We start from the raw sequence: 115,343 nt of genomic DNA, 5'->3' as shown, positions 1-115,343 counted from the left end.
TGAGGGTGGCAGCGAGGAACATCACCGACAACATCACGGCAAGGCCGATCGCCACAAAGCGCCGGTAATGCGTAGTCAGTTGGGACAGTGCAACGCGCAACATGCCTTACGCCCCCAGCTTGCCAAGGGCCGCCAGGACAGAATCTGCCGTGGGATCGTGGATTTCCCCCACCAGGCCGCCGTCGCTCATCAGCACCACACGGTCCGCGTAGCTTGCAGCCACGGGATCGTGGGTCACCATGATGATGGTCTGGCCCATTTCCTGGCTGCTCCGGCGAAGCAGAGCTAGAACCTCGCCGCCGGCCTTCGAGTCCAGGTTGCCAGTAGGTTCGTCACCGAACACGACGTCGGGCCGGGTCAACAGTGCTCGGGCTACTGCCACGCGTTGCTGCTGGCCCCCGGAGAGCTCATGTGGACGGTGCTTCAGGCGATCCTTCAGACCAAGCGTGCTGACAACGGTATCGAGCCATCCGGCGTCGGCCGTTGTACCCGCCAACGCAAGCGGAAGCGTGATGTTCTGCTCGGCTGTCAAAGTAGGCACCAGGTTGAAAGCCTGGAAGACGAAGCCGATCCGTTCACGCCTCAGTGCCGTGAGCTGGCGGTCGTTGAGGCCGGTCAGCTCCGTGCCACCCAGGACAATGCGCCCGGAATCCGCCGAGTCCAGGCCCGCCAGGCAATGCATGAGGGTGGACTTGCCGGATCCGGAGGGTCCCATGATGGCCGTGAACTTCCCGGCGTCGAAACTTACCGACACCTTGTTCAGGGCCGTAACGCTTGTATCGGCGCGTCCGTAGCTTTTGGTCAGCTCAAATGCTTCGACGGCGGGACGGGCTTGGGCGGCGTCCGATCCCTGCGGCGGGTTCGTTCCTGAAGGGTGGGGGAGAGGCGTGAATGTTGTCATGGTTCCACGCTAGGTTTCGGTGCACCCTTGCCGGATCGGGCCGGGGACCGATTCCCGCGGACGCCAACTCATACCGTGGTCTGAGCCCGGGAGGAACCCGGGATGAGGCTACGCCCCAGGTGCAACCACGCCGGTCTCATATGCGATGACCACAACCTGGACGCGGTCCCTGGCGCCGAGCTTTGCCAGGATGTGCCCGACATGCGTTTTCACAGTGGCCTCGGATAAGAACAAGCCCGCTGCGATCTCCGGATTCGAATGCCCCTGGGCGATCAGCTGGAACACTTCGCGCTCGCGGGCGGTGAGGCTTTCGACGGCCGCGGCGTGCTCGCTCTGCTCAGGCGTCTGCGTCCTCAAAAGGGGCGCCACATGGTCCAGCAATCGACGGGTGGTGGACGGTGCGATCACGGCGTCACCACGGTACACGGTGCGGATCGCCTCCAGGAGCTCTTCGGGCGGGGCATCCTTGAGCAGGAACCCGCTCGCGCCGGCCTGGATGGCAGCCAAGGCGTACTCATCAAGATCGAAGGTGGTGAGCACCACGATCTTGACCTCCGCGCGCTGCGATCCCGCGGGTTGGGCTGCTGCCTGCTCAAGGATGCGCCGGGTGGCTTCAATGCCGTCCATCCCGGGCATGCGGACATCCATGAGGACGACGTCGGCCGCTGTGGCCCCCAAAGCCTGCACGGCTTCGATGCCGTTCGCCGCTTCGGCCACGACTTCGAGGTCCGCCTGGGAGTTGATCAGCATGCCAAATCCCGAGCGGACCAGGTGTTGGTCGTCCACCAAGGCAACCCGGATGGGCGCAGGAACATCGTACATGGGTTAGGCCTCCGAATAGGGGATGAAAGCGGACACGCGGAAACCGCCGCCCTGTTCCGGGCCTGCGGTCAAGGAACCATCGTAGAGGGACACGCGCTCGCCCATGCCCCGCAGGCCGTTGCCGCCACCTGCCGCCGGCGGATCAGCGGCGGCGCCCCGCCCGTCGTCGAGGATGTCCAGCTGCAGGCCCCTGGCCTGCCACGTCAAGGTGACTCCCGCCGTCGCTTTCGGCCCGGCGTGCTTCATGACGTTGGTCAGCGCCTCCTGGATGATGCGGTAGGCGGTCAGCTCCGCTCCTGCGGGAAGCGCCCTGCGGGGAGCACCGCTTTGGTCGAAGGACACCTGCAGTGTCGCGGCGCGGAAACCCAGGAGAAGCTCGTCAAGGTCCGAGAGGCGGGGCTGCGGGCGGGTGGGGGAGTCGTCGTCGGAGCGGAGGACGCCCAGCAGGCGACGCATTTCGCCCAGGGAATCCCTGCCTGTGGCGGCGATGGTGGCCAGCGCTTCGGTGGCGAGCTCGGGTTTCGCAGCGGCCGCGTAGCGTGCGCCGTCCGCCTGGGTGATGATCACGGACAACGAGTGGGCCACGATGTCGTGCATTTCCCGTGCGATATGGGATCGTTCGTCAGCTGCCGCCAGCTGGCGTTCCTGCTGCTGTTCAACTTCAAGGCGCCGTGTGCGGTCCTCCAGTGCCTGCAGTTGGAGCCGTCGAACGCGGGTGAGGTCACCCAGCGTCCAACTCACCAGCACCAGCATCCAAATCAGGACCGTATAGAGGGCGCCGATGGTGAGGCCCATGATGCCCGACTCCGCAGTGCTGGAGAACTCGCGTGTGGTCAGCATGATGCCGCCGACCATCCCTGCGAGCAGCACTGTCCGACTTGCCCAGGCGGGTCCGTAAGCGGCGGTGGCGTAAATGACGAGCGGAACCGCGATCTGGCCCGCCACGGGTTCCGCACCCACCGCCCACTGGACTAGGCACACAAGGATGACGACGACGGCCGCCGTGGCGGGGCGGGTGCGTCGCCACGCGAGGGGCAACAGGAGGCTGCAGGAAAGCAGGGCGAGCCAGGGGTGGCCGGCCAGGAGATAGACCGGCCCAAAGAGGAGGATCAGGAGGGACGTGGCCGTCAGGTCCACTTTGAAGCGGTTGACCCGGAACCAGTCGTATATTGCATGCCGTCTATCCACGCATACGACTCTATGCGGAGCCGGAGTGTCAGGGCATCATGCCGTGGTCTGAACCCAGCGCTACGGGGTGTTCGAAGAGTGAGACGATTTTGACCAGCATGTGGATTGCTTGGCTAGATAGACGTATGAGTGCAACGTCCATCAATCTCGCTGTCATCCCAGGCGACGGCATTGGCCCAGAGGTCATCGCCGAAGCCGTCAAGGTCCTCGAAAAGGCCGTCGCCGCGGAAGGCGTCACCCTCGAGCAGACCCACTACAAGCTTGGTGCACAGCACTGGCTTGAGACCGGCGAGACCCTTCCGGAGGAGGTCCTGGCGGACCTGCGCACCCGTGACGCCATTCTATTCGGCGCCGTCGGAGCTGCTCCCGGCGATACCCGCATCCCGTCGGGCATCATCGAACGCGAGATGCTGCTCAAGCTCCGCTTCAGCCTGGACCACTACGTGAACCTGCGCCCGTCCCGGCTGTACGGAACCGTCGGCAGCCCCCTGGCAAACCCAGGCACCATTGACTTCATCGTGGTCCGTGAGGGTACCGAGGGTCCCTACGTGGGCAACGGTGGAACCTTGCGTGGCGGCACTCCGCACGAAGTTGCTACCGAAGTTTCCCTGAACACAGCACACGGCGTGGAGCGTGTTGTCCGCGACGCCTTCCGCCGCGCCAACGAGCGTCCCCGCAAGCACGTCACGCTCGTCCACAAGCACAACGTGCTCGTCTTCGCCGGGCACCTGTGGAAGCGGACCGTCGAGGCAGTGGCCAAGGAATTCCCCGAGGTCACCCACGACTACCTGCACATCGACGCCGCCACCATCTTCATGGTGACCGAGCCCTCGCGCTTCGACGTCATCGTCACCGACAACCTCTTCGGCGACATCCTTACCGACCTCGCGGCAGCCGTTACCGGCGGCATTGGCTTGGCGGCATCAGGCAACATCAACATGGACCGCACAGCACCGTCCATGTTCGAGCCCGTCCACGGCTCCGCCCCGGATATCGCCGGACAGCAGAAAGCCGACCCCACTGCGGCCATCCTCTCCGCAGTGCTCCTCCTGGACCACCTTGGCTACACCACGGCGGCCCGCAAGATTGAAGCGGCAGTAGTCGCCGACGTCGAAAGCCGGACCGGCGAGCCGCGCAGCACAGCTGCCGTTGGTGACGCCATTGCGGCGGCACTTTAGGCCCAAATCTCAGGCGTAAGCTTGTCTTGAATTATTTACCTGCTTCCCTGGTCCATCGCTGAACCACACCCTTCGGGGCCGCGTTCGCCCTGCCAGGTAGCTGACTGTGGAGGAAACATGACTCAGACTGCCCATGGCGTCGAATTCAGCCAGCAGCTTTCGGAAACACCGAAGTCTGCTGAGGAGCGTGCAGCCATCCTGGCGAACCCGGGATTCGGCGACTACTTCACCGACCACACCGCCGTCGTCGACTACAAAGTCGACGCCGATGGCAATGGCGGTTGGCAGAACGCCCGGATCGAGCCCTACGGACCAATTTCCCTTGATCCGTCGGCTGCGGTCCTGCACTACGGCCAGGAGATCTTCGAGGGCCTCAAGGCATACCGCCACGCTGACGGCTCCGTCTGGACCTTCCGTCCGGAAGCCAATGCCGCCCGCCTCAACAAGTCGGCCCGCCGGCTCGCCCTTCCCGAATTGCCGGAAGAGTACTTCCTCGGAGCGATCCGTGAACTCGTCCAGGCGGATCAGGAATGGGTTCCCTCCGGCGACGGCGAAGCCCTGTACCTGCGTCCGTTCATGATCGCCACCGAGGCTTTCCTTGGCGTCCGTGCTGCGCGCGAGGTCTCCTTCCGCGTCATTGCTTCCCCCGCCGGTAACTACTTCGGTGGCGAACTCAAGCCGGTCTCCATCTGGATCAGCCGTGAATACGCCCGTGCGGGCCGCGGTGGGACCGGAGCGGCCAAGTGCGGCGGTAACTATGCAGCGTCCTTGATCGCCCAGCAGGAAGCCGAAGCTAACGGTTGCAAGCAGGTCCTCTTCCTGGACCACTTCAACGACGACGCCGTGGAAGAACTCGGCGGCATGAACGTCTTCTTCGTGATGAAGGACGGCTCACTTGTCACCCCGGCACTGAGCGGAACCATCCTCGAAGGCGTCACGCGCATGTCCGTCATCCAGGTGGCGAAGGACATGGGTCGCGAAGTCAGCGAGCGCAAGATCACGCTGGATGAATGGCGCGATGGCGTTGCCTCCGGCGAGATCACCGAGGTGTTCGCCTGCGGTACCGCTGCGGTGATCACCCCCATCGGTGTCCTCAAGGACGCCACCGAGTTCATCGGTGCCGAGGACGCCAAGGCCGGCGAGACCACCATGGCCATCCGCCAGCAGCTCTTGGGCATCCAGACCGGAACCGTTGAGGACACCCACGGCTGGCTCACCCGCCTGGTCTAGCCTTCCGGACGTCCCGAAATACCACCGCACGACGGCGGCCCTTCCCTTGGTTATCAAGCGGAAGGGCCGCCGTTCTGCTTCCCGGACGCTTGATCCAAACGCTCGGGCACATCCCACCCGATTCCCGTGGACGCTCTCTCACGTCCCACCCGTTTGATCCAAACGCTCTCTCACGTCCCGCCTGCTTCCCGTGGACGCTCTCTCACCTTCCGCCTGTTTGCGGTGGACGCTCTCTCACCTTCCGCGTACAAGCGGCCAAAGTTGCCACAAACCGTAGGCGTCGAATATCGCCGTCGAGCGTACTTCGGCTGTCCAGTAAGTGAGTGAGGGTTGGGGTGATGGGGGTGGGGTGTGAGTGAGGGTTGGGTGGAAGGGGGTGGGGTGTGAGTGAGGGTTGGGTGGAAGGGGGTGGGGTGTGAGTGAGGGTTGGGTGGAAGGGGGTGGGATGTGAGTGAGGGTTGGGTGGAAGGGGGTGGGATGTGAGTGAGGGTTGGGAAGTGCCAAGATGGACTGGTGACTTCTGAATCAATGGCGACTTCCGGCAACTCACCTTCCCGCAACTCACCCTCCAGCAGCCCGACAACGGCTGACCCCACACCAGGCAGTGCACCCCTGGGCGGCGCCTCCTCTTCCTTGCAGCGCAGCAGTGGGTTGACGCGATTCCGGCTGGCCCCCAACCCGGGTCCGATGAGTTTGGATGGCACCAACTCCTACGTCATCGGTGCACCCGGTTCCGCCCGTGTCGCCGTTGTGGACCCGGGACCCGAGGACGAGCAGCACCTGGCCGAGCTGGCGGCGGCAGGAGGTGTCGACGTCGTACTCATCACGCACCGGCACGCCGACCATACTGAAGCTTCAGCGCGATTCCACCAACTGACCGGCGCGCCGGTGCGTGCCTTCCTGCCCGGGTATTGCCATGGTGGAGAACCGCTCGCCGACGGCGAGGTGCTGACCATTGGCGGCGTCGAAATCCGCGTCATCGCTACGCCCGGCCACACCTCCGACTCATTGTGCTTCCACTTGCCGGATGACGGTCCGACGGGTTCGGTCCTCACTGGCGACACCATCCTGGGCCGTGGCACCACCGTACTGGACTATCCCGACGGCAGGCTGGGGGACTACCTGGCCAGTTTGGATCGGCTGGAGGCGCTCGGGCCCGCGATACTCCTCCCGGCACATGGCCCCGTGCTCCCTGCCCTGGACGAAAAGTGCCGGGAGTATCGCAATCACCGTGAGCAGCGACTGGACCAGATCAGGACAGCCCTTGACCGCCTTGGCCAAGACGCGTCCATCGCGGCAGTCACCGACGCCGTGTATCCCGACGTCGACCCTTCCGTCAGGTGGGCCGCCGAGACGTCCGTGGCTGCCCAGTTGGATTACCTGCGAAGCTGAGCCGTGACGGTAGGCTTGGGCCCATGCGTATCGCCCGTTTTGTAGTTGATTCTGATCCCCTTTACGGCGTTGTTGAAGGCGAGGCCGGCAGTGAGGAAATCACTGTCATCAACGGCGACCCCTTCTTCAATGGCGTCGAACGTACCCACGTAAAGCACAAGCTTGAGGACGTGCGGCTCCTCGCCCCGATCATTCCGCGCAGCAAAGTGATCGGTGTTGGCCGGAACTTCGCTGAGCATGCCGCGGAACTTGGCAACGAAGTTCCCCAGCAGCCGCTGCTGTTCCTCAAGCCCAACACGTCCGTGATCGGCCCGAATGATCCCATCGTCCTTCCTGAGTTCTCGGAGGAAGTTTCCTTCGAAGCTGAGCTGTGCGTCGTCATCGGCCGCATCTGCAAGGACGTTCCCGAAGAGCGCGCGGATGACGTGATCTTCGGCTACACCTGCGGCAATGACCTCACGGCACGCGACGTTCAGAAGACGGACCTTCAGTGGGCACGCGCCAAGGGCTTTGACACCTCTGCGCCGCTTGGGCCGTGGATCGAGACAGAGTTGGATCACGAAGACCTGTCCATCCAGGGCCGCCTCAATGGTGAACTCCGCCAGGACGGCAGCACCAACCAGATGATCCGCGGCGTACGCGAGCTCGTCTCCATCGTCTCGCACGCCTTCACGCTTCTTCCAGGCGACGTCATCATGACCGGCACCCCGGCCGGCGTTGGCTTGGTCAGTGAAGGCGATCGTTTCGAAGTGGAGATCGAAGGCATCGGCCGGCTCTCCAACCCGGTGGTCCGCCGCTAGGCATTCAGTTCAAAGCCAAACCACGACGGCGGCACCCGCCTTTCGCACGAAAGGCGAGTGCCGCCGTCGAGCCTTAAGGGCCGGGAAACCCAGGCTGCGCCAAGCGGTAAAGTTGGAACCACTATGACTACTGCTTCTGCGTCCAACGCTGCCCCCAGCGTCATCCCTGCCGTCAACGCCGAGACTCCTGTCCGCGTCCGCTTCTGCCCGTCACCGACCGGAACTCCGCATGTTGGCTTGATCCGGACGGCCCTGTTCAACTGGGCCTACGCACGCCACACCGGCGGCAAGCTGGTCTTCCGCATCGAGGACACCGACTCTGCCCGCGACAGCGAGGAGAGCTACCACCAGTTGCTGGATGCCCTCAAGTGGCTCGGCATCAACTGGGATGAAGGCGTCGAGGTCGGCGGACCGCACGAACCGTACCGGCAGTCCCAGCGCGGCGACATCTACCAGGACGTCATCGCCAAGCTCAAGGCCGGGGGACACGTATATGAGTCCTACTCCACTCCGGAGGAGATCGAAGCCCGCCACAAGGCAGCCGGCCGCGACCCCAAGCTCGGCTACGACGGCTTTGACCGCCACCTGACGGAGGAGCAGCTCGCCCAGTTCAAGGCTGAAGGCCGGGAGGCTGTACTGCGCCTGCGCATGCCCGACGAGGACCTGACTTTCAACGACCTGGTCCGAGGGGAAATCACCTTCAAGGCAGGCTCGGTCCCTGACTTTGCAGTAGTCCGCGCCAACGGTGCGCCGCTGTACACCCTGGTCAACCCGGTGGATGATGCCATCATGGGGATCACCCACGTCCTGCGCGGCGAGGACTTGCTGAGCTCTACTCCGCGCCAGATTGCGCTGTACCGGGCGCTCTACGCCATTGGGGTTGCCGAGTACATGCCGGAGTTCGGGCATCTTCCGTACGTTATGGGCCAGGGCAACAAGAAGCTCTCCAAGCGCGATCCCGAGTCAAGCCTGTTCCTGCACCGCGAGCGTGGCTTCATCCCCGAAGGGTTGCTCAACTACTTGTCGCTGCTCGGCTGGTCCCTGAGCGCGGATGAGGACATCTTCACCGTGGAGCAGCTCGTTGCCAACTTCGACATCCATGACGTCCTTGGCAACCCGGCACGCTTCGACATCAAGAAGGCCGAAGCCATCAACGGAACCCACGTGCGCATGCTCGCGCCGGAGGACTTCAAGGAGAGGCTGGTTCCCTACCTCCGCGCCGCCGGATTTGTTGGTGAGATCCTCACCCCCCGGCAGGAGGAGATCCTCGCAGAGGCAGCTCCCTTGGTCCAGGAACGGATCACCCTCCTGGGCGAGGCGCCGGAAATGCTGGCTTTCCTGTTCAAGGCTGATGACGCGATCGACGTCGCGGACGACGCCCGGAAGGGTCTGCCCCAGAACCTGGAGGAGGTCCTTGATGCGGCCCTGGCGGCACTGGAGCCCATTACGGACTGGACTGCCGAGAACATCCAGGCTGCACTTAAGCAGGCGTTGGTCGAGGACCTGGGCATCAAGCCCCGCGCCGCGTTCGGCCCGGTGCGCACGGCCATCTCCGGTCGTCGCATTTCCCCGCCGCTGTTCGAGTCCATGGTGATCCTGGGCAAGGATTCCGCACTGGCGCGCGTCCGCGCTTTCCGCGGCCAGTAACGGCGAACGTCATGGCGATAGCAAGCACTTTTGGCACTATCCGTGGTGTTCTGTTCGATATTGATGACACCCTGGTGGACCTTGAGTACGCCATGACGACGGCGTTGCGCGATGTCAGCGAACATCTCCTGCCCGGCCTGGACCAGGCCGGGTGGGTGAAGTTCGGACGTATCTTCACGCACGAAACCACGCATTTCTATGACCGCTACCTGGCAGGGGAGCTGACGTTCAACGAGCAGCGGCTGCTTCGCGGCAGGGCTGCCCTGGGCCACTTTGGCGTGGAACTGGGGGACGGCGAGGAGTCCCAGGCATGGGTGGCCGAGTATCACCGGCGCCAGACGTCATACGTACGGGCTTTCGACGACGTTGAAGAAGTCCTGGACGCACTGGATGCGGCGGGGATTCCCTACGGCGCGGTCAGTAACAACGTCCACGACTACCAGCGCGCGAAGCTGGACAGCGCCGGTTTGGCCAGGATCGCGACACTGGTGGGCACGGACACCGTTGGCGTGCCCAAGCCGGACCCTGCCATATACCTCGAAGGTGTGCGCCTCCTGGGGACTTCGCCGGCGGAGACCCTCTACGTTGGCGATAACCGACTCCTCGATGCGGACGGAGCAACCGCGGCGGGACTGGTGGGCGTGTGGTTGAACAGGACCGGGGAAGTGGTGGAGGAGTTCACTGGACGGCAGGTGGATTCCCTGTCCCGCCTGCTGATGACGGCTCCGACCGCAGCCTGAGATCCGTGTGATGCAGGTAACGGCTTTACGATTTGTGCAGGTGGCGAGACTCCGGTAGAGTCATTACTCGTGCTGAGGGGCACGGAGGGAAAAGCCAAGGGAAACCGCGGCGAGGAACTCTGGTCCGAAAGTCACTTTGGGATATGGTGTAATTGGCAACACTACGGTTTCTGGTACCGTCATTCTAGGTTCGAGTCCTGGTATCCCAGCTCTGAAAATCCGCGTGAATACGCGGAAAATCGGAACCTTCCACTTCGCTGAAGCGATTTGGAGCGGAGCTGAAAGTATGAAATACTCATTCAGCTTGATCGCCGGAAACGGTGATAAAAGTGCGAGGCCCCATCGTATAGCGGCCTAGTACGCCGCCCTCTCACGGCGGTAACGCGGGTTCGAATCCCGCTGGGGTCACAGTTGAATCCCCCGGAACTTCACGGTTCCGGGGGATTTCTTTTTGCCCTGGCGCCTGCCCCGAGCGTCCTATAGTGATCGGGCTGGCATGATGATGCTGTGATCGCAAACCAAGACCCATCAGCATCCGGGGCCAGTCCAGTACCCCGAGGGGCTGCGGCCGCCGTCGAAACCCTGGAAGCTGCACGCGCCGAACTCGCGGCCACCACCCTGCCGCTGGCGGTGCCTGAGGCGCAGGAAGCCCGCCAGTGGATCCGTGAGTCGCTGGCCCAGCTCGACGATTACGTTATTCCCCGCTGCCGGAGCCTGGACGCTCCGCTGCTGGCCGTCGTCGGCGGTTCAACCGGAGCCGGTAAATCCACCTTGGTCAACGCGCTGGTCGGCTTTCCGGTGACGCGCGCCGGGGCTATCCGGCCCACGACGCGCCAGCCCATCCTGTTGCACCACCCTCAGGATGCCGAGTGGTTCGAAGGGAACCGCATCCTGCCAAACCTGCACCGGATCCGCGGCACGGTGTCGGCAAACCCTGTGCCGGCCAACCAGGCCGGAGCTGCTCCTGACGCGCAGGCGATCACGTCACTGGTACTGGTGGGCCATGACAACGTGCCCCAAGGCATCGCACTGCTGGACGCGCCCGACGTCGACTCTATCTCCGATGACAACCGCAGGCTGGCCGGGCAGCTCCTGGCCGCTGCGGACCTTTGGGTGTTTGTCACCACCGCAAACCGATACGCCGACGCCGTCCCCTGGCGTCTGCTTCTGGATGCGGCTTCACGGGATATCACTGTCGCCGTGGTGCTGGACCGGGTACCGGCCGCCGCCGAGGATGAGGTGAGGGCCGATCTGCAGGCGATGCTGGACCGGCAGGGCCTTGGCGAAGCAAAGCTCTTCGTGGTTCCGGAAAGCGAGCTGGACGCGCTTGGCATGCTGCCCCACGAGGCGGTGGTCCCGTTGCGTCAATGGCTGGGCGCTTTGGCTGCCAACGCAGCAGGACGTGCTGACGTCGCCCGCCGCACACTCAACGGAGCCGTGAAGGCGGTGAGTGCCCGCCTTGACGGCATAGCCGGCGCAGCGGCAGCGCAGGACACCGCGGCGCGCGAGCTGGAGGAAAGTTGTGTGGAGGAATATGAGCTGGCACTTACGCGCATTCTCGCCGCTACCAAAGACGGAGCGCTCCTGCGGGGTGAAGTCCTGGCACGCTGGCAGGACTTTGTGGGCACCGGTGAGTTCTTCAGGGCCCTCGAGCAAAACATAGGTCGCATGCGCGACCGCATGGGGGCCTTCTTCCGGGGCGAACCCGCCCCCGCCGTGAAGGTGGAGACGGCCATCGAAACCGGGCTGCAGGCAGTGATCCTGGACGAGGCTGCCAACGCCGCGGAGAACGTGGACAGGCGATGGCGTTCGGATCCCGCGGGGCGCCAGCTGCTGGGCCCCGATGACCTGTCCGGCACCAGCGAAGGATTCGATGCCAGGTCTGCCGCCGCCATCCGCGCGTGGCAGGAAGGCCTCATGGAGATGATCCGGACGCAGGGACAGGGCAAGCGGACCCAGGCGCGTTGGCTGTCTTTCGGCATCAACGGGCTGGGTGCCGCGCTCATGGTGGTGGTGTTTTCGATGACCGCCGGATTGACAGGCCTTGAGATCGGGATCGCGGGTGGAACGGCAGTAGTGGGGCAGAAACTCTTGGAAGCTGTGTTTGGGGAGGATGCGGTCAGGCGCTTGGCGCAACAGGCCAGGGAAGACCTGCACACACAATGTCAACGGCTCCTGGACGATGAAAAGCAACGCTTCCTGGGCCGCCTTGAAGCAGCGCATCCACGGTCCCGCAACGACCTCGCCCGGCACGCCACCGCACTTCGCCGCATGGCGGAAGCCGCATGAGCCGCCACAGCCAGGTCCGTGAATCCTCCCGCCTGCAGCGCAGGCTAGAATCGCTCAACGAAGCCCGCGAACTTGCCGAAGGAGTGCTTCCTGACGAAGAGCTCCAATCGGTTTACGACGTCCTTGAGCGGGCAGCGTCCCGGCGTTCGTTATCAGCAGGACACACGGTGGTGGGCTTTTTTGGTGCCACCGGCAGCGGCAAGTCCTCGTTGTTCAACGCAGTCTCCGGCAGTGAGCTGGCGACAGCGACGGCGAGGCGTCCCACCACTTCAGAGCCCTTGGCGGGGGTTTGGGGAGAAGACGGCAGCGGTCCACTCCTGGACTGGTTGGAGGTCAAGGAGCGCCACACCCTGCCACCGGTGGCCGGGCTTGCGGACGAAGACACAGGCCTGGTCCTCCTTGACCTGCCTGACTTCGACTCCACCCGCGCAGAGAACAGAGAAATCGCCCAGCGCATGGTGGGCATGGTGGACGTCCTGGTGTGGGTCCTTGATCCCCAGAAGTATGCAGACGCGGCGGTCCATAATGATTTCCTGAAGCCCATGGCCTCCCATGGCGCCGTCACGCTGGTGGTCCTGAACCAGGTGGACAGGCTCAGCCCCACGGACGCCTCCGCCGTCATGCAGTCCTTGGCGGGCATCCTGGCCCGCGATGGCCTGGGGAAGGTCCGCGTGCTCAGTGCTTCCGCGCTGACGGGCGACGGCGTAGCGGCCGTCCGCGATGCGATCAGGAACGTCGTGGTCCAGCGGGAGGCAACGACACAGCGCCTCGCGGCCGATGTAGCCAAAGCGGCCACGGAACTGGCCAGAGCCTCAGGAGAGGGCGAAGCGCGCGGGATCAAGGCAAATGCCAAGGCACGGCTCGCGTCGGAGTTGGCTGCCGCAGCTAACGTGCCCGTTGTAGTGGACGCGGTTCAGCGCTCGTTCAAGAGGGAGTCGGCCCGGAGGACAGGATGGCCCGTGACCCGGTGGCTGCTCCGCTTCCGACCGGACCCCTTGCGGAGGCTGAACCTGGGCCGGGGTGATACTAGGCCGGAGCTGAGCCGGACCTCCCTGCCTCCGGCAGGCGCGCCCGAGCGGGCGCGGACGGATGCCGCTGTCCGGGACTTCGTGGATGACGCCTCCACAGGTGCTCCGGGACCGTGGCGCGCCGCTATCCGCGCTGTCGCCAGGGACGGCCGCGAACAACTGCCCGATGCCCTGGACCAGGCCATCGCCGGAACCGACCTGAAGACCACCAAGAGGCCTGTGTGGTGGGCGATGTTCAACTCCCTGCAATGGTTGGCATTTGTGGTGGCTGTGGGTGGACTTGGCTGGCTCGGAGTCCTGGCCGCGCTGGGTTATTTCCAGATGCCGGTGCCGGACGTCCCGCGAACGGAGGGCTGGCCGTGGCCCACTTTGATGGTGGCCGGGGGAGTGGCGTTAGGAATCATCTTGGCGATTGTTGGCCGCTTCCTGGGTGGCTGGGCAGCTAAGTTACGGGCTTCCGGAGCTGCGAAAAGGTTGAAGGTGTCCGTGGCCGCAGTGGCCGAGAAGCGGATCGTTGAGCCCGTCGAGGTGGAGATGACACGCCTGAAGGCCTTTAACGCGGCGTTGAAGGATGCCCGTTCGACCTAGAGTGCTGCCGCCGCGTCCCTGACTTTGATCAGGGTCCGCAGGTTCCGGGTGGTGGTGCTGGCTTTATAGCGCGCTTTCGAAGAGAGCTTGCTGAAAGGGCTGTCCAGCGTGCCGCCCGCGGGCGCCAACCAGGCGGACGCTTCGGGGCCAAGCCGTACTTGTTCAACGCCGTCCAGTGCCTGGCCTGCGTCGAAAAGTTCGTCGAGCATGGCGGTATCGGATGCCAGTGTCACATAACTGTGGGTGGACTTGTCGTCGGCAGGGTAGGGACAAGCCTCGACGAGTTCGGCAACCCGCTCGGCGGAGAGAACCACCACCCAGGCGTCGTAGGCGAAGGCATCCCTGAGGCACTTCTCGAATTGGTCCTTGACATCCTTGGCGCTGAGTTCGGTTTGCAGCACGACGTTTCCGCTGGCCAGTAACGTCTTGACCTTGGTGAACGGGTAGTCCTGGAGCGCATTCTTGAGGTCGGCCATTTTGATGTTGATCCCGCCGACGTTGATGCCCCGGAGGAATATCGCGTAGTTGTTCATGCCGGGCTCCCGTCCGGAGGGGTGGATGCTGGAACAGCGTAGAGCAGTGGGGGACTAGTCGTTGTTCTTCCGCAGTGCTTCGGTCAGGACACGGGCAGCGTTACAGACCACTTCGGCGTGCAGGCGGCCCGGTTGGCGGGTGAGGCGCTCAATGGGACCCGAGATGGAGACGGCCGCGATCACCCTTCCCGAAGGCCCACGGACGGGGGCCGAAACCGAGGCGACCCCAGGTTCGCGTTCGCCGAGGCTCTGACCCCAGCCCCGGCGTCGTACTCCTGCCAGGACGGTTGGCGTAAAGCGGGCATTTTGCAGCCCCTCCAGCAGGCGGTCGTGATCTTCCCATGCCAGGAGTACCTGGGCGGCGGAGCCGGCCTTCATGGACAACTGGGTACCAACGGGAATGGTGTCGCGCAGGCCGATGGGGCGTTCCGCGGAAGCCACGCAAACGCGCCAGTCGCCCTGCCGGCGGAAGATCTGGGCACTTTCGCCGGTGGCATCGCGAAGCTGGATGAGGACGGGGCCCGCCGAAGCGATCAGCCGGTCTTCTCCGGCAGCCGATGCCAACTCCACGAGCCTGCTGCCGAGGACGAACCGGCCCTGGATGTCGCGGCTCACCAAACGGTGGTGAACCAGCGCCAAAGCCAGCCGGTGAACCGTGGGCCGGGCGAGGCCCGTGGCAGCTACAAGTTGCGCGAGTGTCGTTGGTCCGGCCTCGAGGGCATCGAGGACCTGGGCCGCTTTATCAATGACACCGACTCCACTAGAATTGTCCATGTAATGATATTGCCGTCTCAATATCTGAGATGCAAGTTGTTTCGCTGGCCTATTTCGCAGCGGTGCTGCTTCAGTGGTCTAGGAACAACCAAACCGCAGTGAAGGGAGCAGGCCGTGGGAAAGACACTGGCCGAGAAAGTCTGGGATGCGCACATCGTGCGCAAAGGTGAGGGCGAAGGAGCCAATGCCCAGCCCGACCTTCTCTTCATCGACCTGCACCTCGTTCACGAAGTGACGTCTCCGCAGGCCTTCGAAGGCCTGCGCCTGGCGGGCAGGAAGCTGCGCCGCGTGGACCTCACCATTGCCACGGAGGACCATAACACTCCAACGTTGGACATCGACAAGCCGATCGCCGACCTGACCAGCCGCACCCAGATTGAAACGCTGCGTGCCAACTGCAAGGAATTCGGCGTCCGCCTGCACTCCCTGGGTGACAAAGAGCAGGGCATCGTCCACGTGGTCGGTCCGCAGTTGGGCCTCACCCAGCCTGGCATGACAGTAGTCTGCGGCGACTCGCACACCTCCACGCACGGCGCCTTTGGTGCGCTGGCCATGGGCATCGGCACCTCCGAGGTTGAGCACGTCATGGCCACCCAGACGTTGTCGCTCAAGCCGTTCAAAACCATGGCCATCAACGTTGAGGGAACCCTGCGCCCCGGTGTCACAGCCAAGGACATCATCCTGGCCGTGATCGCCAAGATCGGCACAGGCGGCGGACAGGGCTACGTCCTGGAATACCGCGGCTCGGCCATCCGGTCCCTGTCCATGGATGCGCGCATGACCATCTGCAACATGTCCATCGAAGCTGGTGCACGTGCCGGCATGGTGGCTCCGGACCAGACCACCTACGACTACATGCAGGGTCGCCCCCACGCGCCCGAAGGTGCCGACTGGGATGCCGCCGTCGAGTACTGGAACACGCTCCACACGGATGCGGACGCGACCTTCGACGTCGAGGTCGACCTCGACGCCGACACCCTGGAACCGTTCGTGACCTGGGGTACCAACCCCGGCCAGGGCGTCTCGCTCTCCGCCAGGGTTCCCTCCCCGGAAGACTTTGGCGATGAGAACGCAAAGGCTGCCGCCGAACGCGCCCTGCAGTACATGGGCCTGGAAGCAGGCACGCCCATGAAGGACATCCGCGTGGACACCGTCTTCCTGGGCTCCTGCACGAACTCCCGCATTGAGGACCTCCGTATCGCCGCGGACATCATTCGCGGCCGGGCCAAAGACCCCAACGTCCGGATGCTGGTTGTCCCGGGATCCGCGCGGGTCCGCCTGGAAGCCGAAGCCGAGGGCCTGGACAAGGTCTTCAAGGAATTTGGAGCTGAATGGCGCTTCGCCGGTTGCTCCATGTGCCTGGGCATGAACCCGGACCAGCTGGAGCCGGGAGAGCGTTGCGCGTCCACGTCCAACCGAAACTTTGAAGGCCGCCAGGGCAAGGGCGGGCGCACGCACCTGGTCTCGCCCGTGGTGGCAGCAGCCACAGCCGTCCGGGGAACACTGAGCTCGCCTTCGGACCTCGAGTCCGTTTCCGCGGGCACACTGACCGGAACCGCAGTCTAGGAGGATCCCATGGAAGCATTCACAACCCACACCGGCATTGGTGTACCGCTGCGACAGAGCAACGTCGACACCGACCAGATCATCCCCGCGGTCTACCTCAAGCGCATCACACGGACCGGCTTCGAAGACGCCCTGTTCGCTGCCTGGCGCAAGGACGAGTCCTTTATCCTCAACCAGGCGCCGTTCAATGCCGGTTCCGTGCTGGTGGCCGGCCCTGACTTCGGCACGGGGTCATCCCGTGAGCACGCTGTCTGGGCCCTGAAGGACTACGGGTTCAAGGCCGTGCTCTCCTCGAGGTTCGCCGATATTTTCCGCGGCAACTCCGGGAAGCAAGGCCTGCTGGCAGCCCAGGTTGCCCAGGACGACATCGAGCTGATCTGGAAGGTCCTGGAGAACCAGCCCGGCACCGAGGTAAAGGTGGACCTCGTCAGCAAGACAGTGGAGTGCGGCAACGTCGTAGCTCCGTTCGAGATCGACGACTACACCCGCTGGCGCCTCCTGGAAGGCTTGGATGACATCGGGCTGACCCTCCAGCACGAGGAAGACATCACGGCATACGAGGCAACGCGGCCGTCGTTCAAACCCAAGACGCTGCCGGCGAAGGTCCAGTAGCAGCTGGGACCTCGGAATTGCGCTGAGAGAGGACCGTCGGAGCCCTGTTGGGGCCCGGGGGTCCTTTTTCGTGGGCCTATGACCGCCTTGTCACTGGACTTCGGAGCGACACCGATCCTTGTATCGCCGGGTGCGTCCATTTCGGTTCGGTAACGCGAGCTTCTATGCTTAGCTGGAGCCTTTGTAAGTTTGGGGGGCGAGTAGTCGTGAGGAAACCGGTATAGATGAGTAGTGTTCTGACAATCCGCGGTGGCGTCCCGTTAACCGGGCGAGTGACCGTTCGCGGTGCCAAGAACCTGGTGCCCAAAGCCATGGTGGCGGCGTTGCTGGGCAGTGAACCATCGGTGCTGAGGAACGTGCCGGAAATCAAGGATGTAGAGGTTGTCACCAGCCTGCTGCAGCTCCACGGGGTGACTGTCGTGAAGGACCCCGTCACGGGTGACCTGACGCTGGATCCCCAGGGTGCCAAAACTGCTTCAAGTACCGCCATTGACGCGCACGCCGGCGACTCACGGATTCCCATCCTTTTGTGTGGGCCGTTGATCCATGCCATCGGCGAGGCTTTCATTCCTGATCTCGGCGGATGCAAAATCGGCGACAGGCCGATCGATTACCACCTGAATGTGCTCCGCCAGTTCGGCGCAGTGGTGGAAAAGCGTCCGGGCGGGATCCACATTTCTGCTCCCCATGGCCTGCATGGCGCCAAGATTTCCCTGCCGTACCCGTCTGTGGGAGCCACCGAGCAGGTACTGCTCAGTGCCACCCGGGCCGAGGGCATCACCGAACTCATCGGGGCGGCGACGGAACCGGAGATCATCGACCTCATCGCGGTGCTGCAGAAAATGGGTGCGATCATCAGCGTCCAGACGGACCGCACTATCCGCATCGAAGGCGTCAAGGACCTTGGGGGTTACAACCACCGCGCGCTCCCGGACCGCAACGAATCCGCTTCCTGGGCTTCTGCTGCGCTGGTTACCCGTGGCGACATTTTCGTCGAGGGCGCTTCCCAACGCGACATGATGACCTTCCTGAACACCTACCGCAAGGTCGGTGGCGGCATGGACATCGGCGACGACGGCATCCGCTTCTACCACCCGGGCGGCAAGCTCAGCCCGCTGGTCCTGGAAACCGACGTTCACCCCGGCTTCATGACGGACTGGCAGCAGCCCCTCGTGGTTGCGCTGACCCAGGCCGAAGGTGTTTCGATCGTCCACGAGACCGTCTACGAGAACCGTTTCGGGTTCACCGAAGCCCTGGCGCGTATGGGTGCGAACATCCAGGTACACCGCGAATGCCTGGGCAGCGTCCCCTGCCGCTTCGGACAGCGGAACTTCCTGCACTCGGCTGTCATCTCCGGACCCACTCCCTTGCGGGGAACGGACATCGACATCCCGGACCTGCGCGGCGGTTTCAGCCACCTCATCGCAGCCCTTGCTGCGACGGGCACCTCCAAGGTGACCGGGATTGACATCATCAACCGCGGATACGAGCGCTTCACCGAGAAACTGGCTGGCCTGGGCGCCGATTTCGACATCACTACCACCAAGTAGCGGGAGATCCTGTGAAGGAATCGGCCAAGAGCCGTGCCACGTTCATCTTGCTGGCGGGCCTGGCGCGCCCCTTGATGAACATCCTGATGAACAAAAAATGGGAGGGGCTGGAGAAACTGCCGCAGGGCGGTTTCATCGCGGTACCGAACCATTGCACCGAGATCGACCCCATCGTCGTGGGGCATATGGTCTACAACCAGAAGCGGCCGCCGCACTTCCTGGCGAAGGCCGGATTGTTCAAAGTCCCGGTTTTGGGTGCACTGCTCCAGGCCACCAAACAGATTCCGGTTGAACGCTCGACGGCGGGCGCCAACCGTTCGCTGCAGATCGCCAAGGAGGTGGTGGACGCCGGTGGCGCCATCATCATCTATCCCGAAGGAACACTGACCCGTGACCCGGACCTGTGGCCCATGAAGGGGCACACTGGTGCTGCCAGGCTGGCGCTGCAGACCGGGGCGCCCGTGGTGCCGATAGCCCACTGGGGTGCCCATGAAGTCTTTCCCAGGTACGCAAAGCGTTTCCACGTCTTCCCGCGCAAGACTGCGCGGGTGCTCGTGGGAGAACCCGTGGACTTGAGCGCCTTCGCAGACCGGCCGCTGGATCGGGCCACGCTGTCCGAGGCCACGGACGTCATCATGGATGCCATCACCTCGCTCCTTGAAACACTTCGGGGCGAGACTGCTCCCAAGGAACGGTGGGACCCCGCGATGCACAAGCAGTCCAAGCACGGCCGCTTTGTCGAACGTGGATCCACGGGCACCCCGGAACCGGAGGACGGCGAATGACCCTCGTGGAGAGCCCTGCCGGGATTCCGGAGACCATTGCTGTCCTGGGGGCAGGATCATGGGGGACCACCTTCGCCAAGATCCTGGCTGACGCGGCTGCCGCGTCCGGTGACACACGCAGCATCCGGATCTGGGGGCGGCGCGCAGAGGTCGTGGCTGAGATCAACTCGCTTCACCGTAACGGGCAGTACCTCAAGGACATCGAACTGCCTGCGTCCATTACGGCTTCCACCGACGTCGCCGAAGTGCTGAAGGACGCAACGCTGGTGGTCCTGGCCGTCCCCGCGCAGTCCCTGCGACCGCAACTGGGGGAGTGGAAAGCCCTCCTGGCACCCGACGCCGTGGTGGTGTCCCTGATGAAGGGCCTGGAACTGGGCACGGATGCGCGCATGAGTGAAGTCATTGCGCAGGAACTGGGGCTCCCCGATTCACGGGTAGCCGTGGTTTCCGGACCAAACCTGGCCATGGAAATCGCCAGGGAGCAGCCCACCGCCTCAGTTGTTGCCTGCAGCGATAACGAAACAGCGGCTGCCATTGCGCTTTGTTGCACCGCGCCGTATTTCCGCCCTTACACCAGCACCGATGTGGTTGGCGTGGAGATCGGCGGAATCGTCAAGAACGTCATTGCCCTGGCGGTGGGTATTTGCGAGGGACGCCAGATGGGGGACAACACCAAGGCATCGGTCATCACCCGCGGGCTGGCGGAGACCTCCCGTCTTGCCCTGGCTTTGGGCGGAGAGGCCCTCACCATGGCCGGGCTTGCCGGTCTCGGTGACCTCGTGGCCACCTGCTCGTCGGCGCTTTCCCGTAACCACACTGCCGGCCGGCTGCTCGGCGAAGGGCTCAGCCTGGAACAAGTGGCAGAACAGATGACCCAGACTGCCGAGGGCATCAAATCAGGCCCGGCCGTCCACGAGCTCGCCGGCAAACTGAATGTCGAAATGCCCATCACGGCAGCCGTTGTGGCCGTGCTTGAAGGCAGAATGTCCGTTGATGACCTGGGGCCGCGACTGCTGGCCCGGGCACTGAAGTCCGAAGGCGACTACTGATGGTGACTGAAGATTCCACTCCCGCTACACACCGCCCCCGGGTCGCGATCCTCTTTGGTGGGCGCTCAAGTGAGCATGCGGTCAGCTGCGTCACGGCGGCCGGTGTCATGGGGGCCATCGATAGGGAAAAGTATGAGGTCATTCCCATCGGTATCGCGAAGTCGGGACAATGGGTCCTGGCGTCAGGCGACACCAGCCAATGGTCGTTGAGCTCGGCAGCGCTTCCCGAGGTAACGCCGTCGGGCCGGACTGTGACCCTGGCGGAGGTCGGGGGCGAACACCAGTTGATCGTCACCGAGCCCAATGCGGTTCCTCAGGAGCTGGGTTCGGTCGACGTCGTCTTCCCGCTGCTGCACGGGCCGTGGGGCGAGGACGGAACTGTCCAGGGTCTCCTTGAATTGTCCGATACACGCTACGTTGGCGCCGGTGTACTGGCCTCAGCGGTGGGCATGGACAAACACTTCATGAAGGTGGTTTTCGAAGCTGCCGGATTGACCGTGGGGCCGTATGTGGCTGTGACTGACCGTGACTGGCTCACTGATGCGGAGGCTGTCCGGAAGCGCGTCGACAAGTTGGGGTTCCCGGTGTTCGTCAAACCGGCCCGGGCCGGCTCCTCCATGGGCATCTCCAAAGTGGATTCACTGGAGGGGCTCGACGCCGCCATCGAGGAAGCCCGCCGGCACGATCTCAAGCTGGTCATCGAAGCAGGAATCGTTGGCCGCGAGATTGAGTGCGCCGTACTCCAAGGACGTGGCACCGACGTTCCCCGAACCTCCATGCCCGGCGAAATTGCGGTGGCAGCCGGAGAGCACCAGTTCTACGACTTTGCTGCCAAATATGTGGAAGACGGCGCTGCCGCACTTAGTTGCCCGGCCGATATGCCGGACGAGGCCATCGCCCGCGTACGGGAGCTGGCCGCCGTCGCTTTCGACGCCGTTGGCGCCGAAGGACTCAGCCGCGTCGACTTTTTCTACACCCCGGCCGGCGAGCTGATCATCAACGAGATCAACACCATGCCTGGCTTCACCCCCAAGAGCATGTACCCGCAAATGTGGGCGGCCTCAGGGCTGGGCTATGCCGAACTGATCGATGAACTGATCCAGCTGGCGCTGACCCGCAAGACCGGCCTGCGCTAACTCAAGACTGGCCTGCGCAAACTACTTGCCGGTCGGCAGGTTCTGGAGGTCTTCCTGGCCCACGCACTTGCCGGTCGCCTTGATCTTGCCCACTGCCGCGGTGAGTTCGGTCAGGACGGTGGCGGAGCTGATGTTGGCCGCTTCCAGCTTGGCGGGGTCGATCAGGATTTCCGTGGCCGGTTCCCGGCCGAACGTCGTCAAGGTGTAAACGGGGTCGCCTTCCTTGATGACCCAATCGACGCCGTTGACGCTCACACAGCGGTCTGTGGTGGGACCGGGAACATTCACGCCGCACCGGAGGATCACCTGCGACGGGTCACCCCATGCCGCCGTGGCCTGGCTGTTGGTCTTGCGGAGCGCGGCGTCCCCGATCCGGTCCGGGAGGGCCACCATCATCGGGGCGCAGGCAGGATTGGCCGCATCCGAAGCTGCCGTGACGTCCACGGCCGGCGAGCAGGCCGTGATGGCGAGGGTGGAAGCAACGGCCAGTGACGCGGACATGGCAGTCCGTCGGAGGGTCTTGTGGTGCATGGATCAAGCCTATCCCGCGTGTGCTGGCCCGCAGATTCGCGTTGTCCGGGTCACAATCCGGGATGACCCGTGGAAACGGCCCCGACGCTATCCTGTCGGTGGATCGCGATAGCGTAGAGCCGTGCCAGCAGAACAATTGATCGTCCAAGACCTTTCGGAGTCCGAGCTCCTTGCCCGGATCTTTCCGCGCCTGAACCGCAGTCCAGGAATATTGTTGGGGCCCGGGGACGATGCTGCCCTGGTTGCCGCTCCGGATGGCCGCACCTTGATCTCCATCGACACCCAGACCCAGGACCAGGACTTCCGGCTGCAATGGAACAACGGTTACCGGACCACAGGGTTTGATGTCGGTTGGAAAGCTGCGGCCCAGAACCTCAGCGATATCAACGCCATGGGCGGTACGGCTACTTCGCTGGTTGTCAGCCTGACCATGCCCCCGAGCACGCCGGTGCAATGGGTCGAATCCTTTGCCGACGGCCTGACTGCGGCCATCACCGCGTTGGGCCCGATCGACTGCTCCGTTGCCGGGGGAGACCTTGGCCGTGGCCGCGAGATCGCGGTGACGGTCGCCGTCGTCGGCTCGCTGGACGGTCTTGCACCGGTGGTGCGTTCGGGTGCAAAACCCGGCCACCAACTCGCCGTGGCCGGCACACTGGGCCGGGCCGCGGCCGGCTGGGCCCTCCTTGAAAGCGATGTTCCACTGGGCAGCCTGGCAAGCGAACTCCGTGCCCTGGTGGACAACCAGTGCCGCCCACTGCCTCCTCTGGCGGCGGGCCCTGCCGCAGCGCGGGCTGGAGCCTCCGCCATGTTGGATATCTCGGACGGCCTTTTACGCGACGGCAACCGGCTGGCCTCGGCCAGCGGGGTAGTCCTGGACTTCGATCCCACGGCCCTGAAGGCGTACACGGTACCCTTGGAGCCGGCAGCAACACTTCTGGGCGCCGATGCCTTGTCCTGGGTCCTGGGTGGCGGGGAGGATCACGGGCTGCTGGCTACGTTCCCAGCTGGAATTCAGCTACCGGAGGGCTTCACTGCGATAGGCTCGGTTCAAGCCGTTGTCGAGCCGCCAGGCAGCGGTATCCGGATTGCCGGGCAAGCCGCTGACACCGTTGGATGGGATCACTTTGCAGACTAAGATCGCCGCGAATGCGCACGCCATGAAACGTTGGCTAGGCAAAGCGGAAGTAGTCCTGGGGAACCATAGTGACCGCCTCAACGCGATCAACATCTTTCCTGTAGCCGACGGCGATACCGGCACCAACCTTTACCTCACGGTCCGGGCGGCTGTCACGGCCCTGGGTGGCAGCACGCCGGATTCCACCGAAACAGGCAACGACGTGGGAGCGGTTCTTTCGCGGGCCGGCCAGGCTGCCATGGAACAGGCACGCGGGAACTCCGGTACGCTCTTCGCCGTCTTTCTCTGCGCAGCAGCTGAGCCCCTGGCCGGCAAGTCACGCTTGAGCGCGCCGCTGCTCGCAACTGCCTTGAACAGGGCACAAATCCGGGCGTGGTCGGCGTTGAGTGAACCTGTTGCCGGCACCATGCTCTCGGTCCTCGAAGCAGCCGCCAACGCGGCCCAGGCCGTGGAAGCGGCCCAGAACGGTGATGACAGCAACCATGCCTTGGGCCTTTCGCTTGATGCCGTGGTGGATGCCGCCTACCAGGCCGTTGTCCGCACCGAAGACGAACTCGCGCAACTCCACGAAGCCCGCGTGGTCGACGCCGGGGGCGTTGGCATGCTGCTGGTGCTCGACTGCCTCCGCTCGGCTGTCCTCGGCGAAGAGCTCCAGGATGAGCTGTTGGACGGCCTGCACGGCTACAAACTGCAGGATCCCCATATCCATGAGCACATGCCTGCCGACGACGGTGTTGAAGTCATGTGCACCATCAGCCTGTCTCCACTGAACGCGGCCATCCTCCGGCAACGCCTGGACGAAATGGGCGACTCCGTGATCATGAGCCAGGTTGGCGGAGCGCAGGACCCGGAGGATGACGACGAGCCAGCCGTGGAGCCCAGCTACCGTTGGCGGGTGCATGTGCACGTCCCCGATCCTGAGCCCGCCGTGGCCCTGATCCGTTCGTTGGGGGAACCCACGGACATCGCTGTCAGCCAGCTTGCGGTTCCGTCCGGCGCCGCCCCGGACACCGCTGCCCAGGACAAGGAAGTACCCGGTGACCCGGGCCAGCCACGGCATGAATTCTGAACTCGAACTGCCCCTGGAACGCCGAATCGGCAAGCGGTCCGCTTCCGTCATCGACAAACACCTGGGCCTGAAGACCGTCGGTTCCTTGCTGAACTATTTTCCGCGCCGCTACCTGAGCCGGGGTGAGCTGACGCCCATCAGCAACCTTCCCTTGGACGAGGAAGTCACGCTGATTGCCCGGGTGCTGTCCAACACCACCCGGCAAATGCGTGCCCGGCGAGGTTCCATTACCGATGTCGTGGTCACCGATGAAGCCGGCGGAACCAGCGTGCCTGGGACTTTGAAGGTCAGTTTCTTCAACGGTTTCAGGGCCAAATCGGAGCTTCTCGCGGGCCGCCGGGCAATGTTCTCGGGCAAGGTGACCCGCTATGGTGGTGCCCTGGGCCTGACCAACCCTGACTTCCTGCTGCTTGACGAGGATCCCGGGGCCGAGGGCTCCATGGACCCCGAAAAGCTTGCCGCAATGCCCATCCCGGTGTATCCGGCCACCGCGAAACTCACCAGCTGGTCCATCCACAAAGTCATCAGCGCCCTCCTGGAGACCATGGACCTGGATGCGATGAGCGATCCCCTTCCGGAGCGTATCGTTCATCGCGACGGGCACCTCAGTGTTGCCGAGGCATATCGACTGATCCATTCGCCGGAGACCCCCAAGGACTGGCAGCGGGCACAGGAGCGCTTCCGTTACCAGGAAGCCCTGGTCCTGCAGACAGCCTTGGCGCGCCGACGGGCCCAGCTCGCGGCGGAGGAAGCAACGGCCCGGCGGCCGATCAGTGGCGGTTTGCTGGGTAAGTTCGACCAAAACCTGCCGTTTACCCTCACAGCCGGCCAATCCGCCGTCGGAAAGACGCTTGCGGAGGAACTCGCCCGGGACACGCCCATGAACAGGTTGCTGCAGGGTGAGGTGGGATCCGGCAAGACGATCGTGGCCCTCCGTGCGATGCTGCAGGTGGTGGACGCCGGTGGCCAGGCCGCCCTGCTTGCCCCCACTGAGGTGCTGGCCGCCCAGCATTTCCACTCCATCCGGCGGACATTGGGGGAGCTTGCGCGGGACCACGTCTTTGGCGGCGCTGGGATGCTTGGTGGCGATCCCGCTCAGGGTACCGTCCAGGTGACGCTGCTGACGGGTTCCATGCCCACCGCCGCGAAGAAACAGGCCATGCTGGATGCCGCGTCCGGGAATGCAGGCATCGTGATCGGCACGCACGCTTTGCTGAGCGACAAAACGAGCTTCCAGGATCTCGGCTTGATTGTGGTGGATGAGCAGCACCGCTTCGGAGTGGAGCAACGTGATGCCCTGAGGGCAAAGGCACAACGGCCCCCGCACTTGCTGGTCATGACGGCCACTCCTATCCCGCGGACTGTTGCCATGACGGTGTTTGGCGACCTTGAAACGTCCATCCTTGATGAGCTTCCGGCGGGGCGCGCCCCCATTTCAACCCACGTGGTGGGCCTGGCCGAGAACCCCGGCTGGGTGGACCGGATTTGGAAGCGGTCCCGTGAAGAAGTCGAATCGGGCCACCAGGTGTACGTCGTCTGCCCCAAGATCGGATCGGACGACGACGGCGACTTCAGCCCGGGTGAAGCGGAACCAAGCGACGCCGACCTCGCGGACGACGGTGCGTCACGGGAGCTCGCGTCGGTGACTGCCGTCGTCGAAAGCCTCCTCGATGAGCCGTCCTTGTCCGGAGTTCAGGTGGCACCGCTCCACGGCCGGCAGGACCCGCAGCTCAAGTCCGACACCATGGCCTCGTTCGCGGCCAACCAAACCAAGGTCTTGGTGTCCACCACCGTCATCGAAGTGGGTGTGGACGTCCACAATGCCACCCTTATGGTGATCCTGGACGCTGACCGCTTTGGGATTTCGCAGCTCCACCAGCTGCGTGGGCGGGTGGGCCGCGGAGGACTGCCCGGCACTTGCCTGTTGGTGACTACCCTGGAACCAGGTCACCCGAGCCGGCGCCGCCTGGAAGCCGTTGCCTCAACCACTGACGGCTTTGAGCTCTCCCAAGAGGACCTGAAGCTTCGCAGGGAGGGCGACATCCTTGGCGCTTCCCAATCCGGGGGCCGCTCCACACTGAAACTGCTTCGTGTCCTTGACCACGAGGACATCATTGCGCGCGCACGCACTGACGCCCAGGCCCTTGTGTCAGAAGACCCTGCCTTGGGTAACCAGCCGGCCCTCGCTGCGGCAATCGACGACTATTTGAATCCCGAAAAGGAGGCGTTCCTTGAACGCGGTTAAGAGTCCAGGGACGCTTTATTACCTGAAAGCTACCACCCTATGAGCCGCATCATTGCCGGTGTCGCCGGCGGCAATCCCTTGGCGAGCGTGCCCGGAAGAGCGACGCGGCCCACGACGGACCGGGTCAAGGAGGCGCTCTTCTCCCGCTTGGAGTCATTGGCGGTTATTGATGGGTTCCGGGTCCTGGACCTCTACGCCGGTTCGGGTTCGCTGGGAGTCGAGAGCGCCAGCCGTGGCGCCCGCAGCGTGGATCTGGTGGAGTTTGACGCCAGGGCCAGCGATGTCTGCCAGCGCAATGCCGACCTGGTGAACCAGGTGCTTGGAGGCAAGAGGGTATCGGTCCACAGGTCAAAGGTGGAATCGTTCCTTGAACGTGCCGGCGAAGCTGATGTGTGGGACTTGGTCTTCCTGGACCCGCCGTACCCGTTGGACGAAGATGCCCTCAGCGCTGTGCTTGCCAAACTGGCACCGCACCTGGACGAGGCTGCAGTAGTAGTTGTGGAGCGAAGTTCGCGAAGTCCCGAACCCGCGTGGCCGCAGTCCTTGGAATGCTTCGCGGACAAGAAATACGGCGAGACCAAACTGTGGTTCGCGGAGCCGTCCTGAGGCGTGTCCCTGCCTAGCCTGTGATGCGATCGAGGTCGACGCCTGTGAGTACTGCGGCCGGATGCGGTCCGCGGGCAAGGAGCTCAGCGGTCCAACCGGGCGGCCATGGCTTTTGGGTGCCCACCAGGACGATGTTGCCCGGGTACCGGCCCTCGAACATGCCTGATTCGGCAAAGGCGGCGACGTCCGTCATCGCTGCCCGTAGTGCAGCCACCTGGCTGCGTACCAAGGTCAGGGCGGGCTCATCGCCCACGTTGATGATCAGGACGCCGTTCGGGCTTAACCTTGCGGCTGCCTCTTCGTAGAACTCCTGGCAGGCGATGTGGGCTGGTGCCTCGGGTCCGGAGAAGATGTCAAGGATAACGACGTCGAACGTCAGGTGGGCGGGCAGCTCACCCAACGCGTCGCGGGCGTCGCCGATATGGGTGCTCAGTGCGGTGCCGTCGGGCATGGGCAGCTTTTGGAGGACGAAATCCAGGAGTTCGCGCTCGAGCTCAACGGCATACTGGTCCGAACCCGGACGGGTGGCCTGGATGTAGCGGGCCAAGGTGAGGGCGCCGGCTCCGAGGTGCAAGGCGGTGAGGGGCTTGCCCGGTTCTGCTGCAAGGTCCACCACGTGTCCGATCCTGCGCAGGTACTCGTAGAAGATCTCTGCCGGGTCCTGGAGGTTGACGTGGGATTGTTCTGCTCCGCCGATGCTGAGGACGAAGCTGCCGTTTATGAGGGTGTCGGCCTCGATGGTGGCGTGTTGGCCCGTCGTCCGAAGGAAGCGGGTGGCATGGGGCTGGGCGGGGTTCAGAGCAGGTCCTTGAGCGTGGCCAGGCGTTCGGCAGCTTCTTCCAGAACCCCGGTCTTCTTGCAGAACGCGAAGCGCAGCAGGGAACGGGTCCGCTCGGCGCCTTCAGGGTGGCAGAACACTGGAACGGGGATTGCTGCCACTCCTACCAGGCCGGGCAACCGCCGTGCGAGGTCGACGGAATCGCTGATGCCCAGGGGGGCTGTATCGACGTTGACGAAGTACGTTCCGCTGGGGGAGTACACCCCAAATCCAGCGGCACGCAGGCCCGCGGCGAGGATATCGCGCTTATGCTTTAGGGTCGTTGCGATGCCGGTGTAGAACTCGTCCGGTAGCGCGAGGCCCACCGCGATGGCGCTCTGGAAGGGAGTGCCGGAACTGTAGGTCAGGAATTGCTTCACAGTGCGCACAGCCGCCACGAGGTGTTCCGGGCCGCTCAGCCAGCCGATCTTCCAGCCGGTGAAGGAAAACGTCTTTCCGGCGGAGGAGATGGTGATGGTCCGTCCGGCCGCTCCCGGCAGGGACGTGACGGGGATGTGGGCCGGGCCGAATGTCAGGTGCTCGTACACCTCATCGCTGACGATGATGGCGTCGTGTTTTGCCGCCAACTCAACGACCTTTGCCAGGACCTGCTGGGGGAAGACAGCACCGGTGGGGTTGTGCGGGTTGTTGAGGAGGACAACCTTGGTCCGGCTGCTGAACGCGTTTTCCAAGGCGTCGAGGTCAGGCATGAAGTCCGGCGCCAGCAGGGGAGCGGTGACGTGTTTGGCGCCTGCCAGGCCAATGATGGCACCGTAGGAGTCGTAGAACGGTTCGAAGGTCAGGACTTCATCGCCGGGTTGCACGAAGGCCAGCAGCGCCGCGGCGATTGCCTCGGTAGCGCCGGTGGTGACCAGTACTTCCGTGTCGGGATTGGGGTCCAATCCGTAGAACCGCTTCTGGTGGGCCGCGATTGCTTCCCTCAGCGCGGGGATGCCCTTGCCCGGAGCGTACTGGTTGGCTCCGGATGCAATGGCATCCTGGGCGGCGGCCTTGATCTCCGACGGGCCGCCCTCGTCGGGGAAGCCTTGGCCCAGGTTGATGGCGCCCGTGGATACCGCCAGCGTGGTCATTTCCTCGAAGATGGTGACTCCGAGCCCTCCATTGGGCGACAACAGGTTCGCTCCGAGGGCTGCCCGCTGCCACGGGGCGGCGCTGCCCGTACCCTGGGGGGATCCGTTGCCGGCGTGTGTATCAAGGGGGCTGATGCCTGCGGATGCCATGGGAGCCATGGTATCCCGGCAGAGCCATGGGGTAGGTTCGTCTCATGAGACGCGCGGTATGCCCTGGATCTTTTGACCCTATCCACAACGGACATCTCGAAGTCATCGCCCGGGCTGCCGGCTTGTTTGACGAAGTTATCGTGGCGGTATCGACGAACTACGCCAAGAAGTACCGGTTCAGCCTCGAAGACCGCATGGAGATGGCACGCGAAACGCTGGCGTCGTTGCGCGGAATCATCGTGGAGCCCATGGGTGAAGGACTCCTCGCCGAGTACTGCAGGAACCGGGGCGTTTCTGCCATCGTCAAGGGTCTTCGGTCCTCTTCGGACTTTGACTACGAGCTGCCCATGGCCACCATGAACCGCCAGCTGACCGGCGTCGAAACCGTCTTCCTGCCGGCGGAGGCGCATTACGTGCATCTTTCTTCCACCCTGATCAAGGAGATCAGCGTGCTGGGGGGCGATATCTCCGATTTCGTCCCTAAGTCGGTGCTGAAACGGCTCCTCGCTGGCGAGCCGCCCACCGAACCGCCGCGCAAGGGGTAAGCTTGATGGGTACCTTGCGCCTTCACGCAGAGTTCCCAGCTGAAACCACCGTGCCTTTGCGCGCGCCCGGCGTCGGTTTGAGTCCTCCAGCGAGATCAGGCTAAGATGGTACGTCGGTCATATGTTCTACAGGAGTTCTCATTAAGCGAGATGCAAGTTCGCCCTTGGCGCTGGTAGTCAAGGACCTTGGACGCAGTCCAGGGACCATGCGGACACTCAACGAGCATGTACCTGCGCCAAGTGACCTTGGTGTGGCGCTCATTGGCGTGAAGGAAGGCTCGGATATCGAGCTGGATCTTCGCCTGGAGGCCGTACACGAAGGAATTCTGGTATCTGGCTCCGCCCTCGTCGAAGTAACCGGCGAGTGCGGGCGATGCCTGGATCCCCTTGCGTATGACCTTGAGGTCAATGTGCAAGAACTTTTCTTCTACGAAGGCGTTGAGCTTTCGGGTGAAGAAGACGATGAAGAGCAACGTCGAGTCGAGTACGATCTGATCGATCTTGAGCCGGTGTTGCGGGACGCAGTAGTCACTATGCTGCCGTTCCAGCCGGTGTGCCGGGAAGACTGCCAGGGTCTGTGCTCCGAATGTGGAGCGCGCCTGGAAGACGAGCCGGGGCACCACCACGAGGTCATTGACCCTCGCTGGGCTGCCCTAGCTGATCTGGCTAAGACTGACCGGCAAACCGATTAGTAAGTGTTCGTCTAAGAGAGAAATGAGATAGCCGTGGCTGTTCCCAAGCGGAAAATGTCTCGCGCAAATACACGCGCCCGCCGTGCCCAGTGGAAGGCAACTGCCCCCAACTTGGTCAAGACCATCGAAAACGGTCAGGTTACCTACAGCCTGCCGCACCAGGCAAAGGTCGTCACTGACTCTGCCGGCACCGCGCTGTTCCTTGAATACAAGGGCCGCAAGGTCGCAGACGCCTAATCTGCCGTACAGGCTGACTAAGGATGTCTTCAACTGAAGAGCTTCTGAAGCGTCTCGGTGTCTCCATTGACACCGAGACGCTTCGTCTTGCTCTCACACATCGCTCATACGCGTATGAGAACGGCGGGATCCCCACCAACGAGCGCCTCGAGTTCCTCGGCGACTCCATCCTGGGCTTCTCGGTCACCGATTCCTTGTACCGTGAGAACCCCTCGCTGCCTGAAGGCGAACTAGCCAAGCGGCGTTCCGCCGTCGTCAGTACGCGGGCTTTGGCCGGCATTGGGCGCTCCATCGGCGTCGGCGAGTTCATTTACCTCGGGCAAGGTGAGAAGCTGACCGACGGCAAGAACAAGGCGTCCATCCTGGCTGACACCATGGAAGCCCTGATCGGTGCCACGTACCTTTCGAACGATATCGAAACCGCCCGCCAACTGGTCATGCGCCTGGTAGGTCCGCTCCTGAAGGACGCAGGCGCCCTCGGTGCCGGCACGGACTGGAAAACGAGCATCCAGGAGCTGACGGCCAGCCGCCAGCTTGGGGTCATCCACTACGCCGTGGAGGGCTCCGGTCCCGATCACGCCAGGACTTTCGAAGCCGTCCTGAACATCGGTGGGACCCCCTATGGTCGCGGCTCTGGCCATTCCAAGAAAGAGGCGGAGCAGGAAGCTGCTGCCGATGCCTGGCGTGCACTCACCGCCATGGACTCATCAGCTGCCGGTCCGGCCCAAGCCTGACGGATGCCGGAACTCCCTGAAGTAGAGGTAGTACGCCGAGGTCTGGCCCGCTGGGTGCGTGGCCGGACCATCACCGGCGTCGACGTCATTGATCCCCGCTCCATCCGGCGGCATGCCTTGGGTACCGAGGATTTCGTGGGGAACCTCGAACATGCAACCGTGCTGGATGTCGTTCGACGCGGGAAGTTCCTGTGGATGCCCTTGGCCATGGAGAACCCTGCTGGCACCACGCACGCGGCCACCGCTTTGGAGATGCCGCGCGTGGCGCTGATGGCCCATCTGGGAATGAGCGGCCAGCTGCTCATGCAGGATCCGGCGGTGCCGGATGAGAAGCACCTCAAGGTCCGGATCAAGCTCAGCCCGGTGGACGGCATGCCGGAGCAGCTGCGGTTTGTCGACCAACGCATTTTCGGTGGACTCTTCGTCACGTCGTTGATCCCAACCGTCGACGGCGGCCCTGGCGGCCTTGGCGAATCGCCCCTGCCCGAGATCGCAGAAGAAGCATCGCACATCGCCCGGGACCCGCTCGACCCGCACTTTTCCTTCGATGCGTTCTACCGAAAGATCAAGAACCGCAAGACGGGCCTCAAGAGGGCGCTCCTGGACCAGGGTGTCATCTCGGGAATTGGCAACATCTACGCCGATGAAGCACTGTGGCGCGCACGCCTCCACTACGCCCGGGCCACGGACACCCTTCGCCGTTCCGATGCCGAGCGCCTGGTGGTGGCCGCGCAAGAGGTCATGAATGCTGCGTTGGCTGCAGGAGGGACGAGTTTTGATTCCCTCTACGTGAATGTGAACGGTGATTCGGGGTACTTTTCCCGTTCCCTTAACGCTTATGGGCGGGCTGGTGAGCTGTGCCCGCGCTGCGAAGCAGCCGGGCTCAGAAGTGTCATCAAACGGGAGCAGTTCATGAACCGCTCCTCTTATACCTGCCCTGTGTGCCAACCGCGCCCGCGGAATGGGCGTTGGTAGCGCCAAAACTGTTCCGGAATCCGGATCGCGATGGCAGACTGTCCCCATGAAACGCGTGGCCCCGAATCAGCCGCTCTGCGGCGTACCCAGCCCGGCCAAACCATGATGGCGCGGCGGCTGGTCATCGCAGGCATTTGCCTTGCCCTGCTGGTCGCCGCCGTGGCAGTCATTTTCGATCAGATGGCTGGAAGGACCGGCTCCACCACTGCGCAGGATTCCTCCACTTCACGCCCAGCCCCCAGCTCCAGCGGCACCCAGGGTGCTCCGGCCGGCGCAAGCCCGGGCGAGGGCACCCCGGTGTCCGGCAGCCCGTCGTCGAACCAGGCCGGCGCCGGCCCGGAGGGGACCGGCGGCGACGGCCAGTCCACCGCCAAACCCCTGGAAGTCCTTCCACCGGTGACCGCGACCCCTTCCGGCTTGCCCGAACCATCCGCGCCCGCCCCCTTGATCTCGGGTGCCTTGCCTGCGCCGGGTACGGCTGCCGGCAAGGTGGTGGACGGGTGGCCGGCTGACATTCTCACCCTGCCTGCCGGAACAACCATAGGTTCCACCTCAGTGACGACCTCGGGCAATGCCCTTCAAGTGGCAGCGGATGGGATCGTGGCCAAACCCCAAAGCGAAGTGCTGGGCTCCTTCAGCCAGTCCCTGGTGTCCCGTGGGTTCTGGTCTGAGCAAGCTCCCGCCGCTGACGGTGCTGTGGCCACGCGGTTCGTTCGTGGCAGCGATACCGTGACAGTCTCCGTGACGACGACGGGTACCGGCGCTTCGCGGTTCCAACTGCTGGGCACCCTGCATACGACGGCGGGCTAGGGGCGGCCATGTACATTTCGCTTTCAGACCGGGGCGGTAAACGGGCCAAGCCGCAAGGTGCGGAAACGGCGCTGCCGAGTGGAGTGCCGTTCCGCTTGTCACCGGTGATCGTATGGCTGGGCATCGTCAGCATGGTCACGGATGTCTCCTCGGAATCGGTCACAGCCATTCTCCCGTTGTACGTGACCGGCTTCCTGGGGTTGTCCACGATCGCATTTGGTTTCATTGACGGGATCAATCAAGGCGCCAGCGCGATCGTCAGAATTGCCGCGGGCTGGGCAGCGGACCGGAGCGGCCATCCAAAACGAATTGCGTTGGCCGGGTATGGCCTGTCCATGGTTGCAAGGATAGGTTTCCTGTTGGCCGGGGGATTCTGGGCGATTGCCGCGATTGTCACGGGGGACAGGATCGGCAAAGGTATACGCACTGCCCCCAGGGATGCGCTCATTTCAGTGTCCGCGCAGCCTGAGCATCTTGCCAGGTCCTTCGGGGTGCACCGGATGCTGGACAATATCGGGGCAGCAGCCGGACCGTTGATCGCGTTCTTTGTCCTGCTGATGATTCCCAACGGGTTCAGCACGGTTTTTGTCGTCTCGCTTGCGTTCGCTGTGATTGGCGTTGCCGTCCTGGGGCTGATTGTGCCGGACGTCCGGGCGGATGGGCTGCCGGACGCAGCCGAACGCGAGGGGCGCCGGCTGTTCGCTTTTTCGTGGAGCCACTTGAAGGAGCCGGGCCTGGGAAAGGTGCTGATCGCTGCCGGGCTCCTGGGCCTGGTGACCATTGGCGACGGCTTTATCTACCTGGTCCTGCAGGCCAGGGACTCTTTTGCTGTCCAGTGGTTCCCGCTGTTGTTCGTAGGCACCAACGTGGTCTTCCTGGCGTTTGCGGTTCCCATGGGACGGTTGGCTGACCGGGTAGGCAAGATCCCGGTATTTGTCGGCGGCCACGTGGCGCTCCTGGCCACCTATCTCCTCGCGGCTTCGCCCATCGGTGGACTTGCTACCACAGTGGGTTGCCTGGTTCTGCTGGGTGCGTTTTACGCGGCAACCGACGGCGTATTGGCCGCATTGGCCAGCCAACTGACCCCGCCCGGGAAACTGGCCACGGGTATCGCTTCGGCCCAGACAGTTGTGGCGCTCACCAGGATGATCGCTTCAGCCGGCTTCGGTGTGCTCTGGTACGCGGCGGGTGCGTCGTCAGCCATGGTGATAGCGGGCGCGTTGCTGGGGTGCGTGGTTGTGGCCGTCATTTTCATCCTGCGGGGCACTTCGCCAGCCAATGTCGTTAACGCCGACGCATGAGTGAAGCGCTGGGCCTGGGAAAGGTTAGGTGGGGCCTTCTGCTGGCCGTGACTGCCTTGGTCCTGGCAGGAGCAGGAATCTACGCGGTGGGGGCCTATCAGCGGTTTGAGGAGAGCCGCTCTGCGGCCTCGACGGTGGGTGTCACGGCTGCGCAACCGCTGCCAAGCGTTCCCTTTGTCCTCTTCCGGAACACAGCTTCCGGGCAGGGATACGGCCACGCAGCAACCGTTCCCCTCTCGGCTCCGGCGGGAGCCAGGTCCGTCAGCGAACAGGAATGCGACCGTGTGTATGGAACAAAGGAGTCTTCCGTCTGCCTGAAGACAAACCGCGGGCTGGTGACCGCGTTCGAAGCTGCGCTCTTGAACCGGGACTGGGAACCCCAAAGCTCGTGGCCCATCAAGGGAATACCCAGCAGGACCCGTATCAGTCCTGATGGCTCAATGATCGCCACCACCGTGTTTGTCACGGGCCACTCGTATGCGACCGCCGGGTTCTCGACCGCCACGGAGATCACACAGTCGGGAGGAACACCCGAAAACCTGGAGGACTACGCCCTCCTGGTCAACGGACAACGGCTGGTGGCCACTGACAGGAACATCTGGGGAGTAACGTTCGTGCCGGGACAAAAGGATGCCTTCTACGCCACGGCGGCTTCGTCGGGGCGGATCTGGTTGGTCCGCGGAAGTATCTCAGCAAAGACGCTGACCGCTGTGCACGACAATGTGGAGTGCCCATCGATTTCGCCCGACGGGACCAGGATTGCCTTCAAGAAGAACGACGGCGGTGCTTTGGCTGCGCATTGGAAGGTGGCTGTGCTTGACCTCGCCACCGGGCAGGAGACGGTCCTATCCGAGAAGCGAAGCGTCGATGACCAGATTGAATGGCTGGACAACCAGAACCTCCTTTACGGGTTGGCGGATGAGGCCGTGGAAGGGGACAGCAACATCTGGCAGCTGGGCACCACTCCCGGTTCGCAACCGGCTATGTTCATTGCCCACGCGTGGTCGCCCAGCGTCATCCGTTGAGCAAGCCACCCGTAAAGTAGGTCCTCTGCTGTGTGATCAGCAGAGCGGCAACAGCCCGCAGAGCAAACCACCGGACTGCGTCGGGCTCGGTGACGGGCTCGGTGTCGCAGTAGGCGTTGCCGTAGCTGTCGGGGTAGGCGTTGCCGTAGCTGTCGCGGTAGGCGACGGGGACGGTGCCGCCGCCGCTTGCTGGGCGGGTGCGGCACTTGAGTAGACAACGTCCACGAAGTAGTTCGTCGCCCCGAACGAGCTGGCCGGCATGACGCCTCCTGAGCCGTACCTGTACAGCCCGTTATTGGGTCCGGAAGCGGTAAACACACCGCTCGTCCAGGTCTGGTTGAAGAAGCCTTGCGTATAGGAGTACCGGCCGACGGGGGCACGGTAGGAAACCACGTAGGTCTGGCCGGTCGACAATGCCACGGGGGTGGCCAGTGTGGCGGTCTGCCATCCTGTTGCCGTCTCATTGGTGAAGGTCACTTGTGCCAGCCGCGTGCCCGCCGAGTTCCAGAGCGAGCCGACGTGGGTTCCGGTGTTTCCGGTCCCCTTGTAGAAACGGATGCCGGTGACGTTGCCCGCCTGGGAAACGGTGAAGGCCGTGCCCAACTCCACAGACAGGGCATCCGAGGCGGACGCTGTCTGGGGGCTCAGTGAACCGAAGATGGTGGACACCTGGACGGTCGGGGCTGCAGTTGTGAACTGCCAGTTGGTGGTGGGGTAAGCCTGCCCCTGTTGGGAGACCACGTTGGCCACGCTGGCTGAGATGACCGTGCTGTTGGGAAGGGGTCCGGCCGGCGTGAACGTGACCGTCCGGCTATCGGAGGAGAGAGCCGCCGTCCCTGCAATGGATGAGCCGTTCGCCGTCAGGGTAAAGGACGAACCGGCGTTGATCCCGGAGGAGAAGGTGATGGACGGTTTCACGTCGGTGGGGATGTCCGTGGCGCCCGGTGCCGGAACCTGCTCCGTTACCGTCAGTTGCGCAGAGGTGACACTGAAGATGACATCGACCAAGTAGCTTGCAAACGATCGGTCACCCGGGAAGTTACCTGAATATGTATACATGCCGGAATCGGGTGCTGTGCGTAGGGGGCCACTGGTGAAGCCCTCGCCGAATCCTGCATCCGTGTAAGAGTACTTTCCGCTCGGAGACTTGTACGCAGCTATGTACTCAGTGTCAGCCTGGATGGACACCGGCTGACTGAACGTCGCAGTCTGCCAGCCGGCTGTAGTTTCGTTGGTGAAGGTCACGGATGAAAGCAATTGTCCCGTTGCGGTAAAGAGGGATCCGGTGTGGGTCCCGATATTCCCGCCCGATTTGTAGAAACGGATGGCGGTTATTTGACCGGCAGTGTCGCTGGCGAACCTGACTCCCAGAGTCAAAGCCATGCCATCGTCCACCTCGGCGGTGGTAGGCGATACCGTGTCCTGATACAAGGTGCAAGGGCATGCCCCGGGGGTCCGTGGCGGGGGAACGGTAGTGAAAGTCCACGAACCACCGGATGACATGGCTTGCCCGGACACTGCCGTAGCGGTGACTGTGGCCGTGTAAGTCGTTTCTGCTGCAAGCGGCGCAGCGGGAGTGAAGGTAACTCTCCGCGTCGCTTGGTCGTACGTGGTTGCCCCTGCGACTGCAACCCCGTTGCCGTTTTTCAAGGACAAAGTGACGCTCGACGGCACGGCGGCCTCGGACAGCACGGCTGACACCGCCTTATCCAGAGGGACACTCGATGAGCCAGGCAGTGGTGTGTGGGAACCGACTGTGAATGGGGGCGCCGGAATCATGACGATAACGTCAACAAGGTAACTGGTGGTCGACCGCGAATTCGGGAAGTCCCCGGTGTACGAGTAAGCGCCAGCATCGGCGTCGGCCCGAAGTGGCCCAATACTCATGCCCGGCCCAAACCCGTCGACAGTGGCTGAGTAGGTACCGGTAAGAGACTTGTACGCCACGATGTACTGGGTATTGGCTGCCATTTGGACTGGCTGGCTGAACATGGCCGTCTGCCAGCCTGATGCGCTTTCATTGGCAAAGGTGACGGTCGCCAGCTGCTGGCCAGACGCCGCGTAGAGTGCGCCGGTATGGGTGCTGGTGTTGCCCGCGGACTTGTAGAAGCGGATGCCCGTGATTTCGCCCGCCGAAACGCTGGAGAAGCGCACACCCAGGGTGAGCGGAACTCCATCCCTTATCTCCGGGATTCCAGGTGTGACGCTGTCATCAAAGAGACTGCACGGGCAGGCGCCGGGTACAGGCATCGTGGCCGCGGTGGTAAATGTCCAAGTGCCCCCCGACGCTACTTGGCCACCCACACTGTCGGTGCCGGCCAGTGTAGCGGTGTACTGGGTGCTGAACTGCAGTTGCGCGGACGGTGTGAACGTGGCGCGGCGCGATACAGCGTCGTAAGCTGTGGTTCCAGCGACAGGACCGGCGGCCGACCGCAGCGTCAACTGGACGCTGGCGGCAGTAACGGGCTTTGAGAACACCGCGCTGACCTTGGTTGCCACCGGGACGCTCGACGATGAGGGTATAGGCGAGTGCGAAGACACCGTCAGGGGGGAGTTGTCCACGGTGCTGAAAATAGCGTCGGCGAAGTAGTTGCCACCGTTGTAACTGGCTGTGGGGAAGCTTTGCGACGTGCTGTACACACCTGCCGGCTCGGCACCAAAGCCACCAGCAACTGTCAATGGAGCGGCCGTCGAGCCGAAGCTCGCCCATTGGTAATCCTGGCTGGAATAGTGTCCCTTGGGCGCCCAGTATGAGACCGTGTACTTTTGTCCCGCAGCGACAGCCACTGGTTGGCCGAATAGCGTCGACTGCCAGCCGGATGCGGTCTCATTGGTGAACGTGGCCGTGGCTAGGCGCTCGCCGGAGGAATTCCACAACGAACCAATGTGCGTTCCGGTGTTGGCCGTGTTCTTAAAAAACCGGACCCCGGTGATAAAGCCGTCCACTGTGGGAGTGAAGCGTAATCCCATTTCGTAGGCATTACCGTCGCCGGAATCCTGAATAGCAGGAACAGTTTGCCCGAACACGCTGTAAGGCCCGCTCAGGGTCAGGTTGCGGGTTGTGGCGGCCCCGATGTTGGCGCTGTCGTCAATCGCCCGGACCTGGATGGTGGCAGTGGCAAGGCCCTGCTGGATGTAGCTGTAAGTCCAGTTCTGCTTTCCCGTGGCCGGGTGCCATGTGTTGCCGCCGTCCGTCGAAACCTCGACGCCGGCAACTGCGCCACCGCTGTCCGACGCGGTGCCAGTGACGGTCACCTTGGTGCCATGGGGGATCGTCGCTCCGTTGGCTGGAGCAGTGATGGCAACCGCGGGCCCTGTCCGATCACTGCTGGCGGCTGCGGCCACCAGGCCTGTCGCACGCGTTGCGGGCTGTACGCCCATGTCGGCAAAGAGGTTGAGTTGGGCCTGCCGCATCCGGGTATCAGCTGCTGCACCGTTGCCGTCGTGCTCCTGGTCCAGTCCCCAAGTCCACTGGACGCTGCCGGACGAAAACACCAAAGCGCCACTGGAGGCGCGATATAAAGTCACGCTGTGCTTGGTGCTGCCCGGCTTTACGGTGTTCCCAAAATCCTGAAGGTATTCCGGCACATTACCCACCGTGGTGGACAGCCGGATAAGTCCCGCAGGACGGAATCCGTTGTCGATGTCTTCGTCGGATTCGTATCCCACCGTGTGGGGGGCCAGAGCGGCTGATGAGCCGGCGGGCAATGTTGCCAGAGTGGTATTACGCCAGAGGCGGGTCTTGCCCTCCTCTGAGCTGACAGTCACCGGGAGGTCGGAGAAATTGGACATGTACATTGTGCCGGTCAGCCCGTTCTCCGGAAGGCCACCACCATTGGCTTGGGAAGCGTAGCGAGGATCCCGCCAAGTGCCGGTCCACTGTGGACTGGGGTCGACCTTACCGTTGGACCAAGTCTCTTTGTAGGAGGTGAGCGTACGACCGGCAGCACCGTCAACAATGGATGGCTCAAAGCGTGTCCGCCAGTACATTTCATTGCCGGACAGGAACTGCAGATTGACGCCGGCATCGCGGGCTGCTGCCACATTGGCACGCTGGGGTCCGGACCAGTACTCATCGTGTCCAACTGAGAGGAACACTTTGTGGTTCAGCAGCAGCCCGCCGCTGCGATCTGTATCGAGGCCACTGATGTAGCTGACGTCGTACCCGTTTTGTTCCAGAAACCGAACCATGGGGTATTCATTGGCGAAATAGAAGTCTCTTCCCGAATTTGCGCCCCGGGTGGCAATTGGTCGGTTGTAGCTGATTTTGTAGGCCCGGCCGTTCTGGGCGCCTTGATAGAAGTCCGAGCCCCCATAGGTGTTGTACGCCTGCCAAGTGGTGTCCGATGTTTGCAATACAACATCCGAACGGCTCGCGTCGGATCGCACTACGAACGTTATGTGGCTCTGGCCGCCCGTATCGGGCCTGGTAAGCAACGCTACGTAGACGCCTGAGACGGCTGTCGAGGGGACCTGCCACGTGGCAGATACGGCCCAGTTGCCGCAGTCGAACAAGTCGGTGGCAACGTCCGTTCGGCATGCGGGCTGTTTCTGCCTGAATGCAGATGGCGTTACGTTCGCGATTTTGCGGGCTCCGTTTCCGCCGTACCAGCCGGTGCGGTAAATCCCAATCGTGTACGTGGGCGCGTCCGTATCGACCTTAAAACGTATGGGCTGCCCTGCATTGACGCTCATGTCCGTCGAGAAGCCTTGGATGCTGTCGTCGCCCGGCACCTCAATGTCCCATTCCGATGGTGGACTGCCGGGTTTGGAGTTCTCACAGGCCACAGCGTTGACCACTGGGTCACAGGGCCCCGCCGCGACGGCTGCCGGCGCGGTGAGTGGCAGCAGTGCCCCCACCAGGGCGATCACCACGGGTAAAAGGAGACCCTTGAAGATTCGCTGTGGTCGGGAAGCTGAAGGACCGGGCATCAGAACTCCTGGAGTGGTACGCCGATAGCTAAGACGGGCCCGCGGGGTAATGCGCAGGTCCCGGCTTGTCACTCCCCAGCCAGGGTCAAACCTAGATCTTCAGTTGTGGAACACGGGTTCGCCACATGGGCGCGTCGTTCCGAAAAACGGGACCGGATCCGGTGCAGGCCAACAACAGTTCGAGCCTGGGCCGGATCACCGGAACGAAAAGTCCATGTAACCCTTGGCAGGAGTGTAGGGGTGCGGCTGGCCGCCCGCAAGGCATTCCGGCATCAGATCCCTGTATTTCGCCCTATCGGCAGTAGATTTGGGGATACAACCAACGGTCCATCCAGGAGAACCGAAGCGCCTTGCATTTGAAAAGTCTGACTGTCCGCGGATTCAAGTCCTTTGCGTCGGCCACGACGTTCGACTTCGAACCCGGCGTCACCGCCGTCGTCGGCCCCAACGGCTCGGGCAAATCCAACGTGGTGGACGCGTTGGCCTGGGTCATGGGCGAGCAGGGCGCAAAAACGCTGCGTGGCGGCAAGATGGAAGACGTGATTTTCGCCGGGACGTCAGGCCGCCCTCCCTTGGGGCGGGCACATGTGTCCCTCACCATTGACAACGCTGACAACGCCCTCCCTATCGAGTACAGCGAAGTCACGATCTCCCGCACCCTTTTCCGCACGGGTGGGTCTGAATACGCCATCAATGGTGCGCCATGCCGGCTCCTGGACATCCAGGAGCTGCTGTCCGACTCAGGCCTCGGCCGGGAAATGCATGTCATCGTCGGGCAAGGGCAGTTGGACCGTGTCCTGCATGCCACCCCTGAAGACCGTCGGGGCTTCATCGAGGAAGCAGCCGGGATCCTCAAGCACCGCCGCCGGAAGGAAAAGACGGTCCGGAAGCTCGAGGCCATGCAGGCCAACCTTGCCCGGCTTGGCGACCTGACTGCGGAAATCCGACGGCAACTCACACCGTTGGGCAAGCAGGCGGAGATCGCGCGACGGGCACAGACGGTCCAGTTCGACGTCCGGGACGCCCGCGCCCGGCTCCTCGCGGACGACCTCGTGCAACTGACAACCTCCCTCGAACAGGACGTCGCCGACGAAGCTGCACTCAAGGAACGGCGCCAGGTGGTCGAGGCCGGCCTGCTGGTGGGCCGTCAACGTCAGGCGGCCCTGGAGCAGCAGGCCGCAGAGGCGACCCCGCGGCTCAACGCGGCCCGCGACCATTGGTATCAGCTCTCCGCCGGGCGGGAGCGCCTGCGATCCCTTGGCTCCCTGGCTACCGAACGCCGTCGGCTCCTCGGTTCTTCCGAAGGGGCCGTGGACTCTGGGCGCGATCCGGACCAGCTTGAACGGCAAGCGGCGCGCGTGCGTGAGGAACAAGCGGCACTGGAACATGACATCCTCGCCAAGCAAGCGGCGCTCCTCGAAGCCACCGTCGCCAAGGACGGGGCGGAAGCGCTCGCGGCCGCGGAGGACAAGCGGCTTACCGCAATGCTGAGGGCTGCGGCAGACCGCAGGGAGGGCCTGGCCAGGCTGGCTGGCCAGGTGGCCGCGGCACGTTCCCGTGCAGAAGCTGCCGAAGCTGAGCGCGGCCGGCTCCGGGAGTCTCTTGCGTCGGGCAACGAAAGGCGCCGGAAGGCCCAAAGCGAGTTCACGGCACTGGAAACCCAAGTGGCCGGTGTCGAGGATGGGGAAGAGAGCCTCGACGCCGAGTATGAGGAAGCCACCGAGGTCCTGGACGCAGTCCTCGCGGAGATCGAAGAGCTCAAAGCTGCCGAGCGGGACGCTGTTCGCGAGCGTGACTCGTTGACGGCCCGTCGGGACGCACTGCAGTTGGGACTTAAACGCAAGGACGGCTCCGGCCGGCTCCTCGCGGCGGAGGGGACCCTTGGTCCGCTGCCAGCCATGATCAGCGTCGAACCGGGATACGAGGCCGCCGTTGCCGCCGCCCTGGGAAGCGCCTCCGACGCGGTAGTGGTTGGCGGTGCCGCCGACGCTGTTGCCGCCATCGGGTTGTTGAAGCAGGACGACGCCGGACGTGCGACGCTGCTCTTGGCCGACGGTGGAACCGACGTTCAGGCCCTTCGGAGCAGCAGCCCGCTTCCGGCCGGTTGTCGCTGGGTTGCCGACGTCGTGAAAATCGGCGACCCCGCTGCCCAAGGTACGTTGGCGCTCCTGGCCGGGACCGTCGTCGTCGATGACGTCCAGGCGGCAGCTTCGCTGGTCACGGAACGGCCGGACCTTACGGCCGTCACCTTGGAGGGGGATGTCCTGACCACCCTCACTGTCGTGGGCGGCTCAACGAACGCACCGTCGCTGTTGGAAGTCCAGGCCGCAGTGGACGACGCCGGGGCCCGCCTCCAGGAGGTTACTGCCCGTTTGGAGCGTGGACGCTTTGCCCTGGCCGGCGCCCAGGCCCGGCGCGCCGAAGCACAGGACCGCGCCGACGCCGCGCTGGAACGGCTGCACGAATCGGATGCCCGCCTGGCCGCCGTCGCGGAGAGGTTGGGGCACCTGAACTCCATCCTGCGCAGCGCCGTTGGCGAAAGCGACCGCCTTGCCGCGTCCATGGCAAAGGCCGAGGCCAATATCGCCGAGGCCCAACTGGACCTTGAAGTCGCCGCGGAACGCCTTGCAGCGGCCCAGGAAGCTCCCGAGGAAGAGCCGTCCACGGACCAGCGTGACGAGCTCGCAGCGCAGGCCAGGACTGCCCGTGCGCTGGAGACCGAAGCCCGGCTGGCCCTCCGGACTGCGGAAGAACAACTCGGCGCCATCAGTAACAGGGCGGCATCCCTGGAGCGTGCTGCCGCTACCGAGCGACGCGCCCGTGAAGAGGCCGCGCGCAGGGCACAGCGTCGACGTGCCCAGGCTCAACGAGCGGCCGCCGTCGCGTCGGCTGTGGAGCAGACCCTGCGCTTCGTGGACATATCAGTTGACCTTGCCGGGCGTGAGCGAGATCTTGCGGAGCAAACGCGTGAGCAGTTGGAGCGGGAACTGGGAGGGGTCCGCTCTTCAAACGATGCCCTGGCCAAGGAACTCGCTGAGCTGACCGACTCCGTGCACCGGGACGAAATGGCGCGCACCCAGCATCGGTTGCGCATCGAAGCCCTGGAAACGCGCTCCATCGAAGAACTGGGGCTATCTGCTGAACAATTGATTGCTGATTACGGTCCGGACCAGCCCGTGCCCCTGCCCGCCGGAACCACCACCGACAAGTGGGCCGAGCTGCGGGCACCGGTGGATGAGAATGGCGAACCAGTGGTTCAAGGAGTCCCGTTCGTCCGCGCGGAGCAGGAGAAACGGCTCAGGAAAGCTGAGCGCGACCTCGCATCCCTGGGAAAAGTGAACCCCCTGGCGCTTGAGGAATTTGCCGCACTGGAAGAACGCCACCAATTCCTCAGCTCCCAGCTGGAGGACCTTAAGGCCAGCCGCAAGGATCTGCTGGACATCATCAAGGAAGTGGACAACCGCGTCCAGCAGGTCTTCACCGAGGCTTTTGCTGACACGTCCGCCCAGTTCGACCACGTCTTCGCGCGCCTGTTCCCAGGGGGCGAAGGCAAGCTTGTCCTGACCGATCCCGACGACATGCTCACCACGGGAATTGAAGTGGAAGCACGGCCTGCCGGTAAGAAGATCAAAAGGTTGTCGCTGCTTTCCGGCGGCGAGCGTTCCCTGACGGCCGTTGCGCTGCTGGTGGCAATCTTCAAGGCGCGGCCCTCGCCCTTCTACGTCATGGATGAGGTTGAAGCCGCATTGGACGACACCAACCTGGGCCGGCTGATCACCATTTTCGAGGAACTGCGTGAGTCCAGCCAGCTGATCGTGATCACCCACCAAAAGCGCACCATGGAAGTAGCGGACGCCCTTTACGGGGTGACCATGCGCGGCGACGGAGTCTCCACCGTCATCAGCCAGAGGCTCGGTGCCGGGGCTTAGCAATATGAGAAGGTAGGGGAGTGAACGATTTCCTTCCCATAATTCTGTCCATTGTCGCTGCGCTCGTAGTGGTCGGCGGACTCGTGCCGGTACTGCTGAAGGCCCGGAAATCCGGGGCCAAATACCCTGGGCCGCGGGACGCCAACGACCCCGTCCAGTCCTCGGCAGCAGGCGGCGGAACTCTGGTGGAGGACCACCCGGACGCCGTCAAAGCACCGGCACCCACCTTTGACGGAACGGTTGCCGGCACCGATGTTCCCGACGACGCCGCCGGGCTCGAAACCATCGCCATTGATACACCGGACCCCGTCGAGGGCCGCCTGAACCGGCTCCGTGCCCGCCTGGTCAAATCCAACAACATCCTGGGTAAAGGCCTCCTGGCGCTTCTGTCCGGGGACAAAATCGACGAAAACGTGTGGGACGAGGTTGAAGAGACTCTCCTGCTCGCCGACCTCGGCACCGAACCCACCATGCAGTTGGTTGACGCGCTTCGTGAACGTGTCAAGGTTCTGGGTACCCGCAGCCCGGAAGAGGTCAAGGCCATGCTGCGCGAAGAGCTCATCAAGCTGGTGGACCCGGGCATGGACCGTTCCCTGAACGTCGAACGCAAGGGCGACCGGCCCGCCGTCGTCCTTGTCGTCGGCGTCAACGGCGTGGGCAAGACCACCACGGTGGGAAAGCTGGCCCGTGTCCTCGTGGCTGAAGACAAGGACGTGTTGCTCGGCGCTGCTGATACGTTCCGTGCTGCCGCAGCCGAGCAGCTCGCTACGTGGGGGCAGCGCGTGGGCGTGCCCACCGTGAAGTCGGACATTGAAGGGGCGGACCCGGCCTCGGTTGCCTACGAGGCCGTCAAGGCCGGCATCGACCAGGAAGTCGACGTCGTCATGGTGGACACCGCCGGACGACTCCAGAACAAGACCGGCCTCATGGACGAATTGGGCAAGGTCAAGCGGGTCATCGAGAAGCTCGCCGAGGTGGACGAGGTCCTGCTGGTCCTGGACGCCACAACGGGCCAGAACGGCCTCAACCAGGCCCGCGTTTTCGCTGAGGTGGTCAACATCTCCGGCATCGTTCTGACCAAGCTGGACGGTACGGCAAAGGGCGGCATTGTGGTGGCCATCCAGAAGTCGCTGGGTGTTCCGGTGAAGCTCATTGGCTTGGGCGAAGGCCCGGATGACCTCGCACCGTTCGATGCGGAAAGCTTCGTGGACGCGCTGCTCAACTAGCAGCTCAGCAGCACAACACGGTTAACTGGCCGGCAGCAGGGGTGTTCCGCACCTTTTGCTGTCGGTCAGTTTTTGTTTCCCAGGGGTTCACGCGCGGGGAGCCACGCGATGGCAGTCACCAGCAGCACCGCACCCGTAATGCCGAATGCCCAGCCGTAGCCCAGAACATCGGCCATAAGCCCGGCGACGATGGGGCCGATAATGGCGCCGGTGTCCGCGGCCATCTGGAACACTGCGAGGACCTTGCCGCCGGAACGTCCCCGGCCAATGACATCGGCGACGGCGGCCTGTTGCGCCGGCCCCAGCAAACCTGAGCCGAATCCCGCCACAGCCGAAGCGGCAAGAAAGGCCAGCAAATCCGTGGTCAAGCCGATCACGGCAGTAGCCAACCCTGTGATGACGAGTCCGGGCACCACCAGGGGTTTCCGTCCCCAGGCATCCGCCAGCCGCCCGGAGAATGTCAGCGCGCTGGCATTGCCCACCGCGAAGATGGCCAGTGCCCAGGCAGCCGTCTCCGGCTTCGACTGCAGCACCGCCACCGCAAACAGCGGGATGGTGGCCATGCGAACCCCGAAAGTCACCCAGCCGTTGCCGAAACTGGAGAACACTGCGGCGCGGTAGGCCGAGTCTGCAAGTGCTTCCTTCAGGGTCATGGCAGGAGCTGGGTTTGCCTTGGTCGCGGCCTGTCCCTCGCCGCTAAGCATGGTGCGGACCACCGCAGCAGCCACGAGCAGCGCTCCTGCGTAGGCAAGGAATGGAACGCGGAGTCCGAAGCCCGCAAGCAAGCCGCCCACAACCGGACCCAACACGCTGCCGATCAGGAATGCCGAGGCATACGCCCCCGATACCCGCCCGCGGCGTTCGGGCGGAGCCAGCCGGATCAGCAGGCCCATGGCCGCGACGGTGAACATCACAGAGCCCGCACCACCGAGCCCACGGAAGATCAGCAGTTGCCAATAATCCTGGGCGAAGGCGCATGCTGCTGTGGACACGGCAACAATCAGAAGACCTGAAACGTAGACGTTTCGCTCACCGAACCTGCCGATCAAAGCACCGCCGGCCGGGGCGAAGACCAAGCGCATGAAAGCGAAGATGCTCACGATCACGGCGGCTGCAGTTGCACCAACGTCAAAAGTGGTGGCGAACTGGGGCAGCACGGGTGCCACCAGGCCGAAGCCCAACGCAATCAGGAACGCCGCGGCCAACATCACCTTGATGTCGCGTGGCAGGGGAGTCTTCTCAGGCCGGATCCTTGGTGCTTTGACGGATCTGGGCGGCTGGGTCATGCGGTTGGGGTCCTTCGGGTTGGTTTTCGGGTGAAGTCTGACGCCTGAAACATATCCGTAACAGCGGGGATATGCACCATTTACGTTGGGGAGGTTGTTGTAACCGGCCCGCAATATAAAACCTGCGCAGGTGAAACACAGCGGCACAAAACTCTTAAGCAGGACGCAAAAGGCGTCAGGACAGCGGTAGAACCGCAGAACCAAAGCAAGAGAGGAACGTGCACCATGGAACTTACCGCAGGTCACGTATGGGTCATGGTGGCGGCGGCACTCGTGCTGTTCATGACACCTGGTCTGGCATTTTTCTACGGCGGCATGACACGCGCCAAGGCTGCCTTGAACATGATGATGATGAGCTTCATCTCCATCGGCATCGTCGGAGTTGTCTGGGTGCTGTGGGGCGCATCGATGAGCTCAGGCGAAGGCTTCCTTGAAATCGTGGGCAACCCGTTCGCCACTTTCGGCCTCGAAGGCATTTCCACCCCTGATGGCCTGATCAAGGTCGGTTACGCAGCCACCTTCGCCATCATTACTGTTGCGCTCATCAGTGGCGCAATCGCAGACCGCGCCAAGTTCGGCGCGTGGACCATCTTCGTCCCGGTCTGGGTCACGCTGGTCTACTGCCCCCTGGCCTACATGGTGTGGGGTGGCGGCCTGTTCGGCCCGGAGGGTGCAATCGGAAAGGCCCTCGGCCCGGCAATCGACTTCGCCGGCGGCACCGTGGTGCACATCAATGCCGGTGTGGCAGCACTTGTCCTGGTCCTGATCATCGGTAACCGTCGTGGTTTCGGTAAAGACCCGAACCACCGCCCCCATAACATCCCGTTCGTCATGCTCGGTGCGGCCATCCTGTGGTTTGGCTGGTTCGGTTTCAACGGCGGCGCAGCGACCACTGCTGAGCAGGGTGGCTTGATCTGGGTCAACACCCTCGCAGCTCCCGCAGCGGCAATGATCGGCTGGCTCATCACCGAACGCATCCGCGACGGACACCCCACCTCCCTGGGCGCAGCATCCGGTGTGGTTGCCGGCCTGGTGGCCATCACTCCCGCCTGTGCCAACGTCAGCCCGGTCGGTGCACTGGGACTGGGCGTTGTGGCCGGTGTCGCTTCCGCCCTGGCGGTTGGACTGAAGTTCCGTTGGGGCTTTGACGACTCCCTGGACGTCGTGGGTGTCCACCTCGTATCCGGCATCATCGGCACGGTGGCTCTGGGCTTCATTGCAGTTCCGAGCGAAGGCGTCACCGCCGGCGGCCTCTTCTATGGCGGCGGCCTGACCCAACTGTGGGCCCAGCTCGCAGCGGCAGGCATCGCAATCGTCTTCTCGGCCATCATGACGGCCATCATCGCCCTCGCCATCCACAAGACCATGGGCTTCCGGGTCTCCACTGAACAGGAGAACGTGGGCGTCGACCTCAGCCTGCACGCTGAGACGGCGTACGAGTTCGGCGTCAACGGCCACGGGGGCAGCTTCCAGCCGCTCCATGAGGCGATGACCGGAAAGTCCGAAGAGAAGGCTCCCGCAGAAGGCAAGGAGAGTGTCCAGGCATGAAGCTCATCACAGCGATCGTCCGTCCCGAAAAGCTCGAAGCAGTCCGGGAAGGCCTCGAAGCATACGGGGTTCAGGGCCTGACGGTCAGTGCAGCCAGCGGCTACGGCCGGCAGCGGGGTTACACCGAGGTGTATCGCGGAGCCGAGTACAACGTGGACCTGCTGCCAAAGATCCGGATCGAGGTCCTGGCCACGGACGAACAGGCGGACGACATCCTGGATGTCCTCATCGCCAGCTCGAATACCGGCAGGGCCGGCGACGGCAAGGTATGGACCGTGGATGTCTATGAAGCAGTCCGGGTCCGGACGGGTGAACGGGGCGCGGCGGCCATCTAGGCCACCAGCTACCACTCGTTACTCAAACACCGGCAGCGGGCCGGGTACCAGTCAAGGTACCCGGCCCGCTTTGTGTTGCCTTGTTTAGTCTTCGACGTTTAGTCCTCGACGCCGGTGGGCCAGTTCGCGGGCCCGGCGCTGCCGGCGGCGTATTCTTCCAGGGGCACCTCGCCGTTCGCCCAAGCATTGAGGACGGGTTCGATGATCCGCCAGCAATCCTCAGCGGTGTCGCCCCGGACGGACAGGAGCGGATCGCCTGTCAGGATGCCTTCGAGCACTTCGCCGTAGGGCAGCATCCCGGCCGCGTTGAGTTCGGCCACCAGGCTTGCGCGGTCAAGGCTGAAGATGTCACCGGGACCGTTGACATCGACGTCGAGCTCCAAAACGTCGGGCCCGAAACCGATCCGCAACTGATTGGGGGAGTCCACGCCGGAGAAGCCCTTGGGGAGGTGGGGGACCGGGCGGAACGTGATGACTGCTTCCTTGCGGCGTTGTCCCATGGCCTTGCCCGAGCGGAGGATGAACGGGACGCCGCTCCAACGCCAGTTGTCGATGTCCACGCGGACTTCCGCAAGGGTTTCGGTGTTCCTGGCAGGATCCACGCCTTCCTCCGCGGCGTAGTCGGGCACGGTACGTTCGCCCAGGGTTCCTGCCGTGTACCGGGCACGACGCGTCGACAGGTTGTAGGGGGCCTTGATGCTGCTGGCACGCAATACGGTGGCGACGGCGTCCCGCAGGTCGCGTTCCCCAATGGTGGCCGGCGCGTCGATGGCCAGGAACGCCATGATGTGCAGGAGATGGCTTTGGATCATGTCCCGGAGCGCGCCGGCGGTGTCGTAGTAGCGGGCACGGCCCTCAAGGGCGAGGTCTTCGTCGAAGATGACCTCCACTTTTTCGATGTGGTCCCGGTTCCACACCGGTTCCAGGAACCTGTTGGCGAAGCGGAGGCCGAGGATATTCAGCACTGTTGCCTTGCCCAGGAAATGGTCTACCCGATGGATGTGGTCCTCCGGCACCAGCGCAGCCAGCGTCTTGTTCAATTCGCGCGCCGATTCGGTACCTGATCCAAATGGCTTTTCCATGACCAGGCGGGTTCCGGCCGGCAACTGTCCAGGGTGCAAAACCTCGCAGGCCTTCTGGCTGACGTGGGGCGGCAACGCGAAGTAGATCGCGACCGGGCCCTCCAGCTGCGACAGCAACTCTGCCAGCGGTCCGTCCGCCGTCACGTCCAGCTGGTGGTATTCGGTGCTCCCGGCCACCGCAGCCAAAGCCGCCTTGCCTTGGGCGTCGGCTTCCTTCGACGCGGCGGCGAAAGCGCCGTCGACCCGTTCCCTCCACTGGTCCGGAGACCAGGGATCAGAGCCGGCTCCCACCAAACGCAGGCCTGGAGCGCCACCCGCGGCCAACAGTCCAGCAAGGCCCGGGAGCAGCAGCCTGCCCGTCAAGTCTCCGGATGCGCCGAGGATGAGCAATGTTTTTACAGTTGTTTTACTGGTCACCGTGCCAGCATGCCATCTTGGAGGTGCGACTTGGTACCCTAGATAGTCGAGTCCCGCAGTTGAGTCATCCCGTAGTTGAGTCATCGTGCCGGGGCAAGAATCGTCAAGACTCTGGCGTGCCGCATTGGCCGCCATTCGTAGACCATCGAAAGAAGTGCACGGCGCGTGTTCAATTCACTCTCTGACCGGTTGACAGCAACCTTCAAGAACCTCCGTGGCAAGGGCCGCCTCACCGAGGCTGACGTCGATGCCACGGTCCGGGAGATCCGCCGCGCCCTGTTGGATGCGGACGTCGCCGTATCGGTGGTCCGCGAATTCACTGGACGCATCCGTGAACGCGCGCTCGGTGCCGAAGTTTCAGGTGCACTGAATCCCAGCCAGCAGATCGTGAAGATCGTCAACGAGGAACTGAAGGAAATCCTCGGTGGCGAGACCCGCCGGATCCGCCTGGCCAAGAACGGCCCCACCATCATCATGCTCGCGGGCCTCCAGGGTGCCGGTAAGACCACCCTCGCCGGCAAGCTGTCCAAGTGGCTCAAGGCCCAGGGCCACAGCCCCATGCTGGTTGCCTGCGACCTTCAGCGTCCCAATGCAGTGACGCAGCTCCAGGTTGTTGGCCAGCGTGCCGGTGTCCCGGTTTTCGCTCCGCACCCCGGCGCTACCTCGGAACTTGAACACCCTGCCGGTGACCCGGTCGCCGTCGCCAAGGCCGGCGTCGAGGAAGCCCGCCAGAAGCTTCACGACGTCGTGATCGTTGATACCGCCGGCCGCTTGGGCGTCGACGCCGAAATGATGGATCAGGCACGCCGGATCCGCCAGGCGATCATCCCCAACGAAGTCCTGTTCGTGATCGACTCCATGATCGGCCAGGACGCCGTCAACACGGCGATGGCCTTCGACGAGGGCGTCAACTTCACGGGCATCGTCCTGTCAAAGCTCGACGGCGACGCCCGCGGTGGTGCCGCGCTTTCCGTGGCGTCCGTGACCGGCAAGCCCGTCATGTTTGCCTCCACCGGCGAAGGCCTGGACGACTTTGAGCTCTTCCACCCAGACCGCATGGCTTCCCGCATCCTCGACATGGGTGACGTCCTCACCCTGATCGAGCAGGCCGAGAAGGCATGGGACAAGGATGAAGCCGCCCGGATGGCGAAGAAGTTCGCCGACCAGGAAGACTTCACCCTTGACGACTTCCTCGCCCAGATGCAGCAGATCCGCAACATGGGCTCCATGAAGAAGATGCTCATGATGATGCCGGGTGCTCAAAACATCCGTCAGCAGCTGGAGAACTTCGACGAAAAAGAGATCGACCGCGTCGAGGCGATCGTCCGTTCCATGACACCGCACGAGCGTGTTGCTCCCAAGATCATCAACGGTTCCCGCCGCGCCCGTATCGCCAAGGGTTCCGGCGTGCATGTCTCCGAGGTCAACGGCCTGCTGGAACGCTTCGCCCAGGCACAGAAGATGATGAAGAAGCTGGCCCAGGGCGGCGGCATGCCGGGTATGCCTGGGATGCCCGGCCTCGGTGGCCCTGGCGGACGCAAGAACGGGAAGAACACTCCCAAGAAGAAGGCAAGGTCCGGCAACCCGGCCAAGGCAGCCCAGGAACTTCGCGATGCGGAGGCCAAACGGGCAAACGCTGCTTCAGCGGCCCCCACGGGCGCGGCTTTTGGGCAAGGCGCGGCGGACTTCGACCCGTCGTCGCTGAACCTTCCCAAGGGCTTCGACAAGTTCCTCGGTAAGTAGACAGTGCGTCCCAGCTGCCAGGCAGTTGGGATGTCAGAGCCGTGGAATAGGCTGAACCAATGCACAAGCAGCGCGTAGTCTTCGTTCACGGCCTGGGGAGTTTCGGCGCCGCAGCATGGCCGAAGCAACACGGCATGGCGCTGGCCTATGACGCCCTGTTCCTGAGGCGGCACGGCTTTTCGGCGGTCGAGGAACCGGCGCCATCCAATGTGGCGGCAGATGTCGCCATCGTGATCAATGCGTTGGCCGATGCCGGTGGAGGCCACGTCGTGGCGCACGAACAGGGCGCCATTTCCGCCATGCTGGCAGCTATTGAGCGTCCTGATCTTGTGCATTCGCTGTCGTTGGTGGAGCCGGCGTGCTTGTCGCTGACAGCCGAACTGCCGGCCACGGCCTCCCACCGTGCGCTGATGGAGCCGTTGTTCGACGTCCGGACACAATTGAACGACGCCGACTACCAGCGGGAATACTTCCGCAGGGCTTTCTCGGCCGAAACCGGGGGACTGGACACGCCGGAGGCCCGGAAGTCTGCGCGGCGCCTCAGGCTCCAGGCACCGCCATGGGAGGCACCGCTTCACATTGTGCCCGGCGTTCCCACCTTGGTCCTTACGGGTGGTTGGGAGCCGCTCTACGAGGAAATTGCGGGATACCTCCAGGAGACCGGCGCCCTCCGCCGGGTAGCAGCGGGCGGGCACCGGCCCCAGGATTCAGTGGATGGCGATCACATCATCCGCTCGTTTGTCGCGGACGTGGGACGGGCCATGTCAGTTCAGGCGTCCTGAGCTGCCATTGCCCGCAGTGCCGGGTACCTGCAGTTCCGGCAGGTAGACTTTCCCGCCTGATGCCAGGAACTCCTGGCTTTTTTCCCTCATGCCGTTGTACATGCCGGCGATTGCGGCCTGCGCTTCAGCTGAACCGTACTCATCGCGGATATCCTGGCTGATCCGCATGGAGCAGAATTTCGGCCCGCACATCGAGCAGAAGTGCGCGGTCTTGGCCGGCTCGGCGGGCAGGGTTTCGTCGTGGAACGCCTCGGCTGTCACAGGATCGAGGGACAGCGCGAACTGGTCGCGCCAACGGAACTCGAAGCGGGCTTTGGACAGTGCATCGTCGCGCTCGTTCGCGCCAGGGTGCCCCTTGGCGAGGTCAGCGGCGTGGGCGGCGATCTTGTAGGTGATCACACCGGTTTTGACGTCGTCCTTGTTCGGCAGGCCAAGGTGTTCCTTGGGTGTCACGTAGCAGAGCATTGCCGTGCCGTAGCGGGCGATTTCGGTCGCGCCAATGGCCGAGGTGATGTGGTCGTAGCCGGGCGCCACATCCGTGACCAAGGGACCCAGTGTGTAGAACGGGGCACCCTTGCACAGTTCCTGCTGGCGTTCGACGTTTTCACGTACCAAGTGGAAGGGGATGTGCCCCGGGCCTTCAACCATGACCTGGACATCGAACTCCCACGCCCGCTGGGTCAGCTCGGCAAGGGTGTCCAGCTCTGCGAACTGCGCGGCATCATTGGCGTCCGCGATGGAGCCGGGACGCAGCCCGTCGCCGAGCGAAAAGGCGACATCGTACTTGGCGAAGATCTCGCACAGTTCGTCGAAGTGGGTGTAGAGGAAGTTCTCCTGGTGGTGGGCCAGGCACCAGCCGGCCATGATCGAGCCGCCGCGGGAAACGATGCCGGTGACGCGATTGGCAGTCAACGGGACGTAGCGCAGCAGCACCCCGGCATGGACGGTCATGTAGTCCACCCCTTGTTCGCACTGTTCAATCACGGTGTCGCGGAAGATCTCCCACGTGAGCTTATTGGCTTCGCCATTGACCTTTTCGAGTGCCTGATAAATGGGAACCGTGCCGATTGGAACGGGGGAGTTGCGGATGATCCATTCCCGCGTGGTGTGGATGTCATCGCCGGTGGAGAGGTCCATGACCGTATCGGCACCCCATTGCGCCGCCCACTGCAGTTTGTCGACTTCCTCGGTGATGGAGCTGGTCACCGCGGAGTTGCCAATATTGGCGTTGATCTTGACCAGGAACGCCTTGCCGATAATCATCGGTTCGGATTCCGGGTGATTGATGTTGCTGGGGATGATGGCGCGTCCGGCGGCAACTTCGCTGCGGACCAATTCGACATCGCAGTTCTCGCGCAAGGCCACGAACTGCATCTCCTCCGTCACGATGCCCTTCCGGGCGTAGTGCATCTGTGTGACGGTCTTCTGCTCGACGGCGCGGCGGGGCACCGGTTGTGCGCCCTTCCACTCCGCCGATGCCGCACCGCGCCGGACCGCGGACTTGCCGTCGTCGAGCAGGTTCCTTTCACGGCCCGAGTACGGCTCCGTGTCGCCCCGGCCTTCGATCCAGGGTGCACGGAACGGTTCCAGCCCGACTCTCGGATCACTGCCCGGTCCGGCAGTTCGATAAACCTGCAGGGGCGGGTTGGCTTGGCCATTGGGGGAGGGTTCCAGCGCGATCTCGGTGACAGGAACGCGAATGCCATGTTCGGGATCTTCAAGCCACCCCAGCGAGTGGGATTTCAGCGACTGCGTCACGGTTTCCGGTGCCCCGGTCTCCACGACGGACGCGTTTTGGGCAGGGCTGTGCTGTGTTTCTGTGGTGCTCAAGGGACTGCTCACTTCCTTCGCCGGCATTACCCGGACAGGTTCAACGGTCGCAGACTGCCTCAGTCCGATCTCAGCCCCTGCAGGGGCCCCCGTGTGGTCGTAGACGAAGCTACCACAGCTGCCTGCGGCCGCACAGTCATATGGCGTTGCAGGCCTGCCCGGAACGTACAGGGCTAGGCTTTTGCCATGGCCAACATCATCGAATTCAGCGGTACGGTGCTCGTAGCGGCAGGCAAGGAGCGGAGGGGCATGTGGTCCGTTGACGGTCGCCTGACATTCATCCAGCCCGTGGCGGCACCGGACGTTGTGCTCGACGGCTGGGTCCTGCCCGGCTTTGTCGACGCCCACTGCCACATCGGTTTGGGGCCGGGCGGTGCCGTTGATGAGCAGACCACCCTCGCCCAGGCACGGGCAGACCTGGCGGCCGGCACACTGTTGATCCGTGATGCAGGATCGCCCAGTGACACGCGCTGGGTCCAAGGGCGTGCGGATTTGCCGCGACTGATCAGGGCTGGCCGGCACATAGCCAGGGATCGGCGGTACCTCCGAGGACTGGGCCATGAAATCGAGCCCGAACAGCTCGTGGAGACCGTCCGCAAAGAAGCCCGTGACGGCGATGGCTGGGTGAAACTCGTGGGCGACTGGATCGATCGCGGCATTGGTGACCTGGCCGCATCCTTCCCGGCCAAGCTGGTCAAGGACGCCATTTCGGCCGCGCACGATGAGGGAGCCAGGGTTACGGCCCACTGCTTCGCAGAAGACACCATTGACGACATGCTGGACGCCAATATCGACTGCATCGAACACGCTACGGGCCTCTTGCCGCGGCACCTTCCGCGGCTTGTGGAGCAGGGCGTTCCGATTGTCCCTACGCTGGTCAACATTGCGACTTTTCCGGAGATTTCCGCCCAGGCCGCGCCCAAGTTCCCCGTCTACGCAGATCACATGGCGAAGCTGTGGGAACGCCGCCACGACCGCGTGCTGGAGGCCTTCGAAGCCGGTGTCACCATCTACACGGGCACCGATGCCGGCAGCGTGATCAAGCACGGCCGGATTGCGGACGAGATGAAGGAACTGCACGACGCCGGCCTGCCGCCTTCCGCTGTCCTGGAGGCCGCAACGTGGGGCGCAAGGGCGTGGCTGGGTGCCGAAGCCATCAGCGAAGGGGCGAGTGCCGACGTCGTTCTCTGCCGTGAAGATCCGCGGGTCGCCCTCAACACCGTGGCCGAACTCCAGCACATCGTTTTACGTGGCGGGATCATCCGTTAGGAATAAATTGAAGCTTCAAGTATTTTAGTACTAGTAGAAGGTGCCGAAAGGGCGGCAGCCTCAAACCCAGGAGCTTCACATGACTACAGCAAACAGCCAGGATCTTCTTCCTGCCGAACTCACCATGGGCACCGTCATGCTCAAGGTAGGCGACATGAAGGTCATGAGCGACTACTACCAGCGCGCCTTGGGCCTGGACATCGTGGCCGAGCAGGATGGCGGACTGTACTTGGGCCGCACGGGAAAGCCTGTTGTCCACCTGGCGCCTGCCTCAGGTCTGCAGATCCCGGGCCGTGGGGAAGCGGGCCTGTTCCACACCGCCATCCTCTTTGAGGACCAGCCATCCCTGGCGGCCACCATTGCCACGGCGGCAGAATACGAGCCGCGCGCCTTTGCCGGAAGCGCCGACCACCTGGTCAGCGAGGCGTTCTATTTCACCGACCCCGAGGGCAACGGCATTGAGCTCTACTATGACAAGCCCCGCGAACTGTGGCAGTGGGACGGCAAGAACGTCGTCATGGACAACGTCGCACTCCCGCCGCAGCGGTTCCTGCAGCAGCACCTGAGTGAGGCTGCCGTGACCGGCCAGCGGGAGGCGGCCGCCGGGATCGGCCACGTGCACCTCCAAGTCGGGGACGTTGAAACTGCGCAAAAGTTCTATGTGGAAACCCTGGGGTTCGAGCGGACGGCGGGCTGGCACGGGCAGGCCTTGTTCGTATCCGCCGGTGGATACCACCACCACATGGCCATGAACGTGTGGAACAGTCGCGGTGCCGGACCCCGAAAGGACACGCTGGGGCTTGGGGAAGTCCTGATCGAGGTCCCCACGGCTGACGACGTCGCGATGCTGGCCGACCGGCTGAAGGTGGCGGGCGTCCAGAACCACCACACCGGCGCTGAGCTTCGGTTCGACGACCCGTGGCGGAACAAGCTGCGCGTCGCCGTTCGCTGAATCGTCCTGGCAGCCCATGGCTGCACTAGGCTGGGCATTGACGGCGCGGAACCTTTCGGTTCCCGTGCCGCCGCCCCGTCAGCACGAAGGATTGAGAGTACTTTCCATGGGCTTTGCCGAAATATTTGTAGCCACCCACGACGAAGCACTCAAACGGGCAGCCGCGCTGGATCGCGGCGCCGAAGCCACGGGCCCCGCCGTCAGGATCGAAGGCATCACAGACTTCGAGGTAGAACAGCTGGGCGACCTCGCCGGACAGGCCGTCCATGCTGCGGGAGCAGACTATGAGCTCGCCCTGGTGGATGTGACGAGTGATGCCCTCCTCGGAGTTCCCGAGGCCATGGTGCGCGCGCTTGCCGAACTGCTCACCTATGAAAGTGAGGGCGATGGCAACGTCCTTGATGATGTTGCTGCCGCCTGGGCCGCCCAGGACGACATGCCCTTTGACGCTTCCCAATCGCGCCAGTACGTCCAGCAACTGGCCGCCCTCGCCACGGATGTGGAAAAAGCCGACCGCTCCGGACTCTACGTCTGGTCCGCCTGACAGTTGCCCGGTTTTCGCGGATACGATCCGTCCGGAGTGACCAAGAACACGCCACCCTTTGCGGCCTAAGTCGTAATTGCACCGGGCATCTGGCACAATGGACAGGTACTTGATCGGCGCGGCCCCTCTCTCCGTGCCCGTATCTTGTCCTTCGAACCGTCCAGTATGGCCCGCCCCACGGGTGCAGAACGTCGGGTTCACCTCGTTTCAGAAACAGGAGTGACCACAAAAGTGGCCGTAAAGATTCGCCTTAAGCGCTTCGGTAAGATGCGCGCACCGTACTACCGCATCGTCGTCATGGATGCCCGCGCCAAGCGCGATGGCCGTGCCATTGAAGAAATCGGCAAGTACCACCCCACCGAAGAGCCGTCGTACATCGAGGTCGCTTCCGAGCGCGCCCAGTACTGGCTGTCCGTTGGCGCCCAGCCGACCGAGCAGGTTGCTGCGATCCTCAAGATCACCGGTGACTGGCAGAAGTTCAAGGGCCTGCCGGGCCAGGAAGGCACCCTGAAGACCAAAGCTCCGAAGGAAGCCTTCGTAGCACCGGAGAAGGGTTCCGTCATCATCCCGGAAGCCATCACCAAGAAGGCCAAGAAGGACGAAGCTGCTGAGGCTCCGGCCGAGGCTGAAGCAGAGACCACCGAGGCTGAGTAAGTTGCTGTCCGAAGCGCTCGAGCACTTGGTTCGTGGGATCGTTGACAGTCCTGAGGATGTCAAGGTCAGTGCCAAGAACAACCGCCGCGGGGAATCCCTTGAGGTGCGAGTTCACCAAGAGGACCTCGGACGGGTAATCGGCCGTCAAGGACGCACAGCCCGCGCACTGCGCACAGTTGTTGCGGCTTTGGCTGGTGGCGAGCAGGTCAGGGTCGACGTCGTCGACACCGACCGTCGCCGGTAACGCGCTCAGCACATCTTGTCTTAGGTCCGGCCCCTTCACCAAATATGGTGGAGGGGCCGGATTGCTTTATCCAACATTCATTACCGTGGCTGCCTGGCGGCGCGGGAACAACAAGAATTCAGAGGAACCCATGCAGCTCCAGGTGGCCCGGATCGGCAAACCCCACGGCATCCGCGGCGAGGTCACGGTGCAGGTACTCACCGACGCCCCGTCGGAGCGCTTTGTCGCAGGTACCGAGTTTGTCGTGGAGCCGGCCTCTGCCGGCCCCCTGACCATCCGCAGCGCACGGTGGAACAAGGACATCCTCCTGCTGGGCTTCGAGGAAGTTGCCGATCGCAACGCTGCCGAAGTCATCCGCGGCGCCAAGCTCTTCATCGAAACCGAGGAACTGGATGACGAGGACGATGATGAAGGCTGGTATGAGCACGAGCTCGTTGGCCTTGAAGCGCGGGTTGGCTCGCAGGTTGTGGGCACCATCGCTGCACTCACCACGCTCCCGGTCCAGGACCTGCTGACGGTCAAGACCCCGGACGGCAAGGAAATCCTTATTCCATTCGTCGACGAGATCGTGCCTGAAGTCAACGTCGAGGACGGCTACATCCTGGTCACCCCTCCTGCCGGCCTATTTGAGATCAACGAGTCCACCGCGGAGGAGTCCAAGGACGGCACCGGGGATGATGCCTGAATGAGGATTGATGTCGTCAGCATTTTTCCCGAATACCTTGCCCCGCTTGAGCTTTCGCTCATAGGCAAGGCCCGCCAGGACGGATTGCTCGAACTTAACGTTCACGATCTCCGCTCCTTCACCACGGACAGGCACCGCACCGTGGATGACACCCCCTATGGCGGTGGGGCAGGGATGGTGATGAAGCCTGAGCCGTGGGCCCAGGCCCTCGAATCCGTTGCAGCGGCCCGTGAAGGTTCCAAGCCCGTACTGATCGTTCCTTCGCCGGCAGGGGAGAGGTTCAACCAAGCCCTGGCCTACGAACTTGCCGAAGAGGACCAACTCGTCTTTGCCTGCGGACGCTACGAAGGCATCGACGAGCGCGTCATCGACTGGGCGCAGGACCACTTCACGGTTCGTCCCGTCAGCCTTGGAGACTATGTTCTCAACGGTGGCGAAGTAGCCGTGCTGGCCATGGTGGAAGCCATTGGGCGCCTCCTCCCGGGGGTTGTCGGCAATCCTGAGTCCTTGGTTGAGGAATCCCACTCCGACGGTTTGCTGGAATACCCGGTGTACACGAAGCCCTCAGCATGGCGCGACCATGAGGTCCCCGCCATCCTGCTCAGTGGCAACCACGGCAAGATCGCCCAATGGCGCCGCCACGAGCAATTCAGGCGGACAGCCGAGCGCCGTCCGGACCTTCTGGAAGCGTTCGACGCCGGTGCCTTGAGTCGCGCTGACCGCAACGCTTTGGCGGACCTCGGGTACGACATCGTCGAGGGCCGTTTGCGTCCGCGGCCCGGTGGCGGCGCCGCAAACTAAGGGCGCGCTCCCGCCGTCGAACGTTCAAGGGACCTGACAGTTGGCCCGACGGCAGCGCATATGGCAGAATTAACCCTTGTGTCTGCTGGGCTGACACCTGCCACAGGGGGAGTTCAGCCAACAGTCGGACAACCCGGTGACGCCAATCAGTGGCGGGACCGGACACTAAGAAACTTCGGCGGAAATTTCCGGTGGCTTTAAGTGCCCCCGGGCTTGTCCGCCGTAACCCAAAGTGAATGACCTGTGGCGTTCACCAGGAGTGGATTAATGCATATCCTCGATAGCGTAGATGCAGCATCGCTGCGTAACGATGTTCCTGAGTTCCGTGCGGGTGACACCCTCAAGGTTCACGTCAACATCATCGAAGGCAAGAACTCCCGTGTCCAGGTATTCCAGGGCTTCGTCCTGGGCCGCCAGGGTGACGGCGTTCGCGAAACCTTCACCGTTCGCAAGGTTTCCTTCGGTGTCGGCGTAGAGCGTACCTTCCCGGTACACTCCCCGATCATCGACAAGATCGAGGTCGTCACGAAGGGTGACGTCCGCCGCGCCAAGCTTTACTACATGCGTGCACTGCGCGGTAAGGCTGCGAAGATCAAGGAAAAGCGCGACTTCGCCAAGTAGTCCTGCGACTTACGCAACGGGTCCAGGATTCGTGCCCGGTAGTTCCGGAGCAATCCGCAACGCAACAGGGATACGAGTCATGGACACATCAGAACGCCAGCCCCGGAAACAGGGCTGGCGTTTTGTTTTGCTCGCACTGGTCCTTGCTGTCGCCATCAGTGGTTTGGTGCGCTCGTTGTGGCTGGATGTCTATTACATTCCCTCCGAATCCATGGAACCCCTCCTCGGAACCGGGGACCGGATCCTTGTTTCCCGCACGGCCTACGCGTCGGAGCCAATCCGCCGGGGTGACGTGGTCGTTTTCGATGGCCGCGGTTCATTCGCTCCGCTCAGCAGCGGCCAAGGCCCGTTGGTCGATGCGGTTTCTGCGGCGAGCCAGTGGTTCGGACTTACGGGAAGTGACACCACGTACGTCAAGCGGGTCATAGGAGTCGCCGGCGACCACGTCCGGTGCTGCTCGGCCGACGGAAGACTCACAGTCAACGATCAGCCTGTTGATGAACCCTATGTGTACCCAGGGGATGAACCCAGCAAGCAGAAGTTCGACGTCGTGGTGCCGGAGGGTCGTCTGTGGCTGATGGGCGACCACCGTTCCCGTTCAGCGGACTCTCGCGGACTGCTGGGTGCCCCGGGCGGCGGTATGGTGCCCGTGGAACGGGTTATCGGCCGGCCGGTCCAGATCGTCTGGCCACTTGATAGATTTGCAGAGATGCCTCGCTCCGCGCAGGCTGAAACACCTTTGAAGAACGGACAGTAGATGCCGGACAAAGCTCCCGGGAACCCTGAGAGGTACGACGACGACGCACGGCTCTCGGACGGAACGGCAAGTACTGCCGGCTTGGCGGAGTCGAGCCCGGATGACGCTGATGCTCCCGGGAAGACGCAGAGGAATCCCGTCCTCGTTTGGGTGAAAGAGATCGTCACCGTTGTAGCGATTGCCTTGGTGCTGTCCTTCCTGCTCAAGACTTTCCTGTTCAGGGCGTTCTATATCCCCTCGGAATCCATGGAAAGCACCTTGGATGTCAACGACCGGATCTTCATCAACCTCCTGGTTCCGGGCCCGTTCGACCTGTCCCGCGGTGATGTAGTGGTGTTCAAGGACACCCAGGCCTGGCTCGAACCCGTACCGCAAAAGCCCGCCGGGCCCATGGACTGGTTGAACGACAGCCTCGAATTCGTGGGGCTGATGGCCGATAACACCGATCAGCACCTCGTTAAGCGTGTCATCGGCCTCCCCGGCGACCACGTCTCCTGCTGCGACGCCCAAGGGCGCGTCAGCGTCAACGGGGTGCCGCTGAATGAGACGTACATTAACCCGGCGGAAATTCCCCAACCGAGCGCATTCGACGTCGTGGTTCCGGAAGGGAAGGTCTGGGTCATGGGCGACAACCGCAACCACTCGGCCGATTCCCGGGCTCACCAGGAAGTCAACGGCGGGTTCATCAACATCGACGACATTGAAGGTAAAGCGACCGTCATCGCGTGGCCTGTGAGTCGATGGACAATACTCGACAACCACTCAGACGTCTTCCGGGATGTCCCCAAGGCAACAGCGACCAAGTAATGACAACCACCACGGCAGCCGTCACGACGGGCAAGTCCCCAGCGAAAGCCAAGGGCAAGAAAACCGCGCCCAAGGCAAAGAAAACCGTTGGGTTTCCCACCCTTGACCACGAACGTACGTTCCTGGCTCCAGGCGTGAGCCTGCTTGCGGGCGTGGACGAGGTAGGCCGAGGCGCGTTGGCCGGTCCCGTGAGCGTGGGGATCGCCGTGGTGAACCTCGCCGACCATGGCCTGCTGGCCGATGTCCGGGACAGCAAACTGCTTAAGCCCGAGGACCGCGAACGGCTTGAGCCCTTGGTCAGGGACTGGGCTGTGGCATGCGCAGTGGGTCACGCGAGTTCCCGGGAAATCGATGAGATCGGCATTATCGCCGCGCTGCGCCTGGCAGGTACGCGGGCGTGGTTCGACATCCTGGCCGGCGGGATCACCCCGGACATCGTGCTGCTGGATGGCAGCCACAACTGGCTTTCACCCGAGGTCCAGGCTTCCCTCTTTGACACCCCGGCGGGTCCCGCCTGCGAAGCTCCCGTCCACACCAAGGTCAAGGCCGACATGAGCTGCCTCAGTGTCGCGGCAGCCAGTGTCCTGGCCAAAGTGGCCAGGGACCGCATCATGGTTGACCTGCACTCCGAGCTGCCTGCCTACGGGTGGGACGTAAACAAGGGCTATGCCACCCCCGCCCACAGGGAGATGATCCGCCAGCAAGGTCCCAGCGCATACCACCGGACGAGCTGGAACCTGACCAGCTCCGGAGCCGACTGATCCGCCCCATGGACGCTCCCAAGCCCCAGGCCGGGCCCGGGTGGCGCGTCACGTCCTGAAGATGGTGCAAGATGGAAGCATGAGCGCCGAGGACCTTGAGAACTATGAGACCGACATGGAGCTGCAGCTCTACCGTGAATACAGGGACGTCGTCGGACTGTTCAGTTACGTCGTCGAAACTGAGCGGCGGTTCTACCTTGCCAACCATGTTGACCTCCAGGCCCGCAGCGCGGATGGGGAAGTTTACTTTGACCTCACGTTGCAGGATGCCTGGGTATGGGACGTGTACCGCTCGGCCCGCTTTGTGAAGAACGTCAGGGTCATCACCTTCAAGGACGTCAACGTGGAAGAACTTCCGAAGAGCGAAGACCTGGCGCTACCGAAGGACGGCGGACTCGGCGACCTTGGCAACTAGTTCCAAGTGTCCCTCCACAAGCGTGACTACCGGGGAGTTACCCACATAGCGCAATGACCTCCTGCCGCCCGCCGTTGCCAGCCTGAAAGCTGGTAGCGGAGGTGATGGTCATGAGAGCAAAAGACCTGCTTGGCCAACATGGTGAAGCATTGGCCGCGGAGTTCCTGGAGACCCAGGGAATGCGGATCATAGATCGCAACTGGCGCTGCACGGACGGCGAAATAGACATTGTGGCCCTCGAGGGCGACATCCTCGTAGTCGCCGAGGTCAAGACCCGCCGAAGCCTGGATTACGGACATCCCTTCGAAGCCGTAGGTCCAGCCAAGCTGGCCCGCCTGCACCGGCTCGCGTCGTCGTGGTGCCGTGCCCACGAGGTGAGGGCCTTGCGCCGGCGCATTGACGTCGTTGGCGTTGTCGACGACGGCATCGGGCAACCCCTGCTGGAGCACCTGCGGGGTGTGGGCTAGATGGGGGTGGGGCGCAGCTACTGCGTGGCCTTGGTTGGCTTGAATGGCTACATCGTCGAGGTCGAAGCGGACATTGGACAAACGCTCCCGAGCTTCGTGATCCTGGGCCTCCCGGACGCGGCACTGAACGAAGCCAAGGAACGGATTCGTTCCGCCGCCCAAAACTCCGGCATCCCACTGAGCCGGCGAAAGATCACGGCCAATCTGATTCCGGCTTCACTGCCCAAGCGGGGATCCGGCTTCGACCTCGCCATCACCATGGCTGTCCTTTGTGCAGCGAACGATGTCCGCTCCATTGGCAGGACGGTGTTCATGGCAGAACTTGGCCTGGACGGACGGCTGCGTCCTGTTCGTGGAATCCTCCCGGCGGTTATGGCCGCCGTGCAGGCAGGCTTCCCGGACATCGTCGTGGCGGAGGCAAATGCCGCCGAGGCGTCGCTGGTGCCCGGGGCAAAGGTTCACGGGTACAAAACGCTCGCGCGGCTCGCCTACGATTTCGGTGCAGACCCCAAGGACCTCGTACTGGACTACGAGCCATCGGGGACTGACACTGCCGAGGATGACGACACCACCGGGTTCCCGGAGCCTGACCTCTGTGACGTTTCGGGGCAGGGAGAGGCGCGCAGGGCCTTGGAAGTCGCTGCAGCCGGCGGGCACCACATGCTCCTGACCGGACCGCCGGGTCCCTGTCCTTAACCATCGATATGACGTTGCGCTCGTATATCAGGATTATCTGGTGTTGGCACTGTCGCCGTGGACGTTCTGTAACCGAGTGATCAGTGGCAGTGTCAAAGAGAACCGGGCACCGACCAGCCCGTTAGGATCGGAGCATGATCATCACCAGCAGCACACCTGGATATCCATATCAACAAGGACGGAAATCTGCTAGCTGGGAAGACTTCAAGGGCCAAATCCGCAGCGTTGATCGCGATACTCTCCTGATTCAATGCGCCGCGGCGAGTGCGGCGATTACTCCCAATGACGACCGCGACGATTCCCTGAGTCGGCGGGGGCTCAACCCGTGGAATATTGCCGACGTTGCGCGCACGTCACTTGCATGGGGATCGTTCCAACGACCACAAGCTGACAGCAAAGTCCTTCTGCGCCTTTGTAATATGAACGTGCACCTGACCGATGAGGAACTTCGCTCAAACCCCGATCGGTCTGATGCTTTCGCGAAGACCCTCACGCGGATGTACTTCGAGCAGTTCCCCGGCCAGCGAAATATTTTCCCGGCGCTCTCAAGAACCATTCTCCTCTTTGGCTCAATGAGCGAACATCCAAACGGCTTTTCGCCGGAAAAGATGACCGCAGGTTGGTTCGAGGAGATCACGAACGGCCTGACGCTTGACGACTACGTCGAATCGGTGTTTGTCATATCTGTTGGCGCTCATTCCAACAACGGCGTATTTAGTCTTCAGTGGCTAACCGGTGAGGCATTTCAGGGGCTGGGGGAGGTGCTCTCGTTTAAGGCGCTGCGGCAGACGTTTACTGAGCAGCTCGTCACCTCCGTGGCCGAGTTCAAGCGGGTGAACCGTCAGTTCCAAGACCATGCGACCTCGGCTCAGAAGAAGTTCGCGTTTAACCCCCTTGCGAATCGACCATTCATCGACGGAATTACTGATGATCCGATCGCGCCTTGGTGCCAGGCGATCATTGCCAAGGCCCTTCCGCCGGCCATCTATTTTCTCGGCGTCCAAGCATTCGGCGACGGTTTCGCTCGAGATCTGGGTCACGTGTTTCAGCATTATGTAGGCCGTCACCTGGAACTCGTCAGCGGTGATTGCTCGTCCAAGCCTGAGGTTCCGTATCTTTTCAAGAAGAACCGCATCGATTCTTGTGACTGGTTCCTTGACCTCCCCGGGTTGCTCGTGCTGATTGAGTGCAAGGCAAGACAGCCCATTGAGGCTCTTAGGGTCGGTAGGGACAGCTGGCTCGATTCGGTCTCCGGCTCAATCGGCAAAGGCATTGACCAGCTGAACCGGTCGCATCGAGATATCGAAGCTATCGCAGCCGTCAACCCGGAAATCGACCCGACAAAAACACGCGTAGGGCTCGTCATTACCTTGGAACCGTTCTATATGGACCAAAACTGGCCGATGCGCGCGCAACTACCGGATGCGGATTTCCCTGTGGGGGTGCTGTCCATCGAAGAACTGGAGTCGCTTGTCACGCTCTCGGGCGATGAACTGGCCGACCTACTAACGAAAGCAGCGCACGATTCCGTTGACGGAGTATTGCTGATGACGCCTACCCTGAAGGCGGCGGCCGGACGGGAGAACCTGCTCCTGGCGTCCACCTGGGATTCAATTGGGCTGTTCAAGCGCATTGATGACGAGCAGAACCGCAAGGCAGCTACCTAAGTGTGCTTCGAAGCTTCCGCGTCGATGTTGCCCGGTGCAACGCCAAGGCACAGTGGCACCGACCGCTAGGATCGAAGGGATGGTCCCGATAGTCGAATGACTGCGGGTTATTTTTTGGGGGCAGCTGAAATGATGTTCGGGGAAGGGCTGTTCGCCAACGGCCGGCCTGAGTATGAAAAGGAACTCGGAGCGGGTATCACGGAGGCGAAAGTGCTGATTACGGTCAAGGCCGCTCCACAGCCCTCGGCTAACCATGGTGACACTGTTTGCGTGGCCGGTCTCAGACTTGCGGAAGGTGGCCCGGAATGGATCCGTCTTTACCCGATTCCTTTCCGCTATCTCCAGGCTGACGCGAAATTCAAGAAGTACGACATCGTGAAGCTAAAGCTCACACCAGCGGCCAAAGATCGACGACCCGAGAGCTACACCCCTATCCTTGATTCCTTGACCATCGACTCCCACCTTGAGCCGTGGAAGCCACGGCACCCACACGTTGACCCGCTTATCGATGCATTCAACACCTGCGAACTCAACTCCCGCGCTTTGAACGGATCGGCCGGCCCATCCCTGGCTGCCGTAGTGCCGGCGGACATCGACAAGCTGGAATTACGACTTTTCGACGGGTGGACCTCGGAGCAACAAGCCAAGATGGAAGCCCATCTGAACCAAGACACACTCTTTGGACCCAAGACGGACAAATCGATCCTGTCCCCGCCGAGGTTTGAAGGTCATTATCGCTACCGCTGCACTGGCAGGATTTGCAAAGGACACCGGCAAGGTCTGCTGGATTGGGAATTCACCGAACTTCAGCGGCGGCACGCGGGGGACACCGATGAAGCCGCCAAAGCGGCAATCCAAAAGAGATTCCTGGATCAGCTGTGCGCTCCGGCCCGCGGTCCGGTGTTTTTCCTGGGTAACCAGCTGAAAAGACCCCAGGCGTTCGGAGTCTTGGGCGTTTATGCAGCAGGGGTTCGTTAGCTGCCGACCAGAGCCGCCAGGCGTTCTTTTACGCGCGTGAGAACGTATTTGCGGTGGCAGCACAGCTCGCTGGCCTCAAAGCACAGCACGGCCACACGCTGCCGGGAGGCAAGGTCGGTGAGCTCAATAATCTTTTCAGCAGCTGATTCGCTGTCAAGCAGAGACTCGAAACGCTCGCCCGCAACCTTTGCAGCCGGAGTTCCCGGAGCCCAGAAACCTTCACGGTTGTCTTTGGGATTCCCTAACGCCGGCATGTGGCTGTAGCCGATGCCGGCTTCGGCTAGTGCTTCGCTCAGCGCCCTCTTTGAGAAGCCTTTTTTCCTTGAGATCGGGTTCAACCGAACGTCCACGACCGTCCCGATTTTCCAAGCCGTCAGTTCCTCAAGGAACGACGCAATGTCCTTCCCTTCGTAACCAACACCGATGACGCCGCTCGTTTCAGTCCACATGGTTTCATTCTTGCACGGGCGCAAAATCGGCCGACGTCGCACCGCTTTGCCGCAGCCTCTACCGGTGCGGTCAATCCCATGTCTGGCCGCACCAGCAGCGGCCCTCCTGGTGCTCCTGGATGACAAGGACACGTTCCTCTCCGAGCAGGATGATGTCTTCGTAGCTGAGCATGCCCCCAGTGCAGCATCAGCGGGCCGGCTGCCGGTAGGGGCGTCTTGGTCTATGTGGAAAACCGCAGGTAACGGCATCGGAGCCCTCTGTCCGTGAGCCTGCTGTGACTACCACCGAAATCCGAACGGCGGCGAACCAGGGACGAGTCTCCAGTTCCGGGGACCTACGCTGATGCACCATCAACTCTTTCCCTCACCCTCGACGGCGGGTTTGGCCAGCGTGTGCTGTCGGAACTCGACAGTTAGTGAACATGTGGTGATTGCAGTGGAAGGGGGACGTTTGTGCTGATTTCGCAGGGATCTTCCCCCCTCGTTTATGAGGTGGGAAACATACCCCTCACATAGACCTCCGGGGGTATGACCTTAAACATGTATATGAGAAGGGGCCAGCACGCCAAGCCATCTCACGGCCGTCTCTGGTCTTCAGATGGTCCTGAACTCCATCAGCCCTCGGCCTCGGCCCGTTCTTCCGCACGCCTGCATCGACCCGAATGCCTCTAGGACGACGGGGCCTCCAAGAGGAGAAGGTTTTCGCCCCGACGCGTCAGGTTGTGGTGTGTGCCCTAGCCGGACTCGCCTAGCGCCTGCGTCGCTGTGATGTTAGACGGGAAGGGCGTCCCTGCCGACATCTCTGAACAGTAGCTGGGATTCATGCGTCACTTCACGACTGGGGCCCGGTTGATAGCGGCGGAGGCTGTTTCACAGTTGGAACACTGTGGGCTGCGACACACTCTTTACCGTGGATACAGATGCCGTGGCGGCTGTCACATTTGGGGGCGCCGCGGCATGACTACCCGCGCTTCTTAGAGCGGGTGCAAGGACATTCCCACCTATCTGTTCCGCTGGCCAATGAGCCTGTTTCAAGGGAGAAACACATGACAAGCACCAAAGCATCGCCGCCGGCGATGACGCCCCGCCGGGCGGCGACAGCCGCCCTCCTCGGTAGTGCACTGGAGTACTACGACTTTTTTGTTTACGGCGCGGCAGCGGCCCTCGTTTTCAATGTGCTGTTCTTTCCTTCCGGAGATCCCGCTGTTGCCTTGATCGGATCGTTCGCGACTTTCGCGGTGGGTTATGTGGCACGGCCCGTCGGCGCAATGGTGATGGGGCACTTCGGCGATCGTCTTGGCCGCAAGAAGGTCATGCTCGCCACGGTGGTCATGATGGGTGCCGCCTCGTTCTCCATCGGATGTCTTCCGACATTTGACCAGGTGGGACTGCTGGCCCCGGCACTGTTGGTGGTCTTGCGAGTGGTCCAGGGTTTCTCCGCGGGGGCTGAATCCGCAGGCGCCTCGACGTTGACAGTTGAACATTCCCCCGTTGGACGCCGGGGCTTCTTCACCAGCTTCGTTATGGTTGGCTACGCGGTCGGCTGCTCGTTGGCGACCATTGTTTTCCTTCCCGTGGCGCTCCTGCCCGCCGAACACCTCTATGGCTGGGGCTGGCGGGTTCCCTTCTGGCTCAGCGCGGTCGTTGTCGTGATTACTTACTACGTGCGGAGCCATCTGGAGGAAACGCCCGTGTTCGCTGAAGCGAAGGAAGAACGCGCAGTCCGGAAGCTGCCGCTGAGCGATGTTTTCAAGTACCACTGGCGCAGTGTGATTTGTGTTGCCGGGGCATCGCTGATGGCAGCGATGCAGACTTTGTTCGCTGTTTTCAGCTTGTCCTACGGAACCTCGGTCGGGGTGGACCGGAGTGCGATGCTCGCGGTCATCTCGGGCGCCATAGCGCTGTCCGTCTTCACTCTTCCGGCAGCGGGCTACCTCTCTGATGTCATCGGCAGGAAGCGGACGATGCTGATTTCCTCTGTAGGGTGTGCGGTCACGATCTTCGGTTACCTTTGGGCGATATCGACGACGGACGTCCTGCTGATCGGGGTCTCCGCGTTCATCAACATGACGTTGTTCTTCAGCTGCTACAACGGGGTGTGGACGTCGTTCTTTGCCGAGCAGTTCCCGGCACCTGTGCGCTTCACAGGCATGGCTGTCAGCAATCAGCTGGGCAATCTCCTGGCCGGCTTCGCGCCGATGGTCGCGGCGATGATTCTCGTGCCGGGCCCGTCCGGCTGGCTGCCGGTAGCAATCTTTGGTGCGGTAGCCGCCGGCATCGCGGCCGTCGCAGTCCTCGGGATGCGCGAGACTTCCAAAACCCCCACAGAGCTGCTCGGTGGGCCGCGGGCTCAACCCACAAATCCCAAACGTTCCCTGGACGAGCCTGCCGGGACCAAGAGGACCGTTCAGGCGGTAACGGACTAGACCCAGTAGACCCTAAAAGGATGGGCCCCCGACGGTTTTTCGTCGGGGGCCCATTTATTTTGGCCTGTGTTGCTCGTTCCCGGGCTAGGGTCCCGGAAGGATCATTCGTTCGTCGTCGTCAATTTTCAGGGCACGCATTTTCCGGTACATGGTGGTGCGCCCGATACCCAGAATTTCCGCGGCACGGGACTTGTTGCCGTTGGCTTCCGCCAGGGCGGCGACGATGGTATCGCGCTCGGATTGCTCGTAGCGGCTGAGCGAGGAGAGGGTTGTCTGCCGCATGGGGGCTGGCAGGTCTTTTGTTTGGATCAGGCCGGTGCCGGCCGAACGTCGCAAGTGGGCAAGGAGCCGTGCCATCTCGGCGACGTTACCGGGCCAGCGCCAGGCCAGCAGGCATTGGAGGGCTGCGGGGGAGAACCGTGGCGCCGGCGCCCCGGGAAAGAGTTCGGCCGAAACCTCACGCACGATGTCCAGCAACTCACCGCGCAGTTCCACAAGGGAAGGCAGTCGTACCAGCCCTTGAAGGTCCTCGGCTTCGTGATTGGGGTTGAATGGGCCGCTGGTCCGTTCGGTAAGGATGACACGTGCCCCGGGGTGGACGCCGGGGCGGTGGGCCGCCGCAAACTCGGTGAGTCGGTCCACCAGATCGTGGCCGATGCCTGGTCCGGCGGTAACGAGGATTCCGCAGCCCTCGGCTAATGCCGCTTCCATGAGGGCCCAGGCCGTTGGGTCCTCGGTGAGCATTTCTGCGGTGAATGTCTTGGGCTCTCGCCCAGTGTGCTGGCGCAGCCATTTTGAGGACTGGTGATGCTTCCCGGTACCAGGGCCCCCGGTGACGCGGATCAGGCCATCGGCCGTGGCGGCAGCGGTGAGTTCGCGTTGGAGCACGCCGTAAGAAGTCGTCGTCCGGGCTTGGCGGGAGGATAGGCCGTCCAGCACTTCGCGGAGCGCGGGCGCAGACCTTTGCTCTGGGTGTTTGCCGACGGAAACCCCGCCCTCGGCGGGCGCACTGGCTGGCTCCGTAAATTCCAGCGCGAAGATCGCGTCCTGGCCAGCGCGGCCGAGACGGCGCACCATGGCTTCGGTTCCGAGCACCGGAAGTTCGAGTTGCAGCTTGTCCTGGTCCCAATGGTGCATGCGCAGCATCTCCCACAGGTAGGCGTGGGACTCGGCGTCAAAATGGGCGAGTGCGGGAAGGTCTGTCATCACGGTTTCTGAGTTCATGACCAGGACCGGATGCTTGGAGGACCGGAACTGGCGGTACGTTCGGGCCAGCTCGAGGTTCCGGGAATCGGCCATCAGCTCAAGCGCCTCGGCGATCTGATGACCGGCCTGCCGGGCCATGGAAACCATCAAGGGGCTTGAGGCGTCAACGTGGGAGGCGATGGACAGCGATCCCACGATCCGGCCCGTGATGGGGTGCTTGATGGGCGCTCCCGCGCAGGCCAGTCGGGCCAGGGCATCGTTAAAGTGTTCGTGGCCGCGGACGAAAACCACTCCGCGCCCCTCAATGGGGGTGCCGAGCCCGTTGGTGCCCAGAGCCTGTTCGGAAAAGACGAACCCCTCCGCGGCGTTGGCGTTGTCCAGTGTGCGCGTGTCCTGGGCATCGACAATGCGCCGGGAGACGATCCGGCCCTCCTCATCGGCGAGGAAAAGGGCCATCCGGGTGTCGGTGAGATTGTTTTGCCACTGGTCCAAAATTCTTCCGGCAGCGCGCAGGATTGCACTGTCCGGATCGACTTCGCCAAGGATGTGGGGGCCGGTTGCAGGGTTGACGTGGTTCGAGACGGATCGCCGCCAGCTTTGTTCGATTTCTTCAGCTACCAGCGACGCGGGGATGGAAGCCCTGACGAGGCCTTCCGTGATCAGCCGCTCGCGGGCGCTCCGGAGCGCGTCTTCGCGGCGTGATTTGTCCATCACTTACTCATTCTCAAGCAGTCAAAACGATGCGTCCAGCAATCCCGCCGGCGGTCAGGTCGTCCAGGGCCCGGGACACTTCGGCCGCAGACAGGGTCCTTTCGGACACCGGGATGGTGGGAAGTTCCCCTGCTTTGGCAATCCGGACCAGATCCTGCAGTTGTGAAAGTGTCCCGACAAAGCTGCCTTCGATGCGGATCATGCGCAGCGCCAGCATGGCAGTCGGAAGGGTGACTTCACCGCCGAAGAGTCCTACCTGGACCATTGTCCCCGCTTTGGCGAGGGCGTCGAACGCGGCCGTAGCGGTGGCACCGTTGTTGACGAAGTCGACGACGGCGCTGGCCGGCCCGCCTGCCGCGCGTTGAATGTCGGCTGCCCCGCTGCCGGCTCCGGAAAGGACCGTGCTGGTGGCGCCCATGTCCCGGGCCAGGGCCAGGTTCCGTTCCGCGACATCGACCGCGCAGATGTTCCGGTGGCCCCGGGCACGGAGGATCGCTATGGCGGTCAGGCCCAGCCCTCCTGCCCCGAAGATGACCACAGGCTCGTCCGGCTCAAGCGGAAGAACCTTGTCCACGGCACTGTGGGCGGTGAGGCCGGAACACGCCAAGGTCGCTGCCCAACTCGGGTCAAGGCCCTCAATGTCCACGAGGTACTTCTCGTCGGGCACGATGATGTACTCGGCGTAGCCGCCGTGGCGTGCGACCCCAAGGTTCTGTCCGGCGGCGCAGCGGTTATCGTGGCCTTCCCGGCATTGGCGGCATGTGCCGCAGCCGATCCACGGGTAGATCAGTCGCACGTCTCCGGCGCTGACGGATGCAACGTCAGCACCTACCTGTTCGACAACGCCGACTACTTCGTGGCCCAGTACCATCGGGTACTGGATGCCGCGGTCTTTCATGCTCATGTGTCCGCGGCTGCCCAGGTCGTAGCCGCCTTCGCGGAGGTGGGTGTCGGTGTGGCAGACGCCAGCCCGCATGACCTTCAGAAGTACCTGCCGCCCCTCGGGGCGTGGCGTCGAGAACTCCAGGTCATGGATGGTGGCATCGTCCGGGAGGACGGCGAATGCATGCATTGCGGAACACCTCTTCATTGTGGCAATCGGTATCCATCCATCATGACCAACTATTGCTGCAGCTTCCAATACCAATCCGGGACCCCTTTAGTGGGCGATCCGGTATCAATGCATCCGCTGGAGTGTTTCACATTGGAACACGTGTGGCATGGAACACAGACCTACCTTTGATTCAGAGGCCGCGGCACCCACCACAACAAAGGAGGGCCGCAGGCACCCACAAACCACGTCAAAGGAGACCTACCATGACCACCAACCTTGTTGAACAGTCCGGCACCGCTTCCGCCGAAGCCGGGAGCCAGGACGTACTGCGGAACCTCTACGCTGATTGGGCAGAGATCATGGCGACCACGCCGGACCTGACCATGCGCCTGTTCCGTTCCATTTTTGACGAGTGGCACCAGCCAACGGTCGAGCCCGAGGGCGTCATGTACCGTGAGGACACCGTTGGCGGGGTTCCGGGCATCTGGTGCCTGCCCGAGGGGGCGGACCAGAGCAAGGTGCTCCTGTACACCCATGGCGGTGGATTCGCCGTAGGTTCGGCCTCCAGCCACCGCAAACTGGCAGCCCACGTCGCCAAAGCACTTGGATCCGTCAGCTTCGTGCTGGATTACCGGCGCGCCCCCGAATTCCAGCACCCGGCACAGATCGAAGACGGCGTGGCCGCCTTCGATGCCCTCGTCGCCTCCGGCATCGCCCCTGAGGACATCACCACCATCGGTGATTCCGCCGGCGGCAACCTCGCCATCGCCATTGCCCTCGCGCTCAAGGAACAGGGCAAGCGCACCCCCGGCCGAGTCATCGCCTTCTCACCGTGGCTGGACATGGAAAACAAGGGCGAAACCCTCGTCACCAACAACGACACGGACGCCCTGATCACCCCCGAGCTGCTCGAAGGCATGATCGCCGGCGTCCTCGGCGGCACCATCGATCCCAGGACACCCCTGGCCAACCCGCTGCACGCCGACTTCAACGACTTCCCGCGTCTGTACATCACCGCCGGCAGCGTCGAGTCGCTCCTGGACAACGCCACGCGTCTGGAGCAACGCGCCAAAGCCGCCGGCGTGGACGTCACCTTGTCCATCGGCGAGGGCCAGCAGCATGTCTACCCGTTCCTGGCCGGGCGGTCCGCCCTCGTGGCACAGGAGTTCGACAAGCTCGCGGCCTGGTACCGGAAATAACCCGGCCACCTTACGAAGCCACACCATCCACTATTTCGTCCCCTGCATCAGAACGACAAAGGAGTTCGCCATGACTGCACAGAACACTTTCCAGACCGTTGACGCCGTCGTCATCGGCGCCGGCTTCGGCGGCATCTACGCCGTCCACAAGCTTCACAACGAGCAGGGTCTGACCGTTGTCGGCTTCGACAAGGCCGACGGTCCCGGCGGCACCTGGTACTGGAACCGCTACCCGGGCGCTCTCTCTGACACCGAGAGCCACGTCTACCGCTTCTCCTTCGATAAGGGCCTCCTGCAGGACGGCACCTGGAAGCACACCTACATCACCCAGCCCGAGATCCTCGAGTACCTTGAGGACGTCGTTGACCGCTTTGACCTGCGGCGCCACTTCCGCTTTGGTACCGAGGTCAAGTCCGCCACCTACCTCGAAGACGAGGGCCTGTGGGAAGTGACCACCGGCGGCGGCGCGGTGTACCGGGCTAAGTACGTCATCAACGCCGTGGGGCTGCTGTCAGCCATCAACTTCCCGAACCTGCCCGGGATCGACACCTTTGAGGGCGAGACCATCCACACCGCCGCCTGGCCGCAGGGCAAGTCCCTCGCCGGTCGCCGCGTGGGTGTGATCGGCACCGGTTCCACCGGCCAGCAGGTCATCACGGCGCTGGCACCGGAAGTTGAACACCTGACCGTCTTCGTCAGGACCCCGCAGTACTCCGTCCCGGTGGGCAAGCGCCCCGTGACCACCCAGCAGATTGACGAGATCAAGGCCGACTACGACAACATCTGGGCACAGGTCAAGCGTTCCGGCGTAGCCTTCGGCTTCGAGGAAAGCACCGTGCCGGCCATGAGCGTCACCGAAGAAGAACGCCGCCAGGTCTACGAGAAGGCCTGGGAATACGGCGGCGGCTTCCGCTTCATGTTCGAAACCTTCAGCGACATCGCCACCGACGAGGAGGCCAACGAGACTGCGGCATCCTTCATCCGGAACAAGATCGTCGAGACCATCAAGGATCCGGAGACGGCACGGAAACTGACGCCGACGGGCTTGTTCGCCCGTCGCCCGCTCTGCGACGACGGCTACTTCCAGGTGTTCAACCGGCCCAACGTCGAGGCTGTCGCTATCAAGGAAAACCCCATTCGGGAAGTCACGGCCAAGGGTGTGGTGACGGAGGACGGCGTGCTGCACGAGCTGGACGTCATCGTCTTCGCGACCGGTTTCGACGCCGTGGACGGCAATTACCGCCGCATGGAGATCAGCGGGCGCGACGGCGTGAACATCAACGACCACTGGGACGGGCAGCCCACCAGCTACCTGGGCGTTTCCACAGCGAAGTTCCCCAACTGGTTCATGGTGCTGGGACCCAACGGCCCGTTCACGAACCTGCCGCCGAGCATCGAGACGCAGGTCGAATGGATCAGCGACACGGTGGCCTACGCGGAGGAAAACGGAATCCGGGCGATCGAGCCGACCCCGGAGGCCGAAGCCGAGTGGACCGAGACGTGCACACAGATCGCGAACATGACGGTGTTCACCAAGGTCGATTCATGGATCTTCGGCGCGAACGTTCCGGGCAAGAAGCCCAGCGTGCTGTTCTATCTGGGCGGCCTGGGCAACTACCGCGGCGTCCTGGACGATGTCACCGCCAACGGATACCGCGGCTTTGAGCTGAAGTCGGAAGCCGCCGTCGCTGCCTGACCCGGCAGCCCTCACCGCTGCCGGCCGGCGCCATCGACCTGATGGTGCCGGCCGCCGGCCTTGATTATTACGTCATTCACCACAGAGGAGAACCACCCATGGGTGTGTACACCACGATCGACCCGGCCACCGGGGACGCAACCGCACAATACCCGGAGATCTCCGACGCCGAGCTGGACACTCTCATCAAAAACAGTGCCGCGGCCTACCGTTCCTGGCGCACCACAACCCTGGAACAGCGCCGTGCCGTCCTGACCCGCACCGCCGAGATCCACCGCGAGCAGGCAGAAGAACTGGCCAAGCTCCTCACCCTGGAAATGGGCAAACCAATCGCGCAGGCCAGGGGAGAGGTGGAACTGGTCGCGTCGATCTACCAGCACTACGCCGACAACCTGGAGGAGTACCTGGCCGATGAATCCCTCACCTTCAGGGGCTCCGGCACGGCTGTCGTCCGCACCGAACCGATAGGACCACTCGTCGGGGTCATGCCATGGAACTACCCTTACTACCAGGTCGCCCGGTTCGCCGCCCCGAACATCGCCTTGGGCAACACCATCATCCTCAAGCACGCCCGTAACTGCCCCCAGTCCGCCCTTGCCATCGAAAGAGTGCTCACTGAGGCCGGATTGCCGGCGGGTGTATACGCCAACGCGTTCATCTCTTCGGCCCAGGTCGCTGCCGCCGTCGCTGACCGGCGCGTGCAGGGAGTGTCCCTGACCGGATCCGAAAAGGCCGGAGCTGCCGTCGGCGAGGTCGCCGGCCGGAATCTGAAAAAGTGCGTCCTGGAACTGGGCGGGTCAGACCCGTTCATCGTCCTCGATGATGCCGACATCGACGCCGCAGCGGCCGCCGCCGTTATCGGCCGGCTCTCCAACGGCGGCCAGGCCTGCACGGCGTCGAAGCGGTTCATCGTCGCGGACAGCGTGTACGAGGAATTCCTTCAAAAGTTCCTCGACGCGATGGCCTCCTGGCAGACCGGGGATCCCACCGACTCCGGGACCAAGCTCGGACCACTGGCCTCGGCCGCGGGCGTCGAGGAACTGGACGAGCTTGTGCAGGACGCAGTCTCCCACGGCGCGAAACTCCTGCTCGGTGGGGAACGCCCCGACGGTCCCGGCGCCTATTACCCTGCCACGGTCCTTGCAGGCGTCACACCTGCAATGCGTGCCTTCACCGAGGAACTGTTCGGCCCCGTAGCCGTCGTCTACCGCGTCGGCTCCCTGCAGGAAGCGATCGATTTGGCCAACAACTCACCGTTCGGACTGTCCTCCAGCGTGTTCACATCTGATGCCAGGAACGCGGAGCGGCTGGCCGAGGAGCTTGAGGTCGGCATGGTCTGGATCAACAGCACCAGCAAGAGCTCGCCCGACCTGCCGTTCGGCGGCGTCAAGGGCTCGGGCTTCGGGCGGGAACTGGCCGGGTACGGCTTCAACGAATTCGCCAACAAGAAGCTGGTCCGGAATCCGGGAGCTCGCTGAGTTATGGAAGCGTCATGCTGCGGGCTTATCTGCCTGCAGCATGACGCACCCAGTTAAGCAGGGTGAGGTTCCTTTGCGAAAGCGGGGAAGAGGGCAGCGACAAGCCGTCTGCCAAACCCTTCATCCAGGGGAGAACCGCTGAGGAACAAGCGGTAGTAGATCGGGCCGAGCAAGAGGTCGGTGACCAGCTCGGGGTCAAGTCCCTCCCTCAGCTCTCCTCTTGCAATGCCCCGTTCGACGAGTGCCGTGACCTCCTGGACGCGTTGGCTCACCACCCTCTCCCGGTAGGTTCGGGCAAGCTCTGCATCGGCGGCAACTTCTGAAACCAGGCCCTGCATGATCCGCCCCAGGAGCGTGTTGGACATGAGGTCCACGGTCCGGTCGACCAGCCGCGTCAGTTCAGTCAGTGTGTCAAGAGCATACGGCTGCGTGCTAACGTCGCCGACCATGTCCAGCAGCACAGCAAGGGCCAGATCATTCCGTGACCGGTGGCGGCGGTAGATGGTGGTCTTCGCGACCCCGGACCGTTCAGCCACTCCTTCAATGGTCAGGCTGCCGAAGCCGGATTCCGCCAATAGCTCCCGGGCAGCGTCCATAACCGCCCGTTCCGTCCTGGCGCGCCGCTTCTGATGCCCCGACACTACGCCCCCAGCTGATGCCCCCTGGCCACCGCCTAAAGAATTCATTGGGATACCGCCCTTCCGTCGCCGCGCCATCAAGTGCTAATATTGCTACGCAACGTAGCGTTTTATTTCTATTGTAAGGCTACCACCCCCGGACCAGCCTAGAAGGGCAGCATCATGGCCACAGATCGATACCAGCGCGGGCTTGACCGCATGATGGAACTCGTCTCCACGGAACACTCCAACACGTTCGACCACGCCAAGCTGGTCGAGTCATACCAGGCTCTGGACTCGGAACTGGGGGACTACATCGTGTCCTTTGCCTTCGGTGACATCTACTCCCGCGACAGCCTGACCCAGCAGGAACAGACGATGGTGACCATTTCCACGCTGGCCGCACTGGGCACGGAGGTCCAGCTGAAGCTTCATATCAACGTTGGCTTCAACGTGGGCCTGACGAAGGAGAAGATCGTCGGCGCCCTGATCCAGTGCATCCCCTACATCGGTTTCCCCCGCGTCCTCAATGGCCTGACCCTCGTCAAAGACGTCATGGCAGAACGCGGCAGGACCTCCGAAGCCGGTACCGACTGAGGCCTGACCTCGGGCTCTCCTGCGTCCCGACGCCCCACTACTACGACGAAAAGATCACATCATGAGCAAGAAAATCGGTTTCGTAGGACTCGGAACCATGGGACTTCCCATGGCAGTCAACCTGAATAGGGCCGGCTTCGAGGTGATCGGGTACGACGCCTTCGAGGGATCCCGCCAGAAGGCTATTGCGGCGGGAATCACCATGGCCGAAACCTTGAAGGACGTCGCCGAACAGGCCGACGACGCGATCGTGTCCATGGTCCGTGACTACGCCCAGAACGTCGACGTCATCCTGGGCCAAGACGGGCTCCTGTCCGCCAATCCCAAAAACCTGACCATCATCGTCATGAGCACCCTGGACCCGGACACCATGAACGAACTGGGCCAGCAGGTCGAGGAACACGGCGAGGTCAGGCTCATCGCCGCCGCCGTCAGCGGGGGTTCGACCGGGGCCGAGGCCGGCACCCTGTCGATCATGGCATCCGGTGCCGAAGACGTGGTGACCGCCGCCTCGCCGTACTTCGACGCTGTCGGATCCAACACCTTCTACTACGGCAGCAAGCCCGGCAACAGCCAGGCAGCGAAGCTGGTCAACAACCTCGTCCTCGGCATCAACATGAACGCCGTCGCCGAAGGGCTCAAGTTTGGCGCGCAGTACAACCTGCCCGAAGCCGAACTGCTCAACCTCTTCAAGGTCAGCACTGGCGACAGCTGGGTTGCCCGGAACTGGGACGCAGTCTCGGAGTGGACCGCTGACACCGCCCTCGCAGTGCTGCTCAAGGACCTCAAGGCCGCACACCTGAAGGGCCTCGAGCACCACGTGGCCATGCCCTTCAACGCCCTGTCCTCCACCCAACTGTTCGACTCCATGGGACAGAACAACCTGCAGACCAAATAGCCGAACCTGGAGCGGACAGCACGGCGGAAGCGCGGTCCACCACGCAGTAGTGGTGGGCCGCGCTTGGGTGGAGTAACCGCAGAACCGCACCTGGCGTCCTTGAAGCCGGCCGACGGCAGGGTCATCGACAGGGGCTGCACGGCGGCTGGCGAAAGCGTGGCGTGGGGGCAGCCTGCTGATTCAGCTCCAGTCGAAGAAGCCCTTGCCGGTTTTCCGGCCGAGTTCGCCGCGGGCGACCTTTTCACGCAGTATCTGTGGGGGAGCGAACCGCTCACCGAGGGTTTCATGGAGGTATTCGGCGATGCCGAGGCGCACGTCCAGGCCAACGATGTCTGTGGTGCGCAGCGGCCCCGTGGGGTGTTTGTAGCCGAGGACCATGGCGTTATCGATGTCCTTAGCTGAGGCAACGCCTTCCTCGACCATGCGCATCGCTTCCAGGGCAATCGCTACACCGAGCCGGGATGACGCGAAGCCAGGGGCGTCGTTGACCACGACGGCGGTCTTGCCCAGCCCCTGGACCCAGCTCCGTGTCTGCTCGACGAGATCGGGCCGGGTCTGCTTGCCAATGACCACCTCAATGAGGGTGGAAGCCGGGACGGGGTTGAAGAAGTGCAGCCCCAGGAAGTCCTGCGGCCGTTCCAGCTCCTCCGCCAGGCCGGACACCGACAGCGAGGATGTGTTCGAGGCCAGCACCGCGCCAGGGGTGAGTTGTTCTTCGACCCTGCGGAGCGCTGCCACCTTCAGTGTCCAGTCCTCGGGTACGGCTTCCACGACCAGCTCGCGGTCACCGAAGTCCGCGTAGTCCACAGAAGTCTTCAGGCGGGAGACCATCTCATCGAGGTTGCCACTGTGGGGGTCACGCTCGATGGATTTCGCTGCTGAGGATGCGACCCGCTCACGGCCTGCTTGCGCGGAGGCTTCATCACGTTCGATGACCACCACGTCTGCCCCCTTGATGAGGAAGGCGTGGGCGATGCCCGCTCCCATGCGACCGCCGCCAAGGACGCCAACGCGCGCAGGGAGCTCGCCGGTTCGACCGGATGGCTCTGATGGATTATTCATTTACTTCTTCTTCCTGTCGAGGAACGCCTGCATGCGGTCGAACTTTGCCTGGGACTCGAAAAGCATGCCCTGGGCCAGGGTGTCGATGACGGGATGGACCTCCCGTGGGGCGTGGAACACGGCCTTGGTGAGGCGTACTGCCAGCGGATCCTGCACCGCAATGGCGTCCGCCAGGGCGTGCGCCGAGTCCATCAGTGTGCCCGGCTCCACGAGTTCGGTGATCAGCCCGACCGCGAGGCACTCCTGAGCCGTGAGGACTTTGCCGGCGAGCAGGATCTGCTTGGCTACCGGCTCCCCGACGAGCTCCTTCAACCGCCAGGTAGCACCGGCCGCGGCCAGGATGCCCAGGTTCGCCTCGGGGTTACCCATCCGCAGGGCAGGAGTGCCGATCCGGAAGTCGGCCGAGTACGCCAGTTCCGCGCCTCCGCCGAGCGCGTATCCGTCCAGCGCGGCGATGACCGGCATGGGCAGCTTGGCGATCCGGTCGAAGATCCCGGAATTGATTCCGGCCAGCGCGTCATCACGGCGCCGCTCACGCAGCTGTGCGATGTCAGCCCCGGATGCGAAGACGGCTTTGGTCCCCGTGTCAGGGTTGCCGGGCGTGCCCGAGAGGATCAGGATTTTCGGTGTGCGTTCCAGGTGCGCGCACACTGCGTGCAGCTCATCCACCATGGCCTGGTCGATGGCATTCTTCACCCCGGGGCGGTGCAGCCGAACCGCTAAACGGTCCCCGCGCTCCTCAAACAACAGCGTCTCGAAACGTGAGCCGTCCAGCCTTGTCCCGGCGTCGTTCACTACGGCTGTCATCAGATGCCTTCCAGGAGCAGGGCCGTGCCCTGTCCGACACCCACGCACATCGTGGCCAGGCCCAGCTTTCGGCCATCCGTGGCCTCGCGCTCGAGGCGCCCGAGCAGCGTGATGACCAGCCGGGACCCGGAGGAACCCAGCGGATGCCCGAGCGCGATGGCGCCGCCGTCGTTGTTCACCGTGTCGGGTTCGAGCTTCAGCTCGCGCATGCAGGCCAGGGCCTGCGAGGCGAAAGCCTCATTAAGTTCTACGGCAGCCAGATCGGCTACCGCGACGCCGGTCCGGTCCAGGACTTTGCGGGTGGCCGGGACCGGGCCCATGCCCATGATTTCCTGGGCGACACCCGCGGACGCGCCATCGAGGATGCGTGCCCGTGGAGTGAGGCCATACTTTTGCACGGCTGCCTCGGACGCGACGATGATCGCCGAGGCGCCGTCGTTGAGCGTCGATGCGTTCCCGGCGGTGACGACGCTGCCGCCCTTCACTACCGGGCGGAGGCCGGCGAGGACGTCCACTGAGGTTCCGGGGCGAGGACCTTCGTCGGTGTCCACGTTGGTTTCGGCGCCCTTGCGGCCCCTGACCGTGACTGGGACAATCTCGTCGGCGAAGCGCCCGGATTCGATGGCTGCGAGGGCGCGCTCGTGGGAGCGGACGGCGAACTCGTCGCAGTCAGCACGGGAGATGTTGTATTCCCGGGCCACTTCCTCTGCTGTTTCGGGCATCGAATAGGTTGCCTTGCCATCACGTGAGAGTTCCCCGGACAGGAAGGCAGGGTTGGGGAAGCGCCAGCCGATGGAGGTGTCAACGACGGCGCCGGGTTTGGCGAAGGCTTTGTCCGGTTTCTCCATGACCCACGGAGCGCGGGACATGGATTCGACACCACCGGCAACCACGATGTCCGCGGCACCGGCCTTGACCATGTGGGAGGCCATGATGATGGCGCTCAGCCCGGAGGCGCAGAGCCGGTTGACGGTAACACCGGGGACCGTGTCGGGGAAGCCGGCGAGCAGCCAGGCCATGCGGGCAACGTTCCGGTTTTCCTCGCCGGCGCCGTTGGCGTTGCCGAGGATCACCTCGTCCACGACGGCCGGGTCAAGGCCTGCGCGTTCGACGGCGGCCCGAACAGCGATGGCAGCCAGATCGTCCGGGCGGACGGAGCTCAGGGCGCCGCCGTAACGACCGACAGGGGTGCGTGCCCCGCCGATGAGGAATGCTTCAGTCATGGAAAAGCTCCTTCAGTGAATCTTGGTAAGGGTGAAGATGAGTCAAGGCAGGGCCATGTCCTCGGGTCAGCGGAAGGCTGAGATTCCCGTGATGTCGCGGCCTACCAGCAGTGCCTGGATGGAGTCCGTGCCCTCGTAGGTGGACACGACCTCCATGTCGGTCAGGTGGCGGGCGACATGGTTTTCGAGCAGGAGGCCGTTGCCGGCGAGCAATTCCCGTGCCTCGTTGCAGATCCACTTGCCTTTTTGCGCGGTGGCCATTTTGACCATGGACGCCATGGCGTTGGTCAGGGTGCCCTTCTCGGCCAGTTCAGCCATGCGGTTGACCATCAGTTGCATCGCGGTCAGCTCGCTGAGCATGTTGGCGAGCCGGTGCTGGACCAGCTGGTAGCTGGCGATCGGGTTGCCGAACTGGACCCGCTTGGCGGCATAGTCGGCCGCGATCTCGAAGCACGCCATTGCGTGGCCGACGGCCTCCCATGCAGCGCCGCCGCGGGTTGCCTGCAGGACGCGGGAGACATCGGCGAAGGACCTGCAGTTCTCCAGGCGGTTGGTCTCAGGGATCCGCATGCCCTCGATGACGATGTCGGCCTGCAGGATGGCGCGTTTGCCGATCTTGCCGGTGATGACGGTGGGGTTGTAGCCGGCCGGGTGGTTGCCGTCAGCGTCCTTTTCGACGACGAAGGCGTTGACCTTGCCGTCTTCGGTGTTGCGGGCGAAGAGGACCACGACGTCGGCCGCGTGGCCGTTGCCGATCCAGCGTTTGTGGCCGTCGATGATCCAGGTGCCTCCCTCTCGGCGGGCGCTCGTTTCCAGCGCCACCGTGTCGGACCCATGGTTGGGCTCGGTGAGGGCGAAGGCACCCGTTTTCTCCAGCCGGGCCATGGCAGGCAGCCAGCGCTGCCGCTGCTCCTCGTTGCCCAGCATGTACAGGGCGCCCATGCAGAGATTGGAGTGGACCCCCAGGAACGTGTTGATGCTTCCGTCAGCCCGCGCCATCTCGCGCGCGACCATTCCCGCGCCCTTGCGGCTCATCCCCGGGCATCCATATCCCTGAATGTAGGTCCCGATGATGCCGAGATCCGCGAGGCCGGGCAGCAGTTCGTCCGGGAACTCCGCACGTTCCCAGTAGTCGTTGATGATGGGAAGGACCCGCTCTTCGGCGAACTGGCGGACTTTGTCGCGGATGGCCAGCTCTTCTGGGCCCAACTCGTCGTCGAGGTTGAAGTAGTCGGAGTTTACGGTGCTGCGGGCAGTTGCAGTGGTTGTCATGAGAGGTCCTTTATGGTTCCGCGGACGGGGTGCTGGTTGCTTGTGGGGTGGCTGCTCGGGAGCGGGCTAAGCCTGCGGCGTCGACTGCAGCCACTGGAGAATGTCCCCCCGGTCTGCGTCGATGCCGGGCGGCACCAGGTCATAGCTGGCGGGTGTCGCTGAGAAGGTGATCGGGTTACGGACGCCGGGGATGGTTTCTTCACCGGTTCCCACGTTCACTACCGGTTCCAGTCCCAGGCGCTGGGCAAAATCAATCCCACCGCGGACATCGTTGATCGGAGCACATGGAAGCCGTGCCTCGGTGAAGATGTCGAACCACTCCGATGCGGTCCTGACGGCCAGCAGTTCCTGCAGGATGGGGCGCAGCGCCGACCGGTTGAGGCTGCGGTCCGGGGGTGTGGAGAACCGGGGATCGTCGGCGAGCTCGGGGGCGGCAATGACGTTGCAGAGCGTCCGGAACTGCCGGTCGTTGCCGATAGCCAGGACGATTTCCCCGTCCGCGGTGGGGAGCGGTTCATAGGGGTAGATGCTAGGGTGCTCGTTACCCATGCGGGTGGGCACGTTTCCGCTGAGCAGGTATCCGCCTGTCTGGTTAACCATGCCGGACAGGGCCGAGGACATAAGGTTCACCTCGATGCGTTGTCCGCGGCCGCTCTGGCTCCTTTCATGCAGCGCTGACAGGACGCCAATGGCGGCATGGAGTCCTGTGATGACATCAAAGACCGCAACACCGGAACGGTACGCGGGGAACTCCGGGTCCCCGGTGAGGCTCATGAGCCCGGACATGGCCTGGACGAGCAGGTCGTAACCCGGCAGGGCCGCTCCGCCAGCGGAGCCGAACCCGGTGATGGACGCGTAGACCACAGCGGGGTTGCGTTCGGTGATGGACGCGTAGTCCAGGCCGAAACGGTCCAGCCCGCCAGGTTTGAAGTTCTCGATGACGACGTCGGCGCCCGCAGCAATGTTCCGTGCCGTGTCTATGTCATCCGGATCGCCGAAGTCCAGTGCGATGGATCTCTTGTTCCTGTTGATTGAGAGGTAGTACGTGGATTGGCCATCGAAGACCGGGGGCTTCCAGGCCCGTGTTTCATCGCCGGACCGGCTTTCCACTTTGATGACCGTGGCACCCATGTCCGCCAGGAGCATGGTGCAGTACGGTCCGGCGAGGACCCGACTGAAGTCGGCAATGACGATTCCCGCCAAAGGACCGCTGGCGTTGCGACCGAAGGCGTCCCGGCGTGCGTGATCGGGCTGGCGGTCGTGAGCAGCAGCCCCTGGAGCCAGGGGAGCGGCGTTGCTCTGCAGTGTCATGGGTCCTCTTCCATAGGCGGTTCTTTTTCACTATCCCACCGGGCATTACAGCGCGTCCAATACTTATTGGGAGCCCGATTATTGATGCTCCTGCAATAATGGCGGGATGGAGATTCAACAAATACGGGTGTTCCTCGCCGTGGCGGAGGAATTGCATTTCGGCCGGGCTGCAGCCCGGCTCCATATGGCTCAACCACCTGTGAGCCGGATCGTGCGGCAGCTGGAGCGGGATCTCGGGGTCGACCTCTTCATCCGGAGCACACGCAGCGTCCAGCTAACGGCGGCCGGAGTGGCCCTGATGGCATCAGCCCGGGAGATCCTGGCTGCAGCGGAGCGTGCAAGGGCCGGCGCACTTGCCGCTGGCCGCGGCGAGGCGGGAATGGTCAAGCTCGCCTACGCCGGCGCATCAACCCATGTTCTCGTGGGAGTACTGGCACGGGAAGTCCGAAAGGCCCACCCAGGCATAGAAGTTCGCCTCAACAGCCAGGACTTCGCACTCCCAGCCCTCGCCCGGGTCCTCCGCGGTGAAGTTGATATCAGTCTCGGCCGTTGGGACTTTGTGCCCGCGGGCATCAAGTCCCGCATCGTCGTGGAGGAACATCTCGTGATGGCCGTCCCTGCATCACACCGCCTGGCCTCGCAAGGCGAAGTTCGTTTCGCAGAACTAGCTGGCGAACCGTTCGTCGCACTGCCCCCGCATGAAGGTTCTGTCCTGACCGACCGCCTGCGCCGGTTGAGCCTGGGAGCCGGATTCGATCCCGACATAGTGCAAAGTGCACCCGATTCGTGGACCGCAATGGCCCTGGTGGGAGCCGAAGTAGGATGCTCCCTAACGGTTTCCTCCGTCGCGGAAAACGTAACCGACCCGCATGTACGGTTCTTGCGGGTGCTCGACGAGACCCTGCCGGTCTACCTCAGGATGGCGTGGCGCGGGGATTCGGACAACCCGGCGCTCCCACCGGTCCTCACGCTTGCGGAACAGGTTTGGGTCGGTCGTCCCGACAGCCTCGCCGGTGTCGAGTCATAGCCCACCAATCGGTGGACGCTGCTACGACCGCCAGAACTGGTCTCAAAGACATAAAACCAAACCATCTTCACCGCAGAAGTAAGGTCACACCATGGAATCCTCCGATATAACCTTCCGCACTCGAAAATGGGTGCGCCCAGAAGACCTAAACGCCAACGGCACCCTGTTCGGTGGCAGCCTCCTCAAATGGATCGACGAGGAAGCAGCGATCTATGCCATCCTCCAACTGGGCAACGGCAGGGCGGTGACAAAGTACATTTCGGAAATCAACTTCGTCAGCTCCGCAGTCCAAGGGGACCTCATTGAGATGGGTCTGACAGCAACTAAATTTGGCCGAACCTCACTGACCATGCGAGCGGAAGTCCGGAACATGATCACTCGACGAAGCATCCTCACCATCGAGGAGATCGTGTTCGTGAACCTGAACATCGCGGGTAAGCCAGAGCCGCACGGCTACAAAGAAATCACCTACGACAGAGACAGGATACCCACGCACCACCTTACGGAAACGCCACACGGCTAGGAACGGTAACTGTCTCGACCGGTTGGTGCGCGTTGCAGAGGTCTTGGGCCCCCTGAACGTCTGTTCCACTAGATACCTGCACCGGCCGGAGCGAGTGCTCTGAAGGTATAGAGCTGCTTGCTTCCCGCTATCTGCGCCGGCCGCCCCGGTGACCTCTGCCTTCCCGCCACCCTGGCAGGCGCCTGTCCAGCTGCTCCGCCTTGGCCTGGTCGATTCTGCCAGCGCGGTAGTCGATGCGCTGGGCGTGCAGCCACACGCCCAGCGTGCGTTCGTGGGCATCGTCCGTCTTCTGGTGCCGCGGCCACTCACCGCCGGCAGCCCTGATTCTCTGGAGCTCCTCCAACCGATGCTGCCAACGCGCCTCATCCTCGGCCTTGCGGGTTGAAGGCTTGTCCCAGCCGGCGATCACCGCCAGGGCGTCCCTGTAGGTGGGGGAGAGGGTCTTCTCGGCGGACTGCCGGCGGCGGTTTGCCAGCCATGCTGCCAGCGCCCGCTCGCGCGAGGTCTTCCCGTGGCTGACCGGCAACCGGTCATGAGCCTCATGGAAGGCGAGGACATCAGCCAAGTTCCTCAGGCCCGCCTCGGATGTTCTCGGAGCTGCAGGGGCCAGCGCCGCTTTGTGCTCTTCCCGTATGCCCGGCTCTGCCTTTGCAGCAATCTGGAGGTGATACCGAACGGTCGTTTCCGCGGCGCCAGCCAAGGCGGCAATCCTGGACGTCGGGATACCCTGCCGGTACATCTGCACCCATTCGAGGTCAGGTGCGGTGCGCCTTAAGCCAATCATTGCCGTCCGGAATCGCCCTTAGGTGTTCCAAGTATCCCGAGTATTCCCTTCACGACTTCCCCCTGTGTTGAATTTGACGGGTCGCCCCGGCCAGAGAGCCTGCACAGGTGACTTCCGTTCTAAGCCTAGGGGAAAGCAACGCGACCCTAGCGAAACGTCGCGCGCCGGCTGTCTCCTTTCGCCCTTTCACCATTTGTTCCTGCACTCAGCCGGGCCAGCCCAAACTTAGGATGGTCTGGTGACAGACGAACCCACAAAGCGCCGCTTCCTGACAGTCGAGCAGGCGGCCGAAGAGCTCAACGTGAAGTCGAGCCTCATCCGGGGCCTGATCAGCAGTGGAGAGCTGCGCGCAATTCAGGTCGGCGGGAGGGGCCTGTGGCGCATCGGCCTCCAGGATCTGGAAGACTACATCGCCGAAGCGTACCGGCGCACAGCCTCACACATTGCCGCTGGCGATCTCCCGGACGACGGGGAACAGGACAGCCAGTAGCCGTTTACTGGTGCAGCCTGATGATCAGGGTAGCGACCTGGGGTTCGTTCAGGTCCGGGCTGGTTACGTTCAGGAGGTAGGCGTACTCGCCGTCGGTTCCTTCCGAGTCGCAGACAGTCGTGGGGCCGATGGCGTTCGACCGCCGCTGGCAGATCTGGCTCTTCTTCATCTCAAAGCCAACCTTGGAGACAACCGCCGCGACTTCTGCGGCGCTAGCAGGGCGCGCACACATGGTCTTTACGCTTTCCTGCACCTCCGGGTGTATGCCCTAAAACATGCAGGTGATGTAAGCAATCGATATAGGCTCATCCCGACACTCCACTCAAAGCGGAACTCATGGAGATGCGCGGCGAGTTATACGATGTTCACGTGGGGGGTGATCGGAGATGGCGATTGACGTCCTTTTGGATGGAGAGGCCGTCCCGATTGACGAGGCCGTGTTCAGGGTGCTGCTCGACAATTCTGTGGCGGGAACCTATAAGGACTATGAGAATGCGCTAGACTCACGCCGAATTAAGTTCTCCGACCTCGTGCGGCTTGCGGACAAAGGCGACATCCCATACTCCCTTTTCTTCGCTCCGCTTGCGCTGGTGCAGGAGCAGGTGAAGAAGAAGACCGAGAAGTTGCTCGCCGGACTGAGTAGAGACACATTCTCGATAGGGTCGCGCGCCAAGGTGGAGCTGCGGGACGTCGAACTGATCGTCAAGGACCTGATCCGAAAACAGCAGCTCGTCCGGAAGCACGATAAGTCGCTCCAGCGGAACAAGATTGTAGGCCTGCTCCGTGATGACCGGTCATCGGTCGAGGCCGACGCAGCACGGCTTATGGCGGCCATAGGCCTTTCTCGCGAGGCGGTCCGTTCTTGCAGAAGCAAGGAGAAGGCGCTCGATCTCATGATCGGCCGTCTCGAAGCCAACCAGGTCTTGGTGTCGCGAAGTGTCCAGCACTACATGCCGCAGCGCTTGACGCACGTCAAGTTCAGTGGCATGACGATCCGAGACAACAAGGTCCCGTTTATCTTTCTGGCGGGAGGCGACCACGGGGACGACCAGGAGCCGGCCGGTCGGACCATCTTTACCCTTGCACTGCTGACGGTGCTGGTAGCCCGAAGGAAATTTGCTCCAATGACGTGGGACGGTGGCAGCGCCTACACGGATCCCGGGCGGGAGTACGATATCGCCGGTGCAATGCTGATGCCCCGCGAGCGGTTTAAGGCGATGGGACCCACGTCGCTCGAGGACATGAGGATCGCATCGGACGAATTCAAGGTCACTACGAGCGCCGTAGCCGTGCGCGCGATGAGGCTGGGATTGATTAATGCCGAGACCACGGGCAATTACCTTGCACGGTTGCGGGAGGAGTTCCAGAGCCTCCCGAAGGGCGGTCCTCGAAGTCAGATTCTCCCTGAGAACGCAGTTCGCAAGTACAACGGGAGAGAACTCAGTCGGCGGATGCTGCACGCGCTCGATAGCCAGAGCATCTCACCAGGAGAGTTCTGCCGTGCAGTTTGTTTGAACCACCTCAAGCCATCTCAGATCGGCGACCTCAGGCGGGCTCTCGGATGAGCGACTTCGGGCGGCGGTACGTAGTCGACACGAACGCTCTCAGTCAGCTTGGGAGGCAGCGACGAGCGAGCGAGTATTTTTTGAAGAGTGCCGTCATACCAGAGGCTGTACTGCGTGAGGCCAATGGTTTTCCAGACCTCCAATCTCTGCACGACAACGTTCATCCGACGACGCCAAGAATGCTTCAACTGCTGGTCGACGTAATGGCCACAGTGCCGGACACTGACACGCGGCTGGTTAACCTCTACGCCAACCTGGGCAACGCCGACCCGCTGGTCATCGCACGCGCCTTGGAGGGCCGAGAGCACGACAGTCAGTACCTCATGGCACCGGAGTGGTTCGTCGTCTCCGGCGACGAGGCAGTCCGCAACAAGGCAGAGGAGTTCGGGCTGAAGGTGCTCAGCAACTCTCAGTTCGCAGCGCTCATCGACGGGGCTGGGGGCGAACAGGAAGGATCTCGCAGCGGTGGGTGACAGATTGCAATCAGCTGCGGGCCAATCCCAAGTCTCGCCGCACCAGCAACGGCCTTCCTCGTGCTCCTGGATGACGAGAACCCGTTCGTTCTGATGATGTCTCTATAGCTGAGCATGCCTCCGGTGCAGTATCGGCGGACGGCTGCCCGACGGAGGTCCCGCACGCGTTGAGAAAGCATTGATACTCTGGATTAGGGCGAAAAAGGGGGAACACGGAAATGGGTCTTAGAAGTCTTTTTCAGCGAAAACCCGTATCCGCGGCACGCACGAGTCCCATTGGGCCGGCAGCCCCAATCCCGGACGCGCTCACGTCACCGGAGCTCCAGGAGGAACTGCGGGTAGCGTGGGCAGAACTCGCTGAGGCCGCCAAAGCCTCGAAAGTGATAAATTTTCACGCTTGTACGCGCACAGGCCGACATTGGACGGAAGACCCGGTGGCGGTCAGAGCCGTAGCGGGCGCACTCCGTGAATTTCCGGATACCGACAGCCAGCCGACGACGTAGCGGCATGTCGCCCGTGGTTTTTGCAGCTCACTGGAGCACGGCGGTCAACACTTCCACTAAAGTCATGTGGCAGTTCGCGCGGTCTTTGGCATGCCGTAAGCGCGACAGGTCCAACACAGTTCCTGGCTGTGCGTGAAGATGAAGCTTATGACAAAGCGTATCCGCGGAATAGCCGTCGTAAGTTACCTGCAGACTCTGTTCGTTTCGGCGATCCACCCCGCGTCCTCATGAGGCAGATGAGGCTCCGGTACTCCGCAGGATGCAGGATGTGCGGTACATCTCTTCCGGCCGGGACGGAAGCGATCTATGAAAGCGAGACAAAGACCGTCCGCTGCTTGGAGTGTCCCACCGAGGCTGCCGAATCCACGTCCCACGACCTCGAACCGGCTTGTGAGGCGTTGCCAGCCAATGAGTCTGGAGTAGCCGGGTCGTCAGCCCGACGCGAGTATGAGCGTCGCAAAGCGAAAGACGAGGAAAAGCTCCGCGAGAAGTGGGGTCCATTCGGCGGCATCGCAGTCGCCGTCTCTGACGAACGCCAAAGCACCAAGGCCTGGGATCGAGGCGCGATTGGCGAGGAACGCCTCGGCGCTCGGCTGGATGCCCTGGCCACCGATGGCCTGGCCGTCCTTCATGATCGGCGCATCCCCGGATCGAAGGCCAACATCGACCACATTGCCATCACTCCCAGTGGAATCTGGGTCATCGACGCCAAACGGTACAAGGGACGGCCTGAACTGAAGATCGAGGTTGGCATCCTTCGCCCCCGGGTCGAGAAGCTCCTCGTCGGCCGCCGTGATTGCACGAAACTGGTCGATGGGGTGCTCAATCAGGTCGACGTCGTGCGAGACCTCGTCGGGGATGTTCCGGTCACCGGGGCGCTGTGCTTTGTTGAAGCCGACTGGCCGTTGACCGGAGGCGCATTCTCGACCCATGGCGTTCATGTACTCTGGCCGAAACGGCTGGCCAAAGTGCTTGTAGAAGAGCCAGCCGGCGACGTTGATGTAGCGGCGGTGCGTGAGTCGTTAGCCTCGCGATTCAAGCCTGCTTGAGTCAGGTGCCCACGTTCCAGGCCGCTCTGGGACGACGACGTTGAACATGAGCCAATCTTCAAGACGTAGCGCTCAGCCTTGTCCCGGCAAACTTATCTGGCTTGGGATACGGCAGAGCCAAGCTCTTAGCTACGCTTTTCGGCCGGCCGGTACCTGTCACCAAAGGCGACCAAGGAGCTCTGGAGCAGCGTCATGCTGCCCAGTATGTCCACTGGCCGGGAACGGGATTCTGCCGGGAGTGGGCTGACCATCCAGGCGGCGAACACATTGTGAGGAATCTTCAGGCTCATCGCCTGATCAAAGAGACGCAACACAGGTTCGTGGAAGAGCCCATCTTTGAGCTGGAAGCCCGGGCAGAAGGTTTCAACGCCGATGAATACCCGAACTGCCCGGCGCATGGCCTCCGGGTCGCCGAGGGATTGGAAATGCGTCTCCAGGTCTGCCGCTGTCGGCAGGGAGAATTCTTCGCGGATGCTGTCCCAGATATGCTCGGGGACAGCCGGCCAAAACCGCTCAGCCTTCACATTCGACGCAGTAGGCATGGCCGTCCTTCTCGCTCGCCTTCTGCGAACGGTGGCGGACCAGGAAGCAGGAATAGCAGGTGAACTCATCGTCAGCCTGCGGGATGACCTGGACGACGAGCTCTTCGGCAATGAACTCGCCACCAGGGGTCAGGCCGTCCAGGGCGTCAGCCTCGTCGAGCTCCTGAACCACGGATTTCGCATCAGGGGCTTTAGCAGTCTTCAGGGCCTCCAGGGAGTTTTCCTGGGATTCCTTGACGTCAGTGCGCAGTTCATCGTAATCGGTTGCCACGAAAGTGCATCTCTTCTCTGTCAGGGGGTATTACCGATCCTGCAACGTACAGGACATGGGAAGAATTCCCTAAAAGAGCGGCTTCATGGGCACACAATCAGAACCGCCGGGAACATGGCATTGCCGACGGTCAGTGGGGCACCTGGGGTTTCAATATCAGGAAGTGGCACCTAATGTGGGGCAAAGCCGACGGCCGCGAAATTTGCGGAACCAACCATCGGATTTGAGCGTCTTACAACTCTGGCCTTTGGGGGAACCTTGAGCAATCCGGAATACCCGCAGCAGCAACAGCCGCGCGTCTTCGATACTTCGTTCGACTACCAGACCGACACCCCTCCAGGGACTGACCCGGACAGTGGCAGTCCCAGGCTCCGGGCGGACAATCAGTTGCTGTGGACCAAGACGCTGAACTCCGGCGTCCTCTTCGAACCGACCTCGCGGCCGAAGCGTACGGACGGCTACCTCATCTTCACCGACCCCTCCAGAGTGATGCATTGGTACGGCAGTGACGCCATCACCCACTCCTACACCGGCCGGGCACGTACGGCGTCTCTGGCGAACGCCATCGCCTCGCTGAATGAGGAGCAGCGGGCCCGCTACCTGAAGCCGCCGTACACCATCGGCAGTGCGATGATCTGGCCCGTCAGGAAGAAGGACCGACCCACGATGAACCAGGCGAGGGGGCTCAGGTCGCTCATCGCCGACCGGATGGATCTGACCCTGGAGTGCATCCGGCGTCATTACGCAGGAGAACCGGAGAGCCCACTGGCCAATGTCATCAACGCGTACGCGGACTTCTTTGCGTTCTTCGACGGATTCAAGGAGTTCGTGGACTTCTTCCACTTTCAAGACCTCGTGACGCCCGACTACGAAGAGGTTCGGTTCTACCTTCCCTTCGACAACTTCAAGCGTTCAGGGATGCCGGCCACAAAAGACGAGTACGTAACGTACCGGGAGGCCACGCTCGAGTTCATCGCGGCTCGGAACCGTCGGATGGCTGAGTGGGTCAAGGAAAACCACCGCGAGATCGAGGTTCGTCATACGGACTGACTACCCGGCAACGTCTCAGAGGTATAGTCCGCGCATTGAAGCCATAGGGGGATTCATGGAACTACCAGCCATCCTGAAAGAAGAGAACGTCGAAGCCGCAGCCGAACTGCTCCGGCGCTACTACCTCGAACCTTCCACAAAGACGGGGCTGCTCAGTACCGGCAGCTACTTTGATGAATGGGCGAACCGCGGCGACGGCCCTGATGTCAGGGACAGGATCACCGATAGCGACGCTGTCGCCGTGTCAATGCTCAGCGTCAAAGTTCCGGCCCAGGCCATCATCGGGCTGCAGGAACAGCCGTTGGCGAAGAACATACGAAATCTCCTGGCTGATATACGCACCGACGTGAAGATGAGCGACCTCACGGTCGCGGAAGCAGAAGCCACTGTCGGGGAGGGCAGCCCCTCATGGCTGCTCTGGCAGGAGCTGAGACGCACACCCAAAACGCGCTGGGATGTCGGGGCCACCACAGCCAGCAAGATCATGGCGAGGAAGCGACCGCATCTCATCCCCATCTGGGACAAAGTAATCGGGGCAGTCGTGGGCAAAGACACCTCTGAAGGCCAGTGGCTGAATTGGCACAACCTCTTCATGCAAGACCCCGACCTTGCTGGACGATTGCAGCGCATTCACAAGCTTTCTACGGTCCAGACACCCATTTCCGAACTGCGCATCATGGACGCCATCCTGTGGCGCTACGGCAAGGACCATGGCATCAAGGGCGGGCGAGCCGGCAAACTCGGAATCACCGGCTGAAGCACAGCGAAGCCACGACACCCCTGGTCGAACCTCGCACCGCCCGCGCCAGCTTCGTAGCCGGCCGAAGTCTGCCGGTGAAGGAGTACTACGAGTTCGGAGCATCGTTTGAGTCCGGAAACGAGCCCCCGACGCGACCGGACAATGCACTCAGCTCTGCCTCTGTTTCCCTGAACCGGATCACGTGGGGGCCCAATGTGTTGACCCCCTCCGGTCCCTTCACCACGAGGGTTCGCGCTATGGTCCTGCCCAGTTGGTCCAATTCCTGGTTGAGTCGCCGCCACTCTGCCTGCTCGAAATTTGAGCGCTTCAACACTTCAGGGTCCCTGTCGCATTGCGTGCAGCGTCCCCTCGGGCCCACATCAGCGATCATGGTCACGTAGATGCCTTTTTGGCCCGCCCGCCACTGACCATCCATGATCGAGCACCACTGAGTGTGGAACAGTTTCCCGGTTCGCGTGACGTACACCTGTCCGTCACCTGCCACAGGTGACCCGTCGTCACGGTGGGTTTGCGGCTCAACGCGAACGAGCGGGCGTTCCTTTGCCCGGTGCTCGGCTTTCGCTTCTTCTTTGAGTCGCTGCCTCTCTGCCCGCTTCTCCGCCCGCTCCAATTTGGAGCGCTTCTTCGCTTCAGGGTCCTGGTCGCATTGCGGGCAACGTCCCCGCAGGCCCACATCCGCCATCATGGTCACGTAGATGCCTCCATTGACGGCCCGCCAGTGACCATCCATGATCGAGCACCATTGAGTGTGGAAAAGCTTGCCCGAGCGGGTCACATACGCCTGATTTTCACCTGCGATGGGCGACCCGTCGTCACGGTGGCTTTGCGGCTCAACGCGGACGAGCGGACGTTTCTTTTGCGCCCCGTGGTCGGCTTTCACTTCTTCGTGTGTGGTGCTCACAACCCATTCCTTCTCCCAAGACCTCTGCCATATCCTTCCATGCTGGGGAGGTCCACCTCCACCATGCCATCGAAGGGTTGACGGGCAAGCCCGCCGAGTCCAGTACCTGCGGATCAGCACGAACCCGGTGAACGCACTCGACGACACACAATTCCTCGCTGATACCGTGGAAAGAGGGCAACGGTCTCCTTTTGAACATGTGTGAGTCGGGGGAAGCATGACGGAGTGGAAGCCGGGTTGGTGGGCACGCGCGTTCAGAGGTGCCGGGTCATGGGTGCTGTCGATCCGTGAGGGCCGCCTGCGCGTCTGCGGAATCCCCCGGGAGGTGGACGCTGATGTCATCGACGTCCTCGGACTCGCAGTCGATGAAGGCTCGGGGCAGCTCATCGTCACTCTCGTCCACGGGACAGAGACGGTGCTCAATGGGCTGTCTCGTCGCGCGGTGCGTGAGGTCGCCGCTGCTTACCACTCCGAGCTCGATGAGCGACGGCATCTCGCCGCCCTGCTCTCAAAGGCTGAGGAGCAGGGCGAGGCGGCCAGCCTGTGGTGGTCCCGGGTCCGGGATGTGATGGACCGACAACGGTGGGCGGACCAGGACACGATCGCCGCGCTCGAGGGCTCCCGTCCGGACGTCGCTGTCTGGCTGGCTGCCGACAGCGATCCGAGGCTCTCCGGGCTTCCCAAGGGTAAACGTGAGGACCAGCGTGCCGCAGTCGACGCCTGCCGCACCACTGACTTGTCAAGGTGGGCTGCCCAGCGGAACGAGGCGTTCCTGGAGTGGGAGAAAAACGAGTTGGCAGACTTCTTCCGCAAGGTCGAGAAGTCGCCGTTGACGGAAGAGCAGACGAGGGCGACGGTCTGCTTCGACAACCGGGTGCGTGTGATCGCGGCCGCGGGCTCCGGGAAGACGTCGACGATGGTAGCCCGCGCCGGGTATGCGATCCGGCGTGGCATCGCCCAGCCGACGGAGATCCTCGCCCTCGCATTCAACAAAAAGGCAGCCGGTGAGCTCTCGGAGCGGCTCGTCTCCCGCCTCGGCGATGACGGCGCGTCGGTAGCATCAAGCACTTTCCATGCCTTCGGGTTGCGTATCGTAGGTGAGGCGACCGGGCGCAAACCCGCCGTCCCCGATGACCTCCCCAGGGACAATGGGATGGGGCGGCTTGCAGGGATCGTGGATGGCCTGCGCGACCGTGACCCGGCCTTCCGGCGGGACTGGGACCTTTTCTGGCTCGTGTTCGGCAGGCAGCTGCCGGATCTCGGGGATGAAGCCGAACCTGAGAAGTCGGACAGGAACACAGGTATTAGCGGCTTCGGCACTCTCGCTGGAGAGGTCGTCAAGAGCCAGGAAGAGGTGATGATCGCCAACTGGCTCTTCCTCAACGGCGTCCGATATGAATACGAGCGACCCTACGCGCACGACGTTGCGGACGCGCACCACCGTCAGTATCAGCCGGACTTCTACTACCCGGACATCGATGTGTGGCATGAGCACTGGGCGCTCGGTCTCGACGGCACCCCGCCGCCCCACTTTGACGGGTATGCCGAGAGTATGCAGTGGCGGCGTCACACTCACGTCCGTTACGGCACTCGACTGATCGAGACAACTTCGGCGACCATCCGGGACGGGTCCGGGTTCGAGCACCTCGAGCAGGAGCTGCGCCGGCACGGAATCCAGCTAAAGGAAGACCCTTACCGGGAAGCAGCCGGGGAGCCACCGATCAGCGACCAGGCGATGCTGGCGCTGACGCGGTCCTTCATGTCACACGCGAAGGGCAACCGCCTCACCCCTGATCTGCTGGCGGAGCGGGCCGGCCGGACTTTGCGGGCCAGGCTCTTCACTCGCCTGTACGGCGTCGTCCTCGCCGAATGGGACAGCCAGCTCCGCGCTGCGGGCCAGATCGATTTCGAGGACATGCTGAATCTCGCCACCGATCACGTAGAGTCCGGCCGGTGGATGAGCCCTTACCGGCTCGTCATGGTCGACGAGATGCAGGACACCAGCGCTGCCCGTGCGGCGCTGGTGAGGGCGCTGATGAAGACTCCTGGAAACTACCTGTACGCGGTCGGCGACGACTGGCAGTCCATCAACAGGTTCGCGGGCTCAGACCTCAGTGTGATGACCCGCTTCGATAATTGGTTCGGGACAGCGTCCACCATCTGGCTGGACCGCACCTTCCGGTCCCCGCAGTCCCTGTGCGATGTCGCCGGTGGGTTCGTGATGAAGAACCCCAATCAAATCTCCAAGAACGTCCGATCTTCAGCGCCGGAGACTGACGAGACGGTGTGCGCCGTCAGTGTACGGGAGCGCAGCCACTACGGATCGGTCGTTCGGCAGCACCTGACAACCCTTGACTCAGAGCTCACTGAGCCGGCCACTGTGCTGCTGCTCGGCCGGTACTCCCGGTCCAAGGACGATGTCATCTCGGCGCTGGAAGCCAGATACGCCAACCTGACCATCGAGTTCAACACCGTGCACGCCTCAAAAGGAAAGGAGGCAGACTACGTCGTTGTGCTCGGCCTTGAGAGGAACGGATTCCCCAGCATTGTCGAGGATGATGCTCTCCTGCAACTGGCCATGGCCGCCCCCGACTCCTACCCACACGCAGAAGAACGACGCCTGTTCTACGTCGCACTGACCCGTGCCAAGCGCTCAGCGCTCCTGGTCACGCGCGCCGGTAGGGAATCAGCGTTCCTCCTCGAGTTGGTCGGAGATCGTGTCGTCAAGATCCGATCCGCGACAGGCGACGATATCACCCCAGTGGTCTGCCCGAAATGCAAGAAACACACGATGAGGGAACGCAAAGGGCGCTACGGCCGGTTCTTCGGCTGCACCGGGTACCCGACCTGCAAAGGAACGATGAAACTCGCTGAGAGTTAGGGACAAGGATATTTCCATGTTCCGAGGCGCAGGCTCTACGCTTCGCGATATTTTGGCCGGCTGACGAGTCCAACCCACGTGGTCGGCCAAGCCGAGCTTTGCGGAATGCAGCACTTGCGCGAGGCCATCATCACACCGATACACAGACCAAGGGGGTCACCACCCTTAGAAATGTATGCTTGACGGGTGCGAGCCGTTGCTTATATCCGCAGATCCAAAGACCCCGCCGAGGGCAACGCGTCGCTCGTCGACCAGCGCTCGTGGATCATGGCGGAGAGCCGCAAACACCACCACACGGTCGCTAAGCATGACATCTTCGAAGAGGTCGTAAGCGCGTACCGCGACCGGAACCGCCCCGAGCGCGACCGCCTGGAGAAGGTTCTTGCCGAGGGTGACGTCAAGGCGCTCTACGTCCGGGACCTCGACCGGCTGGCGCGGCGGCTGATGGACACCGCCCGCATCGTCGACACCTGTAACCGCCATAACGTGACGATCTACACCCACGACCGGGTGTTCGCCCCACGGTCGCCCGACACCATCCTGCTGATCTCCGTCCTCGGCGGCCTGGCCGAGACCGAAGCGGCGACCACGAGCAAGCGGCTCAAGCGCACCGCCGAGAACATCCGCCAGAAGGGTGGGTGGAACGGCCCGCCACCCTACGGCTGGGTGCTGCCCGAACAGCGCAATGCCGACGGCGTGAAGACGCTGAAGCTGCACCCGAAGGAGAGCCGGACGGTGCGCCGGATCGTCGACTGGCGGCTCGACGGACTCTCCGTCGCCGAGATCGTCCGGGAGCTCAACCAGCAGGGCCTGACCAACCGCGAGGGCCGGCCGTTCCAATACCGCGCCGTCGCCTCGCTACTGCGCCATCCGCTCCTGGCCGGATACAACTCCCTCACGGCCAAGGCCGATGGACGCAGCGTCGGCCCAGGTCCGGACTTCCGCGATACGCGCACGATCGTCATCGACAAGGATGGGCGTCCGGTCAAGAGTCATGAGGCGGTCTGCACGGAGGCCGAGTGGGAAACCCTGCGCCTGCTGATGAAGCCCCAGCCGCTCAAGCGGACCCGGGCCCGCGCCGGAGGCCTTCCCCTGGTCGGCCTCGTCTACTGCGCGGGCTGCGGCACCAAGATGACCAGCAACAGGTCGATGGGTGAGTCGGGAACGTACGTGTGCAACGGACGGATGCGCGGCGCTGACTGCCCCGGCGCTGCAATCAACAGGGAAGCACTGGAGGGCTTCATCCGCGACGTCGTCGCAGGATCGCTCGACAGCCCCGAAGTGATGGAGCTGCAGACCGAGAGGCTGAACCAGGCCGCGGCCGGGAGCATGAGCTCGGAGCTGTCCGAGCTCCACGAACAGGCTGATGCCCTGGGGGACTCCATCCTGATCCTGCGGGCCCAGATCAACACCGCGCCGGCCAGCGCGATGTCGGCACTGCTGAACCGCATCGGTGAGGAGGAGGCCCTCAAGGGTCAAATCGAGATGCGGATCTCGGAGAAGACCGAGGGGCGACCGAGGGCGATCCCCGACATCAGCGGGGCCGAGTTCCTCGAGCTCTCCGAGACGGAGCAGAAGTCCATCATCAGGGCTTTCCTCCGCAAGGTCGTGGTCTACGCCGACGACGGAAAGCGCGGGTCGGTCAAGGGGATGTTCGGCTCCCAGGGCACGAACCTGAGCCGGATCGGCTTCTGGTATCTCGGCGAAGCGGACGACCAGGAGCCGCGCCGCGGGGGCGGGTACTCGCTCATGCCCTCGAACGGCAGCTACCAGTGCCCCAAGTGCGAAGAACCCCGAACGTTCCGTTACCGGAACAACCTGCGCCACCACATGAACTACGCGCACCCGCAGCCAGTGCCGTGTCCTGAGTGCGGCGAGGAATTCCCTTTGCCCGGGCTGCCCAGCCACCGCCGCAACAAGCACGGGGTCAAGGGCTCACGCCAGTCCTGGAGCTGACTCTCGGGGACTAGGCGGCCCGACGGCGACCCAAGCGCGCAGGCTTGGCAGCCTCAGCTGCCTCCGCCCGCCGGATGGCCACCGAGGCCGCCACGGCGGCTCCGGCCTTGATGGCCTCCACCGGGATCGGGCGGACGGCGATCGCGGCTGCAGCTGCCGCCGAGATCTGCACTGGCCTGCGCGGGGAGGCAGATGCAGACGAAGCCACACCGCGTTCAGCGGTGGTGACCTGTCCTGCCATGACTGCCTGCCTCAGATAGCTGTGCTTTGAATGCCTATCGGCACTCTATCAACTAATGAGTCACAGGATCAATCGAATGGAATCTGATACGAGTCGAATCGTCACACTCGGGGATGAGTCGACGAGATGGAGCGGGCTCAGGCCGCGGCAGCCCCGGTGTCGCTGATCCCGGCCAGCAGCCACTGCTCGGACAAGGGGTCGCGGCGCAGCTCGAAGGTTCGCAGCGCCGAAGTGGACGTCAACCGGACCTGAACCTGCCAGTGTTCGACGCTGATCAGGTCGCCGCTGCCCACCGGTGCCCGCTTGGCGGTGTTCCACCAGTCGGCACGGGTGAACCAGTGCACAGGTTCCGCGGCCACGGCCCAGATCCTGCCGTCATGCCTGACGGCCAGGGGAACCCCCTTCGCCGTGAAGCGGACCTCCACTGGAGCGTCCAGAGGTTTGCTATTTGATGCTGTTGCTGCCACGGGTCCGCTCTCCAAGATTCCTGTTCATCATTTCTTCCCGGCGGGTAACCGCCGAACTCCACACCCAGGTCCGGTACGTCACCGGCCCGTCCTTCCATGTCACTTCGACCGCTTTCGCTGTCCAGGCGAAGACCTCGCCGTCCACCAGTTCTGCGCAGTTCGGGAACCGGATCCATGCCTTGACGGGGATTCCGGGATACCCGTTCTTGGCCGGGAAGTGTTCGAAGTCGAGCTCTTCCACGGTCAGCCCGATCGGGCCGGCCCGCCGCGCATACTGCGCTTGCAGTGCAGCGGCGAACTCTTCGGAGGACATAACACAACCTTAGAACACATATTCGAATAGGCGACCCACAAAGATGGCGGCTACGGCCGGCCGCCTCGCTCCCGGGAATCACCGTTGGTCCTGTTTTTCGATCCCCTGGGCACCAAGCTATAAAAGGGCTCCGACAACGTCCGGAACGGACTGATCCTGGTCCGCTGCCGGCTCGGCACAAAACGGCGCAGTGTCCGACAATGGGGACATGCCAGCTGCTTCTGCCCCCTGCACCGTCCACCACCTCTACTCCACACCCGGTCACCTCCTCCCCGCGTGCGGTGTAACCCCCGGCCCCGACGGGTCCGAGTGGCACACCGGACACGACGCCGGGCTCCTGCAGGCGTTCTCCGCGCAGGGATCCGCGTGCTGCTCTCTGTGTCTGGAGTTGTGCCTGTCATCTCCTGACTGACATGTGCAAGGTGGTACAGGTGGTACGTGGTCTGCCATACTGGTAGAGAAAACAGGTATACGAGTGGAAATCCTGCTCAGCCCCGGCTGAGCAGATCGTCCGTCCAGGCGGGCGTGGATAGTCCAGCTTCGGCTCCCGGGCATGGCCTGGGAACGGGGGCTCGGGGAAACAGTTCTGAACTGTGGAGCCGAGACGCTGGACCTTCCGAACACTCATTGCCTGGACACAGAGCCAGGACGACAGGACCGACCAGAAGGACGAGAAGACCATGGACATCACCAGGACCGCACACGTGACGCGGACGAAGCTGGCCGCGACCGCTGCAGCCCTGGCATGCGCCGCGCTCGTGCTCAGCGGCTGCAGCAGCTCCGGCGGGGACGGGCGGTACTTCGCCACCTCGGAAGGACAGAACGGCGACATCGTCGTCGTGGACGGTGACCAGATCACCTACTTCGACACCGCCAGCCGCCAGGACCTCGCCTGCCACTCCATCAACTCCGTCCTCGACGACCCGAAGGCGGCCGCGGCGAAGGGCGAGCTCAAGGACGCCTACACCGTCCGCGGCACCGGCAAGATCAACGAGTCCAAGTCCTCCGTGGACTGGACCGAGGCTGGCCGCAGCACCACCGAGACCGGCTCGATCAGCTTCGGCAAGGACAAGTCGACCATGGAGTTCGTCTTCTCCAACGGCGTCAACGACGTCGTGCTCGTGCCAGTCGACAGCGAGCAGGGCAAGGCCGTCAAGACCAAGTACTGCGGCTGAGGAGGCTGACCCCTTGACTGCCCCGATCGACCTGCAGTACCGGAGCCCCGTGGACCACGCGTCCGCGGGGCTCTGCCTTTTCTCTCCCAGGCGCCCGTGCGCCAGACAGGATGCAGGAGGTCGGGCATGACGCTCATCGGACCGATCAGGTACTACAAGGGGCGGGTGGCGTACCCCTGCGACGAGCAGCTGCGCACGGCAAGAGCCACCTGGGATTTCGACGACATCCGCCGGCCGACGGACGATGTGGACTGCACGCACATCCAGCTGATCGAAGTCTCCGGCCGCAACGCGGGGGAGCGGCGGCAGCTCGAGGAGGAGAAACTCACACGCTTCTTCGACTACATCGGCACCCGGGCCGGCTTCCGGGTGCTCACCCACCAGAAGAAGCCGGACTTCGACACTGCGACCTTCGTCTCGCACGAGATCGTCTACGTCATCGAGTCCCGGCCGACCAGGGGGTACGCCAAGCTCACCCTGCGCTCGGAGCTGCCGCGCAGCGGGACCGCCGGTGCCGTCTCGGACATCTTCAGCGCCGAGGGAATCGACCGCATCTCGCGGATCTTCGACAAGGGCCCCCGGAGGGATTGAGGCCAGTGCTGCAGTACGACTGCCGCCCGACGGGAAAGGAAGACCCCGTGGACATCACGTCCACGGGGTCTTCTTGTCTCTGGCTGGCTGGCAGTCCCGTATGAGCCCTACAGCCGTCCGCCCTTCAGGCGCAGCGCCCGGTACTCCTCGATCGTCTCCGGCGGCCGTCCGTACTTTGGCGCATGTGTCTCGACGAAATCGATCTCGGCCCAGGTGTCCCGGTGCCGGACCCGCGACCTGGCCAGCACCGCAAGCGCGGTTACTGACACGACCACGTTGGCCAGCCACCACACGATGGCGATGAGGACCACCACCTGGACCAGTCCCCGTTCAGAGGAGCCCGTCTGTACTGCAACGGCCGCCAGGGCCGTTGAACTGCCCAAAGCCATGCACCCGAACAGGAGGCCGGCTACCCATCCCTCCGTCGGAACGCGCCGGCGCGCCAGATCAGCGGGGCTGTCCCGATCGCGGACCAGCCGCAGCGCCTCGCGCACGAAAAACACAGCAGCCAACGCGGCCACACAGTTCACAGCCAGCTCGCGCGCTCCCTCGAGCCACCAGCGCCGCGAGTGCCACCAGCCCTGCGGGAACTCATCGCGTGTCTTGCCTCGCAGATTCATCCGGTCCATCCTTCCTCCATGGCAGGCAAAGGGCGGCGCACCCCTTGTCGGAGTGCGCCGCCCTCATCACCAACGATCAGTTCTTCTGGTCCTCAGCCGGCTTCCTCCGGGACACGGGACCGTCCGTGCGCTTCGAAGCCGGATCCGCCGTCCGCCGCGGCTCGGCCGGGGCCTGCTGCGACGGCTTCGGAGCCGGGGCCTTCGGAGCCGGGGTGGGAGCCGTCGGTGCTGAACGACGTCCGCTGTGCGGAGTCGGCTGGACACCCTGGCTGCCCTGAGCGCCGCCACTGACCCGGCCACCCACACGGGGCTGGGCAGGAGCAGGAGCAGGAGCAGGAGCAGGATTGGGGGCCTGCGGACGCTGACCGGTCTGGCCTTGCACCTGCGCCGGAACGCCGGTGCGGGGCTGGATCGGAGCCCGGTGTGCACTGCCCTGGCCGGTCGGAGCCTGGACCGGAGCCTGCGGGCTGCGACGCTGGCTGCCGCTGGCCTGCGGCATCCCCGGTCCTGCCTGCACAGCGCGGGAACCGGAACCCGCGTTGGCCTGCGGCTGCTGACCTTCGGCGGCCCGCGTGGCCCGGGTGCCCGGAATACCCGGGACCGCTGCGACGACGGGGTTCACCTGCGCAGGTCCGCCGGTACCCGCGGTGAAGCGCGGGCCCTGGCCCGAGGAGGCCGGAGCGGCCTGCTGTCCGGTGCCGAACTGCGTCGGGGCCGACTGGCCGGCGACCGCCTTGCGGCCACCGCTGGTGGGCGCACCGCTGTCGGTGCCGCCCGCGAGCCCGTTCTGCTTCTGGCCCTGACCCTGTCCCTGGCCCGGCTGTCCGGTGCCAGGCGCACCCTGCGCGCCGCCGACCCCGAAGCTCGTCTGGCCGCCGGTGGCCTGGCCGCCCCGCGAGGAGGGACCCGGGCCGGTGCTGTAGCCGAGGTTCGACAGGCCACCCTTGCTGCCCAGGGTCTGAGCAGTCTCCTTGTCGGAGCGGGAGCTCCCCGCCTTGCCGCCCGTGAGCTGCAGAGGACCGCCCTTGTCGCCGGGGCCCTCGGGGCCACCGGCGGACGGGCCGCGACCGCCGCTGTCACCACCACCGCCGGGAATCGGACCGGGACCGGCGGGGCTGCCGCCGTCGGGGCCGGCCTCCGGACCCTCGTTCGGACCAGCGGCCAGCGCCAGTGCGCCCTTCCCGCCAGCAAGCGACTTCTGGTCGCCGTTCAGGCCGCCGGCGTTGGTCGACGAGCCCTTGCCGCCACCGGGGGTGCCGCCGGGCTTCGTAGCCCCGCTGCCGCCGAGCTTGCCGCCGACGCCGGAGGCGAGCTTGTTGCCCATGGCCATGCCGGCTCCGGCCCCGGCTCCCGCAGCCAGCGCGGGGAGCATGCCGCTCTTGTCCGGCTTCGGTGCGGTGTTGGTCTCCAGGAACTTGTCCACCAGCTTGGTGAACACCTCGTCCATCGCCTGCAGCACGACCTTGCGCACCCGCAGGAGCGCGAAGGTGATGCCGATGATCAGCAGCGAGGAGATCAGGGTGAGAATGACCACGATGATCCCGCCGAGCATGCCTGATCCCCACAGGCCGTCCTGGGACATCCAGGACGACACCGGTCCGGAGATGATGTCCGGGATGGAGATCAGCAGCTCCGAGACGAACTGGTAGATGAACAGCGTCACCAGCACCTCGAGGATCAGCGCGACCGAGTAGACGATCACCTTGCTGATCGCGGCGATCGCACCCAGCGTGGCGAACGGCACCGCGGCCACGAGGCTGAAGGTGCGCTTGACCGCGCCCACCAGCATGCCGATGGCGTACCAGAAGCCGAGCAGGACCATGCTGCCCAGGACGACCCCCGCGTTCTGCCAGTACATGAACTTCGCCGGGCCCGTGCCGACCTGGCTGACCGCCATGTGGTCCTCGCGGGTCAGGCCGCTGGTGACGTTGTTCGAGCTGTACATCGTCATCGAGTCGGGGCCGAAGCCGGTGTTCAGGTAGTTATACGCCGACAGCGCCGACATGTTGCAGGAGACCGGGGCGTTGTCCGCCCAGACCGAGAACCCACAGCCGTGCTTGGTGCCCTGGGTCGAGAAGCTCGTCGTGTTCCCGCCCGGGTTCGAGGAGGTCAGGCCCTTGCCGCCGGCCGCCAGCACCGGGTGGTTGGTCGGGATGTAGTCCGACTCGCCGTGCCCGCCGAAGTTGTCGCTGTCACCGTAGGACTTCTTGTCGATGAACCACTCCTTCTTCACGTCGCTGTTGACCGGCAGGTTGGTAATCGCGCTCTTGATGCCCGACTCGAAGTCCGACGCCGATGTAATCTGGCCCGAGATGTAGCTGTTGAGCATGCCGAAGGTCTCGCCCACGGCGTTGAAGTCACCCGCCGGGCTGCCCTCCATGCCGACCAGGCTGTTCTTCCAGGCCGTCTCGGCATTGGTCGCACCGGGGCCCACGCTGATGTCGCGGAAGGTCGAACCGTGCGCCTGCTTGTTGATCGCCAGTGCCGTCGTGCGCACCGACATCATCGCGTTGTTGCTGGCCTGGCCGTTGTCCCAGGCGATAACGGCCTCATCGGGAACGCCGAGACGGTCGTTCATCATCCAGGCCTCGAAGTCCACGTACGTGGAGAGCACCACACGGGTCGGGCCGGCGTGCTGGCCCAGCAGCGAGTCATCGAACTTGTCCAGGACGCCGGTGTACATCGAACCCATCAGCGGAAGGCCCACGCCAATGAAGACGACGCGCACGACGAGCTTCTTGATCGCCGAGCCGCGGTCCATCTTCTTGAACAGCACCAGGCCAATAATCAGGAACCCGATGAAGAGCGGGACCAGCGCCTCCCAGGCGATCGACTGCAGCAGGCCGTACCAGCTTGCGATCCAGTGCTGCAGGCCCGCCAGGGCACCGCCGCTGGCCTGGCCACCGGTCATCCCGTCGGCGAGGTCCTGCTGGTGCGCGCTGTTCGTATTGCCGCCGGAGTCCGCGACGCCGGCGACCGCCTGGTAGAACCACATGAACGGGTTCAGCACCTTCAGCAGCTGGATGATGAGATAGAACAGCGTGCCCACGGCCAGCGCCATCGCGTAGAGCAGCCAGATCGCGCCGCCGCCGATGAGCGACAGGATCTGTCCACCGATGCCCGAGGACATCGTGTCCAGGCCGAGGTCGGCGTTGGCCGCGCCGAAGTGGGCGTAGTCCACCATGCCGGAGTAGACGTTCTTGCCGCTGCCGCTGGCTGTCGCATTCAGCGTGTCGTACCCGATGGTCTGCGTGGAGCCCGTCGCCTCGGCGAAGAGCCAGCCGACTACGTTGAAGAGGCTGAATTCGGAGTCGGCGTAGCCGAGCATGTCGCCGCCCGTCGCCGGGTCGGCGGTGATCGCCCGCCAGTCCTCGTTCATCCGATCCTCGGGCTTGTCCTTGCCTTCGGGGGAGTTCTCCTGACTGAAGTACGTCGAGGCATTCGACGCCAGCTGGTACAGCGAGTAATTGTCGCGGTCCTCGTCGTCGGCAGCGTGCGCCGATGGCGCGAACACCGTCATCAGCAGCGGCACAACCAGTGCCACGAGCAGCGACAGAGCCAGGACGCGCACCAGCCCGCCCCGGGCAGTCGCCGCGGCCCGGGCCCGCGCCGCGAGCGTGATGGTCCCGTTCATCTTTCCCTTCCTGTCTGTCGTGTCCGTGATGGCCGTCATGACTTGCCCAGCTTCCGCGGGGCGGTCCCGGCCTTCTTCATGGCCTTCCTGCGGTCGGCCCGCCCCACCTGGTCCTCAGAGCGGTCCTCCTCGGACTCGACGCTCTGGCGGGCGCTGGTGAGCTTCGCGCCGGGTGCCGGCTTGTCCTTCATCAGCTGGTCCATCCGGGCCGCCTCGTCGGCCTTGGCGGCCTCCAGGCGAACCTGCCTGCGCTGGGCCTCGCGGAAGGGGTTGATCCCCAGCGCGAGGTCGAGGTGGAAGACCACGTTCGACACGTCCCGGCGAAGGTAGGTAAGGTTCTCGCCCTTGGTCGTGATGAGCTGGGCGAGGTCCGGCGGGATCTGCTGGTGCAGCTGCTTCTGGTACTCCGCCACCGTGCGGTCGCGCATCGGCCCGAAGAGCGTGTAGTCCGCGGCGTCGAACTTGTTGAAGTCCGAGTCCGCGAGCATCTTGTCGACGTCGTTGTAGCTGTAGACCACGCGGCCGCCGCGCTCGTGCATATGGTCGAACTGGTCGCGCAGGTACTTTTTGACGCGGTCGTCAATCTGCTCGGTGCCGTGGATCACCACGGTGTCCCCGAGCCCGAGCTTGCCGACGGCGAAGCCGACGATGTTGACCAGCTGGGCCATGGCCACGCCCTTGCCGCGGCGCATCAGCCGCGAGAAGTCGTAGACCACGCGCCGGGCATCCCGGACCCCGTCCACGGCCGATGCCGTGTGGTTGTTGAACAGGTCGCCGTTCGTGCTGAGCATCGTGTTCGCGATGCCGCGCAGCACGTTGTACGCGCGCAGCTGGTCGGGGTCGGTCTTGCTTGAGTTCAGCAGGGCCTTGTGCGCGGTGTCGAGGTACGAGACGAACATCTGCAGCCGCGGCACCTGCTGGTGCGGGATGTTGACCACGCGCAGACGGTGCCGCTGGTCCTTGGCGTTGTGCCGCCACATGCCCTGCTCGACATAGAAGTCTGTCGCCGTGTCCTCCAGCGCAGAGCGGATGATCGAGCCGATTGCCCCGTCCGTGGTCTCGTAGAGCTGCTCAAACATCAGCTTGAGCTTCTCCATCTGCGCGGCGAAGACCGTCAGTTCGTCGTCCTCGTCGCCGAACAGCTCGAAGGGATTGACGTCACCGCGGTTCAGGTCCACGCGCGAGGTCAGCCGCTCGAAGTTCGGGCCCAGCTTGTCCAGGTCCGCCCCGTCCAGCACGAGGTGGACCACCGAGCCGTTGCCGAGCATGCAGGCCTGCGAGATCTTCGAGCACCACATGTTCGACACACGCTGGCGGTCCAGGTACTCGCTCAGGGTCGCGTCTGCCACGACAACGTGGTGCTCGTACCGGTTCACGTCCATGAGTACGGCCGAGTTGTTGACGTCGCCGACCATGTAGCCGACGTACTCGCCGCCCCGGTCGTTCAGGCCGTTAGTCACCAGCGAGTACGAACCCGCGAGCTCGGTCGAGGTGAAGTGGAAGCCCTTGCCGCGCTTCTTCTCGTTGTTCTTGAACAGGCCCGAGAGTTCTTGGCGCTGCTCGCCGGCGTACGCCGCGGCCTTCAGCGTGCCGAAGCGGTCGATGTACAGGCGCGTGACGCGGTCGACCGAGTCGTCCAGCGTCTCGAGGTCCGGAGCCTTGAGAAACAGGCGGTTGTGCACCGACAGGTAGCTCGCGCCGTCCTGGATCTCGCCGATGGTGACCTCCAGGTCGGAGGAGATCTTGGCGGCCTTGCGCTTGGAGGAGGTCGTGCCGGTCTCCTCCTGCTCGTTCGCGTCAAGGCGGTCGAGCTTCTCCGACTGCTTGGTGAACGAATCCACCCACTTCTCGTCCATCCGGCGCACCTGCTCAAGGACGACCGCGGTGACGCGCTCGTCGAGCCCGTCCGGGATCCGGTCGATGCCCCAGAACGCGGCGAAGTTGTCGTGCGCGGCGTCGTCGTGGAAGAACGCGAGCACGCACGCCACCGAACCGTCGACCTCGAAGTAGTCGGAGCGGAAGACGTACTTCTCCCGAGGCTTGAGCGCCAGCAGGTGCGGATACGAGTCGAACCGCCCCTCCAGCTTCTTCATCTCCTGGCGGCGCTGCCACCAGTTCTTCTTCGGCTCGGCCACCTCGGCCGGCTCAGCGGCGACCGCCGGCGCGGTCACCCCGGACGGCTCCGCCGTCCCGCCCGTGGCGGGATCGCCGTCGAGAGCGGCCTCCAGTTCATCCACGCCCGGCACGGCCGTCGCGTCCCCGCCCCGGGGCTTCTTCCCCGGAATGCCCAGCTGCGCGCGGGCCTTCGTCATCAGCGCCATGTCACCCTTCGTCCTTCCTTTGTTCGTCCAGCTCGGCCCGGTCAGTTCAGTGAGGCCTTGAGAGAGTGCAGGTCGTCCTCGATGCCCTGGTAGAAGACCCGCAGCATGGGCTCGGTCTCCTCGCGGTCGAGGACCGTAGCCTCCTTGATCATCAGCGCGGACCCCTCGACCTCGGACTGCAGCACCATGTGCGCCCGGCGCAGAGCGTCAGCGCTCTTGCCCTTGAGCAGCAGGTACTGGTGGATCGAGGTGAACTTGCCACCGACGTGCTGCGTGAGGATGTCATACTGCTCGTTCTGCAGCTCGATCAGGTCAGGGTCGCGTACCTCGAGGGCGTGGTTGCGGTGCTCGAGCGAGGCCACCTGGTGGTAAATCCGCTGCGGCTCCTTCGTGGTGACGAAGGCCCACTCGCAGTTCGTGTCGATCTTGCGCCAGAAGGCGTCGACCCGGTCCAGGATGCCGATGCGGTCCTCGTCGAAGAGCAGGTACGACGCTGAGCCGACGACCAGGTAGACCTGCCCCTCACCGCCGTCGGAGAAGTGGATCCGGCCGTCCTCCTCGATGCCGTCGATGCCGACGATCGAGTAGAAGTCGCTCGGGTCCGAGCTGCGGCGGGTGAAGACGTTGCGTGCACGGGAGGGGGCGTACGCCAGCAGGGCGGGCACGTTCATCGCCCGCAGCTCCTTGGTCTTGGTGATGCCGCCGAAGTAGACGATCAGTGCCAGGCCCCAGATGACGAAGAGCGTGATGAACACCGGACCCGAGCTCGCCACGAAGGTCTGCGTCACCGCCCACAGCAGCGCCAGCGCGCCCCCGCCGAAGAAGAACAGCTGCTTGATGGGGGAGGGCTTGGCCGCCCAGCCGCCCTTGCTGAGCGTGATCTCGTGGTCGAGGAACGACCTGTTGAGGCTCGTCGGCACCTTGTACGACATCTTCGCCATGAATCTCTCCCTGCTGCCACCACTGATTTGTCTGTGCCTGTTCGAATGCCCTCATAGACGAGGGATACATGACTACTCTACCTTAGATAGACCTATCGAATCGAGCGTGACTGACGCAAGAATGGCACCACCCAACGGACTCGGACGTGCGATCCGATGCCGTCGGGCGGTGCCGTGGCGTGCTGATGTACGTGGACGGGCAGTCTATCGGACTGGCCTCCGAATAATCATTCAGGAACGAGTCTGCGCAACCTCAGCCGAAGGAGGGGACGAGCTTCCTCTTGCCGCCCTCGTCCTTCCAGGCCAAGGTCGCGTCGAACTTCTTTCCCTTGCTCGAGGTGAAGCCAGTACCCTTGATCGTCTTGCCCGCGGCCAGTGCCGCGAGCTGATCGTCGGTGAAGGCAACCCCGCACCAGCTCTTCGGCGGGGAGTCCAGGGAGGCCTCGAAGTCAGGCACGATCTTCTTACCCTCACCCTTCTTCTCCTCGCGGAAGAAGACCTTGCACTGGAAGCGGTTACCCTTCTTTGAGACGAAGTCGCTGGACTCGACGCCCTCGCCAGCCATGAGGCGGTCGATCTCCTCGGGCGTAAAGGTGTAGTGGCACCAGGACGCCGGCGGCAGCGCGTTGCCGCTGGCGTCGCGGCGGCCGAAGCCGAGCTTCTGGAACCCGACGAACTTCCGGCCCTTGAAGGTGCCCTCGTCAAGCTCGCCGAAGACCTCGTAGACCTTGCCCGTGGTGCTCTTCGCCGAAAACTCGATCGTCTCCCCGGCCAGCAGCCGGGCGACCTCGTCGTCGGTGAAGCGGTGGCCGCCCCACTCACGCGCGAACACCACATCCTTGCCCGTCTTGGCCCAGGTGCCCTGCACCCGCTCCTTCCGGGTGACGGCCTCCTCCTTGAGCCCCAGTGCGGAGCGCATCGTCGCGGCGTTCTTCTGCATGGTCGCGATGTCCTCGCGCACCCAGTCGGCCACGACCGCGAGGCGCTCCTCTGCGCTCGGGCCGGTGCCCGCGGCAATCTCCTTCATATCGGCATAAACCTTCTCGGTCAGCGCCAGATCGCCGATCCGGGTCCCCGGCAGGAGCCGCCAGCTCATGTCCCCGGCCTCGGCGAGGGTGAGCTTGCGGCCCTTCTCCAACAGCAGCGGGTACTTCGTCTTCGTCGAGGTCACCTCGGAGTACGTCGAGGTCCGGGTGGCACCGGTGCCCACGTCGCGCTTCTCCAGCTGCTTCATCAGCCACTTCATGCTCGGGTGCTCGGGGCGCTTGTTCGCACCCTCGAAGACGAAGGGCTCAGCGTTGGTGCCCAGGCCCTTGGCCGATTCGTTCTCGTCGCCCTCGGCGGTGTCGTCGCCGGCGTCCGGATCGAACACCGCCTTCCAGCCCGCCGACAGCGGGACGTTGGCGATGCCCACGAAGTCCGGGTAGTCCTTGACGTGGCCCTTCTGCTGCTCATAGATGTAGTCCTCGGCGATCATCGCCAGGTAGTTCTTGCCCAGCGTCTCGTAGATCAGGCGGCCGGCCTTGCCGAAGCGCTGCTCGACTTCGTCCAGTGAAGCGGGCACCTTCTGGCCCGGCCGGTTCGCACCGTGCGCGCCCTGGGGCTTGACGTGCGTCTTGCGCGGCTGGCGGTGCGTCAGGAGCTTCACGTCCACACCCACGACCCCGGCAATCTTGTCCACCAGAGGCGCGAGCTCGTCGAACTGCTCGGGCGTGATCGTCACGTCGGCAGTACGCGGGTAGCTGACGGCCTGGGCCTCGTACATGGACTGGTAGGTCGAAAGCACCAGCTGGGCCTTGACCCCCTTGCCCACCAGGAGCGAGGACAGTGCGGCCAGGTCCAGCAGCTTCGGTGGCGCGGTCTGCTTCGCCGCCTTGCCGTCGAGCACGACGGGGGAGGGGCCGTACTGGTTCGGCACCTGGTCCTTCTGGTCGAACCGCGGCTCCTCCGAGTTCGTGTACATCACGTCGTTCTCGTCACGGAACCGGTTCTGGAAGAACGGCTTCTTGACGTAGTCGTTGTACGCCTTCAGCTGGTCGCCGACGAGCTTGACCATCGCCGACTTCAGCCGGCCCTGGCGCAGCACCGTGTCCTGCCCGGACTGACGCGCCATGTTCGTGGCGATGCGGGTGAACTGCATCGAGAGCAGGTCGAACTGCGAGCGGTAGCGCGCCTTCTTGTATTCGTCGAAGTCCAGGAGTGACGGAATGACCTTGCGCGCGGTGAAAGCCTTCTGCAGCGAGGCCGGGGCCTCGTCGGTGAAGTACATGCGCGACCACTTGCCCGGCTTGAGCCCCAGCTCCAGGAAGGCGTTGACTGCGATCATGCCGCCCTCGCCGGTGGGGTCAACGTCGGTGGCGATCACAATCTCGTCGGACTTGCCCAGGGTCCGCTTCACGTCCTGGGCGACAGAGCTCGCGTTCTTGATCACCTCCAGGCTCCAGTCCAGCTGCTGCGGGTCCCAGGGCAGATTGCCCAGGTCCCAGGTCCGGTACTTTCCGGCCATGTCCGGATCCGCCACCATCAGGTGCGGATCGACAAACTCGTACAGGTGCCCCCGGGCGTGGGCGATGACAAACTGCTCCCCGTTGTACGTGCAGTTCATGCCGCCGAGGGCAACGGCGAAGTGCCGCGCCGCGCTCGGCTTCTCGGTGAGGATCCCGACAACCATCATGACTCCCTTTCGTCGGTGACTCATAAACCAGTCGACTCATAAATCAGTCACAAGTCTATCGATAGAACGAGTCAAATGGCGAGTCCTGACGAGTCACCCCGCGAGTCGAATGAGAGCCGCGGGACCCGCGCCGGCACGCCGCTCAGAGAGGGCCTGGATCATTCACGGCGACCCCAGATCGAGGTAACGTCTATAGAGTCGCCACCCGCTCACGCCCGACCCAGGAGCACGAATCCCATGGCCCTCGACCACGCTTTCCTGCGCACACCACAGGACTTCAGCAGCATGCTCATCGAGATGCAGGAGGGCAGCTGGCCGCCGGACGAGGCGGACGTCATCCGTATCGCCCAAGGGTGCTCAATGCTGATCGAGTGCATCGACGCCTGGGAGAGCGCCACGCACGGCAAGAATGTCTTCGACGTCGCCCGCGGAGAGATCTGCACGGCCGACGTACGACGGCTCCTCGCCCAGGAGGTCTCACTGAGCTACGAGGGCGACGTCGCCGTGCTGCTGGTGCCGCCGGGGGACGATCGTGTGCGCGTGGAGATCCGGGCCGACGTCGACGAATACCAGGGCCTGCTGCGCCGTCCGGAGATGGTCCTGGACTGGGAGCAGGACGGCAAGCAGCACGAGCACTACATCTCGCTCAAGCCCAAGGGCGCGCACTGGTACATGCTGTCGCAGCTGCGCGACGACATGAAGGAAGGCAGGCTCACCGTCCGGTCATAGCTTCGCCTCAGCCGCGCCAAAGCTCGAGCGACTCGCAGCCCACGGGCGCGCCCATCGACTATATGGTCAGGGCGTGTAAGACAGGTTCTCCGGATGGTCGTTTCGCCACCCCCACACGGCGAGGAGCGCAGCACAGCCCGAGCTACACCGGGGCCTGGAGGCGCAGCCCCAGGCCCCAGATACCCCGATGTGCTTGCCGAGTTCAGTTCCGGCAGCGGCGGGATGACGAAATCGAGTCGCGCGTTGACTGGAAACGGGTTACGGCGCTTCATCTTCAGCAGAGTTGGCCCTGCCTGCCAACTCTGCGCGTCGAGCCTCAAACAGCATTTCGTTGATTGCGAACTCCGCGTTCCCCGACCATGCTTCGCTGCCGAATGCAGTGATGTCGTAGTACTCGGGGATGCCGTCGCCTTCCGAATCGGTATAGCCAACCCCAAGGGCATCGCATTTCAGCATGACCCTCCACTCGCCATACGAAGCCGTCAACTCCCAGTTGCCGAAGTAGCTGCCGTAGATGGTGAGATCCAAGGGATCCCCGGCAACGTCTACCACCAAATTGGAGGATTGGTTCCTCCGCTGTTCCGGCCAAGACGCCAGGCCGTCCAGTTCGACGGTGACCCCTGGGACCAGAGTCAGAGCATCCATGACGCTATCTAGCGCGTCGCTTTGCTCACTCCAGCCACTTCCACCTGCATCGAGATAGCAGTTCGTCACCAATGCGTCATCAGCTGAAGTGGAGCCAGCGGGAAGGGAGATATCCGCTCGCAGCAGGGCCCTTGGGAGAGTTGCTTCCTGCGTCCTAGTGTTTCCACGGCTCCACGGAGATTCCAGAAGGCCTGCGATCCTCACCTCTGCAAGATAGAAGGCTCTGAACGTCAGTGCGGTGGCGTCCTGCTTGGTCTGGTTGAGACCGACGAGTTTGGCAGAGGCGGCATCGACGTCGAACGAAAGGGAGGAAAATTCGTCGGGTGCCAGGTCCGCCCAGTCACCCATATGCCCTTCGCTGATCGTGACGTCCCTCAGCAGAACATTGCCTTGGTACGCAAGCCGCAGAGCCAGGTTGAACCCGTCGGCATCACTTGGAACTGAACCAAATATCTTTTCAGTGGCCCTTCTAAGATCGTTGAAGATATAGGGGCCTTCCGCCCCGAGCCACTGTTGGTAGGCGGTGCGAGTGTCCTTATCTGCCGAGACAACCACATACTCTAATTCCCGGCTTCGTCCCTCATGGATGTAAGCGCGGAGGTGAGCACTATCGGCTGCGCCAGTCTTTACCCCACTCTTTCGTTTGGCCGGTCCTTCCAGCAGGATTTGGTCACGAAGAGCTTCGTGGGCAAAATCGGCGGTACTGAGGACATGAATGCTGGGCCCCAAGGACGTGATGACCCCTCTCAGGTCCAGCGCAACATCTTTGGCTGTCTTTTCATCCGGGACCTCGACCGAAAACCCGGCACTGTGAAGCCTTCTTGTCGCAGCTCGGAGCGTTACGTAGTGGGCGTGCAGGTGCTGGCCCCATTCCCAGATGACAGTGTCCGTTACCCAGATTTCAATTCGCCCGTGCTTATCAGCGCGGGAACAAAGAGATCTCAGCGTTTCTATGCCGGGTGCTTCGGCGAAGATGTTTGTGTCGAGCGCAATTGCTGCGACGCGGCTGAAG

Annotated in this window: 102 protein-coding genes, 2 tRNA genes, 1 pseudogene and 1 riboswitch (1 of these 106 running past the window's edge); of the genes and pseudogenes, 69 read left to right on the top strand and 36 right to left on the bottom strand. The window is 63.4% G+C overall.

What is annotated here, in order from left to right:
• From NEK97_RS06720 to NEK97_RS06705, 4 genes are all read right to left on the bottom strand, one after another.
• Window positions 1-103, bottom strand: partial view of an ABC transporter permease gene (locus NEK97_RS06720; protein WP_257369087.1) — the beginning only. The gene continues 2,366 nt to the left of window position 1, outside the view; the window shows 103 of its 2,469 coding nt (coding positions 1-103); the start codon lies at window positions 101-103; its stop codon lies beyond the left edge, outside the window.
• Between the two features lie 3 nt (window positions 104-106).
• On the bottom strand, window positions 107-901 hold the full coding sequence (locus NEK97_RS06715) for an ABC transporter ATP-binding protein (RefSeq protein WP_235521534.1): 795 nt from the start codon (window positions 899-901) through the stop codon (window positions 107-109).
• 108 nt (window positions 902-1,009) lie between these two features.
• The gene (locus NEK97_RS06710; RefSeq protein ID WP_257369086.1) at window positions 1,010-1,723 is read right to left on the bottom strand and encodes a response regulator transcription factor; all 714 of its coding nucleotides are present in this window, start codon (window positions 1,721-1,723) and stop codon (window positions 1,010-1,012) included.
• Window positions 1,724-1,726: 3 nt separating this feature from the next.
• Window positions 1,727-2,911, bottom strand: coding sequence for a histidine kinase (locus NEK97_RS06705; protein WP_257369084.1), 1,185 nt, complete (start codon window positions 2,909-2,911; stop codon window positions 1,727-1,729).
• Between the two features lie 125 nt (window positions 2,912-3,036).
• On the opposite strand from NEK97_RS06705, the gene NEK97_RS06700 reads away from it, so the two are divergent.
• From NEK97_RS06700 to NEK97_RS06655, 10 genes are all read left to right on the top strand, one after another.
• Window positions 3,037-4,089 (top strand): 3-isopropylmalate dehydrogenase, encoded by a 1,053-nt coding sequence (locus NEK97_RS06700; protein ID WP_257369082.1) that lies wholly within the window; start codon window positions 3,037-3,039, stop codon window positions 4,087-4,089.
• Window positions 4,090-4,206: 117 nt separating this feature from the next.
• Complete coding sequence (locus NEK97_RS06695; protein WP_257369081.1) at window positions 4,207-5,319, top strand: branched-chain amino acid aminotransferase; 1,113 nt, start codon at window positions 4,207-4,209, stop codon at window positions 5,317-5,319.
• Window positions 5,320-5,832: 513 nt separating this feature from the next.
• On the top strand, window positions 5,833-6,711 hold the full coding sequence (locus NEK97_RS06690) for an MBL fold metallo-hydrolase (RefSeq protein WP_257369080.1): 879 nt from the start codon (window positions 5,833-5,835) through the stop codon (window positions 6,709-6,711).
• Between the two features lie 23 nt (window positions 6,712-6,734).
• A complete protein-coding gene (locus NEK97_RS06685) occupies window positions 6,735-7,511 on the top strand; it encodes a fumarylacetoacetate hydrolase family protein (protein WP_257369079.1) in 777 nt (258 codons plus the stop codon).
• A 123-nt stretch (window positions 7,512-7,634) separates the two neighbouring features.
• The gene (gene gltX, locus NEK97_RS06680; protein WP_257369078.1) at window positions 7,635-9,158 is read left to right on the top strand and encodes a glutamate--tRNA ligase; all 1,524 of its coding nucleotides are present in this window, start codon (window positions 7,635-7,637) and stop codon (window positions 9,156-9,158) included.
• Window positions 9,159-9,169: 11 nt separating this feature from the next.
• Complete coding sequence (locus NEK97_RS06675; RefSeq protein WP_257369077.1) at window positions 9,170-9,898, top strand: HAD family hydrolase; 729 nt, start codon at window positions 9,170-9,172, stop codon at window positions 9,896-9,898.
• Between the two features lie 137 nt (window positions 9,899-10,035).
• Window positions 10,036-10,107: transfer RNA gene (locus NEK97_RS06670), tRNA-Gln, on the top strand.
• A 126-nt stretch (window positions 10,108-10,233) separates the two neighbouring features.
• Window positions 10,234-10,306: transfer RNA gene (locus tag NEK97_RS06665), tRNA-Glu, on the top strand.
• Between the two features lie 102 nt (window positions 10,307-10,408).
• Window positions 10,409-12,187: a dynamin family protein gene (locus NEK97_RS06660; protein WP_374111522.1), complete on the top strand. Its 1,779-nt coding sequence runs from the start codon at window positions 10,409-10,411 to the stop codon at window positions 12,185-12,187.
• Window positions 12,184-13,803 (top strand): GTPase, encoded by a 1,620-nt coding sequence (locus NEK97_RS06655; RefSeq protein WP_257369075.1) that lies wholly within the window; start codon window positions 12,184-12,186, stop codon window positions 13,801-13,803. The genes NEK97_RS06660 and NEK97_RS06655 overlap by 4 nt, the downstream gene beginning before the upstream one ends.
• Here NEK97_RS06655 and NEK97_RS06650 read toward each other — a convergent pair.
• Both NEK97_RS06650 and NEK97_RS06645 read right to left on the bottom strand, forming a co-directional pair.
• Window positions 13,800-14,336 carry a DUF1697 domain-containing protein gene (locus NEK97_RS06650; protein WP_235521523.1) on the bottom strand — a complete coding sequence of 179 codons (537 nt, stop codon included), beginning with the start codon at window positions 14,334-14,336 and terminating at the stop codon, window positions 13,800-13,802. The genes NEK97_RS06655 and NEK97_RS06650 overlap by 4 nt on opposite strands.
• 54 nt (window positions 14,337-14,390) lie before the next feature.
• Window positions 14,391-15,110, bottom strand: coding sequence for an IclR family transcriptional regulator (locus tag NEK97_RS06645; RefSeq protein WP_014922101.1), 720 nt, complete (start codon window positions 15,108-15,110; stop codon window positions 14,391-14,393).
• Between the two features lie 114 nt (window positions 15,111-15,224).
• Here NEK97_RS06645 and leuC point away from each other — a divergent pair, with 114 nt between their 5' ends.
• From leuC to NEK97_RS06615, 6 genes are all read left to right on the top strand, one after another.
• Entirely contained in the window at window positions 15,225-16,676 is a 1,452-nt protein-coding gene (gene leuC, locus NEK97_RS06640) for a 3-isopropylmalate dehydratase large subunit (RefSeq protein ID WP_257369074.1), read from the top strand.
• 9 nt (window positions 16,677-16,685) lie between these two features.
• Window positions 16,686-17,288: a 3-isopropylmalate dehydratase small subunit gene (gene leuD / locus NEK97_RS06635; protein WP_235521521.1), complete on the top strand. Its 603-nt coding sequence runs from the start codon at window positions 16,686-16,688 to the stop codon at window positions 17,286-17,288.
• 224 nt (window positions 17,289-17,512) lie between these two features.
• Complete coding sequence (murA, locus tag NEK97_RS06630; RefSeq protein WP_257369073.1) at window positions 17,513-18,838, top strand: UDP-N-acetylglucosamine 1-carboxyvinyltransferase; 1,326 nt, start codon at window positions 17,513-17,515, stop codon at window positions 18,836-18,838.
• A gap of 11 nt (window positions 18,839-18,849) precedes the next feature.
• Complete coding sequence (locus NEK97_RS06625; protein ID WP_257369072.1) at window positions 18,850-19,623, top strand: lysophospholipid acyltransferase family protein; 774 nt, start codon at window positions 18,850-18,852, stop codon at window positions 19,621-19,623.
• Window positions 19,620-20,672 (top strand): NAD(P)H-dependent glycerol-3-phosphate dehydrogenase, encoded by a 1,053-nt coding sequence (locus tag NEK97_RS06620; protein ID WP_257369071.1) that lies wholly within the window; start codon window positions 19,620-19,622, stop codon window positions 20,670-20,672. The genes NEK97_RS06625 and NEK97_RS06620 overlap by 4 nt, the downstream gene beginning before the upstream one ends.
• Entirely contained in the window at window positions 20,672-21,808 is a 1,137-nt protein-coding gene (locus NEK97_RS06615; protein ID WP_235521517.1) for a D-alanine--D-alanine ligase family protein, read from the top strand. The genes NEK97_RS06620 and NEK97_RS06615 overlap by 1 nt, the downstream gene beginning before the upstream one ends.
• Before the next feature lie 21 nt (window positions 21,809-21,829).
• Here NEK97_RS06615 and NEK97_RS06610 read toward each other — a convergent pair whose 3' ends face one another.
• On the bottom strand, window positions 21,830-22,339 hold the full coding sequence (locus tag NEK97_RS06610) for a DUF3515 domain-containing protein (protein ID WP_257369070.1): 510 nt from the start codon (window positions 22,337-22,339) through the stop codon (window positions 21,830-21,832).
• Between the two features lie 121 nt (window positions 22,340-22,460).
• On the opposite strand from NEK97_RS06610, the gene thiL reads away from it, so the two are divergent.
• Genes thiL through rsmD form a run of 4 tightly spaced genes read left to right on the top strand, consistent with a single transcriptional unit; the run spans window position 22,461 to window position 27,394 of the window.
• Window positions 22,461-23,474 (top strand): thiamine-phosphate kinase, encoded by a 1,014-nt coding sequence (thiL, locus tag NEK97_RS06605; protein ID WP_257369068.1) that lies wholly within the window; start codon window positions 22,461-22,463, stop codon window positions 23,472-23,474.
• Between the two features lie 22 nt (window positions 23,475-23,496).
• Entirely contained in the window at window positions 23,497-24,543 is a 1,047-nt protein-coding gene (locus NEK97_RS06600) for a DAK2 domain-containing protein (RefSeq protein WP_257369067.1), read from the top strand.
• On the top strand, window positions 24,533-26,788 hold the full coding sequence (locus NEK97_RS06595) for an ATP-dependent DNA helicase RecG (protein ID WP_257369288.1): 2,256 nt from the start codon (window positions 24,533-24,535) through the stop codon (window positions 26,786-26,788). The genes NEK97_RS06600 and NEK97_RS06595 overlap by 11 nt, the downstream gene beginning before the upstream one ends.
• A gap of 39 nt (window positions 26,789-26,827) precedes the next feature.
• Window positions 26,828-27,394, top strand: a complete 567-nt coding sequence (gene rsmD, locus NEK97_RS06590; RefSeq protein ID WP_257369066.1) for a 16S rRNA (guanine(966)-N(2))-methyltransferase RsmD — start codon at window positions 26,828-26,830, stop codon at window positions 27,392-27,394.
• Window positions 27,395-27,407: 13 nt separating this feature from the next.
• On the opposite strand, the gene NEK97_RS06585 is transcribed toward rsmD, so the two are convergent.
• The gene (locus NEK97_RS06585; RefSeq protein ID WP_257369287.1) at window positions 27,408-28,193 is read right to left on the bottom strand and encodes a spermidine synthase; all 786 of its coding nucleotides are present in this window, start codon (window positions 28,191-28,193) and stop codon (window positions 27,408-27,410) included.
• Window positions 28,190-29,461 carry an aminotransferase class I/II-fold pyridoxal phosphate-dependent enzyme gene (locus NEK97_RS06580; protein ID WP_257369065.1) on the bottom strand — a complete coding sequence of 424 codons (1,272 nt, stop codon included), beginning with the start codon at window positions 29,459-29,461 and terminating at the stop codon, window positions 28,190-28,192. Before NEK97_RS06580 ends, NEK97_RS06585 begins: the two co-directional genes overlap by 4 nt.
• Before the next feature lie 35 nt (window positions 29,462-29,496).
• On the opposite strand from NEK97_RS06580, the gene coaD reads away from it, so the two are divergent.
• The 8 genes from coaD (at window position 29,497) to NEK97_RS06540 (ending at window position 35,771) form a co-directional block, all read left to right on the top strand.
• Complete coding sequence (gene coaD, locus NEK97_RS06575; RefSeq protein WP_211713506.1) at window positions 29,497-29,997, top strand: pantetheine-phosphate adenylyltransferase; 501 nt, start codon at window positions 29,497-29,499, stop codon at window positions 29,995-29,997.
• A gap of 164 nt (window positions 29,998-30,161) precedes the next feature.
• On the top strand, window positions 30,162-30,689 hold the full coding sequence (locus NEK97_RS06570) for a DUF177 domain-containing protein (RefSeq protein ID WP_257369064.1): 528 nt from the start codon (window positions 30,162-30,164) through the stop codon (window positions 30,687-30,689).
• 33 nt (window positions 30,690-30,722) lie between these two features.
• Window positions 30,723-30,926 (top strand): 50S ribosomal protein L32, encoded by a 204-nt coding sequence (gene rpmF / locus NEK97_RS06565; protein WP_011775139.1) that lies wholly within the window; start codon window positions 30,723-30,725, stop codon window positions 30,924-30,926.
• A gap of 23 nt (window positions 30,927-30,949) precedes the next feature.
• On the top strand, window positions 30,950-31,660 hold the full coding sequence (gene rnc, locus NEK97_RS06560; RefSeq protein ID WP_257369063.1) for a ribonuclease III: 711 nt from the start codon (window positions 30,950-30,952) through the stop codon (window positions 31,658-31,660).
• Window positions 31,661-31,663: 3 nt separating this feature from the next.
• Window positions 31,664-32,635, top strand: a complete 972-nt coding sequence (gene mutM / locus NEK97_RS06555) for a bifunctional DNA-formamidopyrimidine glycosylase/DNA-(apurinic or apyrimidinic site) lyase (RefSeq protein WP_257369062.1) — start codon at window positions 31,664-31,666, stop codon at window positions 32,633-32,635.
• 30 nt (window positions 32,636-32,665) lie between these two features.
• Entirely contained in the window at window positions 32,666-33,445 is a 780-nt protein-coding gene (locus NEK97_RS06550; protein WP_257369061.1) for a hypothetical protein, read from the top strand.
• Between the two features lie 8 nt (window positions 33,446-33,453).
• Window positions 33,454-34,746, top strand: a complete 1,293-nt coding sequence (locus NEK97_RS06545; protein WP_306672885.1) for an MFS transporter — start codon at window positions 33,454-33,456, stop codon at window positions 34,744-34,746.
• A complete protein-coding gene (locus tag NEK97_RS06540) occupies window positions 34,743-35,771 on the top strand; it encodes a hypothetical protein (protein ID WP_257369060.1) in 1,029 nt (342 codons plus the stop codon). Before NEK97_RS06545 ends, NEK97_RS06540 begins: the two co-directional genes overlap by 4 nt.
• A 36-nt stretch (window positions 35,772-35,807) precedes the next feature.
• On the opposite strand, the gene NEK97_RS06535 is transcribed toward NEK97_RS06540, so the two are convergent.
• A complete protein-coding gene (locus tag NEK97_RS06535; protein ID WP_257369059.1) occupies window positions 35,808-40,703 on the bottom strand; it encodes a DUF4082 domain-containing protein in 4,896 nt (1,631 codons plus the stop codon).
• A gap of 350 nt (window positions 40,704-41,053) precedes the next feature.
• On the opposite strand from NEK97_RS06535, the gene smc reads away from it, so the two are divergent.
• Window positions 41,054-44,632 carry a chromosome segregation protein SMC gene (gene smc, locus NEK97_RS06530; protein WP_257369058.1) on the top strand — a complete coding sequence of 1,193 codons (3,579 nt, stop codon included), beginning with the start codon at window positions 41,054-41,056 and terminating at the stop codon, window positions 44,630-44,632.
• Window positions 44,633-44,652: 20 nt separating this feature from the next.
• Entirely contained in the window at window positions 44,653-45,858 is a 1,206-nt protein-coding gene (ftsY, locus tag NEK97_RS06525) for a signal recognition particle-docking protein FtsY (protein WP_257369057.1), read from the top strand.
• 65 nt (window positions 45,859-45,923) lie between these two features.
• Here the strand turns inward: ftsY and NEK97_RS06520 are convergent, their stop codons facing one another.
• On the bottom strand, window positions 45,924-47,144 hold the full coding sequence (locus NEK97_RS06520; RefSeq protein ID WP_257369056.1) for an MFS transporter: 1,221 nt from the start codon (window positions 47,142-47,144) through the stop codon (window positions 45,924-45,926).
• A gap of 225 nt (window positions 47,145-47,369) precedes the next feature.
• Between NEK97_RS06520 and NEK97_RS06515 the strand changes: the two genes are divergently transcribed.
• Window positions 47,370-48,692 (top strand): ammonium transporter, encoded by a 1,323-nt coding sequence (locus NEK97_RS06515; RefSeq protein ID WP_257369055.1) that lies wholly within the window; start codon window positions 47,370-47,372, stop codon window positions 48,690-48,692.
• Window positions 48,689-49,027 carry a P-II family nitrogen regulator gene (locus NEK97_RS06510; protein WP_017199639.1) on the top strand — a complete coding sequence of 113 codons (339 nt, stop codon included), beginning with the start codon at window positions 48,689-48,691 and terminating at the stop codon, window positions 49,025-49,027. Before NEK97_RS06515 ends, NEK97_RS06510 begins: the two co-directional genes overlap by 4 nt.
• A gap of 98 nt (window positions 49,028-49,125) precedes the next feature.
• Here the strand turns inward: NEK97_RS06510 and NEK97_RS06505 are convergent, their stop codons facing one another.
• Complete coding sequence (locus NEK97_RS06505) at window positions 49,126-50,526, bottom strand: glucose-6-phosphate dehydrogenase (protein WP_257369054.1); 1,401 nt, start codon at window positions 50,524-50,526, stop codon at window positions 49,126-49,128.
• A 165-nt stretch (window positions 50,527-50,691) separates the two neighbouring features.
• Here NEK97_RS06505 and ffh point away from each other — a divergent pair, with 165 nt between their 5' ends.
• Both ffh and NEK97_RS06495 read left to right on the top strand, forming a co-directional pair.
• Window positions 50,692-52,269, top strand: coding sequence for a signal recognition particle protein (gene ffh / locus NEK97_RS06500; protein ID WP_235522061.1), 1,578 nt, complete (start codon window positions 50,692-50,694; stop codon window positions 52,267-52,269).
• A 59-nt stretch (window positions 52,270-52,328) separates the two neighbouring features.
• Window positions 52,329-53,051: an alpha/beta fold hydrolase gene (locus NEK97_RS06495; protein ID WP_257369053.1), complete on the top strand. Its 723-nt coding sequence runs from the start codon at window positions 52,329-52,331 to the stop codon at window positions 53,049-53,051.
• Here the strand turns inward: NEK97_RS06495 and thiC are convergent.
• On the bottom strand, window positions 53,034-54,881 hold the full coding sequence (gene thiC, locus NEK97_RS06490) for a phosphomethylpyrimidine synthase ThiC (protein ID WP_306672883.1): 1,848 nt from the start codon (window positions 54,879-54,881) through the stop codon (window positions 53,034-53,036). The genes NEK97_RS06495 and thiC overlap by 18 nt on opposite strands.
• A riboswitch (TPP riboswitch) is annotated at window positions 54,877-54,984 on the bottom strand. It overlaps the preceding gene by 5 nt.
• An 83-nt stretch (window positions 54,985-55,067) precedes the next feature.
• On the opposite strand from thiC, the gene NEK97_RS06485 reads away from it, so the two are divergent.
• The 16 genes and pseudogenes from NEK97_RS06485 to NEK97_RS06410 all read left to right on the top strand — a co-directional run bounded on the left by NEK97_RS06485 (window position 55,068) and on the right by NEK97_RS06410 (window position 67,199).
• Window positions 55,068-56,150 carry an amidohydrolase family protein gene (locus tag NEK97_RS06485; protein ID WP_257369052.1) on the top strand — a complete coding sequence of 361 codons (1,083 nt, stop codon included), beginning with the start codon at window positions 55,068-55,070 and terminating at the stop codon, window positions 56,148-56,150.
• A gap of 79 nt (window positions 56,151-56,229) precedes the next feature.
• A complete protein-coding gene (locus NEK97_RS06480) occupies window positions 56,230-57,102 on the top strand; it encodes a VOC family protein (protein ID WP_257369051.1) in 873 nt (290 codons plus the stop codon).
• 106 nt (window positions 57,103-57,208) lie between these two features.
• Window positions 57,209-57,646, top strand: a complete 438-nt coding sequence (locus NEK97_RS06475) for a hypothetical protein (RefSeq protein WP_257369050.1) — start codon at window positions 57,209-57,211, stop codon at window positions 57,644-57,646.
• A 231-nt stretch (window positions 57,647-57,877) separates the two neighbouring features.
• A complete protein-coding gene (gene rpsP, locus NEK97_RS06470) occupies window positions 57,878-58,300 on the top strand; it encodes a 30S ribosomal protein S16 (protein ID WP_024817151.1) in 423 nt (140 codons plus the stop codon).
• A 1-nt stretch (window position 58,301) separates the two neighbouring features.
• On the top strand, window positions 58,302-58,544 hold the full coding sequence (locus tag NEK97_RS06465; RefSeq protein ID WP_235522066.1) for an RNA-binding protein: 243 nt from the start codon (window positions 58,302-58,304) through the stop codon (window positions 58,542-58,544).
• A gap of 130 nt (window positions 58,545-58,674) precedes the next feature.
• Window positions 58,675-59,229, top strand: coding sequence for a ribosome maturation factor RimM (gene rimM / locus NEK97_RS06460; RefSeq protein ID WP_257369284.1), 555 nt, complete (start codon window positions 58,675-58,677; stop codon window positions 59,227-59,229).
• Window positions 59,230-60,030 (top strand): tRNA (guanosine(37)-N1)-methyltransferase TrmD, encoded by an 801-nt coding sequence (trmD, locus tag NEK97_RS06455; RefSeq protein WP_257369049.1) that lies wholly within the window; start codon window positions 59,230-59,232, stop codon window positions 60,028-60,030. It begins immediately after the preceding gene.
• A gap of 267 nt (window positions 60,031-60,297) precedes the next feature.
• On the top strand, window positions 60,298-60,651 hold the full coding sequence (gene rplS / locus NEK97_RS06450; RefSeq protein ID WP_014922079.1) for a 50S ribosomal protein L19: 354 nt from the start codon (window positions 60,298-60,300) through the stop codon (window positions 60,649-60,651).
• Window positions 60,652-60,730: 79 nt separating this feature from the next.
• The gene (gene lepB / locus NEK97_RS06445; RefSeq protein WP_235522068.1) at window positions 60,731-61,408 is read left to right on the top strand and encodes a signal peptidase I; all 678 of its coding nucleotides are present in this window, start codon (window positions 60,731-60,733) and stop codon (window positions 61,406-61,408) included.
• Entirely contained in the window at window positions 61,409-62,215 is an 807-nt protein-coding gene (gene lepB / locus NEK97_RS06440) for a signal peptidase I (protein ID WP_257369048.1), read from the top strand.
• Window positions 62,215-62,976, top strand: a complete 762-nt coding sequence (locus tag NEK97_RS06435; protein WP_257369047.1) for a ribonuclease HII — start codon at window positions 62,215-62,217, stop codon at window positions 62,974-62,976. Before lepB (NEK97_RS06440) ends, NEK97_RS06435 begins: the two co-directional genes overlap by 1 nt.
• A 79-nt stretch (window positions 62,977-63,055) precedes the next feature.
• Complete coding sequence (locus NEK97_RS06430) at window positions 63,056-63,391, top strand: DUF2469 domain-containing protein (protein ID WP_235522071.1); 336 nt, start codon at window positions 63,056-63,058, stop codon at window positions 63,389-63,391.
• 101 nt (window positions 63,392-63,492) lie between these two features.
• Window positions 63,493-63,858, top strand: a complete 366-nt coding sequence (locus NEK97_RS06425; protein WP_257369046.1) for a YraN family protein — start codon at window positions 63,493-63,495, stop codon at window positions 63,856-63,858.
• Window positions 63,859-64,542 (top strand): annotated as a pseudogene (locus NEK97_RS06420) (magnesium chelatase domain-containing protein); the annotation flags it as partial.
• Window positions 64,543-64,688: 146 nt separating this feature from the next.
• The gene (locus NEK97_RS06415; protein ID WP_192477168.1) at window positions 64,689-66,221 is read left to right on the top strand and encodes a hypothetical protein; all 1,533 of its coding nucleotides are present in this window, start codon (window positions 64,689-64,691) and stop codon (window positions 66,219-66,221) included.
• A 96-nt stretch (window positions 66,222-66,317) separates the two neighbouring features.
• Entirely contained in the window at window positions 66,318-67,199 is an 882-nt protein-coding gene (locus NEK97_RS06410) for a hypothetical protein (RefSeq protein ID WP_237428433.1), read from the top strand.
• On the opposite strand, the gene NEK97_RS06405 is transcribed toward NEK97_RS06410, so the two are convergent.
• Entirely contained in the window at window positions 67,196-67,648 is a 453-nt protein-coding gene (locus NEK97_RS06405; RefSeq protein ID WP_192477076.1) for a DUF488 family protein, read from the bottom strand. The two genes, NEK97_RS06410 and NEK97_RS06405, sit on opposite strands and share 4 nt — an antisense overlap.
• 1,046 nt (window positions 67,649-68,694) lie before the next feature.
• Between NEK97_RS06405 and NEK97_RS06400 the strand changes: the two genes are divergently transcribed.
• The gene (locus tag NEK97_RS06400; RefSeq protein WP_254590240.1) at window positions 68,695-70,074 is read left to right on the top strand and encodes an MFS transporter; all 1,380 of its coding nucleotides are present in this window, start codon (window positions 68,695-68,697) and stop codon (window positions 70,072-70,074) included.
• 84 nt (window positions 70,075-70,158) lie between these two features.
• Here the strand turns inward: NEK97_RS06400 and NEK97_RS06395 are convergent, their stop codons facing one another.
• Both NEK97_RS06395 and NEK97_RS06390 read right to left on the bottom strand, forming a co-directional pair.
• Window positions 70,159-71,991 carry a sigma-54-dependent Fis family transcriptional regulator gene (locus tag NEK97_RS06395; protein ID WP_192477086.1) on the bottom strand — a complete coding sequence of 611 codons (1,833 nt, stop codon included), beginning with the start codon at window positions 71,989-71,991 and terminating at the stop codon, window positions 70,159-70,161.
• Between the two features lie 13 nt (window positions 71,992-72,004).
• Entirely contained in the window at window positions 72,005-73,063 is a 1,059-nt protein-coding gene (locus NEK97_RS06390; protein WP_192477088.1) for an alcohol dehydrogenase, read from the bottom strand.
• Window positions 73,064-73,308: 245 nt separating this feature from the next.
• Between NEK97_RS06390 and NEK97_RS06385 the strand changes: the two genes are divergently transcribed.
• The 3 genes from NEK97_RS06385 (at window position 73,309) to NEK97_RS06375 (ending at window position 77,418) form a co-directional block, all read left to right on the top strand.
• Window positions 73,309-74,244 (top strand): alpha/beta hydrolase, encoded by a 936-nt coding sequence (locus NEK97_RS06385; RefSeq protein ID WP_192477090.1) that lies wholly within the window; start codon window positions 73,309-73,311, stop codon window positions 74,242-74,244.
• 70 nt (window positions 74,245-74,314) lie between these two features.
• Window positions 74,315-75,940, top strand: a complete 1,626-nt coding sequence (locus NEK97_RS06380) for an NAD(P)/FAD-dependent oxidoreductase (protein WP_192477092.1) — start codon at window positions 74,315-74,317, stop codon at window positions 75,938-75,940.
• A gap of 98 nt (window positions 75,941-76,038) precedes the next feature.
• Window positions 76,039-77,418, top strand: a complete 1,380-nt coding sequence (locus NEK97_RS06375; protein WP_192477095.1) for an NAD-dependent succinate-semialdehyde dehydrogenase — start codon at window positions 76,039-76,041, stop codon at window positions 77,416-77,418.
• Between the two features lie 53 nt (window positions 77,419-77,471).
• On the opposite strand, the gene NEK97_RS06370 is transcribed toward NEK97_RS06375, so the two are convergent.
• Window positions 77,472-78,014, bottom strand: a complete 543-nt coding sequence (locus NEK97_RS06370) for a TetR/AcrR family transcriptional regulator (RefSeq protein WP_225668760.1) — start codon at window positions 78,012-78,014, stop codon at window positions 77,472-77,474.
• A gap of 204 nt (window positions 78,015-78,218) precedes the next feature.
• On the opposite strand from NEK97_RS06370, the gene NEK97_RS06365 reads away from it, so the two are divergent.
• Complete coding sequence (locus NEK97_RS06365; protein ID WP_192477099.1) at window positions 78,219-78,632, top strand: carboxymuconolactone decarboxylase family protein; 414 nt, start codon at window positions 78,219-78,221, stop codon at window positions 78,630-78,632.
• A gap of 61 nt (window positions 78,633-78,693) precedes the next feature.
• Window positions 78,694-79,530, top strand: coding sequence for an NAD(P)-dependent oxidoreductase (locus NEK97_RS06360; RefSeq protein WP_237428431.1), 837 nt, complete (start codon window positions 78,694-78,696; stop codon window positions 79,528-79,530).
• 180 nt (window positions 79,531-79,710) lie between these two features.
• On the opposite strand, the gene NEK97_RS06355 is transcribed toward NEK97_RS06360, so the two are convergent.
• The 5 genes from NEK97_RS06355 to NEK97_RS06335 all read right to left on the bottom strand — a co-directional run bounded on the left by NEK97_RS06355 (window position 79,711) and on the right by NEK97_RS06335 (window position 85,205).
• Window positions 79,711-80,592: a 3-hydroxyacyl-CoA dehydrogenase family protein gene (locus NEK97_RS06355; RefSeq protein ID WP_192477103.1), complete on the bottom strand. Its 882-nt coding sequence runs from the start codon at window positions 80,590-80,592 to the stop codon at window positions 79,711-79,713.
• Window positions 80,593-81,399 (bottom strand): enoyl-CoA hydratase/isomerase family protein, encoded by an 807-nt coding sequence (locus NEK97_RS06350; RefSeq protein WP_192477105.1) that lies wholly within the window; start codon window positions 81,397-81,399, stop codon window positions 80,593-80,595.
• Window positions 81,399-82,622, bottom strand: coding sequence for an acetyl-CoA C-acyltransferase (locus tag NEK97_RS06345; RefSeq protein ID WP_192477107.1), 1,224 nt, complete (start codon window positions 82,620-82,622; stop codon window positions 81,399-81,401). Before NEK97_RS06345 ends, NEK97_RS06350 begins: the two co-directional genes overlap by 1 nt.
• A 66-nt stretch (window positions 82,623-82,688) precedes the next feature.
• Window positions 82,689-83,894, bottom strand: a complete 1,206-nt coding sequence (locus tag NEK97_RS06340) for an acyl-CoA dehydrogenase family protein (protein WP_192477108.1) — start codon at window positions 83,892-83,894, stop codon at window positions 82,689-82,691.
• Between the two features lie 66 nt (window positions 83,895-83,960).
• Window positions 83,961-85,205 carry a CaiB/BaiF CoA-transferase family protein gene (locus NEK97_RS06335; RefSeq protein ID WP_192477110.1) on the bottom strand — a complete coding sequence of 415 codons (1,245 nt, stop codon included), beginning with the start codon at window positions 85,203-85,205 and terminating at the stop codon, window positions 83,961-83,963.
• 106 nt (window positions 85,206-85,311) lie between these two features.
• Between NEK97_RS06335 and NEK97_RS06330 the strand changes: the two genes are divergently transcribed.
• Together NEK97_RS06330 and NEK97_RS06325 are read left to right on the top strand one after the other, a co-directional pair.
• Window positions 85,312-86,232, top strand: a complete 921-nt coding sequence (locus tag NEK97_RS06330) for a LysR substrate-binding domain-containing protein (RefSeq protein WP_192477111.1) — start codon at window positions 85,312-85,314, stop codon at window positions 86,230-86,232.
• Window positions 86,233-86,323: 91 nt separating this feature from the next.
• A complete protein-coding gene (locus NEK97_RS06325) occupies window positions 86,324-86,755 on the top strand; it encodes an acyl-CoA thioesterase (protein ID WP_192477112.1) in 432 nt (143 codons plus the stop codon).
• A 127-nt stretch (window positions 86,756-86,882) separates the two neighbouring features.
• On the opposite strand, the gene NEK97_RS06320 is transcribed toward NEK97_RS06325, so the two are convergent.
• Window positions 86,883-87,539 carry a helicase associated domain-containing protein gene (locus NEK97_RS06320; protein ID WP_254590236.1) on the bottom strand — a complete coding sequence of 219 codons (657 nt, stop codon included), beginning with the start codon at window positions 87,537-87,539 and terminating at the stop codon, window positions 86,883-86,885.
• 238 nt (window positions 87,540-87,777) lie between these two features.
• Between NEK97_RS06320 and NEK97_RS06315 the strand changes: the two genes are divergently transcribed.
• On the top strand, window positions 87,778-88,029 hold the full coding sequence (locus NEK97_RS06315) for a helix-turn-helix domain-containing protein (RefSeq protein WP_234752110.1): 252 nt from the start codon (window positions 87,778-87,780) through the stop codon (window positions 88,027-88,029).
• A gap of 4 nt (window positions 88,030-88,033) precedes the next feature.
• On the opposite strand, the gene NEK97_RS06310 is transcribed toward NEK97_RS06315, so the two are convergent.
• Window positions 88,034-88,198 (bottom strand): hypothetical protein, encoded by a 165-nt coding sequence (locus tag NEK97_RS06310; RefSeq protein WP_237428429.1) that lies wholly within the window; start codon window positions 88,196-88,198, stop codon window positions 88,034-88,036.
• Window positions 88,199-88,415: 217 nt separating this feature from the next.
• Here NEK97_RS06310 and NEK97_RS06305 point away from each other — a divergent pair, with 217 nt between their 5' ends.
• The 3 genes from NEK97_RS06305 to NEK97_RS06295 all read left to right on the top strand — a co-directional run bounded on the left by NEK97_RS06305 (window position 88,416) and on the right by NEK97_RS06295 (window position 91,619).
• A complete protein-coding gene (locus NEK97_RS06305; RefSeq protein WP_257369045.1) occupies window positions 88,416-89,594 on the top strand; it encodes an ImmA/IrrE family metallo-endopeptidase in 1,179 nt (392 codons plus the stop codon).
• A complete protein-coding gene (locus tag NEK97_RS06300) occupies window positions 89,591-90,067 on the top strand; it encodes a hypothetical protein (protein WP_257369044.1) in 477 nt (158 codons plus the stop codon). The genes NEK97_RS06305 and NEK97_RS06300 overlap by 4 nt, the downstream gene beginning before the upstream one ends.
• Before the next feature lie 769 nt (window positions 90,068-90,836).
• Window positions 90,837-91,619 carry a nuclease-related domain-containing protein gene (locus NEK97_RS06295; protein WP_257369043.1) on the top strand — a complete coding sequence of 261 codons (783 nt, stop codon included), beginning with the start codon at window positions 90,837-90,839 and terminating at the stop codon, window positions 91,617-91,619.
• A gap of 125 nt (window positions 91,620-91,744) precedes the next feature.
• Here the strand turns inward: NEK97_RS06295 and NEK97_RS06290 are convergent, their stop codons facing one another.
• Both NEK97_RS06290 and NEK97_RS06285 read right to left on the bottom strand, forming a co-directional pair.
• A complete protein-coding gene (locus NEK97_RS06290; RefSeq protein ID WP_257369042.1) occupies window positions 91,745-92,161 on the bottom strand; it encodes a hypothetical protein in 417 nt (138 codons plus the stop codon).
• A complete protein-coding gene (locus NEK97_RS06285; RefSeq protein ID WP_257369041.1) occupies window positions 92,133-92,432 on the bottom strand; it encodes a DUF4193 domain-containing protein in 300 nt (99 codons plus the stop codon). Before NEK97_RS06285 ends, NEK97_RS06290 begins: the two co-directional genes overlap by 29 nt.
• 258 nt (window positions 92,433-92,690) lie before the next feature.
• On the opposite strand from NEK97_RS06285, the gene NEK97_RS06280 reads away from it, so the two are divergent.
• Window positions 92,691-93,482, top strand: coding sequence for a hypothetical protein (locus NEK97_RS06280; RefSeq protein ID WP_257369040.1), 792 nt, complete (start codon window positions 92,691-92,693; stop codon window positions 93,480-93,482).
• A gap of 55 nt (window positions 93,483-93,537) precedes the next feature.
• Complete coding sequence (locus NEK97_RS06275) at window positions 93,538-94,239, top strand: DUF6308 family protein (RefSeq protein ID WP_257369039.1); 702 nt, start codon at window positions 93,538-93,540, stop codon at window positions 94,237-94,239.
• 88 nt (window positions 94,240-94,327) lie between these two features.
• On the opposite strand, the gene NEK97_RS06270 is transcribed toward NEK97_RS06275, so the two are convergent.
• The gene (locus NEK97_RS06270) at window positions 94,328-95,143 is read right to left on the bottom strand and encodes a hypothetical protein (protein ID WP_257369038.1); all 816 of its coding nucleotides are present in this window, start codon (window positions 95,141-95,143) and stop codon (window positions 94,328-94,330) included.
• A 217-nt stretch (window positions 95,144-95,360) separates the two neighbouring features.
• On the opposite strand from NEK97_RS06270, the gene NEK97_RS06265 reads away from it, so the two are divergent.
• On the top strand, window positions 95,361-98,024 hold the full coding sequence (locus tag NEK97_RS06265; protein WP_257369037.1) for a UvrD-helicase domain-containing protein: 2,664 nt from the start codon (window positions 95,361-95,363) through the stop codon (window positions 98,022-98,024).
• Between the two features lie 186 nt (window positions 98,025-98,210).
• On the top strand, window positions 98,211-99,980 hold the full coding sequence (locus tag NEK97_RS19900; protein WP_257369036.1) for a recombinase family protein: 1,770 nt from the start codon (window positions 98,211-98,213) through the stop codon (window positions 99,978-99,980).
• A gap of 10 nt (window positions 99,981-99,990) precedes the next feature.
• Here NEK97_RS19900 and NEK97_RS06255 read toward each other — a convergent pair whose 3' ends face one another.
• The 3 genes from NEK97_RS06255 to NEK97_RS06245 all read right to left on the bottom strand — a co-directional run bounded on the left by NEK97_RS06255 (window position 99,991) and on the right by NEK97_RS06245 (window position 101,001).
• Entirely contained in the window at window positions 99,991-100,221 is a 231-nt protein-coding gene (locus tag NEK97_RS06255) for a hypothetical protein (RefSeq protein WP_142938820.1), read from the bottom strand.
• Window positions 100,222-100,358: 137 nt separating this feature from the next.
• On the bottom strand, window positions 100,359-100,688 hold the full coding sequence (locus tag NEK97_RS06250; protein WP_374111515.1) for a hypothetical protein: 330 nt from the start codon (window positions 100,686-100,688) through the stop codon (window positions 100,359-100,361).
• A complete protein-coding gene (locus NEK97_RS06245) occupies window positions 100,666-101,001 on the bottom strand; it encodes a hypothetical protein (protein WP_257369035.1) in 336 nt (111 codons plus the stop codon). Before NEK97_RS06245 ends, NEK97_RS06250 begins: the two co-directional genes overlap by 23 nt.
• Window positions 101,002-101,594: 593 nt before the next feature.
• On the opposite strand from NEK97_RS06245, the gene NEK97_RS06240 reads away from it, so the two are divergent.
• Window positions 101,595-102,176 (top strand): hypothetical protein, encoded by a 582-nt coding sequence (locus NEK97_RS06240; protein ID WP_071416348.1) that lies wholly within the window; start codon window positions 101,595-101,597, stop codon window positions 102,174-102,176.
• Between the two features lie 126 nt (window positions 102,177-102,302).
• Window positions 102,303-102,767: a hypothetical protein gene (locus NEK97_RS06235; RefSeq protein ID WP_256248741.1), complete on the top strand. Its 465-nt coding sequence runs from the start codon at window positions 102,303-102,305 to the stop codon at window positions 102,765-102,767.
• A 107-nt stretch (window positions 102,768-102,874) separates the two neighbouring features.
• Here NEK97_RS06235 and NEK97_RS06230 read toward each other — a convergent pair whose 3' ends face one another.
• From NEK97_RS06230 to NEK97_RS06210, 5 genes are all read right to left on the bottom strand, one after another.
• Complete coding sequence (locus NEK97_RS06230) at window positions 102,875-103,387, bottom strand: hypothetical protein (protein WP_257369034.1); 513 nt, start codon at window positions 103,385-103,387, stop codon at window positions 102,875-102,877.
• A gap of 76 nt (window positions 103,388-103,463) precedes the next feature.
• The gene (locus tag NEK97_RS06225) at window positions 103,464-107,060 is read right to left on the bottom strand and encodes a hypothetical protein (RefSeq protein WP_257369033.1); all 3,597 of its coding nucleotides are present in this window, start codon (window positions 107,058-107,060) and stop codon (window positions 103,464-103,466) included.
• On the bottom strand, window positions 107,057-109,342 hold the full coding sequence (locus NEK97_RS06220) for a hypothetical protein (RefSeq protein ID WP_257369032.1): 2,286 nt from the start codon (window positions 109,340-109,342) through the stop codon (window positions 107,057-107,059). Before NEK97_RS06220 ends, NEK97_RS06225 begins: the two co-directional genes overlap by 4 nt.
• A 41-nt stretch (window positions 109,343-109,383) precedes the next feature.
• Window positions 109,384-110,283, bottom strand: a complete 900-nt coding sequence (locus NEK97_RS06215; RefSeq protein ID WP_257369031.1) for a hypothetical protein — start codon at window positions 110,281-110,283, stop codon at window positions 109,384-109,386.
• A 253-nt stretch (window positions 110,284-110,536) separates the two neighbouring features.
• Window positions 110,537-112,957: a type IA DNA topoisomerase gene (locus NEK97_RS06210; protein ID WP_257369030.1), complete on the bottom strand. Its 2,421-nt coding sequence runs from the start codon at window positions 112,955-112,957 to the stop codon at window positions 110,537-110,539.
• Window positions 112,958-113,194: 237 nt separating this feature from the next.
• Between NEK97_RS06210 and NEK97_RS06205 the strand changes: the two genes are divergently transcribed.
• Window positions 113,195-113,686: a hypothetical protein gene (locus NEK97_RS06205; RefSeq protein ID WP_257369029.1), complete on the top strand. Its 492-nt coding sequence runs from the start codon at window positions 113,195-113,197 to the stop codon at window positions 113,684-113,686.
• Between the two features lie 258 nt (window positions 113,687-113,944).
• Here the strand turns inward: NEK97_RS06205 and NEK97_RS06200 are convergent.
• On the bottom strand, window positions 113,945-115,343 hold a 1,399-nt coding region (locus tag NEK97_RS06200), incomplete at its 5' end, for a hypothetical protein (RefSeq protein WP_257369028.1).

It is taken from the genome of Paenarthrobacter sp. UW852 (assembly GCF_024608385.1).
Classification (GTDB): domain Bacteria; phylum Actinomycetota; class Actinomycetes; order Actinomycetales; family Micrococcaceae; genus Arthrobacter.
This window is presented reverse-complemented; position numbering and strand designations above follow the sequence as displayed.

Excerpts from the sequence above, each read along its gene's own strand:
- NEK97_RS06370 (WP_225668760.1), bottom strand. The coding sequence starts at position 78,014 with ATGGACGCTGCCCGGGAGCTATTGGCGGAATCCGGCTTCGGCAGCCTG.
- NEK97_RS06495 (WP_257369053.1), top strand. The coding sequence starts at position 52,329 with ATGCACAAGCAGCGCGTAGTCTTCGTTCACGGCCTGGGGAGTTTCGGC.
- NEK97_RS06385 (WP_192477090.1), top strand. The coding sequence starts at position 73,309 with ATGACCACCAACCTTGTTGAACAGTCCGGCACCGCTTCCGCCGAAGCC.
- NEK97_RS06390 (WP_192477088.1), bottom strand. The coding sequence starts at position 73,063 with ATGCATGCATTCGCCGTCCTCCCGGACGATGCCACCATCCATGACCTG.
- NEK97_RS06230 (WP_257369034.1), bottom strand. The coding sequence starts at position 103,387 with ATGAATCTGCGAGGCAAGACACGCGATGAGTTCCCGCAGGGCTGGTGG.
- NEK97_RS06375 (WP_192477095.1), top strand. The coding sequence starts at position 76,039 with ATGGGTGTGTACACCACGATCGACCCGGCCACCGGGGACGCAACCGCA.
- NEK97_RS06325 (WP_192477112.1), top strand. The coding sequence starts at position 86,324 with ATGGAATCCTCCGATATAACCTTCCGCACTCGAAAATGGGTGCGCCCA.
- rimM (WP_257369284.1), top strand. The coding sequence starts at position 58,675 with ATGCAGCTCCAGGTGGCCCGGATCGGCAAACCCCACGGCATCCGCGGC.
- murA (WP_257369073.1), top strand. The coding sequence starts at position 17,513 with ATGAGTAGTGTTCTGACAATCCGCGGTGGCGTCCCGTTAACCGGGCGA.
- NEK97_RS06620 (WP_257369071.1), top strand. The coding sequence starts at position 19,620 with ATGACCCTCGTGGAGAGCCCTGCCGGGATTCCGGAGACCATTGCTGTC.
- NEK97_RS06380 (WP_192477092.1), top strand. The coding sequence starts at position 74,315 with ATGACTGCACAGAACACTTTCCAGACCGTTGACGCCGTCGTCATCGGC.
- NEK97_RS06340 (WP_192477108.1), bottom strand. The coding sequence starts at position 83,894 with ATGACAACCACTGCAACTGCCCGCAGCACCGTAAACTCCGACTACTTC.
- NEK97_RS06305 (WP_257369045.1), top strand. The coding sequence starts at position 88,416 with ATGGCGATTGACGTCCTTTTGGATGGAGAGGCCGTCCCGATTGACGAG.
- leuD (WP_235521521.1), top strand. The coding sequence starts at position 16,686 with ATGGAAGCATTCACAACCCACACCGGCATTGGTGTACCGCTGCGACAG.
- NEK97_RS06695 (WP_257369081.1), top strand. The coding sequence starts at position 4,207 with ATGACTCAGACTGCCCATGGCGTCGAATTCAGCCAGCAGCTTTCGGAA.
- NEK97_RS06520 (WP_257369056.1), bottom strand. The coding sequence starts at position 47,144 with ATGACCCAGCCGCCCAGATCCGTCAAAGCACCAAGGATCCGGCCTGAG.
- NEK97_RS06595 (WP_257369288.1), top strand. The coding sequence starts at position 24,533 with ATGAATTCTGAACTCGAACTGCCCCTGGAACGCCGAATCGGCAAGCGG.
- NEK97_RS06245 (WP_257369035.1), bottom strand. The coding sequence starts at position 101,001 with ATGTCCTCCGAAGAGTTCGCCGCTGCACTGCAAGCGCAGTATGCGCGG.
- NEK97_RS06710 (WP_257369086.1), bottom strand. The coding sequence starts at position 1,723 with ATGTACGATGTTCCTGCGCCCATCCGGGTTGCCTTGGTGGACGACCAA.
- NEK97_RS06615 (WP_235521517.1), top strand. The coding sequence starts at position 20,672 with ATGGTGACTGAAGATTCCACTCCCGCTACACACCGCCCCCGGGTCGCG.
- NEK97_RS06540 (WP_257369060.1), top strand. The coding sequence starts at position 34,743 with ATGAGTGAAGCGCTGGGCCTGGGAAAGGTTAGGTGGGGCCTTCTGCTG.
- NEK97_RS06295 (WP_257369043.1), top strand. The coding sequence starts at position 90,837 with ATGTGCGGTACATCTCTTCCGGCCGGGACGGAAGCGATCTATGAAAGC.
- rplS (WP_014922079.1), top strand. The coding sequence starts at position 60,298 with ATGCATATCCTCGATAGCGTAGATGCAGCATCGCTGCGTAACGATGTT.
- NEK97_RS06210 (WP_257369030.1), bottom strand. The coding sequence starts at position 112,957 with ATGATGGTTGTCGGGATCCTCACCGAGAAGCCGAGCGCGGCGCGGCAC.
- rsmD (WP_257369066.1), top strand. The coding sequence starts at position 26,828 with ATGAGCCGCATCATTGCCGGTGTCGCCGGCGGCAATCCCTTGGCGAGC.
- NEK97_RS06685 (WP_257369079.1), top strand. The coding sequence starts at position 6,735 with ATGCGTATCGCCCGTTTTGTAGTTGATTCTGATCCCCTTTACGGCGTT.
- NEK97_RS06535 (WP_257369059.1), bottom strand. The coding sequence starts at position 40,703 with ATGCCCGGTCCTTCAGCTTCCCGACCACAGCGAATCTTCAAGGGTCTC.
- NEK97_RS06205 (WP_257369029.1), top strand. The coding sequence starts at position 113,195 with ATGGCCCTCGACCACGCTTTCCTGCGCACACCACAGGACTTCAGCAGC.
- lepB (WP_257369048.1), top strand. The coding sequence starts at position 61,409 with ATGCCGGACAAAGCTCCCGGGAACCCTGAGAGGTACGACGACGACGCA.
- NEK97_RS06220 (WP_257369032.1), bottom strand. The coding sequence starts at position 109,342 with ATGGCGCTGATGACGAAGGCCCGCGCGCAGCTGGGCATTCCGGGGAAG.
- NEK97_RS06510 (WP_017199639.1), top strand. The coding sequence starts at position 48,689 with ATGAAGCTCATCACAGCGATCGTCCGTCCCGAAAAGCTCGAAGCAGTC.
- NEK97_RS06335 (WP_192477110.1), bottom strand. The coding sequence starts at position 85,205 with ATGACACTGCAGAGCAACGCCGCTCCCCTGGCTCCAGGGGCTGCTGCT.
- NEK97_RS06480 (WP_257369051.1), top strand. The coding sequence starts at position 56,230 with ATGACTACAGCAAACAGCCAGGATCTTCTTCCTGCCGAACTCACCATG.
- NEK97_RS06600 (WP_257369067.1), top strand. The coding sequence starts at position 23,497 with ATGAAACGTTGGCTAGGCAAAGCGGAAGTAGTCCTGGGGAACCATAGT.
- NEK97_RS06350 (WP_192477105.1), bottom strand. The coding sequence starts at position 81,399 with ATGACAGCCGTAGTGAACGACGCCGGGACAAGGCTGGACGGCTCACGT.
- NEK97_RS06545 (WP_306672885.1), top strand. The coding sequence starts at position 33,454 with ATGTACATTTCGCTTTCAGACCGGGGCGGTAAACGGGCCAAGCCGCAA.
- NEK97_RS06400 (WP_254590240.1), top strand. The coding sequence starts at position 68,695 with ATGACAAGCACCAAAGCATCGCCGCCGGCGATGACGCCCCGCCGGGCG.
- NEK97_RS06345 (WP_192477107.1), bottom strand. The coding sequence starts at position 82,622 with ATGACTGAAGCATTCCTCATCGGCGGGGCACGCACCCCTGTCGGTCGT.
- NEK97_RS06290 (WP_257369042.1), bottom strand. The coding sequence starts at position 92,161 with ATGCCTACTGCGTCGAATGTGAAGGCTGAGCGGTTTTGGCCGGCTGTC.
- NEK97_RS06650 (WP_235521523.1), bottom strand. The coding sequence starts at position 14,336 with ATGAACAACTACGCGATATTCCTCCGGGGCATCAACGTCGGCGGGATC.
- NEK97_RS06410 (WP_237428433.1), top strand. The coding sequence starts at position 66,318 with ATGACTGCGGGTTATTTTTTGGGGGCAGCTGAAATGATGTTCGGGGAA.
- NEK97_RS06235 (WP_256248741.1), top strand. The coding sequence starts at position 102,303 with ATGACGCTCATCGGACCGATCAGGTACTACAAGGGGCGGGTGGCGTAC.
- NEK97_RS06320 (WP_254590236.1), bottom strand. The coding sequence starts at position 87,539 with ATGATTGGCTTAAGGCGCACCGCACCTGACCTCGAATGGGTGCAGATG.
- NEK97_RS06360 (WP_237428431.1), top strand. The coding sequence starts at position 78,694 with ATGAGCAAGAAAATCGGTTTCGTAGGACTCGGAACCATGGGACTTCCC.
- rnc (WP_257369063.1), top strand. The coding sequence starts at position 30,950 with ATGTCTTCAACTGAAGAGCTTCTGAAGCGTCTCGGTGTCTCCATTGAC.
- NEK97_RS06330 (WP_192477111.1), top strand. The coding sequence starts at position 85,312 with ATGGAGATTCAACAAATACGGGTGTTCCTCGCCGTGGCGGAGGAATTG.
- NEK97_RS06395 (WP_192477086.1), bottom strand. The coding sequence starts at position 71,991 with ATGGACAAATCACGCCGCGAAGACGCGCTCCGGAGCGCCCGCGAGCGG.
- NEK97_RS06475 (WP_257369050.1), top strand. The coding sequence starts at position 57,209 with ATGGGCTTTGCCGAAATATTTGTAGCCACCCACGACGAAGCACTCAAA.
- lepB (WP_235522068.1), top strand. The coding sequence starts at position 60,731 with ATGGACACATCAGAACGCCAGCCCCGGAAACAGGGCTGGCGTTTTGTT.
- NEK97_RS06255 (WP_142938820.1), bottom strand. The coding sequence starts at position 100,221 with ATGGCAGGACAGGTCACCACCGCTGAACGCGGTGTGGCTTCGTCTGCA.
- NEK97_RS06515 (WP_257369055.1), top strand. The coding sequence starts at position 47,370 with ATGGAACTTACCGCAGGTCACGTATGGGTCATGGTGGCGGCGGCACTC.
- NEK97_RS06715 (WP_235521534.1), bottom strand. The coding sequence starts at position 901 with ATGACAACATTCACGCCTCTCCCCCACCCTTCAGGAACGAACCCGCCG.
- NEK97_RS06610 (WP_257369070.1), bottom strand. The coding sequence starts at position 22,339 with ATGCACCACAAGACCCTCCGACGGACTGCCATGTCCGCGTCACTGGCC.
- NEK97_RS06645 (WP_014922101.1), bottom strand. The coding sequence starts at position 15,110 with ATGGACAATTCTAGTGGAGTCGGTGTCATTGATAAAGCGGCCCAGGTC.
- NEK97_RS06355 (WP_192477103.1), bottom strand. The coding sequence starts at position 80,592 with ATGAATAATCCATCAGAGCCATCCGGTCGAACCGGCGAGCTCCCTGCG.
- NEK97_RS06405 (WP_192477076.1), bottom strand. The coding sequence starts at position 67,648 with ATGTGGACTGAAACGAGCGGCGTCATCGGTGTTGGTTACGAAGGGAAG.
- NEK97_RS06225 (WP_257369033.1), bottom strand. The coding sequence starts at position 107,060 with ATGACGGCCATCACGGACACGACAGACAGGAAGGGAAAGATGAACGGG.
- NEK97_RS06580 (WP_257369065.1), bottom strand. The coding sequence starts at position 29,461 with ATGGCTCCCATGGCATCCGCAGGCATCAGCCCCCTTGATACACACGCC.
- NEK97_RS06430 (WP_235522071.1), top strand. The coding sequence starts at position 63,056 with ATGAGCGCCGAGGACCTTGAGAACTATGAGACCGACATGGAGCTGCAG.
- NEK97_RS06365 (WP_192477099.1), top strand. The coding sequence starts at position 78,219 with ATGGCCACAGATCGATACCAGCGCGGGCTTGACCGCATGATGGAACTC.
- NEK97_RS06310 (WP_237428429.1), bottom strand. The coding sequence starts at position 88,198 with ATGAAGAAGAGCCAGATCTGCCAGCGGCGGTCGAACGCCATCGGCCCC.
- NEK97_RS06215 (WP_257369031.1), bottom strand. The coding sequence starts at position 110,283 with ATGGCGAAGATGTCGTACAAGGTGCCGACGAGCCTCAACAGGTCGTTC.
- NEK97_RS06300 (WP_257369044.1), top strand. The coding sequence starts at position 89,591 with ATGAGCGACTTCGGGCGGCGGTACGTAGTCGACACGAACGCTCTCAGT.
- NEK97_RS06415 (WP_192477168.1), top strand. The coding sequence starts at position 64,689 with ATGATCATCACCAGCAGCACACCTGGATATCCATATCAACAAGGACGG.
- gltX (WP_257369078.1), top strand. The coding sequence starts at position 7,635 with ATGACTACTGCTTCTGCGTCCAACGCTGCCCCCAGCGTCATCCCTGCC.
- trmD (WP_257369049.1), top strand. The coding sequence starts at position 59,230 with ATGAGGATTGATGTCGTCAGCATTTTTCCCGAATACCTTGCCCCGCTT.
- NEK97_RS06435 (WP_257369047.1), top strand. The coding sequence starts at position 62,215 with ATGACAACCACCACGGCAGCCGTCACGACGGGCAAGTCCCCAGCGAAA.
- NEK97_RS06485 (WP_257369052.1), top strand. The coding sequence starts at position 55,068 with ATGGCCAACATCATCGAATTCAGCGGTACGGTGCTCGTAGCGGCAGGC.
- NEK97_RS06700 (WP_257369082.1), top strand. The coding sequence starts at position 3,037 with ATGAGTGCAACGTCCATCAATCTCGCTGTCATCCCAGGCGACGGCATT.
- coaD (WP_211713506.1), top strand. The coding sequence starts at position 29,497 with ATGAGACGCGCGGTATGCCCTGGATCTTTTGACCCTATCCACAACGGA.
- NEK97_RS06675 (WP_257369077.1), top strand. The coding sequence starts at position 9,170 with ATGGCGATAGCAAGCACTTTTGGCACTATCCGTGGTGTTCTGTTCGAT.
- NEK97_RS06265 (WP_257369037.1), top strand. The coding sequence starts at position 95,361 with ATGACGGAGTGGAAGCCGGGTTGGTGGGCACGCGCGTTCAGAGGTGCC.
- NEK97_RS06550 (WP_257369061.1), top strand. The coding sequence starts at position 32,666 with ATGGCAGACTGTCCCCATGAAACGCGTGGCCCCGAATCAGCCGCTCTG.
- NEK97_RS06275 (WP_257369039.1), top strand. The coding sequence starts at position 93,538 with ATGGAACTACCAGCCATCCTGAAAGAAGAGAACGTCGAAGCCGCAGCC.
- NEK97_RS06655 (WP_257369075.1), top strand. The coding sequence starts at position 12,184 with ATGAGCCGCCACAGCCAGGTCCGTGAATCCTCCCGCCTGCAGCGCAGG.
- mutM (WP_257369062.1), top strand. The coding sequence starts at position 31,664 with ATGCCGGAACTCCCTGAAGTAGAGGTAGTACGCCGAGGTCTGGCCCGC.